Annotated in this window: 111 protein-coding genes, 2 tRNA genes and 1 pseudogene (2 of these 114 running past the window's edge); 62 read left to right on the plus strand and 52 right to left on the minus strand. The window is 57.9% G+C overall.

What is annotated here, in order from left to right; translation table 11 throughout:
- A protein-coding gene (rlmH, locus tag AC2FF8_RS12725; RefSeq protein ID WP_257599796.1) for a 23S rRNA (pseudouridine(1915)-N(3))-methyltransferase RlmH crosses the window boundary here: on the plus strand, positions 1-37 show its end. It extends 434 nt beyond the left edge of the window; 37 of the gene's 471 nt are visible here — the last part of the coding sequence; its start codon lies beyond the left edge, outside the window; its stop codon occupies positions 35-37.
- A 1-nt stretch (position 38) separates the two neighbouring features.
- Positions 39-524, plus strand: coding sequence for a flavodoxin family protein (locus tag AC2FF8_RS12730; RefSeq protein ID WP_425079393.1), 486 nt, complete (start codon positions 39-41; stop codon positions 522-524).
- A gap of 3 nt (positions 525-527) precedes the next feature.
- On the opposite strand, the gene AC2FF8_RS12735 is transcribed toward AC2FF8_RS12730, so the two are convergent.
- Positions 528-875: a hypothetical protein gene (locus tag AC2FF8_RS12735; protein ID WP_496879866.1), complete on the minus strand. Its 348-nt coding sequence runs from the start codon at positions 873-875 to the stop codon at positions 528-530.
- A gap of 35 nt (positions 876-910) precedes the next feature.
- Positions 911-1,621: a DUF599 domain-containing protein gene (locus AC2FF8_RS12740; protein WP_170345722.1), complete on the minus strand. Its 711-nt coding sequence runs from the start codon at positions 1,619-1,621 to the stop codon at positions 911-913.
- A gap of 79 nt (positions 1,622-1,700) precedes the next feature.
- Here AC2FF8_RS12740 and AC2FF8_RS12745 point away from each other — a divergent pair, with 79 nt between their 5' ends.
- The 7 genes from AC2FF8_RS12745 to AC2FF8_RS12775 all read left to right on the plus strand — a co-directional run bounded on the left by AC2FF8_RS12745 (position 1,701) and on the right by AC2FF8_RS12775 (position 10,292).
- A complete protein-coding gene (locus AC2FF8_RS12745; protein ID WP_496879867.1) occupies positions 1,701-3,200 on the plus strand; it encodes an FAD-linked oxidase C-terminal domain-containing protein in 1,500 nt (499 codons plus the stop codon).
- Positions 3,190-4,290: a glycolate oxidase subunit GlcE gene (gene glcE, locus AC2FF8_RS12750; RefSeq protein WP_496879868.1), complete on the plus strand. Its 1,101-nt coding sequence runs from the start codon at positions 3,190-3,192 to the stop codon at positions 4,288-4,290. Before AC2FF8_RS12745 ends, glcE begins: the two co-directional genes overlap by 11 nt.
- A 4-nt stretch (positions 4,291-4,294) precedes the next feature.
- On the plus strand, positions 4,295-5,608 hold the full coding sequence (glcF, locus tag AC2FF8_RS12755) for a glycolate oxidase subunit GlcF (protein ID WP_496879869.1): 1,314 nt from the start codon (positions 4,295-4,297) through the stop codon (positions 5,606-5,608).
- Between the two features lie 119 nt (positions 5,609-5,727).
- Complete coding sequence (locus AC2FF8_RS12760) at positions 5,728-6,519, plus strand: trypsin-like serine peptidase (RefSeq protein ID WP_170345718.1); 792 nt, start codon at positions 5,728-5,730, stop codon at positions 6,517-6,519.
- Complete coding sequence (locus tag AC2FF8_RS12765; protein ID WP_425079389.1) at positions 6,516-7,331, plus strand: trypsin-like serine peptidase; 816 nt, start codon at positions 6,516-6,518, stop codon at positions 7,329-7,331. Before AC2FF8_RS12760 ends, AC2FF8_RS12765 begins: the two co-directional genes overlap by 4 nt.
- A gap of 123 nt (positions 7,332-7,454) precedes the next feature.
- Positions 7,455-7,922, plus strand: coding sequence for an Hsp20 family protein (locus AC2FF8_RS12770; protein WP_170345716.1), 468 nt, complete (start codon positions 7,455-7,457; stop codon positions 7,920-7,922).
- 144 nt (positions 7,923-8,066) lie between these two features.
- The gene (locus tag AC2FF8_RS12775) at positions 8,067-10,292 is read left to right on the plus strand and encodes a tetratricopeptide repeat protein (protein WP_496879870.1); all 2,226 of its coding nucleotides are present in this window, start codon (positions 8,067-8,069) and stop codon (positions 10,290-10,292) included.
- A 111-nt stretch (positions 10,293-10,403) separates the two neighbouring features.
- Here AC2FF8_RS12775 and AC2FF8_RS12780 read toward each other — a convergent pair whose 3' ends face one another.
- Entirely contained in the window at positions 10,404-11,879 is a 1,476-nt protein-coding gene (locus AC2FF8_RS12780) for an NAD-dependent succinate-semialdehyde dehydrogenase (protein WP_257599804.1), read from the minus strand.
- A gap of 284 nt (positions 11,880-12,163) precedes the next feature.
- Here AC2FF8_RS12780 and AC2FF8_RS12785 point away from each other — a divergent pair, with 284 nt between their 5' ends.
- The 7 genes from AC2FF8_RS12785 to AC2FF8_RS12815 all read left to right on the plus strand — a co-directional run bounded on the left by AC2FF8_RS12785 (position 12,164) and on the right by AC2FF8_RS12815 (position 19,572).
- Positions 12,164-13,243 (plus strand): hypothetical protein, encoded by a 1,080-nt coding sequence (locus tag AC2FF8_RS12785; RefSeq protein WP_496879871.1) that lies wholly within the window; start codon positions 12,164-12,166, stop codon positions 13,241-13,243.
- Between the two features lie 317 nt (positions 13,244-13,560).
- Positions 13,561-14,685, plus strand: coding sequence for a hypothetical protein (locus AC2FF8_RS12790; protein WP_496879872.1), 1,125 nt, complete (start codon positions 13,561-13,563; stop codon positions 14,683-14,685).
- 57 nt (positions 14,686-14,742) lie between these two features.
- Complete coding sequence (locus AC2FF8_RS12795) at positions 14,743-16,674, plus strand: AAA family ATPase (protein ID WP_496879873.1); 1,932 nt, start codon at positions 14,743-14,745, stop codon at positions 16,672-16,674.
- 38 nt (positions 16,675-16,712) lie between these two features.
- Entirely contained in the window at positions 16,713-17,315 is a 603-nt protein-coding gene (locus AC2FF8_RS12800; protein ID WP_496879874.1) for a hypothetical protein, read from the plus strand.
- Entirely contained in the window at positions 17,312-18,649 is a 1,338-nt protein-coding gene (locus tag AC2FF8_RS12805) for a DUF6638 family protein (protein ID WP_496879875.1), read from the plus strand. Before AC2FF8_RS12800 ends, AC2FF8_RS12805 begins: the two co-directional genes overlap by 4 nt.
- Position 18,650: 1 nt before the next feature.
- On the plus strand, positions 18,651-18,917 hold the full coding sequence (locus AC2FF8_RS12810; RefSeq protein ID WP_170345707.1) for a hypothetical protein: 267 nt from the start codon (positions 18,651-18,653) through the stop codon (positions 18,915-18,917).
- Between the two features lie 10 nt (positions 18,918-18,927).
- On the plus strand, positions 18,928-19,572 hold the full coding sequence (locus tag AC2FF8_RS12815) for a DUF1523 family protein (RefSeq protein ID WP_170345706.1): 645 nt from the start codon (positions 18,928-18,930) through the stop codon (positions 19,570-19,572).
- Between the two features lie 54 nt (positions 19,573-19,626).
- Here the strand turns inward: AC2FF8_RS12815 and AC2FF8_RS12820 are convergent, their stop codons facing one another.
- From AC2FF8_RS12820 to AC2FF8_RS12845, 6 genes are all read right to left on the minus strand, one after another.
- A complete protein-coding gene (locus AC2FF8_RS12820) occupies positions 19,627-20,721 on the minus strand; it encodes a flagellar basal body P-ring protein FlgI (RefSeq protein WP_170345705.1) in 1,095 nt (364 codons plus the stop codon).
- Positions 20,718-21,725 carry a flagellin gene (locus AC2FF8_RS12825; protein WP_170345704.1) on the minus strand — a complete coding sequence of 336 codons (1,008 nt, stop codon included), beginning with the start codon at positions 21,723-21,725 and terminating at the stop codon, positions 20,718-20,720. Before AC2FF8_RS12825 ends, AC2FF8_RS12820 begins: the two co-directional genes overlap by 4 nt.
- Positions 21,726-21,727: 2 nt before the next feature.
- On the minus strand, positions 21,728-23,179 hold the full coding sequence (flgK, locus tag AC2FF8_RS12830) for a flagellar hook-associated protein FlgK (RefSeq protein WP_170345703.1): 1,452 nt from the start codon (positions 23,177-23,179) through the stop codon (positions 21,728-21,730).
- Between the two features lie 32 nt (positions 23,180-23,211).
- Entirely contained in the window at positions 23,212-24,507 is a 1,296-nt protein-coding gene (locus AC2FF8_RS12835) for a flagellar hook protein FlgE (protein WP_170345702.1), read from the minus strand.
- 91 nt (positions 24,508-24,598) lie between these two features.
- The gene (locus AC2FF8_RS12840; RefSeq protein ID WP_170345701.1) at positions 24,599-25,438 is read right to left on the minus strand and encodes a flagellar motor protein MotB; all 840 of its coding nucleotides are present in this window, start codon (positions 25,436-25,438) and stop codon (positions 24,599-24,601) included.
- A gap of 85 nt (positions 25,439-25,523) precedes the next feature.
- Positions 25,524-26,843, minus strand: a complete 1,320-nt coding sequence (locus AC2FF8_RS12845) for a FliI/YscN family ATPase (protein WP_480685731.1) — start codon at positions 26,841-26,843, stop codon at positions 25,524-25,526.
- Between the two features lie 105 nt (positions 26,844-26,948).
- Here AC2FF8_RS12845 and AC2FF8_RS12850 point away from each other — a divergent pair, with 105 nt between their 5' ends.
- Genes AC2FF8_RS12850 through AC2FF8_RS12890 form a run of 9 tightly spaced genes read left to right on the plus strand, consistent with a single transcriptional unit; the run spans position 26,949 to position 31,493 of the window.
- Complete coding sequence (locus AC2FF8_RS12850; protein WP_152459747.1) at positions 26,949-27,335, plus strand: FlgB family protein; 387 nt, start codon at positions 26,949-26,951, stop codon at positions 27,333-27,335.
- Between the two features lie 11 nt (positions 27,336-27,346).
- Positions 27,347-27,733 (plus strand): flagellar basal body rod protein FlgC, encoded by a 387-nt coding sequence (gene flgC / locus AC2FF8_RS12855; protein WP_170345698.1) that lies wholly within the window; start codon positions 27,347-27,349, stop codon positions 27,731-27,733.
- A 12-nt stretch (positions 27,734-27,745) separates the two neighbouring features.
- On the plus strand, positions 27,746-28,036 hold the full coding sequence (gene fliE, locus AC2FF8_RS12860; RefSeq protein WP_171171810.1) for a flagellar hook-basal body complex protein FliE: 291 nt from the start codon (positions 27,746-27,748) through the stop codon (positions 28,034-28,036).
- A 4-nt stretch (positions 28,037-28,040) separates the two neighbouring features.
- Positions 28,041-28,313: a flagellar biosynthetic protein FliQ gene (locus AC2FF8_RS12865; RefSeq protein WP_170345696.1), complete on the plus strand. Its 273-nt coding sequence runs from the start codon at positions 28,041-28,043 to the stop codon at positions 28,311-28,313.
- Positions 28,313-29,023, plus strand: coding sequence for a flagellar hook-basal body complex protein (locus AC2FF8_RS12870; protein ID WP_171617376.1), 711 nt, complete (start codon positions 28,313-28,315; stop codon positions 29,021-29,023). Before AC2FF8_RS12865 ends, AC2FF8_RS12870 begins: the two co-directional genes overlap by 1 nt.
- A 21-nt stretch (positions 29,024-29,044) precedes the next feature.
- On the plus strand, positions 29,045-29,830 hold the full coding sequence (flgG, locus tag AC2FF8_RS12875) for a flagellar basal-body rod protein FlgG (protein WP_496879876.1): 786 nt from the start codon (positions 29,045-29,047) through the stop codon (positions 29,828-29,830).
- Entirely contained in the window at positions 29,830-30,246 is a 417-nt protein-coding gene (gene flgA, locus AC2FF8_RS12880; RefSeq protein WP_170345693.1) for a flagellar basal body P-ring formation chaperone FlgA, read from the plus strand. The genes flgG and flgA overlap by 1 nt, the downstream gene beginning before the upstream one ends.
- Positions 30,246-30,977 (plus strand): flagellar basal body L-ring protein FlgH, encoded by a 732-nt coding sequence (gene flgH / locus AC2FF8_RS12885; RefSeq protein WP_209834199.1) that lies wholly within the window; start codon positions 30,246-30,248, stop codon positions 30,975-30,977. The genes flgA and flgH overlap by 1 nt, the downstream gene beginning before the upstream one ends.
- A 9-nt stretch (positions 30,978-30,986) precedes the next feature.
- Positions 30,987-31,493, plus strand: a complete 507-nt coding sequence (locus AC2FF8_RS12890; protein ID WP_170345691.1) for a flagellar basal body-associated protein FliL — start codon at positions 30,987-30,989, stop codon at positions 31,491-31,493.
- Positions 31,494-31,526: 33 nt separating this feature from the next.
- Here AC2FF8_RS12890 and AC2FF8_RS12895 read toward each other — a convergent pair whose 3' ends face one another.
- The 8 genes from AC2FF8_RS12895 to AC2FF8_RS12930 form a co-directional block, all read right to left on the minus strand.
- The gene (locus AC2FF8_RS12895) at positions 31,527-31,913 is read right to left on the minus strand and encodes a hypothetical protein (protein WP_425079379.1); all 387 of its coding nucleotides are present in this window, start codon (positions 31,911-31,913) and stop codon (positions 31,527-31,529) included.
- Positions 31,910-32,998: a flagellar type III secretion system protein FlhB gene (gene flhB, locus AC2FF8_RS12900; protein WP_496879877.1), complete on the minus strand. Its 1,089-nt coding sequence runs from the start codon at positions 32,996-32,998 to the stop codon at positions 31,910-31,912. Before flhB ends, AC2FF8_RS12895 begins: the two co-directional genes overlap by 4 nt.
- Positions 32,995-33,768: a flagellar biosynthetic protein FliR gene (locus AC2FF8_RS12905; RefSeq protein ID WP_496879878.1), complete on the minus strand. Its 774-nt coding sequence runs from the start codon at positions 33,766-33,768 to the stop codon at positions 32,995-32,997. The genes flhB and AC2FF8_RS12905 overlap by 4 nt, the downstream gene beginning before the upstream one ends.
- Positions 33,765-35,852 (minus strand): flagellar biosynthesis protein FlhA, encoded by a 2,088-nt coding sequence (flhA, locus tag AC2FF8_RS12910; RefSeq protein ID WP_496879879.1) that lies wholly within the window; start codon positions 35,850-35,852, stop codon positions 33,765-33,767. Before flhA ends, AC2FF8_RS12905 begins: the two co-directional genes overlap by 4 nt.
- Before the next feature lie 9 nt (positions 35,853-35,861).
- Positions 35,862-36,560, minus strand: a complete 699-nt coding sequence (locus tag AC2FF8_RS12915; protein WP_496879880.1) for a transglycosylase SLT domain-containing protein — start codon at positions 36,558-36,560, stop codon at positions 35,862-35,864.
- 73 nt (positions 36,561-36,633) lie between these two features.
- Complete coding sequence (locus AC2FF8_RS12920; protein WP_171641952.1) at positions 36,634-37,062, minus strand: Lrp/AsnC family transcriptional regulator; 429 nt, start codon at positions 37,060-37,062, stop codon at positions 36,634-36,636.
- A 52-nt stretch (positions 37,063-37,114) separates the two neighbouring features.
- Positions 37,115-38,434, minus strand: coding sequence for an MFS transporter (locus tag AC2FF8_RS12925; RefSeq protein ID WP_496879881.1), 1,320 nt, complete (start codon positions 38,432-38,434; stop codon positions 37,115-37,117).
- Positions 38,435-38,437: 3 nt separating this feature from the next.
- Positions 38,438-38,695: a metal-sensing transcriptional repressor gene (locus AC2FF8_RS12930; RefSeq protein WP_257599819.1), complete on the minus strand. Its 258-nt coding sequence runs from the start codon at positions 38,693-38,695 to the stop codon at positions 38,438-38,440.
- Between the two features lie 133 nt (positions 38,696-38,828).
- Between AC2FF8_RS12930 and AC2FF8_RS12935 the strand changes: the two genes are divergently transcribed.
- The 7 genes from AC2FF8_RS12935 to ptsN all read left to right on the plus strand — a co-directional run bounded on the left by AC2FF8_RS12935 (position 38,829) and on the right by ptsN (position 43,612).
- Positions 38,829-39,443, plus strand: coding sequence for a ribonuclease D (locus AC2FF8_RS12935; protein ID WP_170345683.1), 615 nt, complete (start codon positions 38,829-38,831; stop codon positions 39,441-39,443).
- Positions 39,440-40,408: a KpsF/GutQ family sugar-phosphate isomerase gene (locus AC2FF8_RS12940; RefSeq protein WP_170345682.1), complete on the plus strand. Its 969-nt coding sequence runs from the start codon at positions 39,440-39,442 to the stop codon at positions 40,406-40,408. Before AC2FF8_RS12935 ends, AC2FF8_RS12940 begins: the two co-directional genes overlap by 4 nt.
- An 11-nt stretch (positions 40,409-40,419) precedes the next feature.
- The gene (locus AC2FF8_RS12945; RefSeq protein WP_257599821.1) at positions 40,420-41,019 is read left to right on the plus strand and encodes an LPS export ABC transporter periplasmic protein LptC; all 600 of its coding nucleotides are present in this window, start codon (positions 40,420-40,422) and stop codon (positions 41,017-41,019) included.
- A 3-nt stretch (positions 41,020-41,022) separates the two neighbouring features.
- On the plus strand, positions 41,023-41,514 hold the full coding sequence (locus AC2FF8_RS12950; protein ID WP_425079372.1) for an LptA/OstA family protein: 492 nt from the start codon (positions 41,023-41,025) through the stop codon (positions 41,512-41,514).
- The gene (gene lptB / locus AC2FF8_RS12955) at positions 41,514-42,272 is read left to right on the plus strand and encodes an LPS export ABC transporter ATP-binding protein (RefSeq protein WP_152459766.1); all 759 of its coding nucleotides are present in this window, start codon (positions 41,514-41,516) and stop codon (positions 42,270-42,272) included. The genes AC2FF8_RS12950 and lptB overlap by 1 nt, the downstream gene beginning before the upstream one ends.
- Positions 42,273-42,524: 252 nt before the next feature.
- Positions 42,525-43,088, plus strand: a complete 564-nt coding sequence (hpf, locus tag AC2FF8_RS12960) for a ribosome hibernation-promoting factor, HPF/YfiA family (RefSeq protein ID WP_170345680.1) — start codon at positions 42,525-42,527, stop codon at positions 43,086-43,088.
- A 59-nt stretch (positions 43,089-43,147) separates the two neighbouring features.
- Complete coding sequence (ptsN, locus tag AC2FF8_RS12965; protein WP_117872900.1) at positions 43,148-43,612, plus strand: PTS IIA-like nitrogen regulatory protein PtsN; 465 nt, start codon at positions 43,148-43,150, stop codon at positions 43,610-43,612.
- 57 nt (positions 43,613-43,669) lie between these two features.
- Here the strand turns inward: ptsN and dalA are convergent, their stop codons facing one another.
- Positions 43,670-44,185: a divisome-associated lipoprotein DalA gene (gene dalA / locus AC2FF8_RS12970; RefSeq protein WP_425079371.1), complete on the minus strand. Its 516-nt coding sequence runs from the start codon at positions 44,183-44,185 to the stop codon at positions 43,670-43,672.
- 169 nt (positions 44,186-44,354) lie between these two features.
- On the opposite strand from dalA, the gene AC2FF8_RS12975 reads away from it, so the two are divergent.
- Positions 44,355-44,954, plus strand: a complete 600-nt coding sequence (locus AC2FF8_RS12975; RefSeq protein ID WP_496879882.1) for a L,D-transpeptidase — start codon at positions 44,355-44,357, stop codon at positions 44,952-44,954.
- 139 nt (positions 44,955-45,093) lie between these two features.
- Complete coding sequence (locus tag AC2FF8_RS12980; RefSeq protein WP_117870963.1) at positions 45,094-45,276, plus strand: hypothetical protein; 183 nt, start codon at positions 45,094-45,096, stop codon at positions 45,274-45,276.
- A gap of 72 nt (positions 45,277-45,348) precedes the next feature.
- Here the strand turns inward: AC2FF8_RS12980 and hemH are convergent, their stop codons facing one another.
- Together hemH and AC2FF8_RS12990 are read right to left on the minus strand one after the other, a co-directional pair.
- Complete coding sequence (gene hemH / locus AC2FF8_RS12985) at positions 45,349-46,398, minus strand: ferrochelatase (RefSeq protein ID WP_425079370.1); 1,050 nt, start codon at positions 46,396-46,398, stop codon at positions 45,349-45,351.
- Between the two features lie 56 nt (positions 46,399-46,454).
- Positions 46,455-47,285, minus strand: a complete 831-nt coding sequence (locus AC2FF8_RS12990) for a methyltransferase domain-containing protein (RefSeq protein ID WP_496879883.1) — start codon at positions 47,283-47,285, stop codon at positions 46,455-46,457.
- On the opposite strand from AC2FF8_RS12990, the gene AC2FF8_RS12995 reads away from it, so the two are divergent.
- The 4 genes from AC2FF8_RS12995 to AC2FF8_RS13010 are packed head-to-tail and all read left to right on the plus strand — an operon-like array spanning position 47,266 to position 49,609.
- Complete coding sequence (locus AC2FF8_RS12995) at positions 47,266-48,030, plus strand: double zinc ribbon domain-containing protein (protein ID WP_425079369.1); 765 nt, start codon at positions 47,266-47,268, stop codon at positions 48,028-48,030. The genes AC2FF8_RS12990 and AC2FF8_RS12995 overlap by 20 nt on opposite strands.
- Positions 48,031-48,068: 38 nt before the next feature.
- Complete coding sequence (gene grxC / locus AC2FF8_RS13000; protein ID WP_152459773.1) at positions 48,069-48,326, plus strand: glutaredoxin 3; 258 nt, start codon at positions 48,069-48,071, stop codon at positions 48,324-48,326.
- Positions 48,326-49,156 carry a carbon-nitrogen hydrolase family protein gene (locus tag AC2FF8_RS13005; RefSeq protein WP_425079368.1) on the plus strand — a complete coding sequence of 277 codons (831 nt, stop codon included), beginning with the start codon at positions 48,326-48,328 and terminating at the stop codon, positions 49,154-49,156. Before grxC ends, AC2FF8_RS13005 begins: the two co-directional genes overlap by 1 nt.
- Positions 49,157-49,168: 12 nt before the next feature.
- On the plus strand, positions 49,169-49,609 hold the full coding sequence (locus tag AC2FF8_RS13010; RefSeq protein WP_425079367.1) for a MarR family winged helix-turn-helix transcriptional regulator: 441 nt from the start codon (positions 49,169-49,171) through the stop codon (positions 49,607-49,609).
- Positions 49,610-49,709: 100 nt separating this feature from the next.
- Here AC2FF8_RS13010 and AC2FF8_RS13015 read toward each other — a convergent pair whose 3' ends face one another.
- Complete coding sequence (locus tag AC2FF8_RS13015; RefSeq protein WP_496879884.1) at positions 49,710-50,291, minus strand: hypothetical protein; 582 nt, start codon at positions 50,289-50,291, stop codon at positions 49,710-49,712.
- A 10-nt stretch (positions 50,292-50,301) separates the two neighbouring features.
- Complete coding sequence (gene ubiG / locus AC2FF8_RS13020) at positions 50,302-51,048, minus strand: bifunctional 2-polyprenyl-6-hydroxyphenol methylase/3-demethylubiquinol 3-O-methyltransferase UbiG (protein ID WP_496879885.1); 747 nt, start codon at positions 51,046-51,048, stop codon at positions 50,302-50,304.
- A 48-nt stretch (positions 51,049-51,096) separates the two neighbouring features.
- Between ubiG and pip the strand changes: the two genes are divergently transcribed.
- The 6 genes from pip to infB all read left to right on the plus strand — a co-directional run bounded on the left by pip (position 51,097) and on the right by infB (position 58,391).
- Entirely contained in the window at positions 51,097-52,074 is a 978-nt protein-coding gene (pip, locus tag AC2FF8_RS13025; RefSeq protein ID WP_171230291.1) for a prolyl aminopeptidase, read from the plus strand.
- The gene (locus tag AC2FF8_RS13030) at positions 52,071-52,892 is read left to right on the plus strand and encodes an ABC transporter substrate-binding protein (protein ID WP_425079364.1); all 822 of its coding nucleotides are present in this window, start codon (positions 52,071-52,073) and stop codon (positions 52,890-52,892) included. The genes pip and AC2FF8_RS13030 overlap by 4 nt, the downstream gene beginning before the upstream one ends.
- Positions 52,893-53,052: 160 nt before the next feature.
- Positions 53,053-53,643 carry a ribosome maturation factor RimP gene (rimP, locus tag AC2FF8_RS13035; RefSeq protein ID WP_152459779.1) on the plus strand — a complete coding sequence of 197 codons (591 nt, stop codon included), beginning with the start codon at positions 53,053-53,055 and terminating at the stop codon, positions 53,641-53,643.
- Complete coding sequence (nusA, locus tag AC2FF8_RS13040; protein ID WP_480685652.1) at positions 53,643-55,262, plus strand: transcription termination factor NusA; 1,620 nt, start codon at positions 53,643-53,645, stop codon at positions 55,260-55,262. Before rimP ends, nusA begins: the two co-directional genes overlap by 1 nt.
- 22 nt (positions 55,263-55,284) lie before the next feature.
- A complete protein-coding gene (locus AC2FF8_RS13045) occupies positions 55,285-55,908 on the plus strand; it encodes an RNA-binding protein (protein WP_496879886.1) in 624 nt (207 codons plus the stop codon).
- An 8-nt stretch (positions 55,909-55,916) separates the two neighbouring features.
- Entirely contained in the window at positions 55,917-58,391 is a 2,475-nt protein-coding gene (gene infB, locus AC2FF8_RS13050; RefSeq protein WP_425079363.1) for a translation initiation factor IF-2, read from the plus strand.
- 72 nt (positions 58,392-58,463) lie between these two features.
- On the opposite strand, the gene AC2FF8_RS13055 is transcribed toward infB, so the two are convergent.
- The 6 genes from AC2FF8_RS13055 to AC2FF8_RS13080 form a co-directional block, all read right to left on the minus strand.
- Positions 58,464-59,288, minus strand: coding sequence for an alpha/beta hydrolase (locus AC2FF8_RS13055; RefSeq protein ID WP_496879887.1), 825 nt, complete (start codon positions 59,286-59,288; stop codon positions 58,464-58,466).
- A 3-nt stretch (positions 59,289-59,291) separates the two neighbouring features.
- Positions 59,292-60,176, minus strand: coding sequence for a tryptophan 2,3-dioxygenase (locus AC2FF8_RS13060; protein WP_496879888.1), 885 nt, complete (start codon positions 60,174-60,176; stop codon positions 59,292-59,294).
- Between the two features lie 64 nt (positions 60,177-60,240).
- Positions 60,241-61,269 (minus strand): L-threonine 3-dehydrogenase, encoded by a 1,029-nt coding sequence (gene tdh, locus AC2FF8_RS13065; RefSeq protein WP_496879918.1) that lies wholly within the window; start codon positions 61,267-61,269, stop codon positions 60,241-60,243.
- 19 nt (positions 61,270-61,288) lie between these two features.
- Positions 61,289-62,239 carry a PLP-dependent cysteine synthase family protein gene (locus AC2FF8_RS13070; RefSeq protein WP_496879889.1) on the minus strand — a complete coding sequence of 317 codons (951 nt, stop codon included), beginning with the start codon at positions 62,237-62,239 and terminating at the stop codon, positions 61,289-61,291.
- A complete protein-coding gene (locus AC2FF8_RS13075; RefSeq protein WP_425079361.1) occupies positions 62,236-63,423 on the minus strand; it encodes a glycine C-acetyltransferase in 1,188 nt (395 codons plus the stop codon). Before AC2FF8_RS13075 ends, AC2FF8_RS13070 begins: the two co-directional genes overlap by 4 nt.
- 110 nt (positions 63,424-63,533) lie before the next feature.
- On the minus strand, positions 63,534-64,097 hold the full coding sequence (locus tag AC2FF8_RS13080; protein ID WP_170345661.1) for a helix-turn-helix domain-containing protein: 564 nt from the start codon (positions 64,095-64,097) through the stop codon (positions 63,534-63,536).
- A 116-nt stretch (positions 64,098-64,213) separates the two neighbouring features.
- Between AC2FF8_RS13080 and AC2FF8_RS13085 the strand changes: the two genes are divergently transcribed.
- The gene (locus AC2FF8_RS13085; protein ID WP_496879890.1) at positions 64,214-65,389 is read left to right on the plus strand and encodes an acetyl-CoA C-acyltransferase family protein; all 1,176 of its coding nucleotides are present in this window, start codon (positions 64,214-64,216) and stop codon (positions 65,387-65,389) included.
- A gap of 95 nt (positions 65,390-65,484) precedes the next feature.
- On the opposite strand, the gene ubiB is transcribed toward AC2FF8_RS13085, so the two are convergent.
- Together ubiB and ubiE are read right to left on the minus strand one after the other, a co-directional pair.
- Positions 65,485-67,014: a 2-polyprenylphenol 6-hydroxylase gene (gene ubiB / locus AC2FF8_RS13090; protein WP_170345659.1), complete on the minus strand. Its 1,530-nt coding sequence runs from the start codon at positions 67,012-67,014 to the stop codon at positions 65,485-65,487.
- Between the two features lie 3 nt (positions 67,015-67,017).
- Positions 67,018-67,770, minus strand: coding sequence for a bifunctional demethylmenaquinone methyltransferase/2-methoxy-6-polyprenyl-1,4-benzoquinol methylase UbiE (gene ubiE / locus AC2FF8_RS13095; protein WP_170345658.1), 753 nt, complete (start codon positions 67,768-67,770; stop codon positions 67,018-67,020).
- 86 nt (positions 67,771-67,856) lie between these two features.
- Here ubiE and mutM point away from each other — a divergent pair, with 86 nt between their 5' ends.
- The 6 genes from mutM to recF all read left to right on the plus strand — a co-directional run bounded on the left by mutM (position 67,857) and on the right by recF (position 74,483).
- The gene (gene mutM, locus AC2FF8_RS13100; RefSeq protein WP_257599836.1) at positions 67,857-68,708 is read left to right on the plus strand and encodes a bifunctional DNA-formamidopyrimidine glycosylase/DNA-(apurinic or apyrimidinic site) lyase; all 852 of its coding nucleotides are present in this window, start codon (positions 67,857-67,859) and stop codon (positions 68,706-68,708) included.
- 66 nt (positions 68,709-68,774) lie between these two features.
- Positions 68,775-69,551 carry an acryloyl-CoA hydratase gene (acuK, locus tag AC2FF8_RS13105; protein WP_117870917.1) on the plus strand — a complete coding sequence of 259 codons (777 nt, stop codon included), beginning with the start codon at positions 68,775-68,777 and terminating at the stop codon, positions 69,549-69,551.
- A gap of 223 nt (positions 69,552-69,774) precedes the next feature.
- The gene (gene rpsT, locus AC2FF8_RS13110) at positions 69,775-70,038 is read left to right on the plus strand and encodes a 30S ribosomal protein S20 (RefSeq protein WP_170345656.1); all 264 of its coding nucleotides are present in this window, start codon (positions 69,775-69,777) and stop codon (positions 70,036-70,038) included.
- 556 nt (positions 70,039-70,594) lie between these two features.
- Positions 70,595-71,980 (plus strand): chromosomal replication initiator protein DnaA, encoded by a 1,386-nt coding sequence (dnaA, locus tag AC2FF8_RS13115; RefSeq protein WP_170345655.1) that lies wholly within the window; start codon positions 70,595-70,597, stop codon positions 71,978-71,980.
- A gap of 224 nt (positions 71,981-72,204) precedes the next feature.
- Positions 72,205-73,326 (plus strand): DNA polymerase III subunit beta, encoded by a 1,122-nt coding sequence (gene dnaN, locus AC2FF8_RS13120; RefSeq protein WP_170345654.1) that lies wholly within the window; start codon positions 72,205-72,207, stop codon positions 73,324-73,326.
- Between the two features lie 59 nt (positions 73,327-73,385).
- Positions 73,386-74,483: a DNA replication/repair protein RecF gene (gene recF, locus AC2FF8_RS13125; protein WP_496879891.1), complete on the plus strand. Its 1,098-nt coding sequence runs from the start codon at positions 73,386-73,388 to the stop codon at positions 74,481-74,483.
- Here the strand turns inward: recF and AC2FF8_RS13130 are convergent.
- Positions 74,480-75,046, minus strand: a complete 567-nt coding sequence (locus tag AC2FF8_RS13130; protein ID WP_257599838.1) for a carboxymuconolactone decarboxylase family protein — start codon at positions 75,044-75,046, stop codon at positions 74,480-74,482. The two genes, recF and AC2FF8_RS13130, sit on opposite strands and share 4 nt — an antisense overlap.
- Positions 75,047-75,146: 100 nt before the next feature.
- On the opposite strand from AC2FF8_RS13130, the gene AC2FF8_RS13135 reads away from it, so the two are divergent.
- Both AC2FF8_RS13135 and gyrB read left to right on the plus strand, forming a co-directional pair.
- A complete protein-coding gene (locus tag AC2FF8_RS13135; RefSeq protein ID WP_480685663.1) occupies positions 75,147-75,719 on the plus strand; it encodes a TetR/AcrR family transcriptional regulator in 573 nt (190 codons plus the stop codon).
- A 114-nt stretch (positions 75,720-75,833) separates the two neighbouring features.
- Complete coding sequence (gene gyrB, locus AC2FF8_RS13140) at positions 75,834-78,251, plus strand: DNA topoisomerase (ATP-hydrolyzing) subunit B (RefSeq protein ID WP_425079357.1); 2,418 nt, start codon at positions 75,834-75,836, stop codon at positions 78,249-78,251.
- Between the two features lie 323 nt (positions 78,252-78,574).
- On the opposite strand, the gene AC2FF8_RS13145 is transcribed toward gyrB, so the two are convergent.
- The 3 genes from AC2FF8_RS13145 to AC2FF8_RS13155 all read right to left on the minus strand — a co-directional run bounded on the left by AC2FF8_RS13145 (position 78,575) and on the right by AC2FF8_RS13155 (position 82,008).
- Positions 78,575-79,657, minus strand: a complete 1,083-nt coding sequence (locus tag AC2FF8_RS13145; protein WP_496879892.1) for an alkaline phosphatase family protein — start codon at positions 79,655-79,657, stop codon at positions 78,575-78,577.
- Positions 79,587-80,279: an alkaline phosphatase family protein gene (locus AC2FF8_RS13150; protein WP_496879893.1), complete on the minus strand. Its 693-nt coding sequence runs from the start codon at positions 80,277-80,279 to the stop codon at positions 79,587-79,589. The genes AC2FF8_RS13145 and AC2FF8_RS13150 overlap by 71 nt, the downstream gene beginning before the upstream one ends.
- Before the next feature lie 85 nt (positions 80,280-80,364).
- On the minus strand, positions 80,365-82,008 hold the full coding sequence (locus tag AC2FF8_RS13155) for a sulfatase-like hydrolase/transferase (protein WP_496879894.1): 1,644 nt from the start codon (positions 82,006-82,008) through the stop codon (positions 80,365-80,367).
- Positions 82,009-82,360: 352 nt separating this feature from the next.
- Between AC2FF8_RS13155 and AC2FF8_RS13160 the strand changes: the two genes are divergently transcribed.
- On the plus strand, positions 82,361-83,272 hold the full coding sequence (locus AC2FF8_RS13160; RefSeq protein WP_496879895.1) for a helix-turn-helix domain-containing protein: 912 nt from the start codon (positions 82,361-82,363) through the stop codon (positions 83,270-83,272).
- Between the two features lie 481 nt (positions 83,273-83,753).
- On the opposite strand, the gene AC2FF8_RS13165 is transcribed toward AC2FF8_RS13160, so the two are convergent.
- The 4 genes and pseudogenes from AC2FF8_RS13165 to AC2FF8_RS13180 all read right to left on the minus strand — a co-directional run.
- Positions 83,754-83,876, minus strand: a complete 123-nt coding sequence (locus tag AC2FF8_RS13165; protein WP_425079341.1) for a hypothetical protein — start codon at positions 83,874-83,876, stop codon at positions 83,754-83,756.
- A gap of 50 nt (positions 83,877-83,926) precedes the next feature.
- Complete coding sequence (locus AC2FF8_RS13170) at positions 83,927-84,361, minus strand: hypothetical protein (RefSeq protein ID WP_496879896.1); 435 nt, start codon at positions 84,359-84,361, stop codon at positions 83,927-83,929.
- Positions 84,362-84,380: 19 nt separating this feature from the next.
- A tRNA-OTHER gene (locus AC2FF8_RS13175) sits at positions 84,381-84,474 on the minus strand.
- 809 nt (positions 84,475-85,283) lie between these two features.
- Positions 85,284-85,806, minus strand: a pseudogene (locus AC2FF8_RS13180) (IS5 family transposase); the annotation flags it as partial.
- Between the two features lie 148 nt (positions 85,807-85,954).
- Between AC2FF8_RS13180 and AC2FF8_RS13185 the strand changes: the two are divergent.
- Entirely contained in the window at positions 85,955-86,551 is a 597-nt protein-coding gene (locus tag AC2FF8_RS13185; protein ID WP_170347398.1) for a TetR/AcrR family transcriptional regulator, read from the plus strand.
- A gap of 122 nt (positions 86,552-86,673) precedes the next feature.
- Complete coding sequence (locus tag AC2FF8_RS13190) at positions 86,674-87,780, plus strand: alkene reductase (RefSeq protein ID WP_496879897.1); 1,107 nt, start codon at positions 86,674-86,676, stop codon at positions 87,778-87,780.
- Between the two features lie 512 nt (positions 87,781-88,292).
- Here the strand turns inward: AC2FF8_RS13190 and AC2FF8_RS13195 are convergent.
- From AC2FF8_RS13195 to AC2FF8_RS13215, 5 genes are all read right to left on the minus strand, one after another.
- Positions 88,293-89,792 carry an AMP-binding protein gene (locus tag AC2FF8_RS13195; RefSeq protein WP_496879898.1) on the minus strand — a complete coding sequence of 500 codons (1,500 nt, stop codon included), beginning with the start codon at positions 89,790-89,792 and terminating at the stop codon, positions 88,293-88,295.
- A complete protein-coding gene (sauS, locus tag AC2FF8_RS13200) occupies positions 89,789-91,192 on the minus strand; it encodes an acylating sulfoacetaldehyde dehydrogenase (protein WP_496873114.1) in 1,404 nt (467 codons plus the stop codon). Before sauS ends, AC2FF8_RS13195 begins: the two co-directional genes overlap by 4 nt.
- A gap of 64 nt (positions 91,193-91,256) precedes the next feature.
- Positions 91,257-92,219, minus strand: coding sequence for a tripartite tricarboxylate transporter substrate binding protein (locus AC2FF8_RS13205; protein WP_496879899.1), 963 nt, complete (start codon positions 92,217-92,219; stop codon positions 91,257-91,259).
- A gap of 49 nt (positions 92,220-92,268) precedes the next feature.
- Positions 92,269-92,739, minus strand: a complete 471-nt coding sequence (locus AC2FF8_RS13210; RefSeq protein WP_170347393.1) for a tripartite tricarboxylate transporter TctB family protein — start codon at positions 92,737-92,739, stop codon at positions 92,269-92,271.
- Positions 92,736-94,247, minus strand: a complete 1,512-nt coding sequence (locus AC2FF8_RS13215) for a tripartite tricarboxylate transporter permease (RefSeq protein WP_170347392.1) — start codon at positions 94,245-94,247, stop codon at positions 92,736-92,738. Before AC2FF8_RS13215 ends, AC2FF8_RS13210 begins: the two co-directional genes overlap by 4 nt.
- A 99-nt stretch (positions 94,248-94,346) precedes the next feature.
- Here AC2FF8_RS13215 and AC2FF8_RS13220 point away from each other — a divergent pair, with 99 nt between their 5' ends.
- Positions 94,347-95,387, plus strand: coding sequence for a LacI family DNA-binding transcriptional regulator (locus AC2FF8_RS13220; RefSeq protein ID WP_496879900.1), 1,041 nt, complete (start codon positions 94,347-94,349; stop codon positions 95,385-95,387).
- A 281-nt stretch (positions 95,388-95,668) separates the two neighbouring features.
- Here AC2FF8_RS13220 and AC2FF8_RS13225 read toward each other — a convergent pair whose 3' ends face one another.
- The 3 genes from AC2FF8_RS13225 to AC2FF8_RS13235 form a co-directional block, all read right to left on the minus strand.
- On the minus strand, positions 95,669-101,281 hold the full coding sequence (locus AC2FF8_RS13225) for a RecQ family ATP-dependent DNA helicase (RefSeq protein WP_496879901.1): 5,613 nt from the start codon (positions 101,279-101,281) through the stop codon (positions 95,669-95,671).
- Between the two features lie 16 nt (positions 101,282-101,297).
- Positions 101,298-101,795 carry a hypothetical protein gene (locus AC2FF8_RS13230; RefSeq protein WP_496879902.1) on the minus strand — a complete coding sequence of 166 codons (498 nt, stop codon included), beginning with the start codon at positions 101,793-101,795 and terminating at the stop codon, positions 101,298-101,300.
- Between the two features lie 139 nt (positions 101,796-101,934).
- A tRNA-Thr gene (locus tag AC2FF8_RS13235) sits at positions 101,935-102,010 on the minus strand.
- A gap of 175 nt (positions 102,011-102,185) precedes the next feature.
- On the opposite strand from AC2FF8_RS13235, the gene AC2FF8_RS13240 reads away from it, so the two are divergent.
- Positions 102,186-103,061: a hypothetical protein gene (locus AC2FF8_RS13240; RefSeq protein WP_496879903.1), complete on the plus strand. Its 876-nt coding sequence runs from the start codon at positions 102,186-102,188 to the stop codon at positions 103,059-103,061.
- A 267-nt stretch (positions 103,062-103,328) separates the two neighbouring features.
- Here AC2FF8_RS13240 and AC2FF8_RS13245 read toward each other — a convergent pair whose 3' ends face one another.
- The 4 genes from AC2FF8_RS13245 to AC2FF8_RS13260 all read right to left on the minus strand — a co-directional run bounded on the left by AC2FF8_RS13245 (position 103,329) and on the right by AC2FF8_RS13260 (position 107,671).
- Positions 103,329-104,048 carry an alpha/beta fold hydrolase gene (locus AC2FF8_RS13245; protein ID WP_496873108.1) on the minus strand — a complete coding sequence of 240 codons (720 nt, stop codon included), beginning with the start codon at positions 104,046-104,048 and terminating at the stop codon, positions 103,329-103,331.
- Positions 104,045-105,586 carry an ABC transporter permease gene (locus AC2FF8_RS13250; RefSeq protein ID WP_496879904.1) on the minus strand — a complete coding sequence of 514 codons (1,542 nt, stop codon included), beginning with the start codon at positions 105,584-105,586 and terminating at the stop codon, positions 104,045-104,047. Before AC2FF8_RS13250 ends, AC2FF8_RS13245 begins: the two co-directional genes overlap by 4 nt.
- Entirely contained in the window at positions 105,583-106,638 is a 1,056-nt protein-coding gene (locus AC2FF8_RS13255; protein WP_257599862.1) for a quaternary amine ABC transporter ATP-binding protein, read from the minus strand. Before AC2FF8_RS13255 ends, AC2FF8_RS13250 begins: the two co-directional genes overlap by 4 nt.
- 67 nt (positions 106,639-106,705) lie before the next feature.
- The gene (locus AC2FF8_RS13260; protein ID WP_425079331.1) at positions 106,706-107,671 is read right to left on the minus strand and encodes an ABC transporter substrate-binding protein; all 966 of its coding nucleotides are present in this window, start codon (positions 107,669-107,671) and stop codon (positions 106,706-106,708) included.
- Positions 107,672-107,939: 268 nt separating this feature from the next.
- Between AC2FF8_RS13260 and AC2FF8_RS13265 the strand changes: the two genes are divergently transcribed.
- On the plus strand, positions 107,940-108,824 hold the full coding sequence (locus AC2FF8_RS13265; protein ID WP_496879905.1) for a LysR family transcriptional regulator: 885 nt from the start codon (positions 107,940-107,942) through the stop codon (positions 108,822-108,824).
- 50 nt (positions 108,825-108,874) lie between these two features.
- Here AC2FF8_RS13265 and cuyB read toward each other — a convergent pair whose 3' ends face one another.
- Positions 108,875-109,579 carry a cysteate racemase gene (gene cuyB / locus AC2FF8_RS13270; RefSeq protein ID WP_496879906.1) on the minus strand — a complete coding sequence of 235 codons (705 nt, stop codon included), beginning with the start codon at positions 109,577-109,579 and terminating at the stop codon, positions 108,875-108,877.
- A gap of 6 nt (positions 109,580-109,585) precedes the next feature.
- Positions 109,586-110,599, minus strand: a complete 1,014-nt coding sequence (cuyA, locus tag AC2FF8_RS13275; RefSeq protein ID WP_170347382.1) for a D-cysteate sulfo-lyase — start codon at positions 110,597-110,599, stop codon at positions 109,586-109,588.
- Positions 110,600-110,721: 122 nt separating this feature from the next.
- Between cuyA and AC2FF8_RS13280 the strand changes: the two genes are divergently transcribed.
- The 3 genes from AC2FF8_RS13280 to AC2FF8_RS13290 all read left to right on the plus strand — a co-directional run.
- On the plus strand, positions 110,722-111,645 hold the full coding sequence (locus AC2FF8_RS13280; protein WP_496879907.1) for a LysR family transcriptional regulator: 924 nt from the start codon (positions 110,722-110,724) through the stop codon (positions 111,643-111,645).
- 148 nt (positions 111,646-111,793) lie between these two features.
- Positions 111,794-113,116: a serine hydrolase domain-containing protein gene (locus tag AC2FF8_RS13285; protein WP_496879908.1), complete on the plus strand. Its 1,323-nt coding sequence runs from the start codon at positions 111,794-111,796 to the stop codon at positions 113,114-113,116.
- 181 nt (positions 113,117-113,297) lie between these two features.
- A protein-coding gene (locus tag AC2FF8_RS13290) for a bifunctional aconitate hydratase 2/2-methylisocitrate dehydratase (RefSeq protein ID WP_496879909.1) crosses the window boundary here: on the plus strand, positions 113,298-113,596 show its beginning. Its footprint extends 2,494 nt past the window's final position; the window shows 299 of its 2,793 coding nt (coding positions 1-299); its start codon is at positions 113,298-113,300; the stop codon falls past the right edge of the window.

Raw genomic sequence — 113,596 nt, forward strand, 5'->3', positions numbered from 1 at the left:
GACCATTCTGTCGGGCGGTCCCTATCACCGGGTCTGACATGGCGCAGCTTCTGATCGTTTACCACTCGCGCACAGGCGGTGCCCGGCAGATGGCCGAAGCGGCGGCTGAAGCAGCGCGGGGTGAGGCGGACACGAAACTCGTTCCCGCGGATCAGGCCGGGCCTGAAGATGTACTGGCCGCCGACGGCTACATCTTCTGCGCGCCAGAAAATCTGGCGGCGATTTCGGGCCTGATGAAGGAATTTTTCGACCGCTGCTATTACCCGGTGCTGGGAAAGATCGAAGGTCGCCCTTATGCGCAGATGATTTGCGCCGGATCGGACGGACAGAATGCCGCCCGCCAGATTGCCCGGATTGCCACTGGCTGGCGGTTGAAAGAGGTTCAGCCTCCGTTGATCATCTGCACCCAAGCACAAACGCCCGAGGCCATTCTGGCCCGGAAAGCCATTCCGGAAGATCAACTGGATCGGTGTCGCGAGATCGGTTCCGCGCTGGGTGCGGGTCTTGCCATGGGGATATTCTGAAGGTCAGTCCAATTTGACCAATGTGGTGTCTTCATTCCAGCCATCCACATTGCACCGCGCCTGAATCTGCACCTGCGAAACGCTTTCCGGAATGACCACGCCACCAAGCGAGCGTGTAAAAGGCTGCTCGGTCTCATGCGGATGGTGCAGCACACGCATTCCCAGCTCATTCCCGTCCATGTCCAAAACGCGCCATCCGTCGGCGTAATGATCCCAGCCTGTATCGGGATGCCGGATCGTCACGTCGAACCGCCATGTGTCACCTGTGGCACTGGCGCGGACCTGCTCGATTGTCGGCGGGTCGGCAAGGGCAGGGGCAGCCAGAAGGGCACTGAGAATCACATATCGCATGGATCGAACGTACGGTTTAACGCGGCGCATGGGGATCACGTCTCTGTGTTTGAGGTTTGGGCCATGAGGATCGCGCGGGACTGCGATGCAAACTCGCGGCGATACAGGACACCGAATGTGATCATCGTGCCCAACACCAATGCCATCGGCCCAAGAAACCATGCCAGCGAAGCAAGGGCGAAATAGGTGGCGCGGAGACCACGGTTGAAGCTTCGGGCGGCGGTCACGCAGATCTCGGCCGCCTGACCGGCCCGAGGATAGGCGTTCGGGTCTTCGGGGTCGTTGGGGACCGAGGCCATCAACACGGCGCAGTAGCCAAAAAGACGATGTGCCCAGACGTATTTCAGAAAAGCATTGGCCAGCAGCAGGACGACGACAAGAATCTTGATTTCCCAAACCATCGCCGGAGCGCTGCCGATGGCAAGATCCGTAGCCACTCCGGCCAGCCGCTCGGTATTGCCCAACAGGGCCAGACCGCCCCCGATGGCAATCATCGTGGTTGAGGCGAAAAAGGTACTGCCTTGACGCATGGCGGCCACGACCTGAGCGTCGAACATGCGTGGCTGGCGCGTCACCATCTCGTGCATCCAGCCGCGGCGGTAGCCATCCATCACAAGGGCGACGGACGGCTTTTGTGGTGACGGGTGTTCGATCTTCCATCCGATCCACAGCCACGCACCCAGCAATATTGCCATGGCAGCATAATCCAGAGGGGAAAACAGGGCGGCACGTTCGATCCAGGTCATGGCGCGACAGTACGACCGGAGATCGGAACTTGCCAGTGCGGTAAATTGGTAATATTATTTTACCAAAGGGAGGGACGCCATGGAAATGCCAAAGCCAAGCCCGGACGTACTGAACCGGAAAGGCGCGATCGTTTCGCGGCTGTCGCGGGTTCTGCCAGATACGGCAATTATCCATGATCCGGTTGAAACCCGAGCCTATGAATGCGATGCCCTGACGGCTTACAAATGCCCTCCGATGCTGGCCGTGCTGCCGTCGAGCACGCAGGAAGTCTCGGACGTTTTGCGCATTTGCCATGAAGAAGGCGTGCCGGTCGTGCCGCGCGGTGCGGGTACGTCGCTGGCCGGCGGGGCGTTGCCGACGGCCGATTGCGTCATTCTGGGCGTCGCGCGGATGAATGAGGTGCTGGAAGTTGACTATGACAACCGTTTCATCAGGGTGCAGACGGGGCGCACAAATCTGAGCGTCACCGGTGCGGTCGAGGAAGAAGACTTCTTCTATGCGCCGGATCCGTCTTCGCAACTGGCCTGTGCCATCGCCGGCAATATCGCGATGAATTCAGGTGGTGCCCATTGCCTGAAATATGGTGTGACAACGAACAACCTTCTGGGCGTGACCATGGTGATGATGGATGGCAGTGTCGTCGAGATCGGCGGCGCGCATCTGGATGCGCCCGGGCTGGACCTGTTGGGCGTCATTTGCGGCTCGGAAGGTCAGTTGGGCGTGGTGACCGAAGCGACACTGCGCGTTCTGCGCAGACCCGAAGGCGCGCGGCCGGTTCTGATGGGGTTCGACGACAACGAAGTGGCGGGCCGGTGTGTCTCGGACATTATCAAATCGGGTATTCTGCCGGTTGCGATCGAGTTCATGGACACGCTGTGCATAAAAGCATGCGAAAACTTTGCGCATGCCGGATACCCCGACTGCCATGCGCTGTTGATTGTCGAAGTGGAAGGGTCGGAAGCGGAAATCGACCATCAGCTATCGAAAATCATCGAGATCGCCAAACGCCACAACCCGGTCGAACTGCGAGAAAGCCAGTCAGCCGAAGAAAGCGCAAAAATCTGGCTTGGTCGGAAATCGGCCTTCGGCGCCATGGGGCAGTTGAACGATTACATGTGCCTGGACGGTACGATCCCGGTGTCGGCCCTGCCGACGGTGCTGCGCCGCATCGGCGAATTGAGTGAAGAATTCGGTCTGCCTGTCGGGAACGTTTTTCACGCAGGAGACGGGAACATGCATCCGTTGATCCTTTTCGATGCCAACAAACCGGGTGATCTGGAAAAATGCGAGGCATTCGGGGCCGAAATTCTGAAACTATGCGTGGACGAAGGCGGTTGTCTGACCGGTGAGCATGGCGTGGGCATCGAGAAGAGGGATCTCATGTCGCATCAATATGCCCCTGTCGATCTTGAGGCGCAGATGGCGGTCAAAGATGTGTTCGACCCCAAGTGGCTGCTGAATCCTGCGAAAGTTTTCCCTTTGGATGTGTCTCGGGCGCGGCGCATTGCGGCGGAGCAAGGGGGCTCTGCCCCCTTGCCCCCGGAGTATTTTGGAAAAGATGAAGCAAATGAGACCTGAGACGGAAGCTGAATTGGCCGAACTTGTGGCCGGGCTGAGCGGTCCGGTGCGGATTGCCGGAGGTGGTACGCGCGGTGTGACCGGGAGGGAGCCCGAACTGAAGGTATCCGGGCTGAGCGGTATTACCCTCTATGAACCCGGGGCGCTGACACTTGTGGCAAAGGCGGGTACACCGCTGGCTGAGATTGAGGCGGCGTTGGATGGGGAAGGGCAACAACTGGCCTTTGAACCGATGGATCACCGGGGTTTGCTGGAGACCCGGGGTGAGCCGACGATTGGCGGTGTTGTGGCGGCCAACATCTCGGGCCCGCGGCGGATTCAGGCCGGGGCGTGCCGGGATTATCTTTTAGGAGTGCGCTTCGTCGACGGGCGCGGGCAGGTGATCAGGAACGGCGGGCGGGTGATGAAGAACGTCACCGGCTACGATCTGGTCAAGCTAATGGGTGGGTCTTGGGGCACTTTGGGCGTTCTGACCGAGGTGTCGTTGAAGGTGCTGCCCAAGCCGGAGCGAAGTTCAACCCTTTCCGTTGCAGTCTCAGACATCGGCGTTGCTGTGCGGGTTCTTTCGGCAGCACTGAAATCTCCATTTGAGGTGACGGGCGCGGCCTATGACCCAAGTCTTCAAAAAGCCTTGATTAGGGTCGAAGGTTTTGTGGATTCGGTTGCATATCGGACAAGCAGATTGACAGCTGAGTTGGAAGGTTTTGGGGACGTTGCTGAGGAAAGCAAGTCCGACGCGCTTTGGGCTGGAATACGTGACGTTCACCCATTTCAGGGCAAGGAGGGGGACGTCTGGAGGCTTTCGGTAAAACCGGGTGACGCGGCGGAGATTTCGGCGCGCGCCGAAGCGGATCAAGCGCTGTTTGACTGGGGCGGTGGTCTTGTCTGGCTGCGGGTCCCGGCCGGCACGGATGTGCGTGCCCGGCTTGGTGCGTTTTCAGGTCATGCCACTTTGGTACGATCCGACTGCGAAACAATCAGAAAACTGGGGCGATTTCATCCGGAACCCACATCAATATCGGCTCTGACAAAGGGCTTGCGTGCGAAATTTGATCCGCGCGGTTTGTTCAACCCAGGACTGATGGGATAGGGCGATGCAGACAAAATTCACGGAAAAGCAATTGCTGGACCCGGCCATCCAGCGCTCGAACGAGATTCTGCGCAACTGCGTCCATTGCGGATTTTGCACGGCCACGTGCCCGACATATCAGGTGCTGGGAGATGAGCTCGACAGTCCGCGTGGGCGCATCTCCCTGATCAAGGACATGCTGGAAAACGAGCGTGTGCCCGACGAAAAGACGGTAAAGCACATCGACCGCTGCCTGTCCTGTCTGGCCTGCATGACCACCTGCCCGTCAGGCGTGCACTATATGCATCTGGTCGATCATGCGCGCGAATACATCGAGGCAAACTACAAGCGCCCGCTGACGGATCGTGCGTTGCGCTGGGTTCTGGCGCAGATCCTGCCCTATCCCATGCGATTCCGTTGGGCCCTGATCGGGGCCAGGCTGGGCCGCCCTTTCCGGTTCCTGATGCCTGATGCCCGGCTGCGCGCGATGTTGGACATGGCGCCCAAGCATATCCCGCCTGTCAGCCGCAACGATGATCCGCAGAGTTTTGTGCCCGGCGGCGAACGAAAAATGCGGGTGGCGCTGATGACGGGCTGCGCGCAAAGGGCGCTGAACACCGATATCAATGACGCCACGATCCGCCTGCTGACTCGATTGGGGTGCGAGGTCGTGATCGCCGATGGTGCCGGGTGTTGCGGAGCTTTGACCCATCACATGGGCAAGGTGCAAGACAGTCATATGGCGGCAAAAGCCAATATCAGAGCCTGGAAACGGGAAATGGACGGTGGTGGGTTGGACGCCATAGTCATCAATACCTCCGGCTGTGGCACCACCGTGAAAGATTACGGACACATGTTTCGCAATGACCCGCTAGCCGAAGATGCGGCGCGTGTGTCTGCAATCGCCATGGATATCATTGAACTTCTGATCAAGTTGGATCTGCCGACGGGGGAAAACCAAAACCTGACCGTCGCCTACCATGCGGCCTGTTCGTTGCAGCATGGGCAGAAGATCAAATCCTATCCCAAAGATTTGCTGAAACACGCGGGTTTCTCGGTTGTCGAACCCGCCGACAGTCATTTGTGCTGCGGTAGCGCGGGAACGTACAACCTGATGCAGCCGGAAATATCGGGCCAGTTGAAACAGCGAAAAGTCAGAACACTTGAGGCGAAAAAGCCTGATATCATTGCCGCCGGCAATATCGGGTGCATGATGCAGATCGGTTCTGCTACGCAACTGCCGATTGTTCATACGGTAGAGTTGCTGGACTGGGCGACGGGCGGGCCAAAGCCACCGGCCTTGCACAGAACAGGCAACGCCGTTCCTGTCTTGCGGTGAATCGTGCTGATGCCAGCGCGCATCATTTTCCAGGGAAATTCCTTTGGTGCCTGACCGCCCTATTTTCGCCCAACGCGGCACGTAGGACAAAAGCTTCGAAGTGAGTCTCGGAGAACCGCGTGCGCAACTGGATCAAGGCGATCGTGCTCTGTGTCTTGCCATTGGCGGCCACGGCGCAGGACACCGGGCTGGAAAGCCTGGATACGTCGGATTCCGGGCGCGAGTGGATGGCTGTCGGGCGGTTGGATATCGCCGGGGCAGGGTTTTGCACCGGAACGCTGGTGTCGCCGACCCTTGTACTGACTGCGGCGCATTGCCTGTTCGACAAGAGATCCGGTCAACGGATCAACCCTGCGGATATCGAGTTTCTGGCCGGGTGGCGTTTGGGACGTGCGTTGGCCTATCGGACCGCGCGCCAGGCTGTGATCCATCCGGATTACCAATATGGCGTCGATTCAACGGCCGACCGGGTAAGCGCGGACGTGGCCTTGATCGAGCTGTGGCAGCCGATCCGCAATACAGCCGTCATTCCATTTGAGTCGGGCGATCAGCCCAAACGTGGCGCTGAAGTCGGCGTCGTGTCTTATGCGCATGACCGGTCAGAAGCTCCGTCTCTGCAACAGGTCTGCTCGGTCATGAACCGGCAGGCCGGGGTTTTGGTCATGTCCTGCGATGTTGATTTCGGGTCTTCGGGGGCACCGGTTTTTTCTTTCGCGGGTGCGCGCCCTCAGATCGTATCGGTGGTAGCGGCCAAGGCCAGCATGGACGGCCAGAGTGTTGCAATCGGAACCGCGGTTGAGCATTCGCTGCAATTGCTGCGCGACGAACTTTCTGCGGGGCGGGGATTTGGGCTTTCCTCGTCCGGATCGGGAGCGAACAAGAACATAGGCGCAAGGTTCATTCGACCATGATGAGAGTCTTCTGGAGCCTGTTGTTGGGCCTGAGCGTCCTGGCGACAGCACCGCATGCGCAATCCAACAAGCGTATGCTGACCGACCGAGAGGATCTTTTGGGTTGGGAGGCTGTCGGACGGCTGGATGTCCGCGACGCCTCGTATTGCACCGGCACGTTGATCGCGCAGGACATGGTACTGACCGCGGCCCATTGTGCGGTGGATCGTCGTACCGGGAAGACTTACGTGCCCGAAGACATCACGTTTCGTGCAGGTCTCAGCAACGGCAACGCCTTGGCCGAACGTCAGGTCACGCAAATCGCGGTTCATCCCGGCTATGGTTCGCAGAACCCGCTTTCGCACGAAGGTGTCCAGTTGGACGTCGCACTGATGCGGCTGAACGAGCCTATTCCGTATTCGGTCGCCGACCCCTTTGCGCTGCACAGCGGCCGTGTTCCGGGCAACGAGATCAGCATTGCCTCGTATGGGCGGGGCCGGTCCGAGGCGATCACCCGAGAACGGTCGTGCCGTATCATCGACCGCAGGCAGGGGCTGATCACCTTTGATTGCGACATTACGTTCGGGTCTTCCGGGTCTGCAATTCTGGCGAAAAACGGTGCGCGCTGGCAGATCCTGTCCGTGGTTTCGGCGGTAGGGACAAACGGCCGCAGAAAGGTGGGGTTTGGTATGGAGCTTGACGGGATAGTCGCAGAACTCAAGGCCATCATGCGGCGCGACGCACCTCGGCCCAAGGCGTCGATCCGACGGTTGCAGGTCGGGTCCGGCAAGTCAGAATCCGGTGCCAAATTCATCCGTTCCGGCGGGGGTTGAACTCGGCGAAATCGCTACCCATGTGATCAGTATCGGACCGCCTGAACGGGGTCCGGTGTTTGGCATTGCCCGTCCGATGCGAGGGCACTGATCACAAATCGCTCAAGAATGAGGATATGACACATGCGTACGTTTGATTTTGCACCGCTGCACCGCGCCACCATTGGCTTTGACCAGATCGCCGACATGATGGATCGCGTTCTGACCAACGATGGCGCCCAGCCCAGCTATCCACCTTACAACATCGAAAAAACCGATGTCGACACCTACCGAATTTCGGTGGCCGTTGCCGGTTTTTCGGAAAACGACCTGACCGTAGAAGTGAAAGAGAATTCACTTGTCGTGTCAGGCAAGAAAGCCGCTGAAGACAAAGAGCGCACCTATCTGCACCGTGGCATCGCCACCCGCGCGTTCGAGCGTCGGTTTGCCCTGGCGGATCATGTCCGCGTCACCGGTGCGAGCCACGAAAACGGTATGCTGAACATCGAACTGAAGCGCGAGGTTCCAGAGGCCCTGAAACCGCGCCGGATCGAGATCACCTCGGCCAAAGCCATCGAAAAGGATGTGGTGGACGCCAAAGCCGTGAACTGAGGCTTCTGACTATCCCGCGGCAGTCCACTCCTCCCGGGCTGCCGCATCACACGCCCCGCGTTGCTCCAGACGCGGGGCGTTGTGTTTTGGGCGTGCGCGAAAATTGGTTCCCAGCAAATTATCCGCCTGATAGTCTTGGGTATTATGGAAAGCCGACCAAAACGTCGACTAGCAGCTATCCTGGCAGCCGACATCGCCGGCTACTCAAGATTGGTTGGTCTGGACGAAGAAGGTACCATCGCAAGACTTCGCCTGATCCGCAGCGAAGTCATAGAGCCGGCGATCGCCCGGCATTCAGGACGTATCGCGAACACTGCTGGAGACAGCTTTGTGATCGAATTTCGCAGCGCCGTCGATGCGGTTCATGCCGCCGTGGAAATTCAGGCCGAGCTTGCAAAGAGAAATGCGGGAACCGATCAGGATAGCGTCATCACGTTTCGGATCGGCCTGAATGTCGGCGATGTGGTTTCGAACGCGGGTGACATCCTTGGCGACGGGGTGAACGTTGCCGCGCGGCTCGAGGCACTGGCAGATCCAGGTGGTATCATTGTTTCACAATCCATCGTCGATTATGCGCGCAACAAAGTGCCCTATGGTTTTGCCCCGATCGGGCCACAGAACGTCAAGAACATCGCAGACCCGGTTCAGGCCTTTCGCGTGGAAGCGGAAACTTTGCCTTCCCCGCGAAAAAGCCGCACGAAGAGGAAATCCCGCTGGCTGCCACTGGCGGCTCTGCTGGTGATGTTGGCGGCCGTTGGGCTTTTTCTGACGAAACCGTGGAAGGCTGGCCAATTGCGTGCCTCAGAGGCGCAGATGGTTTACCCCTTGCCGGATCTACCTTCTATCGCAGTGTTGCCGATTGCGAATTACACCGATGACGCGTCCAAGGACATGCTGATCAACGGTATCTCTGAGGATTTGATCACGGACTTGTCCAGCATATCCGGATTGTTCGTCATCGCGGGCAACTCATCCTTCGCATACCGCGACAGAAGCATCGACGTCGCACGTTTCGCCGAAGAACTCGGGGTTCGTTACGTCGTTGACGGCAGCGTGCGACGTGCGGATGAAGATTTCCGGATCAATATTCGCCTGACCGACACATTGAACGGGCGATTGATCTGGGCCGAAAGACTCGATGGTGCGATTGATGACATCTTTGAGGTACAGAAAACCATTGTTCTCGCAATTGCTCAGGAGCTGGATCTTCCACTCGACCCTCAAAGCCGGCAGGCCATCGAAAGCGTGGAAACCCAGACCATTGCAGCACGCGAAGCCTTCCAACGCGGGTGGGAGTTGTATTCGCAGTTCAACGAACAGGACAACCTTGCGGCAATTCCCCATTTTGAAAAGGCCGTAGAACTGGACCCGGATTATGGGCGTGCTTGGGCGACGCTTGCCCTGGCGCATTTGCGACCGCACATATTCCATCATTGGAATGGGTTCGCAGGGTCAGGCGCGCAAATGCACATTGGCCTGTTTTTCAAGTATTACCGGGATGTGATAGAGCAGGACACCGCCCTGGTGCACGTCATCCGGGCTATTGTCAGTCTCAGTCTTCCGGATTGGAACAGTACCGAAGGGGTAGGCCGGGGGACGGAAGACGCCAGACGAGAAGCAGCGAAAGCCATTGCGCTGCAACCCAGCGACCCCGAGGCGCATCTGACGATGGGATGGGCGCTGATTGCAGCGGGTGAGCCCGAGGAAGGATTGGCCTTTGTGCAGGCCGCGACCCGGCTGGATCCCAATTATCCCAGCCACTACGCGCTGTTTGAAGCGGCGGCTCTGTACGCATTGAATGACCTGACGGGCGCAGCAGATGTGATCGAGAAAGAGTTGAACAGAAACCCTCAGGCAACCGAGCTGATGCCATTTGCAGCCTCGGTTCTGGCCCTGAATGGTGATCGCCGTGCGGGCAGGGCCATCATCGACCGATGGCAAAAGGGCAAGCATGCCGGTGTCATACAGGACGCTGTTCAGAATTTCCTTTTTATCATCCACTGGGTCGGTGAGAACCAGCATCTGAATGCCCGGCTGAACGACGGGCTGCGTCTGGCGGCGTTGCCTCCGGAAAAAACCATAGCAAGTCTAAGGGCGGACCTGTCACGGGGGGATGCCAAAGATCAGAGGACGGCAGCCCAATCACTGGCCCTGTTTGGTCCCGAGGCAGAGCCAGCGGTGCCGGAATTGATCGCGCTTCTTGAAAGCCCGTCGGTGTTTGTCCGGAAAGAGGCAGCAATTGCATTGGGGAAAATAGGTGGCGCGGCGTCGTCTGCATTGCCCGCGCTGGAAGCGATGGTGGACGGTTCGTTGCAGGGAAAGTTCGCGGCCCGCGCAATCGAACAAATCCGCGACAAATCCGCAGACTAGCCGTGTCACCGTCGACTGGGCCGCCGCTATACACTTGTTTTTACAACGACGCGATCGCGTTTCCGGATGCGGGGTCTCTGCCCGCCGCAATGGGACAGAGACCGTATTGGATCAGACCGACATGCAGACGTATTTCATCTCCAGATAGTCTTCCATGCCGTGATGGCTGCCTTCGCGGCCCAGACCGGATTGCTTGACGCCGCCGAACGGGCCCAGCTCGGTCGAGATGATGCCGGTGTTCACGCCGACGATGCCGTATTCCAGCGCCTCGGCCACCTTGTAGACGCGGCTCAGGTCCTTGGCATAGAAATACGAGGCCAGACCAAAAATCGTGTCATTGGCCATGGCGATCACGTCGTCTTCGTCTTCGAACTTGAACAGCGGGGCCAGCGGGCCGAAGGTTTCGTCCTGCGCCACCAGCATGTCCTGAGTCACGCCGGTCACGATGGTTGGCTGGAAGAACGTGCCGCCCAGATCATGGGGCAGGCCGCCTGTCAGAACCGCGCCGCCCTTGTCGGTCACGTCCTTGATATGTTCTTCGACTTTGGCGACCGCGTCGGCATTGATCAGCGGGCCGGTGGTGGTGCCTTCGGTTAAACCGTCGCCGATTTTCAGCGCTTCCACTGCCGCTTTCAGTTTGGCCGCGAACGCGTCATAGACACCGGCCTGCACATAAATTCTGTTCGCGCAGACGCAGGTCTGACCGTTGTTGCGGAATTTGCACAGCATCGCGCCTTCGACGGCGGCATCCAGATCGGCATCGTCGAACACGATGAACGGCGCGTTGCCGCCCAGCTCCATCGAACACTTCATGACCTGATCGGCCGCCTGCCGCAGCAGGATGCGCCCCACTTCGGTCGAGCCGGTAAAGGTCAGCTTTCGCACGCCGGGGTTTTCGCAGAACTCCTTGCCGATCTCACTGGCCCGGGATGAGGGCACCACGTTGAACACACCCGCAGGCACGCCGGCCTGTTCCGCCAGCAGCGCAAGTACCAGCGCCGACAGGGGCGTTTCGGTGGCCGGACGCGCCACAAAGGCGCAGCCGGCGGCCAAAGCCGGGCCTGCCTTGCGGGTGATCATGGCATTGGGAAAATTCCAGGGCGTGATCGAGGCCGCAACGCCGATTGGCTGTTTCATCACCATGATCCGCTTGTCGCGCTGATGGCCGGGAATGGTCTCGCCATAGACACGCTTGGCCTCTTCACCGAAGAACTCGATGAAAGACGCGCCATAGCCGATCTCACCGATGGCCTCTGCCAGGGGCTTGCCCTGTTCAGCGGTCAGGATCTTGCCCAGGTCCTCGGCGTTTTCCATCATCAGATCGAACCAGCGCCGCAGGATGGCTGCACGTTCCTTGCCGGTCAGCTTTGCCCATTCTTTCTGCGCGGCTTCAGCCTGTGCGATTGCTCCGGCGACCTGAGCACGGCTGACGTCTGCCACCTCGGCGACCACATCGCCCCGAGCGGGGTTTGTGACTTTGAACGTGCCATTGTCACCGTCTACCCACTGACCGCCGATATAGGCTTTGGTTACAAGCAATTCGGGGTTCTTCAGGATTGACTTCAGATCGGTCGTTGCGTCCAGCATGATAAGCCTCCGGCGTGAATTGGGTTGCGCGCACCCAATCAGGTGATGTCTCAATTGTCTATGGCCACTCTGGATGTGGAATCAATCCAGATTTGATCAAAAATTTACTTAACAAGTTAATCTAATGAAGTCACTCGATATCTGTTTCTTTCATTCGGCGGTCTCGCCTTTCCTTTTGCAAAGGAGTTTGTCAAAGTCTGGGTGAATTTTGAGGCCCAGGGGATGTAAATCGGTGTAACATTCCCTATCTTATTGGGTAATTAAAGAAAAAGAGGACAGCAGAGATGTCGAACCAGCAATTCGAAGCGTTGATAGAAGAGACTCAAGCCAAAGTGCGTGAAAGCCAGTCTCAGATCGAAGGGCTGACTTCGCGCATTGAAGCGGCCCGCGCCAAGATCGGCACCGCCGAGGCGGATATCGACATCGAAAACGCCACGCTCGAAGATGTGCACGCCCATACCGAGGTGATGAATGCCAATATCGCCGAGCTGATCATGGGGCTGGACGACGTCACCAGCGCCTTTTCCAAAGATTTTGACGAGATGCGTTCGAAAACCGGGTGGGAGTCGTTTGTCGGCATCTTCTCGAAAGGTAAATCCGAGTCGATGCGGCAGGAGCGGATGCGCTCCGCCAATATCGATGACAAGCTTCAGGACCTGATCGCCAAATCCGACGTGATCGTGAAGCTGCTGCAAGGGCAGTTGGCCGTGCTGGAAGAACAGCGCGTGAAGGTCGAGGACAACCTGACCGTCACGCTGGACGACCGTGAGGCGACCGTGGCCGAGTTGGAGGCGTTGCGCGCCGAAATTCAAGGCATGGATCCGACGATCATCACGCTGGAAAACAAGATCAGCGTCGAACAGGACGCCGCCGCGCGCACCCAGCTGGAAACCGAACTGGCCGAGCTGAACAAGCAATACAACGCCAAGGTTCAGGAAGAACAGGTCAAATTGGCCAAGTCCCAAACGCTGGAACGCTATATCGAAAAGGGCAAGACCTGGGTCGATTCCCTACAAAACCAGGCGGCGACGCAGATGGTTCTGATCAACAAGCTGCAAACAGACACGCAACAGCGCGTGGTGCTGTATGACGCCCTGACCAAATCGCTGAAAACCGCGCAGCAGCAGGACGTGGCCCACCGCATCAACGAGATCGGTGTACAGACGGACCAAGAGGCACAGACGGCGATGGCCGCCATCGGCACCGCGACCAACCAGAAGATGGCCGACATGCTTGAGGCGCACGAGGACCACATGGTCTTTGCCCGCGACGTGCTTGAGAAAAAGGCCAAGGCGGACGAACGCTTTGCCCGCCGGTTTGCCTCGATTGTCGAGAAACATGATAAGAATTTGTACGGGGGTTAAGTGCGTTTCGCTCACCAGCAACTCGTAATTTTTGTCGTCGGCTACGGGCCGCTTAAGGTGCCACAAGTCCTAGCGCAATTGGATGTCATTGATGAGGTTCCCGCATATCCACAAGTAGTTCAGATGTTTCTGTTAGTAGTACTTTGGGCGTGGTTTGCCAGAATGGCGTGCTGGCTTAGTTGGGATAGTGCAAGAGGTCATCGTTTTCTTCGATTTTCCGGACTTAACCCGAATGCGGTTCTGAGTGGACGCTCAGCACCCTTCTTCAGATGGTGGTTTCACGTCGATAAAAACGGGAAGGACTTGGACATAGTTCGATGATTAACTCTGACCCCACCCAAGACCATGTCGGCCTGACCGACACCTTCGCCTCGCGCCGCTATTTCCGTAAATTCGAGGTGATCACCGTCCACCTCCTGCGCGTGGCCGCGACAATGGAGGCGGAGGGCGCGATTTCGAAACAAGAGGTGCGGATCGTGTCGCGCTACCTCTCGGGGCTGCTCTACACCTTCCGCGCGCTCTCCATGAAGTATCTGCTGGTCGGGCGCGATACGGGGCGGTTCTTTGGCAGCCTCGCCATGGACAAACGTGACAGCGGGTTTCCGGTGGCGGCCGAGCTGCTGACCATGGCCAATGACGCACAGCAGGCGCAGGTGCATCTGGCAAACATGCCCTCGGAAGACGACCTGAAAACCGACATGGTGCGAACGATCATCGGCGATCAGGAAATTCCCACCAAGCTGCAATTTGCGCTGTCCCAAAGGCTCTATTATGAGGAATTGCTGAAAGGTCAGCTGTTCTGGGCCCGTAATGATCCCGAGTGCCACTGGATCGGAAATGAGGGGGACCGACGCAAATTCCTGATCCACTGGGCGGTCTATGACAGCCAGATCAACCTGCCCGTCATCTATCTGATGCAGCTTGAGGACAGCGGCAAAACGGCCCTGCCCAAGGATCAGCGCCGCTGGCCCGAGGTTCAGGCGCATCTGATGGCGCAAGCGCTGGGTGGGTTGAAACTGGTGACGATTGCCAAAGGCTTCGATCAGGATTTCGACGACCTGCATCCCAAACACCTGCGCCGCATCCATGTGGGTCCGATGTATTCCTCGGCCTATACCGAGCAATCCGGCCCCCTGCGGCAGGTGCTGGAGGACGCGCAATCTCCGCAAGGTCAGGATTGGGCACTGGCCTGGACCACCGAAGAACTGGAAAGCGAAGAGGTGATCGAAGAGCGCTCCGGGTGGTTCTCGACCGTCGAGCGCGAGATTTTTGCGCTGGACCCGTTCGGCGGGCAGGGGGCCGAGACCGGGGCCACGCGCACTCAGCGCTCGATCATCCTGCCCCAGCGTCCGTTTCAGGTACTGGCCGAGCGCAACCCGCCGGGTTTTGCCGATGTGCGCAAGTTCGTCGTCAGCAAGACCGGGCAGGTGTTGAGATATTGAATTTTTCGCCTCCGGCGGGAGTATTTTTGAAAAGATGAAGCAAGGGCGGTTTTTGAGATGAGTTTGACGTCAGATCAGATGGAATTGCGCGAAGACGACATTCGCAAGCATTATCCCGCAGCAACCGCCTTGCTGAACGGGTTCGAGCATGCACCGCGGATTGCCAAACCCCTTGAGGCCGCCGTCGAACGCTCTCCGGGTGTGTCAACGGCACGGCGGTTTCGGTCGACGACCCCGGGGTTGGTGACGCGGCGTACGGTGCGCGCGGATGGGGTACATCTGGTCGAACGGATCGAGGCGTCGGATGATGGCGATGCATTGGTCTCGCCACCTCAGGCCACAACGCAGCAGGCCATTCGTCGGGCCATTGCCATCGCGCTGGCCGTGGCTGAAGCTTTTGCCGAACAAACCCCGTTGGCCGATCTGAAGCGGGCGAATCTGGCCGGGGATCTGCCCGCCGCCCGCAAGACCGAATTCTCGGAATTGCTGACCGCTGAGGCTTTGATCACGCTACATACGTTCGGCAACGCGCTTGCCTATCTGATGTCCTCGCATCTTGGCGAAATCACGGTTGATCTCGGTGAGATCGAAGAGGTTCTGACCGACAATGGCCAGCTTGCCCTGCATGGCGCGCTGTGGGAGCTGGATCAGGTGCTGGCCAAACACGCCCCCGACGACGCCCGTCTGATCGCGGCCACCAGCGCCTATGCCGAACAACTGATGGAGAAAGCCGCCCTGCGTGCAGGGTCGGCAGGCCATCTGGCCCCGTTCCAGAACGCCGCCTGGCATATCGAGGCAGACGATCTGACGATCCGGGGGTTTGAGCCGGCCTCAAAAGCCAAATCCACCACCCTGACCATGACGTTCAAGAAGCCGAACGAGGTGGTCGGCAACCATATCGCCAAATATCAGGCGATGAAGCTGGCCAAGATGGTGATGGCCTATGATTTCGACCGCCGCCTGAACCCGTTTGCCGAGCTTGGTGGGTTCATCTTTACCTTCATGGGCGACGGCAAACCGGGTACCGGCAAGACCACCCTGATCCAGATGATGGCGGGGCTGATCAACGACTATTGCCAGAACGCGGGCTATCCGTTCCGCTATCAGAACCTGAGCACCGACAATATCGACAGCTATCAGGGCAAATCGGGCCAGAATGCCAAGGCGTTTATCAACACGATCATCGACCCTTCGGTTATCGGGTTCGGCACCATCGACGATATCGACCAGCTGGCGGGTAAACGCGGCGACCGGCAATCGTCAGCCGGGCAGTTGGAAATCACCGCCGTGCTGATGGAGAGCTTTGCGGGCGCCAACACCGTCGTGCGCGGCAACTGCACCTTTGGCATGTTCTCGAACTACCCCGAGAATGTGGACGACGCCCTGCGTCAACGGGCGGGTGCGCGGTTTCTGGTGGACGGGCCACAGACGCGCGAGGATTACATCGACATCCTACACCTGCTGATGGGCCGCAACCATGACATCCCGCTGGGTGAGCACGAGGCCTATGCCGCGCAGGAAATCAAAAAGGCTGTCGCCGCCAGTTTCGAAAGCCACTCCCGCCCGCATGAGGACGCGCTGTTGCAGGTCTATGACCGGGTTTCCGGCGATATCGGCCAGATGGATACGATTGCCAAGATGGGCACCTACCTCAAGGCGATCCAGCAGGCGGATGAGCGCTTTACCGGCCGCGCGATCAAGAACATCACCGACGCGGTCAAGGTCCGCGCGATGGATTTCGAACTGCCCGACGAATGGATGGAAAACCCCGACCTGTTCCTGTTCCGCGACTACGACACCAAGAAGGCGATGATAGAGGACCTGCGCCAGCCGATCACGGTGGAAATGGTGATCCAGGAAATCAACCGCTACGCCGACAGCGAATTCCGCTATGCCGACAAGAGCGACGAGGTGGCGATTGAGAACGCGGTGCGTGAGATGGGCCGGATGGAAGAGGCCAAGCGGCGGTATCTGGAGGGGAAGGGGTGACGCCTTTAGAATGGAGTGATCTAATAAGAAACGCCGCGTTGACCATTGCCAGCTTGCTTGGTGCGGGCATTGGTTTCGCAGGTTTGAGGTCTTGGAAAGCACAAAAACGCTGGGAACGTGACAACGAATTAGCACGGCGCTTCTTGGTGTCTTTAATTGGATACCAATCCGCAATTAACGAGTTGAGATTTAGAACGCTCAGCCCGACTCTAGTTCCTCAAATCGAGATACCGGACGTTCTGCGAGAGAAAAGTGGCGTGTCGTTGGATGAAGATGGCCATTTCCAAGAGCTCGCCGAACACATCGTTCAAAAAACCGATGTCGCCAGAAAAATTAAAGTCGAGTTCGAAGCTATTTCTTTAGAGGCAAGAGCGATCTGGGGTTGGCCGTCAGAAGAGGAATCCAGCAAGCTATTCGAATTGCATACAAAGCTACTTATGGGGTTGGAATGGTATTTGCGCCTAGATGATCCTTCCAACAATGCTGAGGATCATGAGATAGCGGCGGCTGCTTTTGAAGAATATGATGGCATAGTTATTGAACCCACTAGGACTGCAGATCTCTTTCAGAGTGATCTTCGCTCAGTAGTATCAAATATGGAAATGTTCCTGAAAACTAAACTTGACGTGTCGCAGTTATGATCCGGCTCATCGAAAAAGGCCTGATGTTCGGCAACCTCGTCCACATCTCCAGCCCGGCTCTGGTCGAGCGGTATAACCGTGCGTTGCAGCATCTGGCGGGCAAGACCACGGCGTTGTCGGATTTCCATGTCGATATCTCGGGCTATTCGCCAGAGGTGGGGATTGAGCTGGAGGATGAGCTCTACCTCAACCCCAACGGGGTCAACCGGCAGTTCATCCTGCTGACGACCGAGCAGAAACGCGCGCCTTTGCTGAACGTCAAATTCTCGACCTCACGCGATATTCTGCGAGACTTCATCGAGATGAACGAGGCGCAGCTGTTCGCCCTGACCGCCACCGATGCGGTGGCCGGAGAGCTGGTGAACTCGGTCTTCAGACTTACCACGCCGCGTGACCTGCTGAACCTGCGCAAGATCGAGATCGAGGCCGACACGGTTGGCGGCACCCTGCGCAAGGCGCAGCAACTGGCGGGCATGGTCGAACGGTTCAAAACCAAAGAGGACGCCTGGTTCGATGATGTGCTGATCGCCAAGATGATCGAAACCGCCAGGGAAACCGGTGACGTCACCCGAAACCCGGTGCGCCTGCGTCATACGGATTTTGAGCAGCGAAACTTCTGGACGGCACATTTCGGTGGGCTTTATCTTTTTCCCGATGTTGATCACCCGGCAGCGATTTGCATGGGTGAAAAGCCTGACGACCTGCCGATCAAGTACACGTTTGACCCGTCACAGCGGAACCAGATTGCCAAGTTTCTGGATTACAACGATCTGGGTGAACCGATTGTCAAGGCGCGCGGCGTGGATGCGGCCGCGATCCTGCAACAAAAGATGGATTTCCTGACCGTCGACGCGGCGGCGGATGCCGATGTCAACCTCACCGGGTTGGATCGCAGCGACATGCGGCGGTTGGCCCGGAACCACGCGGATCGCCTGCCGCAGGCCTATCACGGGCTTGCGCAACTGCTGCGCTGGGCAAGTGACGGCGGGCCGTGGCCGCGCATCACCTCGGACCACCCGGCCTATTTCTACACGCTTCGCGCCGCCGATACGCCGAACCGCGATCTGGTCAACATGCTGCTGTCCGAATTGGCCCCGCTGGATCCGCGCCAGATGTTCATCTGCCACAAAGAATTGTTCTACCGAACATATTCGGGCTGGCCCGAGAGCAAGAAGGCCTATGTGGCCGACTTCCTTGCGCGCGAATATCAGGTGGACAAGCAAGGCGCCCGCGCCGCCCTGTTCGGACATGAGCCGGATATGAGCGGCGACGATCGCGTCAGCGATGACATAATTGCTCGGGTTGGTCCGTGGGGTTCGGTGAGGAAAGGTTGAAATGTTTGGATTATTGCGCCTTTTGCTGATCTTGCTGGTGATCCAGACGATTGCCTATGTCGGGCTGTCTTTCTACTCGCGCGGCATTCGCCGGCGTAAACTGGAAAACTGGTGGGACGAAAAGGGCAAGACGGGCAACAAAGAAGCCTTTGTCGAACGCGGATTGCATGTGTATGACAACTCGTTTCGGCGTAAACTGATCCTGGGTGTCTATATCGTGCCGTGGGTGGCGATTGGCGCGCTGATCTACATCGTGAATTACATGTGAGGGTTTAGGCATGGCCTATGTGAAATGGGCGTTCATTATCATTTTCTGGGGCACGATTGCCGTGATCCTGCAATATTCTCTGCCCCAGCATGACATTGTGCGCATCGTCAACACCTATGAAGAACGGCAGGATCTGAACGACTGGACCCGGATCTTCTGGTCAGAGCCGGAAGATCAATCCACCAGCCTGTCCAACCGGGATGTGCAGTTCATTCAGGCGGTGCGGGCCAATGGAAAACCCATCGTGTACCGAAATGAGGATACCGGCTGGGGATGGCCGCCGTATTTCAAGTTCGACACGGCGAACCTGTATACCGAGGCCAATGATGCGAAATCGACCAAGGAGAACCCGAAATGGGTGGTCGTGACCCATTACGGGTGGCGCAATGAATTCATGTCGATCTTTCCCAACGCCATTTTCATCAAGCATGTGGATGGTCCGGATGTGCGGATCATTCCATGGTTCAATATCATCTTCCTGACGATCTTTGCGGCGTTCGTTTGGGCGGTATGGGTGCGTTGGCGCAGGTTCCGGCAATCCCGGATCGATCCGATGATCGAAAACGTTGAAGACGGCCTGTATGCGGCCGGTGATGCCATTGAAGAGCGGCGCAACAGGTTTCGCCGCTGGCTGGACAGCTGGAAATCGAAATAGACCGCAGCTGAGGCGGGCGTGGCAGCAGCACGCCCATCCGGCTGGCTGTGCCCTTCACCTGACGATGAATTCCGCATGCAGCGCGCCTGCTGCCTTGATCGTTTTCAGAATGTCGATCATGTCCTGAGGCGAGACCCCAAGCGCGTTCAGGCCTGCGACAACCTCGGACAACGTGGTGGCCTCGGGGATTTCGGCGAGGCCGGTTCCCTCTTCTTCTTCGATCCCTGCGATTGTCCGTGGCACGACCACTGTTTCACCTCTGGCGAACGGGTTGGGCTGCACTGCAATCGGTGCTTCCTGAACCGTCAGAGTCAGGTTGCCTTGAGACACCGCAACACGCGAAATTCGGACCTCTTGCCCCATGACAATGGTGCCAGAGCGCTGATCGACAACAACGCGCGCTTTCGATTCCGGTTCAACCAGAATGTTTTCAATGCGCCCAATGGCATGGGCTGTCGAAACCGCCTGAGTCGCCGCGACGTTGAGCTCAACCGTGCCGGAATCCCGCATAATCGCCACGGCTCTGTTGAACTCGGTGTTTATCGCGGTTTCGATGCGCGCGGCTGTGGTGAAGTCTGGCTCTCTGAGTGCGAGGCGCATCTGAGTGAGAGTTGACAAGTCGAAGTCAATTTCACGCTCGACCCTCGCGCCGGATGGGATCACGCCCGAAGTTGGCACCCCGCGCACGACTGAAGCTGCCTCTCCTTCAGCCGAAACGCCGCCCGCAAGGATTGTGCCCTGAGCGACCGCATAGATTTGGCCGTCGGCCGCGTTCAGCGGGGTCATGATCAGAGTGCCCCCCAAGAGGCTGCTGGAATCGCCTATGGCTGAAACCGTTACATCGATTTGACCACCCACCCGTGCAAAAGGCGGAAGGCTGGCCGTGACCAATACCGCTGCCACGTTTTTGGGCCGGAAATCCTCACCGGTGACGTTGACGCCAAGACGTTCGAGGATGTTGGACATGATTTCTTCGGTGAAGGGCGCGTTGCGTAACCCATCACCGGTTCCGTTCAAGCCGACCACCAGGCCATAACCCACCAGATCGTTGCCCCGTACACCGTCAAAATCCACGAGGTCCTTGAGACGGATTGTCCCTGCCCAAGCCATGCCGGGAAGAAGAAGCAGGAGAAGTATCAGCGCCCTCATCTCAGAAAGTTCACCAGTGAAAGGTTCGCATTGCGAACGGTAACGGAATACAGGCTTTCCAATTGAAATTGCACCGTTTGCAGTTTTGCTGCCGTCTCATAAGGATCGGCCGCGATCAGTTCATTCCGGCTGAATTCCAGGCTGGTCCGGGCCGAGGAATTGCGTGTTGCAGCCTCTTCGATGCGGGCTTCGGCCGCCCCGACTTTTGCCCGGAGTTTTACGGTGGCATCCTGTGCGTTTGCCAGATCGACCCCTAACTGCGTGAACAAAGCGGTGCGCTGATCGGGCGAAAGTGCCAATGCGCTGTCGGTGGCCAGCGCCGCAACGGCGACATCTCTGAGTGCGGCCTTGAACGCCGGATCCGTTGCCGTGATCGGCAGCGTGACGCTTTCGTTTTCCGAAATCTGCATCGGAGACAGTGTGCTGCTTGACCCCTGATAAATCACGGCGTCGAAACCGGCCGGGTCATTGAACCAGTTTTCTGCCGCCAGCCTGATATCAGCGACCGTCGCAAGCCCCGTCAATTGCGACTTCAGCGCCGTCAAAAGATCGTTCGAAGATTGCAGAGGCGACACATCGGTGGCGGTGCCGGAAAACAGGCTGCGCCCTCCCACGCGTGTGTTCAGTGCCGAGATCATCGTGTCCAGCTCGTTTTTCGCCTGTTGGGACGCTTGTTCATGATTGACGGGCTGATTGGCGGTTCCGTAGGCCAGCAAAGACGCGGTCATGTCTCCGACCGAATCTCCGAAGGTTTTCAGGCTCAGTTGCATGGTGTCGGTGAACAGGGCGGCTTCGGACGTTGCGATGCCAAAGGCGTCGAGTCTGGCGAGGCTGCGGTCGAGATCCAGAATTTGCGAATAATCCCCGCCAAGCCGACCCGAGACGTCCTGTACCCGCCCGGTGGACATCTCGTAAGAGAGGGTTTCGATCTGGGTTTTGATATCTGTTGCGCGGGTTCGCAAGGTCATTCCTCGCGCCAAATCGCCGATAGAAGTGATGTTCATGGTCACAACCTCAGAAGAGTTTCCATAAGCTCGTCAACAACCGAGATGACACGGGCGTTCGCGGCATAGGTCTGTTCGACCTGCATGAGCCGTTGCAGTTCCTGATCGGTATCCACGCCCTGCGCGGCCTCGATCTGCGCCATTTGCTGCTGGAAGCTGTTTGCAAAAGTCTTGCGTTGATCCGCGGCATGGGCGTGTGCGCCCGCTTTCGACAACAGGGCCTCGGTCAACTCGGCAGCGCGCATGTTTCCCGTGCCGAACAGCCCGCCGGGTACCGGGCGTGCGTCGTTCAATATGTTCCCGAACGCGCGCAGTTGAGCCGCCTGCCCGGGGTCACCCGGTGTTGCGGCACCCAGACCCGCGCGCAGTTTCCAACTGTCCCCGCCATTGTCAGGGTCGACCGTCGAATTGAGTGAGATCCGTGATGCAAGTCCGACAACAGATGCAGGATTGAATCGGTTGCCGTCGTCGGTGAACAGACCGGGATCTGTCGCAAGAGCCGTCGAATCCAAACCGGGCGTTTCAAATCGTTCGATCAGGTCCCTTGCAACCGTGTCGAGTTGAACCTGTGCCTCGACTGCCAAATCGTCGCGAATGGTGAACTGCGCCATCAGTGCCCCGCCGCGGATTTGAGCGTTACCTCCGCTTGTCCGCACCGGGTTGCCGTTCATCTCCAGACCGGACAACAGACCATTTGCCACGGTCATGTGAGGCTTTGTTTCACCGGTCGTGGAAAAAGTGAACTCCGAGGCCGTGCCTTCCAACAGGATCAGCCCGCCCTCCGAGTACAGGGATACCTGATCATTGGCGCGGGGCACGACATTGACCGGGATCAGGGTATTGACTTGGTCGATCAGGACATGCCGCTGGTCCAGCAGGGCACCGATGTCACCGCCAGAGTTTTGAATGGCAGGAATCTTGGCGTTCAGGTCTTCGATATCTTTCAGAGTCTGATTCAGGGTTTCGATCTGAGCGCCAATTTTTCGATCAGCATCCGAGCGTGCCTGGCGTACGCCTTCTGATGCTGCGTTCAGCTCGTTGGTCAGATCGCGGGCCGAGCGCGCAACCTGATCCAGCCGTTCGATCGAGTCAGGCAGACTGGCCGCCGTGATGAAGGCGTTTTCCAACGAGGACAGACGAGTCGACAGCGAAGGGCCGTCATCAAGAGACCCCACCAGCTGTTCGAACCGAGCGTGAAAATCTGAAACGTCCGACCGCAAGGCGAGTTCAGCATCAGACGAACGTCTGTTGGCGGTCAAAACCGGATCCTGATGCCGGATCACGCCTACGGTGCGTACGCCATTTCCGGATATAGGGCTTGTTGCAAGCTCGAGGGACCGGCGCGCATAGCCGGGGGTCAGCGCATTCGCGATGTTTCCGGACACCACAGCGGCCCCGCGACTGGCCGTAGTCAGCCCGCCCAGTGCGTTATTGAGTGCTGTCGACATGTTCATGAGGCCGCTCCTTTCTTTGGGTCAGAGCTGGATTAACGTTTCAGGTTTGTCGTTTCCTGCAACATCTCGTCCACCGTCTGGATCACCGTGGCGCTGGAGGAGTAAGCACGTTGCGTCTGAATCAATGAGGTCAGCTCGGTCGCTACATCCGTGGTGGATTCCTCACGCGCGAAAGAAACAAGATCCCCAGTCGGGCCTTCGCCCGCATTCCAAAGAAAGAACGTACCGCTTTCACGGGAAGGCGCGTAAGTTTGGCTGTCCAGCGCGGTCAAACCGTTGGGATTGGGGACATCTGCCAGCGGAATCTGATACATTCGGCGGCTGACGCCGGTGTCGTACAACGCATAGACATATCCGTTCTCATCAACCTGGACGCTGGTCATTGTGCCAACGGCAGAACCATCTCGTGTGATCGAAACGGGCGCGAACGTATCGGACAATTGGGTTATACCGTCTGCATCCCCGATCAGGCCAATATTTACCTCCATCGGTCCGCCGGCGACGTTGACCATGACACTGCCCGTTGCTGGATCATAAGCACCGCCTGAAACAGCTGTGACGCTGGCCAGAGTGCCACCTGCCGTTCGGTTGTCGGTGAATGTCAGCGTGTATTCACCGATGATCGCGCCACCCGAGGCCGAGTCACGCAAGACCATGGTCCATTCGTTGCTGCTGCCGGTTGCGGGAACAGTTGGAACCAACTGGATATCGACGCTTTCAGACTTGCCGAGATTGTCGAAATACTCAACTGACAAAGGTTGAATGTCGCCCGGCGCGCCCGCATCTGTCGCCGTGGCCGGAAGGTTCATACGCAGTTTCATTTCCGTGGTTGGGGAACCCGACAGCTGATTCACGCTGAGCTGAATGGGTTCAAGCGCGGCGGGTGTGTCGCGCGAAACCGGTGGAATAGTGCCATCAGGTGCCGCCCGCCACCCCAGAAGAACAAGACCGGATTCGGTAACCAAATACCCCTCGTCGTTGGTGCGGAATGACCCGGTTGTTGTCAGCAGCATCTCGTTCGAGCTATTCCCGATCTGCGAACTGGGGCGCACAGGCAACATGCCGCGCCCGCGAACTGCCAGATCGGTTGAGTTGCTGGTCGTGACCAGGGGCCCGCGTTGATCAATCATGCGCTGGCTTGTCGTCCGCACGCCGCCTGCCGAATAGCTGCCACCCTGGCCCGACGTGACCATTGAATGAAAATCCGTCTCGACCCGTTTATACCCATAGGTCGAAGAGTTCGCGATGTTGTCGGAAATCGTCGCCAACCTGTTGGCATTGGCTTTCAGCGCCGCCACACCGGCATTGAGCGAAGAGGAAATGGTCATGGGTGGGCCCTTCTGTTGCGTCCGTCTTTGATGCAACAGGTAACGCGCTGCCCCTTAACAGCGCGCTAACATGTAAAATACGCTCTATCATTTAGGGCTGGCGCAGGAAGATCACTTCGATCCTGTTGTTCCGCGCAGCCATGGGATTTTCGGCGAACAGTTCTCTGTCGGCATGGCCCGTAACACGATCCATCCTTTGTGCCGCAACGCCCTTGTCTTGCAGCAACTGGCGCAATTTTTGAGCCCTTGCCGTGGACAACTCCCAGGCTGTGTTGCGCGCCTGTACGACCGGAGATGCGCTGACATGCCCTTCGACAGCGATCGAATTGACGACAAGATCCGAGGCTCGGGCGAGGATCAGGGCCAGGGACCGCAGAAAGCTGGTTGGTTTGTCAGAGCCCGATTCGAACAATGCCTGATCGTCGGTGTCGAACAGTTCCACCACCAATCCTTCATCTGTGACCCGTGTGACGATATGCTTGAGCAGCTTGTCCGAGACCTCGCTTTCACCCGTGCGCCCCAGCAGTTGCGCCTCCAACGTAGTGAAGTCTTCCTTGTTCCCTTTGCCGCCGCCCTCGGCATTCACTCCGATCGAGCCGCGGGCCTGATGCGATTCGGTCGGGTGTGTGGTCGTGGCACCCTGACCGTCCCGCAGCAGCACTTCTTCAGACAGCATGCTGTCGCCGCCAAACGCCCCGTCTCCGCCGCCGGATTCCGGGCTCAGCGGGATTGTTGGCGCGAAATAATCCGCCAACCCTTTTCGTTGCTGTTCCGTTGTTGCGTTCAGCAGCCACATCAACATGAAGAAGGCCATCATGGCCGTCACAAAGTCGGCATACGCGACTTTCCACGCGCCACCGTGATGGCCATCGCCACCCGATACACGCTTCTTCTTGATGATGATTGGCGCCGCATTGGTTTGCGCACCCATCTCCACCACCTTTTTATCACCCGACTATCGGGATAGCAGCGCAGGTCTTAAGGTGGCCTTAACACTTAAAACTGTTCAGAGTTCGCTATCGCGGCAGGCCGGCCGAAGCACGGCGCAGAATCAGGGACAGCCGGTTAAAGCTGTTTTCAATCCCTTCGGAATCGGGTTTGCCGAAAAATGCGTCCAACTCCTCATGAACGCGCACGGCCTGATCCAAGAGCGGGTCTGATCCTTCTGAATACAGCCCGGCCTTTATCATGACTTCGGATTGTTCGTAGCTGCCGACAAGTTTGCGGGTTTCGTTGATCATCTGGTTCTCGGCCTCGGACGCGGCCTCTGGAAGGCTGCGGGATACGGATTTGCTGAGGTCAATGGCCGGGAAGCGCCCGCGTTCGGCAATCTCGCGGCTGAGTACGATATGCCCGTCCAACACACCGCGCAGTATGTCGGCGATTGGTTCATCCATGTCGGAGCCCGCAACCAGGACACTGAATACGGCGGTGATATCACCCTGCTCCTGCGTGCCGGGGCCTGCGCGTTCACACAGATTGGCAATCAGGGGGGTGACAGAGGGTGGATACCCTCGGAGCGACGGGGCTTCGCCCATGGCAACGGCGATTTCACGGTGCGCTTCCGCGAAACGGGTTACCGAATCGGCCAGAAACAGGACGTTCAGCCCCAGATCCCGCAGAAACTCTGCCGCCGACATGGCCGACCACGCGCACCGTCTGCGCGCCAATGCAGACTGGTCGGACGTCGCGGCGACTACGATAGTGCGCTTCATGGCTTCCGGGCCTATGGCGCGGGCAACAAATTCGTTCACTTCACGCCCGCGTTCGCCGACAAGAGCCACCACAACCACGTCAGCCTGCATGAAGCGCGCCAGCGTCGACAGCAGCGTTGATTTCCCCACACCCGATCCCGCAAACAACCCAACGCGTTGACCGCGCACAATCGGCAGCATGGTGTTGAGAACGGATAGTCCAGTGGCCATCCGCTTTCCCAATGGCTTGCGCGCCACCGCAGGCGGGGGGGCTTGCATGATATCGCGATCCTGTGGCCCGTTCAGCAGGGGTTTTCCGTCCAGCGGTTTGCCAAACGGATCAATGACGCGCCCAAGCCAGTGCGTTGCGGGCGCGAATCCAGGCGAGGGATCAAGGTACACACGGTCCCCGAGGCTGACACCGTCAGGGGCGGACCCCGGAATCATGTGGATATGGTCTGCACCGACATGCAGCACTTCACCGGCCAGATCGGGCCCTGCGCGCCGCCGCAATGTAAGCAGGTCTCCGATTCGCGCATGTTCATTGAGGCCACTGATCTCGATCAATCCTTGTGCGACACCACTGACCAGGCCGACGTGGCGGATCGAAGTCATCCGATCGAATTCATGTTTCAGAAGCATCGGGTCGAGATCAGACATCTTGGGTTCTCCAATTGGGTTCTGAAAACGGTTTCTAAAGGAATCGGGGTTAAGCCTTGATTGAAATTGATCGAGGGAGAAGCCCCGATGTTCTATGACTTGAACGTCCTTAAGACTGCGTACGCAATGGCAACCCATGCCGGGCAACGGCAGGCGGTGATTGCGCGCAACATGGCCAATGCGGATACGCCGGGCTACCAGCCGCGCGATATCGAACCCTTCCATACAGCACTTGAAACCTCGGGACGCGAAGTGACCATGGTGGCTACGCGGCGGGGTCATCTGCACGGCGGTACAGGTGCGCAGCCCTGGGCAGAGCACCAGGCCGTTCCGTCGGGTGATCCAAATGGCAACGGTGTATCGCTTGAAGAAGAGATGCTGAAATCGGTCGAGGTCAAACGACAGCACGACCGCGCGTTGGCGATCTACAAATCCTCGATGAACATCCTTCGCACCAGTCTGGGACGTGGATAAGGGGGCCGAGGATGAGCGACTTTTCCCACTCACTTGCGGCATCCGCCAGCGCCCTGCGTGCGCAGGCAGCCCGTCTGCGCCACGTGTCCGAAAACATATCGAATGCGGATACGCCCGGGTATCGGCGCAAGACGGTGCCGTTTGAGACCATAGAAAAAGATGGTCAGAACGTGGTGCAAGCCGGCCGCGTAAAGCTTGATCGACGCGACCTGACACGAATTTTCGACCCCGGCCACCCGATGGCAGATGCCAGTGGTCACTATCTGGGATCGAATGTCGATCTGATGATCGAAATAGCCGACGCGCGCGAGGCGCAACGGAGTTACGAAGCCAACCTCAAGATGTTCGATCAAACACGGCAAATGTCGTCGTCATTGATGGAACTGCTTAGAAAATAAAGGACAGCCAGAATGGACATTCGATCATTGAACGCCGCGCAGAATTATGCCGGCGCCCGTCCTGCAACCCAGGCCGACCCAGATCACTCGGGCATGGTGCAGGGGCTGAAGGCAAGTTTTCAGGACTTTGCATCCACGTTGAAACACAGCGAGCAGATGTCGCAGACCGCGATGGTCGGGCAAGCCGACCCGCACGCGCTGGTGCAGGCGCTGGCACAGACCGAACTGGCCGTTGAGACAGCTGTGATCGTTCGCAACAAGGTGGTCGAGGCCTATCAGGAAATCCTTCGGATGCCGGTCTGATACGATGCTGAGCGAAGGTCTTTTCTATGACATCGTGCGTCAGGCTCTTTGGATCGCCGTCATCACATCGGTCCCGATTCTGGCAGTTGCTCTGGTGTCAGGCCTGGTCGTTGGTCTGTTTCAGGCTCTGACGTCGATACAGGAAATGACGCTGACCTTTGTTCCCAAACTGATCGCCATCGTCGTCGTGTTCTGGATCTCGATGGGGTTCATGACTCAGACCCTTGTTACGTTTTTCACCGGTACGCTTGTTCCATTGATCGCAGGAGGTCGCTGATGGACACCGCCTATGTCACCCTGTCCCGCCAGTCCGGGCTGATGAATGAAATGCGCCTGGTGGCGAATAACATCGCAAATGCCAACACGACCGGCTATCGCCAGCAGGGGCTGGTGTTCTCGGAATACATTCGAGATATGCCGAACAGCCCCTCCCTCTCCATGAGCCGGGCCGAGGCGCGAAATACGTCAATGCAACAAGGTGTGCTGACGCAAACCGGCGGGCAATTTGATTTTGCCATCGAAGGCGACGGTTTCTTCATGGTCGAAACCCAGGATGGCAACCGGCTGACGCGGGCTGGCAGCTTTTCTCCCAATGCCGATGGCGATCTGGTTTCAATGGATGGCGCGCGCGTGCTCGATGCCAATGGCGCGCCTGTGTTCATCCCGCCTGATGCGGCGTCAATCGATGTCGGCAGCGACGGAACGCTGAGTGTCGATGGTCAGCTTCTGGGTCAGCTGGGCGTTTTCAACGTCGCCGATACGAACGAACTTGTACGCGAAGGAAACACTCGTTTCCGCACCGACGGTGCAATTGAGCCGGTCGACGAGCCGGTGGTTTTGCATCGCTTTCTCGAAGGGTCAAACGTGAATGCGATTCAGCAAGTGACCCGTTTGGTGGAAATCCAGCGCGCCTATGAGCTGGGGCAAAGCTTTCTTGAGAGTGAAGATGAGCGCGTGCGTGGAGCACTCAAGGCGTTGATGCGCTGATTTGGATGAGGAGAGTTGGACATGCGGGCCCTTAAAATTGCCGCCACCGGGATGACAGCACAACAGATGCGGGTCGAGACGATCTCGAACAACCTCGCGAATATGAATACCACCGGCTACAACGCCCGACGGGCCGAGTTCGCCGACCTGCATTATCAACAGATGGCGCGGGCCGGCACGGTGAATGCGTCGGACGGAACGGTTCTGCCCACGGGTATTCAACTGGGTCTGGGTGTGCGACCGGCGGCGGTGACAGTGCAATTGGAACAAGGCGCCTTGTCGGCCACCGGGAGCGATCTGGATGTTGCAATCGAAGGTCGCGGATATCTGGAGGTGACCTTGCCCAGCGGTCAGGCTGCTTATACGCGCGACGGCAGCTTGAAGCGGTCGGCGGAAGGACTGATCGTTACCTCTGACGGGTTTGCGGTTTCGCCTGAAATCACCATCCCCGACGATGCGCGTTCTGTTTCGATCAACGCGTCGGGCGAGGTCTATGCATATTTTGACGATTCCCCCGAAGGTCAGTTGCTTGGCGAGTTTACGCTGGCCAGTTTTTCGAACGCCAAAGGGCTGGAAGCCGTCGGAAGCAATCTGTTCAAGGAAACCGAAGCGTCCGGTTCTCCGGTTCTGGGTGCGCCGGGCGAAGACGGTCTGGGAACTTTGCGGCAGGGATATCTGGAAGACAGCTCGGTTGACGCCGTTCGCGAAGTTACCGAGCTGATCGAAGCGCAACGCGGCTATGAGATGAATGCCAAAGTCATTACCGCGGTGGACCAGATGATGAGCGCGACAACGCAGGTACGGTGATGCGATATCTGGTTCTTTCTCTGGTGCTGCTGGCGCCAATTGCCGCCCAGGCTGACATCGTGGTGCCGACACGCACGATCCGGGCCAAGGAAGTCATTTCTGCGGCCGATCTCGAGTTGAAGCCAACAGATGTTGCGGATGCAATTTCAGACCCTGACCTTCTGATCGGACAAGAGGCCCGGGTGGCGCTCTACCCCGGTCGGCCAATTCGCGGCTCTGATGTCGGGCCACCTGCCATCGTGGATCGAAACGATCTGGTCGTGCTGGTGTTCAGCAGCCAACCCTTGTCGATCACCACAGAGGGCCGGGCCTTGGGGCGCGGTGCGGCGGGGGATCGCATTCGGGTCATGAACCTTTCATCCCGAACAACCGTAACAGGCCGAATCCGTCCGGACGGTCAAATCGAGGTACAGTGATGCACGGATTGCCAAAAACCCTTGTCCTGACGGCTTTTGTCTTGTCCGCATGTGGTCGAATGGATCATTTGGGCAAACCGCCAAGTTTCACACCCAACGAGGATTCCCCGGAACAGGTTGCAATGTTGTGGCCGGGTTTGCCATTGCACACCCAACCCCAGCGAAACGTCGACCGGTCCTCTTTGTGGAGCGGCGGGCAGCATTCGCTTTTGGGCGACCAGCGCGCGATCAAGAAAGGCGACATCCTGACCGTTGTCATCGAGTTGGACGAGAAGGCCGAAATTTCGAACAACACCAGACGATCCAGATCCGGGTCCGAGAATCTTGAAATCCCCAGCCTCTTTGGCCTGCCTCAGCGTGTGCAAAAGAACCTGCCCCAGGGCGCGTCCTTGGATGAAGCCGTTTCGATTGAGGCAGATTCCTCAAGCTCTGGCCGCGGATCCGTCAGGAGAAACGAAAAACTGACTCTGCGTGTTGCCGCAACAGTGCTGGATGTGTTGCCGAACGGAATTCTTTCAATATCGGGATCCCAGGAGTTGCGGGTCAACTTCGAGCTGCGAGAGCTTCTTGTCACGGGATATGTCCGCCCGCAGGACATCTCGCGGCAAAACGAAATAACCTATGACAAAATCGCGTCAGCGCGCGTGTCATATGGCGGCAGAGGGCAGATAACGGATGTCCAGCAACCCCGCTATGGTCAGCAAGTTCTTGATTCCCTTTTGCCGTTCTGAGGTGAGACCGTGGTTGCGAAATTGATTCCCGTGATTTTTCTGATTGTTGGACTCGGCGCGGGTATTGGCGCGGGGCTGGCTTTTGCACCTGCGAAAAAACCTGAAACCGCGGTTGCCGAAGAAAAAGCAGTCAAAGAGGACAAGGCGGCCGGCAAGAAAACAGGAAAATCAAAGGAAAAGGGCGAGGCGAAAAGCTTTGAATATCTGAAAATGACCAAGCAATTCGTCGTCCCCGTTGTGAAAGACGACCAGATCGAAGCCATGGTAACGCTGTCGCTGAGCCTTGAGGCGAACCCGGCAATTACAGAAACCTATTATGCAATCGAGCCTAAACTCAGGGATGGCTTTCTTCAGGTTCTTTTTGACCATGCAAACACGGGTGGTTTTGACGGGGCTTTTACAGAATCCGGGAACCTGGATGTATTGCGGAAATCCTTGCTGGAAGTGGCGCGCAAAGAATTTGGCGACGACGTGTCCAAAGTGCTGATCCTGAGTGTAAACCGACAAGACAGCTGACACTGGTCAGCCCGAAACTTCGGGCCGGTCAAGCTATGGCCCGAAGTGCTTTCTGGTTTTTGCTTTTCGGTTTGCCTGCTGAACTTTCTTCCGCAATGTTTCCACGGCTTGTTTTCGCCCAAAAGCAGCACGTAAAGCTTCCATTCCGGCCAGTTTCTGCGCGCGGGTTCGTGCCAGTTGCAGGTTCAATTGTCTCCGCGTCGCGGACTCCCAACTATTCCAGAGAACGTCGGTTCCTGAAACCTGATAGCCTTCGACCTTGGTGCTGTCTTTGCGCGCCTGATGGAGTTGACTGTCCAATCTGGCAAGTTGCTGCCTGATCCGTGCCTCGGCCTCCAGGATCGGTCGCAGCGCTTGAAACTGCTTCTGAAACGCTGCGTCGGTCACTTTTTCCAGATCGGGTAATTGCGTGCGAGTCATCGAACTTGCTCCTTCGCGCGTTTCCGCATCGCTTCGGCAAACCGGATCGCGGCGGCAACAGGACGATAGTGCTCTTCGGCGATCTCCTGACCTATGTCCACGGTCGCGTGAAGTGCGCGAGCTGTGGGAGGGTCCGAATGGATCGGAACGCCTGCTTCTCCTGCGGCGGATCGGATGGTGGCGGCGATTTCGTCCACCCCCTTGGCAACACAAACCGGGGCGCTGCCCGCAACCCGTGTCCATTTCAGCGCCACGGCATAATGGGTGGGGTTTACGATCACGACATCCGCGCCGGGAACATCTGCCAACATTTGGTTGGTTGCGATTTCCTGTGCACGCTGGCGCCGGTGTTGTTTGACATGGGGGTCGCCCTCGGCATCCTTGGTTTCATCCATGATCTCCTTGCGCGACATACGGTTCTTGCACATGTGCTCGGCATATTGCCAAAGGAAATCGACAACCCCGATGGCCAGCGCGATTGCGATCACGATGAACAGAAAGCGAAACAGCAGGTTCATCATCAGCAGAATGGATGATTTTGCCGGCGCCGCGCTGGCAGACAGAATCTCGGTTAGATTGGCCTTCAGAAACAGCGCAAGGCAGGTGCCATAGATCAACAGTTTGGTGGTGCTTTTGGCAAACTCGAACAACCCGCCCCGCCCGAACTTGTTCTTTGCGTTCGAAATCGGCGAGATACGCGAAAGTTTTGGTTTCAGTTTGCTTGGGGCAAAGATCAGCGCGCGCTGTGCGATCAAGTTCAGCAGAACAGCCGCGGCAGGAAGGCAGAACAGCAAAGCAACAGGCAGTAGGGCACTTTTCAAAACCCCAGCAACCGGAGCATGCGATGGCCCATCCGTCAGAAGCCGTGCAAATGCGTCGGACTGATCGATCAGGACCATGAACACGGTGCCCATATGCTCGACGGTGTATTGACCGACTGTAAGCAGGGCGATCAGAAGCCCGGTATATGCCGCCACAACCGACAAGTCGTTGGATTTTGGAACCTCACCTTTCTCGCGCGCTTTCAGCAGTTTTTGCGGCGTCGGTTCGTATGACTTGTCGCTTTCGTCATCACCTGCGCTCATCTTTGCGCTCCCATCGGGTTGGTGAAGAAAGCGACCAGCGCGTCAGCCCACACGGAAAGGATCAGCGGTGTGCCTGCGAACAGCAGAAACAGCCCAGCAAAGGTAATCGCCGGAGCACCGACGAAGGCTACCATCAACTGCGGCATTGCCCGGTTGATGACCCCAAGTGCCAGATTGTAGATCAATGAGGCGATGACGAACGGCGTTGCCAGTGCAAAAGCCAGCCCAAAGCTGTTGGCGACCTGATGCAATCCCCAGCGCGACACATCCGAGGCTTCGGGTGCCAAACCTATTGGAAACAGGGCATAACTCTGGATTAGGAACTGTGCGGCCCGGACGTGCAGGTCCATGATTACCGCGAGTGTCAGCCCTGCCAGGGTTAGCAGGTATCCCATGGCGGGGACCGGATCGGCCGCCGCGCCACCCAGCAGTTGCGACAATGACGTTGACTGAGCCGCAATAGACCCTGCGGTTTGCAGTGCGAGAACGAAAAGGCGCAAGCCTATCCCAATGACAAGCCCGATCAGAACTTCGGTGCCGACCAGCCGCACGGTCGCCCAAAGGCTGGGGTCAATTCTGACGGGAGGCGCAGCGGGCAGCATGATCAGCGTGAAAGCAACGGAAGCACCAAGCTTTACCCGTGTCGGAATACTACGTTCACCGAAAGCTGGAAGCAGCGAGACAAGAGCGGAGACGCGCAGAAACACGACAAAGGCCTGCCACATTGCTTCGGCCAGCTGCGACAGCATTTCTGGCGGCAGGGCAATCACGCTGCAACAGTTCCGACCAAGGCAGGTTTGGCTTCCAGCCCGATTTCTTCGAAGGACAAAACCGGGTTGGACACGCCGCGTGCCTGCATGACGGTGCGCAGCAACCGACGGCGCCGGGTCGAGGTCACGACAGCCGGAAACAGGCCGTTGTCAGCGGATCTGGCGATGCTGCTTACAACTCCGTCGGCCAGTTTGTTGAACACGTTCGGGGGCAGCGCGACGTCCATGCCGGTATTTGGGGCGTCGATCTGGTAAGAGGCGAATGTGTCCTCCCATTCCGGGGCCAACTGGATCAGAGGGATCGAACCATCCTCGCGCTTCATGTCCGCGACCAGCTGAAAGCCAAGACGCTGACGCACCAGTTCACAGATGCCTTCGGGCTGGGTTGTGGTCAGCCGCGCCTCGGCGACACTTTCAAGGATCAGCGCCATGTTCCGGATCGACACACGTTCGTCAAGCAGCAGGCGCAGAACCGCGTGCAAAGTGTCGATCGGCACTTTGTCGGGGATCAGTTCATCCAGCAGTTTGCGGTTGGCTTCGGCGCGTACCGGGTCGCTCAGACGGGTCATTTCCGACAGCAGGCGACGGAGGGATTTCAGGGTCAGCAGGCGCGAGAAGTTCTGTTTGATGATCTCCAGCAGATGGGTGGCAAGAATTTCGGGCGGTGAGACTATAGTGGCTCCATTCAGCGCGGCGTCCTCCTGATCCTTGGGCAGGATCCAGCGTGCCGGAGCACCATAGACCGGCTCGGTCACGTCATTGCCCTCCGGCAAAAGGTCAAAACCGTCCTGCACGAGCGCCAGGATCAGATCGGGGTGCAAGACACCGCGTGCCTGTTCGACGCCCTGAACCTTGATCACATACGTTCCGGTCGGCAGGTCGGCGCGGTCGGTCAAGCGGATTTCGGGCAGGATCAGGCCAAAGGTCGACGCCACATAGGTCCGCATATTGGCAATTCGGGCGTCCAGCCCGGTGCCCGGATTCAGAACTATGCTGACCAGATCCGGCGCGAACTCCAGATGGACATCATCCAGGTCCAGGATGTCGCCGATAGCTTGGGATGTCGGCGCTTCGGTTTCGGTCGAGGGCAGGTTTGCCGATGCGGTTGCGTCTTTCTGTTTTCGGTGAACATTGTAAGCCGCGTATCCCAGAATGGCCGCGCCAAGGATGAATGGCAGAAAAGGGAGACCGGGCACCAGCGCGAACAGGACCATGAGCACCGCGACAGTGGACAATGCTGCCGGGTGGCGGCCGAGTTGAGAAAAGATGGCGGTGTCTGTTGCCCCCTGCGTGCCGCCCCGTGCCAGCAGCAGGGCAGACGCTATGGAAATGATGACGGCGGGAATTTGCGACACCAACCCGTCGCCGACGGTCAGAATCGCATAGGTTTCGAACGCCGAGGCCACGGGCATTCCATGCACGACGACGCCCATGACCAGGCCCATGACGAGGTTCAGCAACGTGATCAGAAGCCCGGCGACGGCGTCTCCCTTCACGAATTTCGACGCACCATCGAGAGAGCCAAAGAATGTCGTCTCCTGCTGTTCCAGCTCTCGCCGTTCCTTGGCTTGCTGATGATCGATTGCCCCGGCGGACATATCGCTGTCGATCGCAAGTTGTTTGCCGGGCATCCCGTCCAACGCAAAGCGTGCGCCTACTTCGGCCATGCGGGCAGCGCCCTTGGTGATGACCATGAAATTCACGATCAGCAGAACGCCGAACACCACCAGCCCAAGAAAAATGCTGCCGCCCATGACGAAACTGGCAAAACCTTCGATCACGTCTCCTGCCGCATTCGGGCCGGTGTGCCCCTGCCCGATGATCAGTTTCGTCGACGATACATTCAGCGACAGGCGCAACATCAAAGACGCCAGCAGAATCGTCGGGAAGGACGAAAAGTCCAGCGGGCGTTCAATGAACAGGGTCAGGGTGAAGATCAGGATCGCCAGCGCAAAAGAGGCCGCCAAACCCACGTCCAGAACCCAGGCTGGCATGGGCAGGATCATCATGACGATGACCGTCATCAGCGCAATCGCCAGCAGGACAGTAGGCGAAAACAGGGACTGGATGTCGATCTTGGGCACGCGAAACTCCTAATTGAAGGCGATAAACGCTGTTGCGGCGCCTGCGGCTGGCACCAGAGACCCAAGCGCGCCGGTCCGGGGCGATGCCGCGGGAATGGGGATCAAGGGGAGTCCGGCCCCGGTGAACGGATCCCGAGTTGTGGCCGCAACCCGGGTTCGGGGCCCCCCTTCGAGCTGTGCCAGCACCGTTTGAAACCGCTCTTTGTAAGCTTTGGCAAGGGGTGATGTGCGGGAATGGTAAGCCCCCGCTGCCGCGGGCCACGATCCAAGCTCGGCATGGAGTTCGTTCAGGAACCGGGCGGCGTAGGTTGCATTCTCATCTGGATCGAACATCGCGTCTATCGAACGGAAGGCTTTGCCGTGCCAGCGATAATTGATCTGAAAGCAGCCCACATCAAAGCTGCGTGCGCCGGTTTTGAAGATTTTGAACGCATAGGCCTTGGCTTCGACCTCGGACTTGAACCAGTACCCCTGACCGCCGACATTGATCGTCCAGGGCCAGGGCTGCAACCGGCCGTCCAGCCTGCGCCCGGTTTCAACGCGCGAGATGGCGCGCAGCACGTCCAGGGGCACGCCTTCGGACAAAGCGGCGCGGCGCGCGGCCTGATCGCACAGGTCACCGGTTTTGGCATCTGGCATGGCAAACCCTGCCTGCGCCAAAAGCACATGCACCAACATGAGTAACAGCGGGAACTTCTGATTTGGCATTCTGCCGGTCCGGGATTCTGATCTGTCCCGGCCAAGCTAGCCAACGATCGGTTTACAGAGAGTTATCGCCGCTTCAGTTTCGATCTATCCTGCGCCCGAACACAACGCTGGTATTGGTGCGCAGGACACCGGGGATCTTCGCCAGGTCGTCGACCAGAATGTCCAGATCCTCCAGCCTGGGCGCCTCTGCCGACAGCATAAGATCGAACTCTCCGTTTATCGACAGGCATAGCTTGACCTCGGGGTAGGCTTCGAGCCGCCTGATGATCCGGCTGGTTTCCTTTTGCTGCACTTCAAGCATGACGATGACCTGCACTTTCGGCGTGTCTTCGGTGGACCCGAGGCGCACGGAATATCCTTCGATCAGGCCGCGCTGTTCCATCCGGTTTATTCGCTCGTGCACGGTTGTCCGGGCAACACCCAGCGTGGTCGCAATCTGCGTGGTCGAGGCGCGTGCGTTGGTTTGCAGGGCGGCGATGATGCGGCGGTCAAGCTGGTCCATTGGGGCTCTGGTTCGTGGTCATTCCGGGTTGAGATCAGATCGAAGCGCCCGCTCAGGGTTCGCGCGGGATGCGCGGGTGCAGATCGTCGATGATGATCGGATGCGCGTGCGGGCCTGGCCCGGCCAGATGTGGGTGATCGGGCGGCAGGTCGGGGTGATCATGGGTGATCGGTTCCTGGTCGAGGCGCGGCCAAAGGCCGATTGCACCGACGACGCCGGCCACGGACAGCGTCGCCATGCTGCTGAGTGTGACGGCCGGACCAAACACGGTCATCAGCCACCCTGCCAGCGGGTAAAGAACCAGCCAGCAGCCATGCGAAAGGGTAAACTGTGCGGCGAAGACGGCAGGGCGATCCTCGGGGTGGGCCGACCGGGTCAAAAGGCGGCCCGAGGGTGTCAGGGTGGTGGAATATCCGAAGCCGGTGAATGCCCACAACGCGGTCAGCAACCCGAGCGACAGAGGAGCAATTGCGGCCAGCATCGCGGCGACGGCCATGGAACCAGTGGCAAAAACGGCGCCCGCGACCATGACCCGACGGTCCTCGATCCGATCCAGAAGGCGGGGCAAGGTAAAGGCCGCCAGCATCGATCCGCCCCCGAACCCGGCCAGGGCAATGGCCACGGCGCTTTCCGACAGGCCCAGATTGGCACGCACGATGACCACGGTGTTCACGATCACCATCGAGCTCAGTGCCGCCGCGCTCCAGCTGAGTGCAAGCAGCCCGCGCAACCGGGGTGTTTTCAGATAGATACGTATGCCGCGTGTTGTGCGGTCATAGATGCCGCGGGGCCGGCTTGGCTTGGGTGACGGAAGCACGACCGAGACAACCAGCATTGCCGATGCGACAAAACCCAGCGCAGTACCCCAGAACAGGCTGTTGAAGCTGACCAGCAGCAGCAATGCGGCGGCGAACATCGGGCTCAGCAGGCTTTCCATATCGTAGGCCAGGCGCGACAGCGACAAGGCACGCGTGTATTCAGCTTCGTCCGGCAGCACGTCCGGAATCGTGGCCTGAAAGGCGGGCGTAAAACCCGCCGACGCAGATTGCAGCACGAAGATCAGCACGTAGATCTGCCAGACTTCGGTCACGAACGGCAGGCACACTGCCACCGCAGCGCGGATCAGGTCCAGCACGACCAGCATCTTGCGACGATCCAGACGCTCGGCAAATGCAGCGGCGAGTGGGGCAACGGTGACGTAAGCCACCATCTTGATCGTCAGCGCGGTGCCAAGGACAAGGCCCGCGGCATTCCCGGCCAGATCAAAGGCGAGCAGCCCCAGTGCAACCGTGGCCAGCCCGGTTCCGGTCAGGGCGACGATCTGGGCCACGAACAGGTGGCGGTAGGTGCGGTTTCTCAGAATGCTCAGCATGGCTCAGAGGTACTTTGTGATCGCTTTGAACTCTTCGATCCCGCTGCCATCGTCGTCAGAGGACAGGCAGTGTTCGATATGATCATGAATCAAAGCGCGTTTGGCATTGGTGACAGCCTTTTCAACAGCAAACAACTGTTGTGCGACGTCCGAACAGGGGGCTTGCCCCTCGAGCATGGCAATGACCTTGGCCAGATGCCCATGGGCCCGCTTCAGCCGGGCCATGATCTGTGGATGTGACTCGTGGGCGTGATTTGACATGGCTTATCCATATCCCCCCGATGGGGATATGGTCAAGGATTTGGCATCGAATGGCCCGCGACTTTTGGACGGCGTTGAGTTTGGGGACCAAACCGCCTATCTCGGGGGCGATATCGCACAAAGGAATAGTCGCGTGGCGAACCATTTGTACAAAAACGATCTGCCGGATGGGCTGGATCTGGGCCCGGTTGTGGCCATTGACTGTGAAACCATGGGGCTGAACCCGCATCGCGATCGCCTGTGCGTGATTCAGATGTCAGGTGGTGACGGAAACAGCCATATCGTTCAGGTGGAAAAAGGCCAGACCGAGGCGCCGAACCTGAGTGCCATGCTGGAAAACCCTGACGTGCTGAAGCTGTTTCATTTCGGGCGTTTTGACATTGCCGCGATGTATCACACCTTTGGCGCCCTGGCCGCACCGGTTTACTGCACCAAGATCGCCAGCCGGCTGGTGCGCACATACACCGACCGTCACGGGTTGAAGAACCTGTGTCAGGAACTGATTGGCGTGGATATCTCGAAACAACAGCAGATGAGCGATTGGGGTGCTGAAACCCTGACGGATGCGCAGCTGGACTATGCGGCCTCGGACGTTCTTTATCTGCACCGCCTGCGGGACGAGTTGAACAAGCGGCTGGCGCGCGAGGGTCGGGCCGAGATGGCGCAGGCCTGTTTTGACTTCCTGCCGATGCGTGCGAAGCTGGACCTCGCCGGTTGGCCCGAAACGGATATTTTTGCGCACTCATGACCGATACCGAAGCATTCCTGAAAACCGCCCGCCAGGTCGTCACCGATGAAGCCCGTGCGCTGGACGTTCTGGCCGACAGCCTTGACGAGCATTTTGCCGAGGCCGTGCATCTGATCCTGAAAGCCACCGGGCGTATCATCATCAGCGGCATCGGCAAATCGGGCCATATCGGCCACAAGATTGCCGCCACTCTGGCAAGTACCGGAACGCCTGCCTATTTCGTGCACCCGGCCGAGGCCAGCCATGGCGATCTGGGCATGGTTTCCAAAGGCGATGTGGTGCTGGCGATTTCGAATTCCGGCGAAGCGCCCGAGCTGGCCAACCTGCTGGCCTTTACGCGCCGCTTTGGCATTCCGCTGATCGGGCTATCCAGCAAGCCAGAAAGCACGTTGATGAAACAGGCCGATGTGCATCTGCTGATCCCGTCGATGGGCGAGGCCTGCGGTTATGGCATGGTGCCTTCGATCTCGACGACGCTGACCCTTGCCATGGGCGATGCGCTGGCCATTGCGCTGATGAAGTATCGCGATTTTCGCCCCGAGGATTTCCGTGCCTTCCACCCCGGCGGCAAGTTGGGAGCGCGGCTGAGTACGGTGGGTGACCTGATGCATACCGGCGACGCCCTGCCTCTGGTCGCCGCGAACACCCCGATGAGCGACGCGTTGATCGAAATCAGCCAAAAGGGTTTCGGCGTGGCCGGTGTAACGGATGCGCAGGGGCAGTTGTCGGGCATCATTACGGACGGTGACTTGCGGCGGCACATGGATGGCCTGCTGGATAAAACGACCGAGCAGGTCATGACCGCCAATCCGACCACCATAACACCGGGCGCATTGGCGGAAGAGGCGGTGGCGATCATGAATGATCGCAAGATCACTTCGCTGTTCGTGGTTGACGAGGCTTCATCAGGTCAGCCCCTGGGCCTTCTGCATATCCACGACTGCCTGCGCGTCGGCCTGGGCTGAGGGAGGCTGAAGTGGACAGGTATTCCCGCATGGTACAGTTCCTGAAGGTTCTGTTGCCGCTTGCGGCCATTCTGATGCTGTCCACCGTGTTCCTGCTGTCCCGCAGCATCGAAACCAACGTATCGGTGCCATTTGCAGAGAAAGACATTGACGAGCGGCTGGCGCAGCAGGTGGTCACACAGCCGAAATATCGCGGGACAACCCGCAAAGGCGAAGATGTCCAGATCGAAGCCATCCAAGCCAAGCAGGGCGGCGAAGACGAAACTCCGACCGCATCCGAATTTCGGGGCCGTCTGGGGCTTCTCAGCGGTGGAGCGATATTTCTGGATTCCAATTCAGGTTTGATCCGCCCTGATGAGGGCACGGCAACTTTTGTCGGCGACGTGGTGATTACAACCGCCGACGGTCTAAAGGTCACAACGGATCTGCTCAACACGTCGCTGGACGAAATCCGGGGCGACACGCCGGGGCAGGTAAATGGAACCGGGCCGATCGGCAACTTTTCCGCCGGACGCATGACCTTCGGGGCTGAAAAAAAGGACGGACCGGTCCATATTGTTTTTACAGACGGCGTGAAGCTGGTATACGAGCCTGAAAAAGCAGAAAGATAACCTGTGTTTGATTTTCGTTTTGTTCCTTTGTGCCTGGCTCTGGTTGCAGGTGCCGTAACCGCGACTGCGCAGGAGGCGCAGGTGGCTTTTGGTTCTGCAAATGCCGACCCAAGCCTTCCGGTCGAGGTCACGTCCGAAACGTTGAACGTCAACCAGGAGGACGGTTCTGCCGAATTCCTCGGAAATGTCGTCGTCATTCAGGGCGAAATGCGGCTGACCGCTGAACGGGTTCTTGTGATCTACAACGAGGAACGATCGGCGATTGAACGGATGGAAGCCACCGAGAATGTAGTTCTGGTCAGCCCGCCGGATGCGGCAGAGGGCGATTGGGCAGAATACACGATCGATTCCGGTGTGATCGTCATGAAAGGCAATGTCCTGCTGACGCAAGGCCCCAGCATCATCAGCGGCGATCAGATGAACGCCAATCTGACAACGGGCACAGCGACCATGACCGGGCGCGTCAAAACGATCCTTCAACAGGGAAACAACTGATGGCGCGACCCGACCTGTCAGTGGCCGAAGGCAATTCCGGGCTGCGCATCGAGAAGCTGCGGAAATCCTACCGTAAGAAAACGGTGATCCGCGATGTCTCGATGACGCTGGACCGGTCCGAAGTCGTTGCCCTGTTGGGACCCAACGGGTCGGGTAAGACCACGACTTTTTATTCCGTGGCAGGGCTTGTTTTCCCGGAGGCCGGCAAAGTCACGATAGATGGCCAGAATGTTACGACTTTGCCGATGTACCGGCGTGCGCGAATGGGAATCGGTTATCTGCCGCAGGAGATGTCGATCTTTCGCGGCATGAGCGTCGAGGACAATATCGCTGCGGTACTGGATATCACGGTTCCTCATGCTCACAGGCGGAAAGAACGGCTGGAAGAGCTGTTGTCGGACTTCTCGATCGAACATCTGCGCCGCGCGCCGGCTCTTGCCCTTTCCGGCGGTGAGCGCCGCCGCGTTGAGATAGCGCGATGTTTGGCCGCAGACCCGAAATATCTTTTGCTGGACGAACCATTTGCGGGTGTTGATCCGATCAGCGTCGGCGATATCCGGCATCTGGTGGCCGACCTGAAAAAACGGGGGATCGGTGTTCTGATCACCGACCATAACGTGCGGGAAACGCTGGAAATTGTCGACCGCGCCTATATCCTGCATGACGGGCAGGTTCTCATGTCCGGCACTCCTGACGAGGTCGTCGAGAACGAGAATGTCCGCCGTGTCTATCTTGGTGAAAACTTCCGTATTTCATAGGCTTGCTCTGGTCTGCGTCGGGTGCATGGCGGAAATCGCGTATATACACATCTGTTTTGATTGACTCTTCCGTCGTCTCTTGCCTCAATTGTCCCATGGCATTTACCCGGTTTCAGTCTGGAGATCGTTGTCCCTTCGTTGAAGGGCTGGAGTTAAGACAACCGCGGAAAGTGCCTCGACCCCCCACCCGATAAAAACAAGTTCGTCACGCAACGTGACGTCAGAATGGGTGTGAATTGTGAAGGAGATCACATGCGTTACCAAATCAGCGGAAAACAGATCGACATCGGTGCGGCGCTTCAGACTCACGTGCAGACCGAATTGGGCGAGGTTGTGAGTAAATATGCTCAGCGGCCTACCGATGCCAACGTCGTCTTTTCCCGTTCAGCGCATGAATATGTATGCGAAACAACAGTGCACCTGTCCACCGGGCTGACCGCTCAGGCCAAGGCGCATGCAACCGAAATCTATGCAGCGTTCGAGGCATGCTGCGACAAAATGGAAACACAACTGCGGCGCTACAAACGTCGTTTGAAGGACCACCACAAGGATCGATCCGAGCCGGTTGAACTCTTTGGGGCGTCCTCTTATATCCTCGCCTCTGACGAATCGGACACGGCCGATGAACCCGAATCGCTACAGCCCATGATTGTGGCTGAGATGGAAACAAAAATCCCGTCTTTGAGCGTTGGTGAAGCCGTGATGCAAATGGAACTTGCCGGTGCCCCGGTGCTGGTGTTCAGAAATGAGAACAAGGATGGATTGAACGTCGTGTATCGTCGCGAAGACGGTAACATCGGCTGGATTGATCCTTAACAGGCAAGGATACGGGGCCGCACCCGCCGAGGCGGGTGCCGTTCCCATGGAGCGTGATCATGGAGCTTTCGAGCATACTGAAGCCCGAAGCAGTGCGTGTACTATCCGCCGCTTCCAGCAAGAAGCGGTTGTTTCAGGAAATCGGCGATGTAGCAGCCGCCAATCTGGGGCTCGACTCTCAGGCGGTCGTTGACTGTCTGCTTGAACGGGAAAGCCTGGGCCCGACCGGTGTGGGGCATGGCGTTGCGCTTCCGCACGCGCGTTTGCCCGAGCTGGATTCGGTTTCGGGCGTATTCGTCATGCTGGAAAAGCCCATCGACTTTGGGTCGGTTGATCGTCAACCCGTCGACATCGCCTTTGCACTGTTTGCACCGGAAGAGGCCGGCGTCGATCATCTCAAGGCGCTGGCGCTTGTGTCGCGCACGCTGCGGGATACTTCGGTGTGCACCAAGCTTCGGGCGAACCCTGATCCGGTCAAACTCTATGCGATCTTGACCGAAGCGCAGTCCATGCAAGCAGCGTAAACTGAAAAAAAAGCCCCCGAAATCCGGGGGCTTTTTCTGTGTAAGCGGTGATCGGGATCAACCGCCGGTTCCCATTTCCAGCGTCCACCAGATTTTCCCGCCTTTTTCCTGATGCCAGGCGAACCCCATCTGCGTGGCCTTGGGGTCCATGATGACGGCGCGCGGTCCGGGTTCCTGCATCCAAGCAGCAAGGGTTTCGGTTTCGGTTTCGTAGGTCTCGGAAATGGCTTCACCGAGGAATGTGCCGAAATATCCGACCCGTGCAGCCCGATCGATCGGAGAAGAACCGTCGGACCCAAAGTGCCAGGGCCGGTTCTGCCTTGCCATGTCCTTGGAATGGGTCGCCGCCGCCGCGTTCAACTGCGCGTTCAGCTGGACAGGCTGCAATCCCTGGGCCTGACGCAGGGCGTTGACCGAATCAACCATGCGGAACTGTAGTTTTTCCGGGTTGCCGCGAATTTTGTAGACCGTGGGCAGCGGGCGGCCGTCCGCACCAATGGTCGTGGTGCCGGTGTCTGTACATGCCGCCAGCGCGACAAAGCAAATCAAAAGTAAAGAAAGGATACGCGTCATGATCGACCTGGTTATTGTGTCTTTACAGGGCATAGCGCGCCTGACAGCTCTGAGCAAACGCGCAATGGCCCTAACTTGCGTGATTCTGCCGGTTTGATTTGCGACTGAAGCATTCTGGCAATAGAATGTCACGGATTTCAGACCTCACTTGAACACAGGACCCGTTGTCATGGTCAAAAAGCGCATTCAAACGTCTACACGCAGGGGTTTTCTGGCTGGGGCCACCGCGACGCTGGCAATCCCCGCACTGGCACAGTACACCCCCGGTGATCCGCTGCGTCCCGCACCCGAACCCGAGCCATCGGTGCGCCGGAACGTATCGGGTTTTCGGGCACTGGATTGGCAGCCGTATTTTTCGAACACCAGAAACGGCGCCATTCTGGTCGATACCGTATCGCGCGCGCTGCACTATTGGTCGGATGATCAAACCATATACAAACTCTACCCTTCATCGGTTCCACTGACCGAGGAACTGACCCGCCGGGGGCGTACCAGCGTGATCAGAAAGGTTGAAGGGCCCAGCTGGTCTCCGACTCCGTCCATGAAAAAGCGAAACCCGGAATGGCCTGACTATATCCCTCCGGGGCCGGATAACCCGCTGGGAACACATGCTTTATACCTGAGCTGGAAATACTATCGCATTCACGGAACGCACGATACGCGCAAAATCGGTCGCCGGTCGTCGAATGGCTGTATCGGTCTGTTCAACGAAGACATTGCCGAGCTGTTCTCGATGGCGAAGGTCGGCACGCAAGTGTTGCTAATTTGACGACATTTTCGTGTGGGAACCCGCTTAGCGGTCAAGTTGCAATTGCATTCCAGCGTCAATGCTGATTAGAAAAAACCACGAGGTAAGTCTTAGATGTGCGGTTCCGGGCATTGGAACTGCGCAAATTCTGGAGGTTAATATGAAGAAACTCGTTCTCGCTGCTGCTCTGACTGCTGCTGCTTCGACCGCTTATGCTGGTAACCTGGAAGAGCCGGTTGTTGAAGCACCTGTTGTTGTAGAAGAAACTCAGGGTTCGTCGCAGGGCATCCTGCTGCCGCTGATCCTGTTGGTCGTTGTTGCTGCTGCTGTTGCTGCAAGCTAATCCGACACGGAATTCATGAAAAAGGCGGTGGAGCAATCCACCGCCTTTTTTGTTTTCCCAAGGCTGTGCCGGTCAGTCCAGCCAGCCGCGCAAGTTTTCTTCGATCACCGTGCCCAATGCAGCAATGTGCGCCGCATCGTCATTGAGGCATGGAATATAGGTGAAGGTTTCACCGCCCGCGTCTTCAAAGCTTTCCTTGATCTCTTCGTTGATCTCTTCCAGCGTTTCGATGCAGTCGGCCGAGAATGCCGGCGCGATGACCGCTATGTTCTTTTTGCCCTGCTTGGCCAAATCCGCCACATGATCCACTGTATAAGGTTTCAGCCATTCCTCGGGGCCGAATCGCGACTGGAACGTCGAAACCAGTTGATCATCCGACCATCCCAGCCGTTCCTTCAGCAGCCGTGTCGTCTTGGCGCACTGGCAATGATAGGGATCACCCTGTTGCAGATACCGTTCCGGCATCCCGTGATACGAGCAGACCAGAATATCGGGTTTTGTCTCTGCCGCTGCATAAGCACGTTCAACCGATTGCGCCAGGGCGTCGATATAGGCGGGTTGGTCGAAATAGGCCGGTACGGTTCGCGAGGCGGGCTGCCAGGTTTCGTCCATGAGTGCGCGGAAGAACTGGTCATTGGCGGTGGCCGTGGTTGCGCCCGCGTATTGTGGATAAAGCGGGAAGAACAGAATACGGTCACAGCCTTCGGCAACCATCTCGCGCACTTTGGATTTGGTTGACGGATTGCCGTAGCGCATACAGAAATCGACCATCACCTGATCCCCGTACCGATCCTGCATCGCGTCGCGCAGTTTGGCAGTCTGGTCCTTGGTGATCGTCATAAGCGGGCTTTCGCCCTTCTCGTGATTCCAGATCGATTTGTAGGCTTCACCCGAACTGAATGGCCGCTTGCTGAGGATGATCCCCTGAAGAATCGGTTGCCATTTCCATTTCGGATAGTCGATGACCCGCTGATCCGACAGGAACTCGTTCAGATAGCGGCGCATCGGCCAATAGGTGTAATCGTCCGGGGTGCCCAGATTGGCCAACAAAATGCCAACGCGACCCATCTTGACCTTCGGATGGTCGGCAGGGGCATGAGCGGGGCGAGTGGCATCAAACATGTGGGCATTCCTGAGTTATCGTGTTCAGACCTGAGATAAAGGGATTTGGTTGCGCGTCAATCCGGCAGTTTGCCCTCTTCCGTGCGCAAGGCATCTGCAAGACGCATTTGGGCTGACCCCGGGCGCAGCGGCTTTGGTTGGCAGCCATCGGGGGACCAACCGGTCAGGCAAATCAGTTCGAAGGTTGCGGCAAGGCGGCCTGTTTCCGTCGAAAAGTGATCGGAATAGACGCGCTGCGCGGTTTCGAACACTCTGCGTCGCGTCGGGCATTTCAACCGGGCAGCCAAAGCGTTGGTTTCACCCATGTCCCTCAGATCGTGCATCAGGTGCCAGATGTCGCGGTATTCTGCCGTCAACGGTACGGCATCGGCCACTGGCAATGCCAGACCGGCCCGTTGCAGCAATCCACCCAGATCGCGCAGCTCGGCCATGGGGGCGATTCGGGGGCTGAGCCCGCCCGTGACCTCGATTTCGGCCTGACCCAGCGCGGCGCGCAATTCGTGAAGGGTCTCACCCCCGAGGCACAGGACAAGCACCAGCCCGTCTGGCTTCAAAGCCCTTTTGCATTGGATCAGCTGGCCGACCGGGTCATTGGCGCAGTGCAGCGCCATCGCATGAATCGCCAGATCATGCGCACCGGGTTGCAGTGACAGCACATCGTCATCCGCGACAATGGCGGCATCCGGAAAAACGTCTGCCCAAAGCTGTGGGAAAGGGGTCACAACCGCAGGTGCCGTAAAGCTTCTGTTAACCATGGAGAGCCGATCCTGAACCTCATCAATGGCGGCGCGGTGCAAGAACAGGGCGTCGTCCTTCGCGCGGGCGCGATGATGCAGAATGGCGTTACGGTCGAAAAGAGAGGATGCGGTGGGCTCGGGCAGTTTCATAGGTCGCAAGTATCGCATTGCGCGGCGGATTCAAACTGCCCTTGCATTGATCTATCCGCCGCGATGCATGGGTTGCGGAGAGCTGACGGAATCCGATTTCGGCCTGTGTGGGGCGTGTTGGCGGGATACGCCGTTCATCGGTGGTACGGTTTGTGAAAGCTGCGGTGTGCCAGTGATCGGAAGCGCAGACAGGTTCCGGACCGAGTGCGACGATTGTCTGAAAACCCCTCCGCCGTGGAAAGCGGGTCGCGCTGCGCTGATGTATGATGGGAAGGCGCGGTCACTTGTTCTGGCTTTGAAACATGGTGACCGGACCGAACTGGCCCGCCCCGCTGCGCGTTGGATGGCGCAGGCCGGACGCGAGCTGTTGCGTCCCGGGATGGTGATTGCTCCGGTGCCGTTGCATTGGTCGCGCCTGCTGAAACGGCGATACAATCAGTCTGCACTGTTGGCACGCAACCTGGGGCGAGAAACCGGATTGGACTGCGTGCCGGATCTGCTGGTGCGCAAACAGCGGACCCCGGTGCTGGACGGAAAGACCGCGCGGGAAAGGGGCGAGACCTTGGAGGGCGCAATTGACATCCACCCAAGGCGGGCACTGCATTTGAAGGGGCGCGATATCCTGCTGGTGGATGACGTGATGACATCCGGCGCGACGTTTGCGGCGTGCACGCGTGCGTGTCAGGCCGCAGGGGCAAATCATATTTTCGTGTTGGCACTGGCGCGCGTTGCCAAGGATGCCTAATTCGCCCAAGATTGCACGAAATCCAAAGGGACCGGAACATGAAGCCCGTAGAAATCTATACCTCGCCGCTCTGTGGTTTTTGCCACGCGGCCAAGCGTCTGCTGAAGCAGAAAGGCGTTGAGTTCAAGGAAGTTGACATTCTGATGCACCCCAAACGCAAACCCGAGATGATCCAGCGCGCAGGCGGCAAACGCACCGTGCCTCAGATTTTCATCGGGACGCAGCATGTGGGCGGCTGCGACGACCTTTACGAGCTGGAGCGGCAAGGCAAGCTTGACCGTCTGCTTGCGGCCTGATGAAGACCGCGCTGCTGCAAATCACCTCGTCGGATGATCCGGTCGAAAACCTGGACATGGTGCGCGCCATGGCGGCCGACGCGGCAGGGCAGGGGGCGCGGTTTATCCTGACGCCAGAGGTCACGAATTGCGTGTCAAACAGTACGACGCGGCAACACGAGGTTCTTCAGCACGAAGAAGACGACATCACCTTGGCCGGCCTGCGGGATCAGGCCGCCCGACTGGGCGTTTGGGTGTTGATCGGATCACTGGGGATCAAGACTCATGACGCTGACGGGCGGTTTGCCAACCGCTCTTTCATGATCGATCCGCAAGGTCAGATTGTGGCGCGCTACGACAAGATCCATATGTTCGACGTGCAGGTCACGGAAACCGAGACGTTCCGCGAATCGAAAAACTACCGCCCCGGCGAACAGGCGGTCATAGCCGAGACCGACTTTGGCAAGGTGGGTCTGACCATCTGTTACGACATCCGGTTTCCATACCTGCACGCGGCTTTGGCACAGGCAGGCGCACGGGTTTTGACTGTGCCGGCGGCGTTTTCACCGGTAACGGGCGCCGCACATTGGGAATCACTGTTGCGGGCCCGGGCGATCGAGACGGGCTGTTGGGTCTTGGCTCCGGCACAAACGGGGGAACACCCGACGACGCGTGGAAAGACACGTTTTACCCATGGGCACAGCATGGTTGTGGACCCTTGGGGAAAGGTGCTGATCGACGCAGGGACAGATCCGGGCATTCACATTTTCGATTTGGATGATAGTTCTGTGACAGAGGCGCGCCGTCGCGTGCCGTCGTTGACACACACCCGGTCTTTCACGGGACCCTGACAGAACTGAACAATGACAGAAGACACCAATGCCCTTGCGGTTACGCTGTTCAGCGAGATCCTGACCGCAGACCAGTTGTTGCGTAACCGGCTCAGCCGGGTGCTGCCCAAGGGCATGGAAATTTCGCATTTCTCGGTGCTGAATCATCTGGTTTTTGTCGGCGACGAGCGTAGCCCCGCGCAACTGGCCAGCACATTCCACGTGACCCGAGGCGCGATGACCAACACCTTGGCCAAGCTGGAATGGTCCGGGTACATCCACATCCGCCCCGACTGGGACGACGCCCGCCGCAAGATGGTGGCGATCAGCCCCGCAGGCCGACGGGCGCGGGATCAGGCGATTTCCTCGATTGCACCGCTGATCAACCGCGTGGTCGGAGAGCTGGGGCTGGAGCGGGTCCGAAGCACACTGCCGGTGCTGCGGGATTTGCGGTTGCAGTTGGAGGGGGAGTAGGGATCAGCGAACCGTTGTCCCAAGGTGGATCCAGGACTGGTGTGGTCGGGCGCTGGCAGGCTTGATGCTCATGCAATGTGCCGCGGACTAAACGGCCACTTCATTCTAAGAGCATTCTATCCAGAAGCTGCCGTAAATCACGGGGATCCAAAGCTGGAAAATCACCCAACCAAATTCCGGCCGAAGCCGCCGCCGCGAAAAGAAGACAAGATTCAATTCCTTCTTTGCCCTCATATTGCCCACCATGAACAAGCCATACCAAATACTCTCCTTTTTCTTCTTCATTCGTGGAGAATATTCTCCCTACATTGCATCCTTCGTCAGAGAGTTCGTGTTTGGAAAATGGTTCTGTCGCCTCCTCCGTCAGTTCTAATTCGACTGGTTTCACAAACTTGCCATCCGAAACTATCTCGGGGTCAATAAAGACGAAAAAATACAACGCCCTTACCAGATCATAGTTGTTCGAGTTCGAACCCAAGTAACGATCTGCTATTTCCTGAGTCGCCTCAGAGACTTTAGGATCGCTTACATAGCCATACAGCGGAACGCCTTCATGTTCGTACACGAACACGCCCGCATTCTCTTCTGCTGTGGCTAGTGTGTTATCGAACAAGGTAGCAGCGGAAATTGCCGCACCAAAAAATACCGCGCGCCACGGCGCGTAACTTAAAGATCGAATCAAAAAACCTACCTCACCCCGGCTTCACACTCGCCGTCACGTAATTCACGCTCAAGTCCCGGTCCGAGATCGACCAGCTCCACAGGATCGGGTTGAAGACAAACCCCTTGCGGTCCACCGGGTCCAGCCCGGCCTGACGCAGCAGGTCGAACAGTTCATCCGGGGTGATGAACTTGTTCCATTCATGCGTGCCGCGCGGCAGCCAGCGCATGACGACCTCGGCCCCGAAAATCGCCATCGCATAGGATTTCGGGTTGCGGTTGATGGTTGAACAAATCTCCAACCCGCCGGGCTTAAGCAACTGACGCGTGGCGGTCAGATAGGACAGAGAATCAGCCACATGTTCGACCACTTCCATGTTCAGCACCACATCGAACTGCTCGCCCGCAGCGGCCATGTCCTCGGCCGTGGTGTGGCGATAGTCGATTTGCAGCCCCGATTGCTCGGCATGGATGCGGGCCACGGGCAGGTTGCCCTCGGCGGCGTCGGCACCCACAACGTCAGCACCGAGCCGCGCCATGGGTTCGCTCAGCAGCCCGCCGCCGCAGCCGATATCCAGCAGGCGCAGGCCTTCGAACGGCGTCGGCGACTTTAGGTCGCGATCGAATTCACCGGCGATCTGCTGCGTTATGTAGTCCAGCCGGCACGGGTTAAGCATGTGCAATGGTTTGAATTTTCCGTGCGGGTCCCACCATTCAGCCGCCATCGCCTCGAATTTTGCGATCTCGGACGGGTCCACCGTGTTCGGATGCGCTTGCATTCCTGTCTCCGTGTGCTCTTTTACGCTTAAGGACTATATAGGGCCATAATGGACAAGTACCCGGACCAAAAGCGCGCAGTTCAATATCTGTATCCGCCGATCGACCCTTTCGATCAGCGGATGGTCGATATGGGCGATGGGCACCGTATCTATGTGGAACAATGCGGCAATCCTGACGGCATACCCGTCGTGATCCTGCACGGGGGGCCGGGTGGTGGGTGCAGCCCGGCCATGAGGCGATACTTCGATCCACAGGCCTACAGGGTGATTCTGTTTGACCAGCGCGGATGTGGCCGGTCGCGCCCTACCGCCTCGGTCGAAGACAACACGACGTGGCATCTGGTGGCCGACATAGAGCGGCTGCGCAAACTGTTCGAGATCGAAGAATGGATCGCATTTGGTGGCAGTTGGGGTGCGACTCTGGCGTTGATCTATGCCCAGACTCATCCCGACCGCGTCAGCCGGTTGGTGTTGCGCGGTGTGTTTCTTGCGACTCAGGCCGAGCTTGACTGGTTTTACGGCGGCGGCGCCGGGCGGTTCTGGCCCGAGCAATGGCAGAAGTTCACCTCACTGCTGCCAGAAGTTGAACTGAACGACACCATTGCCGCCTATAACAAACGTCTGTTCTCGGGCGACCGAGCGACAGAGATCCTGTACGCGCGGGCCTGGTCGCATTGGGAAAACGCGCTGGCCTCGATCCACACCAACGGATCGGTTGGCGAAAGCCCCGGCGAATACGCGCGCACCTTTGCGCGGCTCGAGAATCACTATTTCACCAACAAGGCGTTTCTGGAAACGGACGGGCAGATTCTGGATCAGATGGACCGGATCGCGCATATCCCCGGCCATATCGTGCAAGGGCGCTATGACATGATCTGCCCGCCCCAGGCCGCATGGTCGCTGGCCGAACGCTGGCCGAATGCCGAGTTGAAGATGGTTCGTCAGGCGGGGCACGCATTGTCAGAGCCGGGCATCAGCGCAGAGCTGGTACGGATCATGGATCGTGTGGCGGAGGGTGTCGCATGACCCGGATTGACCGCCGTGCTCTCTTTGCCTCTGGTGCCGCGGCTGCATTGCTGGCAGCGACAGGTGCATCCCTTGCCGGGACGCCCAAGAAAGGCGGGACATTGCGTCTGGCCGTTCCGCGCGATGACAGCCTCGAGCAAGTGGCGCGTGGAGCCGTTTTCGACACAATGACCGAAATCGCCCCGGATGGTACTTTGCGCGGTGAGCTTGCGACCGGCTGGCAAACCGACGCCGATGCACGGGTCTGGAGCTTTGATTTGCGTGATGACGCGGTCTTTCACGATGGCGAACCCTTGCAGATTGCCGATGTCATGGCCGTTTTGGCCGAAATCGGAAAGCCCGAGGCCCTTGCCCCCAACCGCCTGCGGCTTGAACTTGCCGAGGCAAATCCCGGATTGCCTTTCCTGCTGGCCGACAGCCGCTTTGTTGTTGCGCGCGCCGGTGAAACCGTAACACCGTTGCGCAACGCCAACGGTACCGGCTGCTATCGTGTCGAACGGGCTGAGGATGGGCGCCATTTCCTGGGCCGTCGTGTCGAGGGGCATTACAAGGATGGTCAGGCCGGATGGGCTGACGCGGTCGAAATCATTGTAATCCCGGACCCTGCTGTGCGGGCCGAGGCGCTGCGGGACGGGTATGTCGATATCGCGGCGCTTCCGGATCGGGCCGGAATGCGAGGCACGCGCGGTGTCCGGTTCCACCCCTCCGAGGCCGACATGGCCCTCGCCGTATCGGATGCTGTCGGGATGCCGCGGCAGATTGCCGGGAACGCTGCACTGGACGATGGCCGCATCGCCGAACGATGGTGGATGGTGTAAATCCGATCGCAACTCCCGCTGGGGGTTGCAGACTCGGACCATCCTGCGTATATGCAGTTTCAACAGCGGCGCGTTGGACTTCTGGCCCAAGGCTCCACCGGAAAATTCGACGGGCCGCGCGCCCGTTTTTTTGTGCCCGACTGACAGGGTAGAGTACCAGATGACAAACGACCTGATAGCAAAAGCTGCCATTGACCGGCGACTGGCCGAGATCATCACCCCGGTGATCGAGGATCTGGGGTATGAGCTGGTCCGCATCCGCCTGATGAGCGGCAAGCAGACCACGCTTCAGATCATGGCCGACAAGCCCGATGGCGGTATTGAAGTGGATGACTGCGCCGAAATTTCCAACGCGGTCAGCGCCACGCTGGATGTCGAGGATCCGATCCTTGACGCCTATACGCTCGAGGTGTCGAGCCCCGGTATCGACCGCCCTCTGACCCGTCTGAAGGATTTCGAGACCTTCGAAGGGTATGAGGCCAAGATCGAGACCGCCGAACTGATTGACGGCCGCCGGCGCTTCAAGGGCGAATTGGCCGGGATCGAAGGGGACGAGGTTTTGATCAACATCCCCGAGGGGGATGAAACCATCACCATCGGTCTGCAATTCGACTGGCTGAGCGATGCCAAGCTGGTCCTGACCGATGACCTGATCAAGGAAATGCTGCGCCAGCGCAAGGATGCCGGCGCCCTGAACGAAAACGCTTTCGACGAGATTGAGACCGAAGGGTCCGAAGAGGAGACGAACTGATGGCAATCACCTCAGCAAACCAGCTGGAGCTGTTGCAGACCGCCGAGGCCGTGGCCCGCGAAAAGATGATCGACCCCGGCCTGGTCGTCGAAGCGATGGAGGAATCGCTCGCCCGTGCCGCCAAGAGCCGCTACGGCGCCGAGATGGACATCCGCGTGTCCATCGACCGCAAGACCGGCAAGGCGACTTTCACCCGTGTTCGCACCGTGGTCGAAGATGACGAGCTTGAAAACTATCAGGCCGAAATGACCGTCGAGCAGGCCAAGCAATACATGGAATCACCCGAAGTTGGCGATGTCTATGTCGAAGAAGTGCCTCCGGTTGAAATGGGTCGGATCGCTGCTCAGTCCGCCAAGCAGGTCATCCTGCAAAAAGTGCGCGAAGCCGAGCGCGACCGTCAGTACGAAGAATTCAAGGATCGCGCGGGCACCATCATCAACGGTGCGGTCAAGCGCGAAGAGTTTGGCAATGTCATCGTCGATCTGGGCGGTGCCGAGGCGGTTCTGCGCCGCAATGACAAGATCGGCCGCGAAAGCTATCGCCCGAATGACCGGGTGCGCGCGTACATCAAGGAAGTGCGCCGCGAAGTACGTGGCCACCAGATCTTCCTGTCGCGCACCGCGCCGGAATTCATGGCCGAGCTGTTCAAGATGGAAGTGCCGGAAATCTATGACGGCATCATCGAGGTCAAGGCCGTGGCCCGTGACCCCGGTTCGCGCGCCAAGATCGCCGTGATTTCCTATGACAACTCGATCGACCCCGTCGGTGCCTGCGTGGGTATGCGCGGCAGCCGCGTGCAGGCCGTCGTGAACGAGTTGCAGGGCGAAAAGATCGACATCATTCCGTGGAACGAAGATCAGCCGACTTTCCTGGTGAACGCGCTGCAACCGGCCGAGGTTTCCAAGGTGGTTCTGGACGAAGAAGCCGGCAAGATCGAGGTTGTCGTGCCCGAAGAACAACTGTCGCTGGCCATTGGCCGCCGCGGTCAGAACGTGCGTCTGGCCAGCCAGCTGACCGGTCTGGACATCGACATCATGACCGAGGCCGAAGAATCAGCGCGCCGCCAGAAGGAATTCGAAGCCCGTACCAAACTGTTCATGGACAGCCTGGATCTGGACGAATTCTTTGCCCAACTGCTGGTCTCGGAGGGCTTCACCAACCTCGAAGAGGTTGCCTATGTCGAGATTGAAGAACTGCTGGTCATCGACGGCGTTGACGAAGGTACCGCGCAGGAACTGCAAACCCGCGCCCGCGAGTATCTGGAGGCACAGGCCAAAGCGGCACTGGACGCGGCGCGCGCACTGGGTGCCGAGGACAGCCTCATTGAATTCGAAGGTCTGACACCCCAGATGGTGGAGGCACTGGCCAAGGACGACGTGAAGACTCTGGAAGACTTCGCAACTTGTGCCGACTGGGAACTGGCCGGTGGCTGGACGACAGTCGATGGTGAACGCGTCAAGGACGACGGTGTACTTGAGCCTTTCGGTGTAACGCTGGAAGAAGCGCAAGACATGGTCATGACCGCGCGTATCCTGCTGGGCTGGGTCGATCCGGCCGAGCTGGAGCAGGCGGAAGAAAACGTCGACGGTGACGCAACAGACGAGGAGGTCGAGGCCTGATCTCAGGCTTCGGGTGGCGTGTATGAGTCGCGGTGGCGCCCATAAGGATCGGTCCGACGGACCCGAGCGCAAGTGCATCGCCACAGGCGAGGTTCAGCCCAAATACGGGCTGATCCGCTTCGTGGCGGGGCCGGACGGTCAGGTTTTTCCGGATGTCGCGGCGAAACTGCCGGGACGAGGGGTCTATGTGGCGGCGGATCGCGCCGCTCTGGACAAGGCCATCGGAAAGAAACTGTTTGCGCGGGGGTTCAAGGCACAAGTGACCGTGCCCAAGGACTTGGCGGAAGAGGTTGAAAAGCAGATCGCACGCCGCGTTGTCGAGCTGCTCAGCCTGGCGCGCAAGTCCGGCGACGCGGTTGCCGGGTACGAAAAGGTCAAGACGTGGCTGGACCGGGAAGAAGCACAGGTGCTGATTCAGGCCGCGGATGGATCGGGGCGCGGTAAGACCAAGCTGAGTACGCCGCACTTCGGAAAATACATAGGTTGGCTGACCGCAGACGAATTAGGACAGGCATTTGGGCGCCAAACGGTGATTCATGCTGCCTTGGCCTCTGGCGGACTCGCCAAACGTGTTGTAGAGGAAGCGCAGCGCCTGCGTGGCTTGCGCGAAACGGATGACGGCGGCAGGGGCCGCACGGAAGGGTAAATAGCTTTATGAGCGATAATGACGGCAAAAAGACATTGGGTCTTCGTGGCGGGGCACGCCCCGGAAATGTGAAACAGAGTTTCAGCCACGGACGCACCAAGAATGTCGTGGTGGAAACCAAACGCAAACGCGTGGTGGTCCCCAAGCCGGGCGCAGCAAAGCCGGGTGGCGGTGCTGCACCATCGGGTGATCCGTCGCGTCGTCCTGCGGGAATTTCCGATGCGGAAATGGCGCGCCGCATGAAGGCGTTGCAAGCGGCCAAGGCACGCGAGGCCGAAGAGGCCGCAGCGCGCGAGGCTGCTGAAAAGGCGCGCGAAGAAGAGCGCGCACGCCGCCGTGCGGAACAGGAAGCCAAGGAACGCGAACAGCGCGAAGCCGAAGAGCGTGCGCGTCAGAAGGCCGAGGATGAAGAGCGCAAGCGCAAAGAGGCGGACGAAGCCGCCAAACGCGCCGCTGCCGCGCCCGCACCGGAAGAGCCCAAGGCGGCTCGCGCTCCGGCCAGCAAACCTGCGCCGGCAGCCACGCCGCGCAAACAGGACCGCGAACGTGAACAGCGTGGTCGTGGCAAGGGTCGTGACGACAATCGCCGTTCGGGCAAGTTGACTCTGGGTCAGGCGACAGGTGGCGAAGGCAACCGTCAGCGCTCGATGGCCGCGATGAAGCGCAAGCAGGAGCGTGCGCGTCAAAAAGCCATGGGCGGTGCCGTTGAACGGGAAAAGGTGATCCGCGACGTACAGCTGCCCGAGGCGATCATGGTCTCGGAACTGGCCAACCGTATGGCCGAACGTGTGGCTGACGTGGTCAAATCGCTGATGAACATGGGCATGATGGTCACGCAGAACCAGACCATCGACGCCGATACTGCCGAGCTGATCATCGAAGAATTCGGCCACAAGGTCACTCGCGTATCCGATTCGGATGTTGAAGACGTCATCAAAGAGGTCGAAGACAGCGAAGCAGATCTGCAGCCGCGTCCGCCGGTCATCACCATCATGGGTCACGTTGACCACGGCAAGACCTCGCTGTTGGACGCAATCCGCGACGCGCGCGTTGTGGCGGGCGAGGCTGGTGGCATCACCCAGCACATCGGCGCGTATCAGGTGAAAACCGATGGCGGCGCCACGCTGACCTTCCTGGATACTCCGGGCCACGCGGCGTTTACGTCGATGCGCTCGCGCGGTGCTCAGGTTACGGATATCGTGGTTCTGGTTGTCGCCGCCGATGATGCGGTGATGCCGCAGACGATCGAAGCGATCAATCACGCAAAAGCGGCCGGAGTGCCGATGATCGTGGCGATCAACAAGGTCGACAAGCCGGATGCAAATCCGGACAAGGTGCGCACCGATCTGTTGCAACACGAAGTCATCGTCGAGAAAATGTCGGGTGAGGTTCAGGACGTCGAAGTGTCCGCCATCACGGGTCAGGGTCTGGACGAATTGCTGGAAGCCATCGCGCTTCAGGCCGAGATTCTGGAACTGAAAGCCAACCCCAACCGCGCCGCTCAGGGGGCCGTGATCGAGGCCCAGTTGGACGTGGGTCGCGGCCCGGTCGCCACGGTTCTGGTTCAGAACGGCACATTGCGTCAGGGTGATATCTTCGTCGTGGGTGAGCAGTACGGTAAGGTCCGTGCGCTGATCAACGACAAGGGTGAGCGCGTCAAGGAAGCTGGCCCCTCGGTTCCGGTCGAGGTTCTGGGCCTGAACGGTACGCCCGAAGCCGGTGACGTTCTGAACGTGACCGAGACCGAAGCTCAGGCCCGTGAAATCGCCGCCTATCGTGAACAGGCCGCCAAGGACAAACGCGCCGCTGCCGGTGCCGCGACCACCCTCGAGCAGCTGATGCAGAAGGCCAAGGAAGACGAGAACGTGGCCGAGTTGCCGATCCTCGTCAAAGCCGATGTGCAGGGTTCTGCCGAGGCCATTGTTCAGGCGATGGAAAAGATCGGGAACGACGAGGTGCGCGTGCGCGTTCTGCACTCGGGTGTGGGTGCGATCACCGAAACGGATGTCGGTCTGGCGGAAGCCTCCGGCGCGCCGGTCTTTGGCTTCAACGTCCGTGCCAACGCATCGGCGCGGAACACGGCGAACCAAAAGGGTGTCGAGATTCGCTATTACTCGGTGATCTATGATCTGGTCGACGACGTGAAAGCGGCCGCATCCGGTCTGCTGAGCGCCGAGATCCGCGAAAAGTTCATCGGCTATGCCGAGATCCGCGAAGTCTTCAAGGTTACAGGTGTCGGCAAGGTTGCTGGCTGTCTGGTCACCGAAGGCGTTGCCCGCCGTTCCGCAGGCGTCCGCCTGCTGCGCGACAACGTGGTGATCCACGAAGGCACGCTGAAGACGCTGAAGCGCTTCAAAGACGAAGTGGCCGAGGTTCAGTCGGGTCAGGAATGCGGTATGGCGTTCGAAAACTACGACGATATCCGCCAGGGCGACGTAATCGAGATCTTCGAGCGCGAAGAGGTTACCCGCACCCTGGATTGATCCGAAGCGGGATGAACTCAAAAAAAACAGCGGCACCGATTGGGCCGCTGTTTTTGTTTGAAAAATGCCTCGTTACGTGTCGGACAGGAATGTCCCGGAATGCAGGATGATGTCGAAATGGTGCATTCCGTGTTTCAAGGCAAAGCTGACCGAGTGCCCGGCCTTGCGCAGCCGTTCCGCATAGTCGCGGCTTTGACGAATGAATTCGCCGGTGTCCCGTTCCCCCACTGAAACATGATAGCGGGGGCCCGGTGGGGGCAGGTTGCGGATCGGGGACAGATCGTTCACTTCGACCGGCGTCAGGTGCAGCGAATCATTCACGGACGTCAAACTGACGGGTTCCAGATCATAAACACCGCTGATCAGAAGCACATCACGCACGCGCAGCCCGGCGCGGGCCAATGCGCCGGCCGAGCTTGCCATGACCATGCTTGCCAGATGGGCGCCGGCACTGTGCCCTGACAAAGTGATCCGTGTCGGGTCGAATCCCAGTGCCCCGGCCTGGGACGCAAGCCACAGAAGGGCGTCGCGGCATTCGTCGACCATTTGATCCAGCCGCGCATCCGGGGCGAGCGTGTAGTTCAAGGTGGCAAAGGATTGCTCGGCCTGGATCAGCGCCGGGGCCATCATGGCCGATTCGCGCTGGCTGAGATCCTGCCAATACCCACCGTGAATAAAGACATGCAACGGGGCTCCGGCCCCCTTCGCGGGAAAGAAATCCAGCACCTGGGCCGGGGTGTCGCCATAGGCCAGGTTGGCCTGAACGGGCAACTCGGCGCGGGCCTGCGCACTGAGCGCTTGATAGCTGGCAAGATAGGGGGCCAGGTCACCACCGATCATCGAACTGGGAGAGTACTCCCGCTCCAGTTCGGCTTGTGAAAATCCGCGATACAGCATGGCTCAGTCCTGCCCGCTGTACATCAGTTCCGTCCGCACATCGTAGAGGTCATGGAAGAACCGCAACTCAAGTGCCTTTCGCAGGAAAGCCACGCCGCTGGAACCTCCGGTGCCGGGTTGCATTCCGATCACACGTTCAACCGCGGTGGCGTGGTCAAAGCGCCAGCGTTGAAACAGGCTTTCCACATCCATGAGTTTTTCGGCCAGCGCGTACAGATCCCAGTACTTTTCCGTGTTGCGGAACACTTCGACCCAGATCTGAACCACGCGCGGATCACCGGAATACGGCTCGGAGTAGTCCCGCTCGATCAAGTCCCGTGGAACGTCGAACCCCTGTCGGGCCAGCATGTGCAACACTTCGTCATACAGGGACGGTTTGGTCAGGGCGGCGGTCAGCATCTCCATCACCTCAGGGTCATGCTCGTGCACTTTCAGGGTCGAGGCATCCTTGTTGCCAAGAATGAACTCGATCTGCCTGTACCCATAGCTTTGAAACCCGGAAGAGTTGCCCAGGGCCTGCCGAAACGTCATATAGTCGGCCGGCGTCATGGTCAGCAGGGTTTCCCAGGCCGCAATCAATTGCCGTTGAATGGCCTTGATGCGGTCGAGGTTCTTCATGGCGGGTCCGAATTCATCTTGTTGCAGGAACCGGCGGACCTCGACCAGTTGGTGATGCATCAGTTTCAGCCACAGCTCACTGACCTGATGAATGATGATGAACAGCATCTCGTCAGGTTGTGCGGGGTCCTGAAAGGTTTTTTGCAGGTTCAGCAGCGTCTTCAGTTGCAGGAAGTCGCCATAGCTTTTGCGGTGCGTTTCGGCGAAATCAGTGACCAGGGTGTCTTCGACCCCCCGCTGCAACAGACGATCGTCTTTGTCCTCGCCCATCTCATGCCTCCCTTGTGCAAGTTCTGCACCTGTCTAGGGGCTGAGGTTGCAACTTTCCAGCGCGTTAGGTCCAGTCCAGAACAACCTTGCCGGACAGGCCTGATTTCATCGCGGAAAACCCTTGGGCGAAATCATCAACCGCAAAGCGGTGCGTGATCACGCGGGACACATCCAGACCGTTTTGCAGCATGGCGATCATCTTGTACCACGTCTCGAACATCTCACGCCCATAGACCCCCTTGATCGTGATCGCCTTGAACACGATGCGCGACCAGTCAACCGGAGACTTGCCCGGTGGAATCCCCAGCAACGCGATCTTTCCACCCATCACCAACGCTTCGACCATCTGGTCCAGGGCGGACTGCGAGCCGGACATCTCAAGCCCGACATCGAACCCTTCTTTCATCCCAAGCTCGGCTATGACGTCCTGCAAATCCTCGGTGGATACATCGACGGTCCGCACCGAAGGAACCACATGTTCCGCCAGTTTCAATCGGTCTGCATTGATGTCGGTGATGACCACGTTGCGCGCACCCGCGTGACGAGCGACGGCAGCGGCCATGATGCCGATGGGGCCTGCACCCGTGATCAGAACATCCTCGCCCAGCAAATCAAAGCTGAGGGCAGTATGCACTGCGTTGCCCAGCGGATCGAGGATGGCTCCGATCTCATCCGGTATGTCGTCGGGCAAGGGAACCACGTTGAAAGCAGGCAGTTTCAGATACTCGGCAAATGCGCCCTGTTCGTTTACTCCTATGCCCCGAGTGCCCGGATCCAGGTGGAACTTTCCGGCGCGGCTCTGGCGGCTGTCGGTGGTGATCAGATGACCTTCGCCCGAGCACCGCTGGCCGATTTCAAGCCCTGTCACGTTGCGTCCGATCTCGACGATCTCTCCGGCAAACTCATGGCCGGTGATCATCGGAACCGGCACGGTATGAGAGGCCCATTCATCCCAGTTCCAGATATGGATGTCGGTGCCGCAGATGCCCGTCTTGTGGATGCGGATCAGCACGTCATCCGGGCCGATTTCGGGGATCGGGGCCTGCACCACCCACAGCCCCTCTTCGGGTTTGGATTTTTCCAGTGCTTTCATCGTGTTGGGTCGCATGGACTTACTCCCACAAATCGGTCGACAGGTATTTCAGGCCGCTGTCACACATGATGATTGCGACGCATCCGCCTTCCTCGGGACCGCGAAGCAGTTCAATTGCCGCGGCAAGGTTCGCGCCTGCCGAATAACCTGCGAATATCCCCTCGGTGCGGGCCAGAAGCCGGGCACAATCCCGCGCGGCCTTTCCCGAAACAGCAAGGTGTCCTGCCAATTGGATGCCCTTCAGATGCACCAGATCACCCATGGCGTAACCACCGCCCTGAATGGGGTGATCCGGGATCGAAACCGGTTCACCGGCCAATGCGCGAGCGCCTTCGGGTTCTATGGCATAACACCGTACGCCGTGTCGGTTCAGATACTCTGCCGCGCCAGCCAGTGTTCCACCGGATCCTGCAAAATCGCAGAATGCCGTAACGGTGCCTTCGGATTGCGCCCAGATCTCGGGCCCGGTCCCGGTTTCGTGGGCCTTGGGATTTCCCGAATGACCAAATTGATCGGCACGATATGCGTTACGTTCGGCTGTGATGCGTTTCGCCTCGACATCGACCAGTTCAAGATCGGCGCCCGAGACTTCGCCGGGTTTGCTGCCCGGGGCCTGGGGCACGATGACAACTTCGGCCCCCAGGGCCCGCATCATACGTGCACGTTCGACCGAGTTCCCGGCGCTCATGACTGCCACGAAAGGATGGCCCAGAATACCGCAAACGATAGCCAGCCCGGTTCCCATATTGCCCGAGGTCAGCTCGACCACCGTTTGCCCAGGTGACAGAGAACCGTCTGCGCGCGCCGTTTCGATGATGGACTTTGCCGCGCGGTCCTTTTTCGAAAACCCCGGCAGCAAGTAATCAAGCTTGGCGATGATACGCCCGTTCAGCTTCTGCTGGGCACACATGCGCGACAGTTCAACCATGGGGGTGTCGCCGATCACATCAATGACCGATGGAAGGATCATTCGATGACCCCCAGTTCTTTGCCGACCTTGCCAAATGCGGACAGGGCGCGGTCCAGTTCATCCCTGGTCAGAGCCGCGTTCATCTGCGTTCTGATCCGCGCTTGCCCGCGTGGGACGACCGGGAAGAAGAAGCCCGAAACATAGACGCCTTCGTCGAACAGCCGTGACGCCATGTCTTGAGCCAGCGTCGCCTCACCCAGCATCACCGGGATGATCGGGTGTTCCCCGGGCAGCAGGTCAAAACCAAGCTTTTCCAAGCCAGCGCGCCAGTACTTGGCGTTGCCGAACAGTTGCGCGCGCAGCATGTCGCCTTCTTCGACCAGACGGATCGCCTCCAATCCGGCAGCGACGATGGAGGGCGGCAGCGAGTTTGAGAACAGATAGGGCCGCGCCCGCTGCCGCAGCAGGTCGATCACTGGCTGCGGCCCGGCGATATAGCCGCCGATTGCCCCCCCAAGTGCCTTGCCCAAGGTTCCCGTCAGAATATCCACATCGACGCCGAAATGATCCGGTGTGCCGGCCCCGTTCGGCCCCATGAAGCCGGTCGCGTGGCAATCGTCCACCATGACAATCGCATCGTATTTATCGGCCAGTTCCCGGATTTTCGGCAGGTTGGCCAGATAACCGTCCATCGAGAACACGCCATCGGTGGCGATCATGATGTGCCGCGCCCCGTCCTCGCGCGCCTGTTTCAGCCAGGCTTCGAGGTCATTCATGTCGTTGTTCAGATAGCGATAGCGTTTGGCCTTGCACAGCCGCACGCCGTCGATGATCGAGGCGTGGTTCAGGCTGTCCGAAATGATGGCGTCTTCCGGTCCCAGCAGAGGTTCAAACAGCCCGCCATTGGCGTCGAAACAGGCGGCAAAAAGGATGGAGTCGTCTTTGTTCAGGAAACTGGCAAGACGTTGTTCCAGTTCGCGGTGAATGTCTTGCGTGCCACAGATGAACCGAACCGACGCCATGCCGAATCCCTTGGGGCCCATAGCTTGTGTTGCGGCCTCGATCAGCGCGGGATGATCCGCCAGACCCAGATAGTTGTTGGCACAGAGGTTGATCACCTGCTTGCCGCCGACAGTAATCTCACCGCCCTGAGGCGAGGTGATCATTCGTTCGCGTTTGTAAAGACCCTCAGATTCGATCTGCGCAAGTGTGTCCGTGATATGGGACAGGAATGCATCTGCCATGGCGACCTCCGTTCAACTGAGTCGCACATCTAACATAGCGGATGAAATTCCCAAATAGGGGAAATTCAATATGAAGGAAAAATATCCGTGAAGGTGGAATTTCGCGGGTGTCAGGCGTTTTTTACGATCAGGAATACCCGGGCCGGTCCTTTGGCACAGATGGAATGCGCAATGTCGGCGGCATATCGGGCCGTGTCCCCCTGGTTCAACTCGGTCACCGCATTGCCTGAAGTGACCTTGACCGCGCCTTCCAGCACGGTGAGCTGTTCACGGGCACCGCGGGCATGGGGTTGGCTGTTCAGGGCCCCGTCCTCGTCGAATTCGATATCATAGACTTCATGACCCCCGGCCTCTTCAGGCGGTGACAGGATGCGAATTCGGCAGTTCTGCCCCATATTGTCGATGCTGGGGACCTCGGAGCTTCGCAGAACCTCGATCTGGTCCGTGGCCTTTGCGCCCTCCAAGAGACCGGCGAAATCCACCTGCAACGCGCGTGTCAGGTTCCACAGGGTCGAGATCGTCGGGCTGCTTTCTCCGCGTTCGATCTGACTGACCATGGACCGGGACACGCCGCTGAGATTGGCGACCGCTTCCAGGGACAGCCCTTTGGCCCGTCGCGCCTCTTTCAAGCGGGCGGGCAGGAGGTTCAGGATATCGTCTGTGTCTTCCGTCATGACGGAATCCATGGGGGCTGCGCAACGCAATGTCAATTCCCGCCGTGACGGGACGTCTGGGGCGACAGTGCCATTCTGCGCATGCATAATGCAGCGAAATTCAGGAGGAGTAGCTCATGAGCGATATCGTTATTCTCGACGGTGCCCGCACCGCAATTGGCACCTTTGGTGGTGCGCTGGCTTCAACCGCGCCGATTGATCTGGCCACTGTCGCGACGGAAGCGGCGCTTGAGCGCTCGGGGGTTGAGGGGGCGCAGATCGGGCATGTGGTGTTCGGTCATGTGATCAACACTGAACCGCGTGACATGTATCTGTCGCGTGTTGCCGCGATGCAGGCGGGTATTCCCAACGGCACACCGGCCATGAACGTGAACCGTCTGTGCGGATCCGGCGCGCAGGCGATCGTGTCAGCCGTGCAGTCCCTGATGCTGGGCGATGCTGACTTTGCCGTTGCGGGCGGAGCAGAGAGCATGTCACGAAGCCCCTACATCGTTCCGCAGGCGCGCTGGGGCGCGAAGATGGGCGACGTCACCTCTCTGGACATGATGCTGGGTGCGTTGAACTGCCCGTTCGGCACAGGACATATGGGGGTGACGGCCGAAAACGTGGCGGATGAGCATCAGATCAGCCGTGAACAGATGGATGCGTTCGCATTGGACAGCCAGACACGTGCGGCTGCGGCGATCGAGGCCGGATATTTCGAAAGTCAGATCACACCGGTACAGGTCAAGATCAAGCGGGACATGGTCGATTTCAAAGTCGACGAGCATCCAAAGGCGACGACCGCCGAAGCGTTGGCGAGTCTGCGCCCGGTGTTCAAAAAGGACGGGCGAGTGACGGCCGGCAATGCCTCGGGCATCAATGACGGGGCGGCGGCGATGGTGTTGGCGACAGCGGATGCGGCCGAAAAGGCTGGGTTGAAACCGAAGGCGCGTGTCATTGGGTATGCGCATGCAGGCGTGCGGCCGGAAGTCATGGGCATTGGCCCTGTTCCGGCAGTGCAAAACCTGTTGAAGAAGACGGGCTTGTCAGCAGAAGATTTCGACGTGATCGAAAGCAATGAAGCCTTCGCCGCGCAGGCTCTGGCCGTGAATCAGGAGCTTGGATTGGACGCAAGCAAGGTGAACCCCAACGGCGGTGCGATTGCGTTGGGGCATCCGGTGGGGGCCACGGGTGCGATCATCACGCTGAAAGCGCTGTACGAGCTGGAACGCACCGGAGGGTCCAAAGGGCTGATCACCATGTGCATCGGGGGCGGTCAGGGGATTGCCATCGCCATCGAACGGCTCTGATCCGCAAGTGGTGCGGGGGGCTGTCTGCCCCCCATCGCGCAAGGCGCGATTCCCCCCGAGGATATTTTTGGCCAGATGAAGCAGGTAGGTTGGTTTTAGTTGAGCGCGCTGATCAGCAAGACCAGCGCTGCACCTGCTGCGGCTCCGAACGTGGCAGGCAGAACAATGGACCACAGGGTGGACGTCTGCGGTTCGTCTTTCTGGGTTTGCGCGATCAGTGCGTTTTCGACGAGGGCCGGCAGACGCGGGCCGAAGCGGGCCAGAACCATCGCGGTTTTTCCCAAATCCCGCAGGGCCGCCCGGGGGCCGATGGATTGTTTGATGTAGTCTTCGACCACGGGGCGGGCGACCTCCCAGATGTTCATATGTGGGTCGAGTGAGCGCGCGACGCCTTCGACGACAACCATGGTGCGTTGCAGCAGGATCAACTCGGTTCGTGTTTCCATCCCGAACCGTTCGGTCACTTCGAACAGATAGCTCAGCAACCGCCCCATGGAAATATGCGTGGCATCCATGCCGAAGATCGGCTCGCCCACGGCCCGCAGAGCGCGGGCGAACTCGTCCACGTCCTGGTTGGCGGGAACATAGCCGGCTTCGAAATGCACCTCGGCCACGCGTTTGTAGTCGCGGCGGATGAAGCCGAACAGGATTTCGGCATAGACCCGGCGTGTGTATTCATCGATATGCCCCATGATGCCGTAATCATAGGCTATGATGTCTCCGTTCGCGGCGACCTTCAGGTTGCCCTGGTGCATGTCGGCGTGGAAAAAGCCGTCGCGCAGGGCATGGAGAAGGAACAGGCGCAGGACACGTTCGGCCAGATCATTGCGGTTGTGACCTGCGGCATCCAGAGCATCATTGTCACCCAGTGCGATCCCGTCCGCCCAACTGAGCGTCATGACGCGGCGCGCGGACAGTGACCATACAACGGGGGGCAGCCAGAAGCCGGCGTCGTCCTTGGTGTTGGCGGCATATTCTGAGGCCGCCGCGCTTTCCAGACGCAGATCCAGTTCGCCGCGTACGACACCGTCGAAATGCTCGATCACTTCCATCGGGCGCAGACGGCGCGCGCCAGGCGCGCAGAGTTGCACCATGCGGGCGGCGAAATAGAACGCATCGACATCTTTGCGGAACGCGCGTTCGATCCCCGGGCGCAGGACTTTGACCGCGACATCCTCACCCGTGCTGGTCAACTTGGCCTTGTGAACCTGCGCAATAGATGCAGCGGCAATCGGCTCGCTGAATTCGCTGAACATGTCCGAGATCGGCTGACCCAGTTCTTTCTCGACTTCGGCCATCGCGTCGGCTTTGGAGAAAGGCGGTAGCTTGTCTTGCAGAACGCGCAGTTGCTCGGCCAGTTCATTTCCAACGACGTCCGGGCGGGTCGAAAGCACTTGACCGAATTTTATATAGGCGGGGCCAAGCGCCGTCAGGGCGCGCGTGGCGGGTGGCATCCCGGGGTCGCCCTTGTAGCCAAGCCATTGAAAGGGTTTGCCCAATGCGTGGGCCAGGATGCGAACGGCGCGCGGGGCTTCGAACGCATCCAGTACCACGTTCATTGCGCCTGTGCGCTCGAGCGTGGCGCCTGTGCGGATCAGGCGGATGATGTTATGGGGACCACGCATGTGTCAGATCTTCCAGCCGGAATGCAGCGCGGCGATACCCATGCTCAGGTTCCGGTATTTGGCGTTTTCGAAACCTGCGGTGCGAACCATGTTCAGGAACGTTTCCTGATCGGGGAATTTTCGGATCGATTCGACCAGGTATTGATAGCTGTCATAGTCATTGGCGATCAGTTTCCCCATGCGCGGGATGACGTTGAAACTGTAGAGGTCATAGAGTTTCTGAAGCCCGTCATTGGGCAGTTGGCTGAATTCCAGAACCATCAGGCGGCCGCCGGGTTTCAGCACACGGTAAGCCTCGTTCAAAGCTTCTTGCGGGCGGGTGACGTTCCGAATGCCGAACGAGATCGTATAGACATCGAATGTATTGTCTTCGAAAGGCAGGGCCATGGCGTCGCCCACGACCCAGTTCAGGCTGTCCGACATCTGATCTGCTTCGGCGCGTTGCCGCCCTTCGATCAGCATCGGCTCGGTCAGGTCCAGCACCGTGGCGTGGCCGTGGCCCGCGCGTTTGAGGAACCTGAACGAGATGTCGCCCGTTCCGCCGGCCACGTCCAGCAGCCGCTGGCCGGGGCGCGGCGCCAGCCAGTCCATCATCGCGTCCTTCCAGACCCGGTGGATGCCCATCGACATGACATCGTTCATCACGTCATATTTCGAGGCAACCGAGTTGAATACGCCCTGCACACGCCCGGCCTTTTCGGCCTCGGGGACGGTTTCGAAACCGAAATGAGTGGTCTTGTCGCTGTTGTCGGACATTTGCCTTGCCGTTTGTCGAATTTCGCCTCTGTTATAGGGCCAAGAGAGGCGGGCACAATGCGGCCCTTTGAATTAGGAGCCCTGTAATGCCCGAATTACCTGAGGTCGAGACAGTAAGACGCGGCCTGAGTCCTGCCATGGAGGGGGTCGTGATCGAACGGGCTGATGTGAATCGCCCCGATCTGCGCTGGCCGTTCCCCGAACGTATGGCCGAACGGCTGACCGGGCAGCGGGTAGAGCGGCTGCGGCGGCGGTCGAAATACATCCTGGCGGATCTCAGCAGCGGCGAGACCTTGTTGATCCACCTGGGTATGTCGGGGCGGATGACGGTGTCGGGCGACCCGTTGGGACAGTTCGTCCATGACCATCCCGCCGTGCAGAAACATGACCATGTGGTCTTTCATATGGCCAATGGCGCACGCATCACCTTCAACGACCCTCGCCGGTTTGGCGCGATGGACCTGTTGCAAACGGACAACGCCGAAAATCACAAGCTGCTGTCGGTTCTGGGGCCCGAACCCTTGGGCAACGATTTTCACGACCAACACCTGATCGATGCGTTCAAAGGCAAGAACACGCCTGTCAAATCCGCCTTGCTGGATCAGGGAATCGTTGCCGGTCTGGGCAATATCTATGTTTGCGAAGCTCTTTATCGCGGCCGAGTGTCGCCACGTCGCAAAGCCGGACAGATTTCCGCACCCCGCGTGGCGGCGCTTGTTCCGATCATCCGGCAGGTGTTGCAAGACGCCATAGAAGCCGGCGGGTCCTCGCTGCGGGATTTCCGCCAAGCCGATGGAGAACTTGGATATTTTCAGCACAGCTTTGATGTCTACGGTCGCGAGGGCGAGGCCTGCCGAACCGAAGGGTGCGGAGCGCCGATCAAGAGAATCACCCAGTCCGGTCGCTCATCCTTCTATTGTGCGCAATGCCAAAGATAGCTTGATCCAAGTTTTTCGCGTGGTAAGGAATCGTACCTGAACGGAACAACCGGAAGCTTTCCTCTCATGGCTTTTGAGACGATCATCGTCGAAATCGAAGACCACGTCGCACTTATCAAACTCAACCGACCGGATGCGTTGAACGCGTTGAACACCCAGTTGCTGGGTGAGCTCTGCACCGCGCTGGAAGATGCGGACAGCAATGACAAAGTGCGCTGCATCGTGATCACCGGATCGGACAAGGCCTTTGCCGCTGGCGCGGACATCAAGGAAATGTCCGAGATGAGTTTTGTCGACGTCTACAACATCAACCTTTTTGCCGACGCGAATGATCGTGTGACCGCGATTCGCAAGCCGATCATTGCGGCCGTGGCAGGCTATGCGCTGGGCGGTGGATGTGAACTTGCCATGCTGTGCGATTTCATCATCGCGGCGGACACCGCGAAATTCGGCCAGCCCGAGATCAATCTGGGCGTCATTGCCGGATTGGGTGGAAGTCAGCGTCTGACACGGTTTGTGGGTAAATCCAAATCGATGGACATGAACCTGACGGGGCGTTTCATGGATGCGGACGAAGCTGAACGCGCAGGTCTCGTGAGCCGGGTGGTGCCGGCCAAGAAGCTGATCGAAGAAGCCGTGAGCGCAGCACAGAAGATTGCCGAGAAATCGCAGCTGACCGCAATGGCCGCGAAAGAAGCGGTGAATCGCAGCTACGAGCTTCCGCTGAGCGAAGGTATGTTGTTCGAGCGTCGTGTCTTCCATTCGATGTTCGCAACCGAAGATCAGAAGGAAGGCATGGCTGCGTTCCTGGAAAAGCGCACTGCGCAATTCCGCGACAAGTAACGCGCGGGATCTCTATGGCGGGTGGGCTTGAGCCCGCCCTTTTTTCCTGGCCATGGTTTGAAGAATCAACTTGGCAACTCCCCAAAACTTGGGTAAAGAGCGCCGCTATACATGCGCGTGCGGCCCGCTTGGCCCGACTCACACTCGTGATTTCTGATCCGGTGCGGATATGTCCGTGGCGCGCAACCCAAGATTAACGTACCGTACAAAAGGTCAGAGACACATGGCTAATTCGCCTCAGGCAAAGAAACGCGCCCGTCAGAACGAAAAGCGTTTCGCAATCAACAAAGCACGTCGTTCGCGCATCCGCACCTATCTGCGCAAAGTCGAAGAAGCGATCGCATCCGGCGACAAGGACGCGGCGACCGCGGCCCTGCGTGCGGCTCAGCCCGAGCTGATGCGTGGCGTCACCAAAGGTGTCTTCCACAAGAACACTGCGGCCCGCAAAATGTCGCGCCTGTCCGCGCGTGTCAAAGCGCTGGGTTGAGCTTTCGGGTGACCCCGCGTCACGTCAGAAAAGCTGAACTATTCTGAAAGGCGTCGTACATTGCGACGCCTTTTTTCGTGTTGCCAGAAAACCGCGCCTTCACGAAACCGAGAGATTCTTTCGGCCAAAGACCCGAGTCAATATCGAAGTTTCGTTGCCGCGCCCCGCTTCGAATTGCTACCACTGATGTCAGCGATTCACTCGCTTGGGGGGACAGGCTGTTTACCCGATTGAACTGACGGGCATCAGAACGATCTGGGGACAATTGTCGACGACTGGCGCAAGCCAGGCTGCCGATCTGTCGTGGTTTCCGGGTTATACCCGGTGATCTCGGCCCTGTCTAAAAAATTGAGATTGCGACGTGCAACCCGGTTTTCGGGGCGCTCTGTTATTGTTGAGCGTCAGATTTGGGGTTTGCCGAGCTTTCCGGGACAGTCCCGCCAAGCCATTTGGTTTGGCGACAGGATACCTATTGCGTGTGAATACAACACCGGGAAACCGGCTTCGTCTGAATAAGGCTGACAGGCCAATAAGAATGGGATGCGTGAGGCGCTTAATGACACAAGAGAAATGGGGACTACTGCGTAACAAATTGCTGAAGGCCATCGGTCGGAACAACTATACGACCTGGATCGAGCCTTTGGAATTCAAGGAGCTTCAGGATGGCGTGGCGGTTTTCTCGGTGCCGACCAATTTCATGGGCAATTATGTCAGCCAGAATTTTGCGGACCTCATTTTGTACGAGCTGAACACCGCAGGTGAAACTGTGCAACGTCTGGATTTCCGCGTCGCTGCAAACTCGCCAGCCCGGCCCAAGCCAGCTGTCGATACGCCGCCGGTGGCAAAGCCGGAACCTGTCGCCGCGCCGAGCGAGGACCCGGCGCAGGATACATTGGAATCGCTTCAGGCCGCCCCGTTGGATTCCCGCTTTACCTTTGACAGTTTTGTCGTCGGCAAACCCAATGAACTGGCCCATGCTGCTGCGCGTCGGGTATCCGAGGGCGGGCCGGTGACCTTCAATCCGCTGGTACTGTACGGCGGCGTGGGGCTGGGTAAGACCCACCTGATGCATGCCATTGCATGGGAGCTGAAAACCAAGCATCCCGAACTCAATGTTCTGTACCTGTCGGCGGAACAGTTCATGTACCGGTTCGTGCAGGCCCTGCGCGAGCGTCGGATGATGGATTTCAAACACCTGTTCCGTTCGGTTGACGTTTTGATGGTTGACGACGTGCAGTTCATCGCTGGCAAGGATTCCACTCAGGAAGAGTTTTTCCACACGTTCAACGCGCTGGTGGATCAGAACAAGCAGATCATCATCTCGGCCGATCGCGCCCCGGGTGAGATCAAGGATCTGGAAGATCGGGTGAAATCCCGCCTGCAATGTGGTCTGGTGGTCGACCTGCACCCGACCGATTATGAACTGCGTCTGGGCATTTTGCAGAACAAGGTGCAGCAATACAGTTCATCCTATCCGGACCTGGCGATTGCCGATGGCGTTCTGGAATTCCTGGCGCATCGCATCTCGACCAATGTTCGGGTGCTGGAAGGTGCCCTGACCCGTCTGTTCGCGTTCGCGTCGCTGGTTGGCCGCGAGATCGACATGGAACTGACCCAGGATTGTCTGGCGGATGTGTTGCGCGCCTCGGAACGCAAGATCACCGTTGAAGAGATCCAGCGGAAGGTGTCTGAATACTACAACATCCGCCTCTCCGACATCATCGGCCCAAAGCGCCTGCGTTCTTACGCGCGTCCGCGTCAGGTGGCGATGTATCTGTGCAAGCAGTTGACCAGCCGGTCGCTGCCCGAGATCGGCCGCCGTTTTGGCGGGCGAGATCACACGACGGTCATGCATGGCGTCAAACGCATTGAAGAGCTGAAGCTGACCGATGGTCAGATCGCTGAAGATGTGGAAATGCTGCGCCGGTCACTTGAAGCCTGATCTGCGCCTGTAATGCAGGAAACCGCCCCGGTTCCTCGGGCCGGGGCGTTTCTTGTGCGCATTAGTCCACGGTTGGATCAGAACTGGTGCCTGTCAGGCACGCTGCCCTTGACGCTGGACGCAATCCAACCCAGAAAACCGTAAAAAATCCTTGTGCCTCAGGGTGGAACCGCTAACGTGCCAGTCCCGCCCATGTCGGTACGCAAGTCAGAGGAATTGAGGGTATGAAGATCAGCATCGAACGCGGCACCCTTCTCAAGGCCGTTTCGCAGGCCCAATCCGTAGTGGAACGCCGCAATACCATTCCCATACTTGCCAATGTTCTGATCGAGGCGGAAGGCGATCAGGCGCTGTTTCGCGCGACCGATCTGGATATCGAGGTGGTCGACAAGGCCCCGGCGCAGGTCGAGAAAGCCGGCGCTACCACCGTGGCCGCGACCACCTTGCACGAGATCGTGCGCAAATTGCCCGACGGTGCCCTTGTCACCCTGACCGCCGACAACGCGGCAGGGCGTTTGACGGTTGAGGCGGGTCGGTCGAATTTCTCGCTGGCGACGCTGCCGAAAGAGGATTTTCCGGTCATGGCGTCGTCGGAGTATCAATCAAACTTCACGGCTTCGGCTGCCCTGCTGCGACGGTTGTTTGACAAGTCGAAATTCGCGATTTCAACAGAAGAGACCCGGTATTATCTGAACGGTGTCTACATGCATGTGGCCGACGGATCCGATGGCGGCAAGGTGTTGCGCTGCGTGGCCACCGACGGTCATCGGCTTGCTCGGATCGATGCCGATTTGCCGGATGGTGCAGAGGGCATGCCGGGCGTTATCGTCCCGCGCAAAACCGTGGGCGAGCTGCGCAAGCTGCTGGACGATGATGAAATGGATATTGCGGTTTCGGTCAGCGAAACCAAGGTGCGTTTCGCCACGCCGGATATCACACTGACCTCGAAGGTCATCGATGGCACCTTTCCTGACTACACACGCGTCATCCCGCAAGGAAATACGCGCAAGCTGGAAGTTGATGCTGCCGAGTTCGCACAGGCCGTGGACCGGGTGGCAACGGTGTCTTCCGAGCGTTCGCGTGCGGTGAAGCTGCAACTGGATGGCGACAAGCTGGTTCTGTCGGTGAATGCTCCAGATAGTGGCGCGGCCGAGGAAGAACTGGCCGTTGCCTATGGTGATGAGCGTCTGGAGATCGGGTTCAATGCCAAATATCTGCTGGAGATCGCGTCTCAGGTGGATCGAGAGAATGCGGTGTTCATGTTCAATTCAGCTGGCGACCCGACCCTGATGCGCGAAGGCAATGACCAGAGCGCGGTTTACGTCGTCATGCCAATGCGCGTCTGATCGCGCGGACGCGCGATGCCTCCGGCGGGAGTATTTTTGAAAAGATGAAGGGAGGGGTCATGGGATTGGCCCTGACCGAGCTTACGGTCTCGCATTTTCGGTCTCACAAGCTGGCGCGGTTGTCTCTGGACGGGCGGCCGGTGGCGATTCACGGGCCGAACGGGGCGGGCAAGACCAATATTCTGGAAGCGGTATCCTTGTTTTCACCCGGTCGCGGAATGCGGCGGGCAAGCGCGGCCGAGATGACGCGGCGGCCCGAGGCGTTGGGCTGGAAACTGTCGGGACTGTTGCATTCGCAGGGTCAGAATTTCGAAATCGAAACCTGGTCTGAGGGCGGTGCAGCACGGCAGGTAAGGATTGATGGAAAGACCGCCACCCAGATTGATCTGGGCAAACTTGCGCGGGTGGTCTGGCTGGTTCCGTCCATGGACCGCCTGTGGATTGAAGCGGCCGAAGGCCGGCGCCGGTTTCTTGATCGCATTGCGCTCAGTTTTGATCCGTCTCATGCGGAGGCCGCGCTGACCTACGAAAAAGCGATGCGCGAACGGAACCGTTTGCTGAAAGAGCAGGTGCGTGACGCGCATTGGTATGCCGCGCTTGAGGGTCAGATGGCGGAGATGGGGCATCGTATCCACGCAGCGCGATTGGCGGCGTTGCACCATCTGAGGGTGGCGCAGGATCAGGCGGAAACGGCATTTCCGTCTGCCGAGTTGGAATTGGTGCAAACCGAAGGTGCGATGCCCGAAACGGCTGAGGATTTGCGCGAGGCTTTGAATGAAAGTCGGTTCAGGGATCTGGCTGCGGGCCGGACTTTGGTTGGGCCGCATCGGTCAGATCTCTATGGCGTGTTTGCTGCCAAGGGTGTTCCGGCCAAGGATTGTTCCACCGGTGAGCAGAAGGCGCTGCTGGTTTCATTGATCCTGTCCAATGCACGAGCTTTGGCCGCAATGGTGGGGGCGCCACCGATCGTATTGCTGGATGAGGTGGCCGCACATCTGGACGCGGGTCGGCGCGCCGCACTTTATGACGAGATTTGTGCGTTGGGTGCTCAGGCCTGGATGACGGGCACCGGGCCTGAACTGTTTGAAGAGTTGGGTGACCGGGCCCAGTCGCTGGTCGTTTCCGAAAGCGATGAGGGATCAGTCGTGGCGGTTTAGGCCGGTTCGTTGACTTTACGTTCCCACAGGAAGCCGCGCATGGCTTCATCGACTGGCGTTTTGGCCATGTGGTTGACGTAGTTCGACATGGTTTTCTGTGCCAGACCCAGCACCACGTCCAGAACCGCGCGATGCGAATAGCCCGCGTCGAAGAACGCCTGAAGCTGTTCCTCGGTCGGGTTGCCACGGGTTTCCATCACTTGCAGGGTGAAGGTGCGCAGCGCTTCGAGCTTGGCGGAAGGCAGTGGAGTTTCATTGCGCAGAGCCTGGGAGATTTCGTCTGATACCTTCATCATCTTTGCGATGCCGGTGTGCGCGGGCACGCAATAATGGCATTCGTTTTCCACATTGATGGTCTGCCAGACGACGGTTTTCTCATCGTTGTCGAAATCGGTCTGCAAGAACAGGCCGTGCAGAACCTGATAGCCTTCAAGGTGCTGTGGGCTTTCTGCCATCACCTTATGCAGGCCCGGCAAACGTCCAAAAGCGGCCTGGGACTTTTCCAGCAGAGGTTTGGATGCTTCGGGTGCGGATTCGAGGTCATGAGACGGGAAGGTGGCCATGTCGGATCTCCTGTTTCTGGCGCGATGGGTGGTATTTAGGGTTTCTTGAGTGATCACTCAAGTATATATTTGAGCGAACGTTCAAGAATTGGTGATGCCGATGCCCCGTAAACCTGCATATGATCGCGACGCGTTGATCGCGAAGGCCCGTGACATCTTTTGGCGTCAGGGCTGGGCTGGTACGTCGCTGAAAGACCTGGAGCGGGAATTGAAGCTGAAACCCGGCAGTTTCTACGCGGCTTTCGGGTCGAAAGATGCGCTCTATGCGTTGACGCTGGAACGCTACACGCAAGAAGGTGTGGCGCGCCTGAAAGCCCTTGCTGAAAGACTGGGGCCGAAGGAAGCGCTCAAGGCGCAACCTCGTCTGGTCATCGAAGCGGTCGAGAACCCGGCAAAGGCCTGCATGTTGGCAAAGACATATGCCGAGTTGCAGGCGAAGGATCATGCGCTTGCGGATCAGGCCGCGCGTCACATGGCGGAAATGAAAGCGTGTTTCGCCGACCTGTTCCGCAGCGCCCAAGCTGCCGGTGAAATCCGGCCCGAACATGACCCGGATCGGCTGGCGGCGCGGTATCAGTCGGATCTTCTGGGGCTTCGGTTGTCGGCTGAACGCAAGGATGTCGATGCGCTGGAAATCGCGGCGGATATCGCTTCTGACATCGACCAGTTGTGAGGTGGATTCGGGTGCGCAGAAAACGACCCGAGCATACACAAAATATTGGGGGAGCGCGTGACAATCCCCACCAGAAAACGTATAAGGTACCAAAATAATATAGGTACTGACTGAATGTCCGAAGACGCACAGGCTCCCCAGGAATACGGCGCAGATTCCATCAAAGTTCTCAAAGGTTTGGAGGCCGTTCGCAAACGCCCCGGCATGTATATCGGGGACACGGATGATGGCTCGGGCCTGCACCACATGGTGTATGAGGTTGTCGATAACGGGATTGACGAAGCGCTGGCGGGTCACGCCGACCACGTGACCGTGAAAATTCACGCGGATTCCAGCGTTTCTGTCAGCGACAACGGTCGCGGAATTCCGGTTGATATCCACCCGGAAGAAGGCGTGTCGGCAGCCGAGGTTATCATGACCCAGCTGCATGCGGGCGGCAAGTTCGACAGCAATTCCTATAAAGTATCGGGCGGTTTGCACGGTGTGGGTGTTTCGGTGGTAAACGCGCTGTCGGATTGGCTGGAGCTGCGCATCTGGCGCGCGGGCAAAGAGCACGTGGCACGCTTTGAGGGGGGCGAAACAGTAGAGCACCTGAAGGTCGTCGGTGAGTGTGGCGATCGTACGGGAACCGAAGTGCGCTTTCTGGCGTCAACCAACACGTTCTCGAACCTCGAATACTCGTTCGAGACGCTGGAAAAACGGCTGCGTGAATTGGCGTTTCTGAACTCGGGCGTGCGGATCATCCTGATCGACGAGCGCCCGGCAGAACGGCTGGAAACCGAGCTGTTCTACGAGGGTGGCGTGAAGGAATTCGTCAAGTATCTCGACCGGTCCAAAACTCCGGCCATGCCCGAGCCGATCTATATCAAGGGCGAGCGCGACGATATCGGCGTCGAGATCGCAATGTGGTGGAATGACAGCTACCACGAGACGGTGCTGCCCTTTACCAACAACATCCCGCAGCGTGACGGCGGGACCCACGTGGCTGGGTTCCGCGGCGCGCTGACCCGGACGATCAACAACTATGCGCAGACCAGCGGGATCGCGAAAAAGGAAAAGGTCAGCTTCACCGGTGACGATGCGCGCGAAGGTTTGACCTGCGTATTGTCGGTGAAAGTGCCTGACCCGAAATTCTCGTCCCAGACCAAGGACAAGCTGGTTTCCTCCGAGGTCCGTCCGGCGGTCGAAGGTCTGATGAACGAAAAACTGGCCGAGTGGTTCGAAGAGAACCCCACAGAAGCCAAGAGCATCGTCGGCAAGATCATCGAGGCCGCGTTGGCCCGTGAGGCTGCGCGCAAGGCGCGCGAACTGACCCGGCGCAAGACCGCGATGGATGTGAACTATCTGGCTGGCAAGCTGAAGGATTGTTCCGAGAAAGACCCATCCAAGACCGAAGTCTTCCTGGTCGAAGGGGACTCGGCCGGCGGGTCTGCTCAAACCGGCCGGGACAGGCTGACACAGGCCGTTCTGCCCCTGCGCGGTAAAATCCTGAACGTCGAGCGCGCCCGGTTCGACCGGATGCTGTCGTCTCAGGAAATCGGCAACCTCGTCATGGCCCTGGGCACGGGCATTGGCCGCGATGAATTCAACATCGAAAAGCTGCGCTACCACAAGATCGTCATCATGACCGACGCGGATGTGGACGGCGCGCATATCCGGACCCTGTTGCTGACCTTCTTCTATCGGCAGATGCCGGAATTGATCGAGGGTGGGTACCTCTATATCGCGCAACCGCCGCTGTATAAGGTTTCCCGCGGAAAGTCAGAGGTTTACCTGAAGGATCAGGCCGCTCTGGATGACTATCTGATCAATCAGGGCGTCGAAGGCGCTGTTCTGAAACTCGGCTCGGGTGAGGAAATCATCGGCCAGGACCTGACCCGCGTGGTCGACGAGGCGCGTCAGCTGAAACGTGTTCTGGATGCGTTTCCAACACATTACCCGCGCCATATTCTGGAACAGGCCGCCGTGGCTGGGGCTTTCGTGCCGGGTGCGGTGGACGCCGATCTGCAAGGTGTGGCTGACAAAGTCGCCGCGCGGCTGGACCTGATCGCTTTGGAATACGAACGCGGTTGGCAGGGTCGGATAACACAGGATCACGGCATCCGACTGGCCCGTATTCTACGCGGTGTCGAGGAGGTTCGCACGCTGGACGGCCCGATGCTGCGCTCGGGCGAGGCGCGCAAGACCGGCAGCTTTACGCAGAGCCTGCAAGAAATCTACAACTCTCCGGCCACCTTGATCCGTCGCGATCGCAGCCAGATGATCCACGGTCCGCTGGACTTGTTGCGGGCCATTCTGGAAGAGGGTGAAAAGGGCTTGTCCCTGCAGCGCTATAAAGGTCTGGGTGAGATGAACCCTGACCAGCTGTGGGAAACGACACTGGACCCGGATGCGCGGACGCTGCTGCAAGTGCGCGTGGATGACATGGTTGAGGCGGATGATCTGTTCACCAAGTTGATGGGTGACGTCGTGGAACCTCGTCGAGAGTTCATCCAGAAAAACGCCTTGAGTGTTGAGAATCTGGATTTCTGATTATTTGTAGGTTTGCGCATAACACTTCGCACACCCCATAGTTTTGCGCTGCGCGATTGTCTGCCCTAGCGGTGAATTCAATCAGTTTTTGGCTTAGTCGTTGCGGTTATGGCCCTTTGCGTTGCTCAATCCCGCAAAGGGCCTCCCTATAGAACCTTGGGTTCCATGCGGTCTTTTTGCTTGGATTCTCGCGAACGGCCGCGATGCGCAGGAAGCGGACTTTGCAAAGTTCAGAATGTGCAGCACATCAATAAGTGATACAACCCAATCCCAAGTTTGCTGCATACACACTCACATGCGGGCCAAGCCAAGTTAACCTTCCATTATTTTTGCTCGTGAAAGTGCGGGCTAGACTCGCCTACTTCTTTCAAAGTCTCGCCAACAGCGCTGCTTGGTTGGCTGATACCCAAAACACTGCTTAGTGTAACAGCGACATCCACTGTTGAAACTGGGCGACTTACTCTAGCCGGTTTGATGTCGGGCCCAGAGAAGATGATCGGAACGTGAGTGTCATAGCGCCAAGGTGATCCGTGCATTACGGCAACCGGACCATCTTCAAACAGAAATGAATACGGCGTCTGCACAACGTAAATGTCCCCAGAGCGTGTTGGGTGGTAATTACGCTGAATCTGGTTCTGTAGGGTGTGACCCTGTTGTTCAGCGAGCGGTACAGTCGGCATGGCAAGCTCAATGCCCGGTTCAGCCATTAACCTTTCGGCGACGCGACGTTCGATCAACCGGCGGTCGGCGCCTGCCAACGATATCGCGTTGTGGTCGAGATAAACATAAGGACGAAAAAAGAACTGAACCGCGCCCTCCACGCCAAATTCATCGGCAAGAACTGTATTTACCTCTGCCATCAGTGCTTCGGTGGAGTATCGGAAAGTCGTGAGTCCGGTTTGAGCCATCTCTTCCGGCGCTTCGGGCATGCCGTGATCAGCGGAAAGGACGAAAAGTACATTCTCGGGTCCGACTTCTCGATCCAGGAAGGCGAAGAAATCTGCCAGCGTCTCGTCCAAGCAGCGCACCATTTCTTCATTTTCCAGGCTGGATGGTCCAAAGAAATGGTTGGTTGCGTCCACGCCTGAAAAGCTAATGCTGAGGTAATCGGGCCATTCGTCATTGCCTAACCCTTCTTCTTTGATCACAGTTTTCGCAAAGTCCGCCGTGATCCGATCTCCATGCGGTGAAACCAAGACCTGTGTGTAATAGAGCCCATCTTCCGGCGTCCCATAGAAATGTGGGAAAGTACGACCGAGCGTACCGAGATTTGTCACGAATGGACGTTCCTCTTTGTCCATCAGGTAGGGTGCATCCGAACACTCCGGCCACCATTCACTCTCGATTTTTTGTATCTGCCGGGCGCTTTGAATTCCAATCGTTTGCCCAGTCAGGATATGCGTCATAGTAGTACGTGCTTGTTTCAAACGCGCCAGTAGCCGTCGACATCCAAAAGGCCTTGCCGACATGTCCTGCCATTGCAACCGCCGAACGGTCTTTGCCAGACACCGAGAACACTTTAGATCGGCCTGCATTGGACTTCGACAATTCATCTCCAAAAGTTGTGGCCAGCAGGTTAACAGGCGAACGTCCTGAGGTCGTAGCGGCTGCCTGTGTCGGGTCAACTTGATCGACCTCACCCCCAAAGCCGGTAACAGCTAGCATTGGATAGTCCGGGTCCTCAATATTGTATCCCAGGCGCTCCTCAGCCCTGTTAAACCATGCATTGCCTATCATACCGTGTTCAGACGGGTATGCCCCAGTCGCAAGAGTCGCGTGGCCGACAATAGTCTCGGTGTTGGCGTGTCTATGGTGAGCATCGGTGTACCAGACACCGTTTTTCAAAAGCCTGTTAAACCCCCCGTCGCCAAACGAAGCGTTGTACCGGGAGATCAAATCTCCACGTAGCCCATCTACTGTGATTTGCACGATCAGGCGAATACCATCAGGCCGATCTCCGGCGACAGCACCTGAAGGTAAGCTGATGCAACAGGCTGCAACCGAAAGATAAACAGCGAAACGAGACATGGAAAAGCTCCTGTTATTCAATTGGAGGGCGGAGATGTTAGGGTCGCCGCCCTTACCGCTCAGGCATTGCCCAAGTGCATTACCCCTACTGCCAACTCATGAAGACATCGCGCGCCAGTTCGCTTTCCGGCCGCAAGTTCTCGATCCCTCCATAAGGCGTGTCTTTTCCGATTTCTGAGTGCGGGTATTTCGCGATCATTTTCTGATGGCGCTTGACCATGTCCTGGAACGACGCGCCTGACCACAAGGCATTTCCTATCATCGCGTTTTCCTCACGCGGGTCCCGATAAACGTTATACACGGGCGCTCCGGCTCCGGGTTGGCCAGGCGCAGGCAGGTGCATTTTGAACTCTTGCTTCACGACCGAGCGCAGCACCGGGCCCTCGTATACATAGACGTAATCTCGGCGGCCGTTGCCCTCTCCCTCAAGCAAAAGGGCTGTCTGGTCGATCCCGTCGATCACTCGGTCGCGCGGAATCAGATCCGTAGCACCTGCAATACGCGCAAACGTGGTGTAGATGTCAGATACGTGGAAAATATCACCCGCCGCACTGTCCGCCTCAATCACGCCCGGCCAACGGATAAAGGCATCGGTACGCACGCCACCTTCCAAATGCTGTGTCTTGCCACCCCGGTAAATCAATTGGCTCAGGCCAGACATTCCCTCGTAGTGGTACATCAAGCCGTTGTCAGCCATCAGCATCACGATTGTGTTGTCAGCCTCACCGGTGTCTTCGAGTTTTGCCAGCAACTCACCGATCCAACCATCCAGCAGTTGCAGCTTGTCTGCATGAAAGCCACCATTGCGCGACAATGCTTCATCTGCATAAACAAAGTTAAGCGGATAAAGCGGCCAATACTGAAGGAAAAACGGTTCGTCTTCCGCCGCCAAGCGATCCAGTTGCTCGATTATCTGGCGCTGGTATCGCTCGTTCATCTCTTCATATTTGGCTTGGTTCCAAATCTCGCCCGGCTCCATGTCAACCTCGCGTGCGGCGCCGCCCGCCTCGGCCTCAACCCCGGTAACAAGGCCGTAAGGTTTGAACCGCTCGTCAATCAGGAACTGATTGTTTTGCCCCTCCGGCGCGTAGCCTAACATATTGTTTGCGCGCATGGCTTCTTCGGTCATCAGACTCAGCTGCACTTGTTGGTGCAGCGGGAATGCGGCCCAGTCGAAACCTTGGTTGTGCGGATAGGCTTCCTCGATATCTCCCTGATGCCACTTGCCAACATGGGCCGTATTGTATCCGGCTTCTTTCAGGATTTCCGGCAAGGTAACTTCCGAGGCTGGAAGCCCTTCACCCACCAACGCAACCTTGACCTCTTCCACACCTGCTCGGATCGGGTGGCGACCAGTCAACATCGCGGTACGAGTCGGTGTGCAGGACGGTTCAGTGTACATTCGCATCAAGGACATGCCCTCGGTGGCAAGTTGGTTGATGCTGGGTGTTTCAATCCCCATCACATAGTTCATCTTGCGATCACCCATCTGACCGAAACTGACGTCGTCAATCAGGATGTAGAGGATGTTAGGCGGTGCACCGCCACTTGCCTCTCGAATCTCGGCCAAGCGCGCTTCGATTTCTTGATCCTGCGCGTCCCAGACATCCCCGAATTGCGCACGCAGATAGTTGTATTCGCCATCATGAATAATAGGGCTTTCCTGCGCCATTGCAGGAGAAGATACCAGCAGAGAAAATACACTCGCGGCACCAATTTTATTGATCAACTTAGCCATCCTTGGATCCCCCTCGAAATTCAATTTCGTCCATTGCTTGGACTATCAGTGCGTGGCATTTGGCGGAGATGGATTGGTTGGACTTTTGTGCCATCTCCGTCAGGCGACGATGTTCCGGGGGTGTCAGAAAGGTTACGACGCGTTCTGATCGCGCCTCCCCGTCAGGAAGCCGAGGACGTCCCATGTTCAGCGTGTGTGGAGTTTCCCCAGGCACTTGACACCCCAGTGGTCAGTTTAGTTTTCTTTACCGGTAAAGTGTCAAACTACTCGGGTGGGCCGCATCAAAAATTCGCCAGATAAGCAAAATTTTAAGTCTTCAGATCACCACTCTGTTGTTTCGTCGATGCAGCTGAACCTGCATCATCCGAACGACCTTGCCGAGGTTACCTCTTGGCAACTCGATTTTCGGCAACTGGATGCGGGTCGGTTATCCACCAAGGTCACTGCGCGTGCCAGCGACACGATGATCATCCTCAACATCGCAATGACTGGCAATGTTCACCAACAAGGGGCATCACCCGAGGGTTGGACGACGTTGGGTATTCCCAAGCGAGATACGATCAAAACTTGGCAAGGGCAGGACGTCGGAAAAAGTGCATTTCTGTCTTTTGGGAACAACGACGGCTTCGATGGAGTGTCGACTTCCGAATTTGAAGGCAACGTGCTTTCGTTTGACAGCCAACGGTTTCTTTCGTTGGCACAAGCCTGTGGCTTTGACCTTTTGGATGATCGCGCGAGTGCACGGGAAGCATTATCGAAGCAAGTCCTGGCAAAAATGAATTGGCTGGAACGCGTCATTTCCGACTTAATAAAAGACTTTGGTACGCCTTGGAACACCGCTACAGAAGAAGCTCTGATGTTAGAAGCGCTGACCATTCTCACCGACAGCGAAGTTTTTCGGGATAAAAGCCGAGCCAAAATTCGAAGCAAAGCCCTGAATCTTGCCATCGAAATGATGAAAGAACATCTGGAAGATCCAATCCCCATTAGGGACATATGCCTCCAATGCGGCGCGTCGTGGAGAACACTTGATCGCGCTTTCAACGAACGTTTCGGTTGCGGACCCAAAACGTACTACATACGACTAAGGCTGAACCGTGTTCGCGAATTTCTGCGCAAAGACGCATCTGTTTACAGGATTGTGGATGTGGCCAACCGCAATGGCTTTTGGCACATGGGGCAATTCGCGCGTGACTACAGGCGTTTTTTTGGCGAGCTTCCATCTCAGACTCAGCTTGGCTTGAAAGGCAGATAGGTAAACATGGGATCTTAGGTAAGGGGTCTTTGTTTCGGACATATGACAAAGTTCCATGCATTGCCTTTAAACGAACGGTAGTTTTGTTCGCATATCCACAGTTTCAAAGTTCGGTTTTGAAGGTCTGCTTTGGGCTGGTTGCGGTCAACCATGCTCATCGCAGAGACTGATAGTACATGGTTCCGCAAAGCAGTGTTGAGGATATGGTTATCCGGGGCGCTTTGGTTCCTAGCAGAAGAGGCGCTTAGAAGAAGCGTGCACTACTACAACGACAGTCGCCATATAAGACATCTTATATTAAGTGTTGGGTAATGGCGGCAGGTAAGCTGTACTAGCGGTCTGGGTCTGTATCGAGTTTGCCCCAGAGATCATAACCAGATCTGAGAAGCCATCATTCGAGGCCTCTTTGGGTAGTACACCAGCTCTTCGCCGGCGTTCGACCTCGGCCGTTAGTTCTTCCTCTGTAGCTGTCTCAACCACATCACATCGAAGAGCTGTCCGTATTCATGAGCTTCCGGGCGTAGTCCTCGTCATCGTAGGCTTCCATGATCTTTTCGAAGGTCACTTGTTGTTCGGCGGTCATCACCATTCCTTCTTCACGCACGCGGGGCACCGATTACGGTCATCCGTTCGGTCGATCTGAGCGAAAAAGCCTCAGACCGAGCACGTCATTTGATCTCGAATGGGTTCCTTTTGAACGCCAAACAGCCGGTGCCGTTCCGGATGGCGCTTGCTAACGACATCATGCCCGCACCAACAACAAAGTGTCTTGTACCAGCCGTCCAGAAGTTGGGTCTCGGCACTATTCCCGCATCGTTCACAGCTGTGATTTGCACGCGCAATCGTCTCAGCGATCATCGACTGGATGTGTCGATCATCACACCTGTGGTAGATGCGGAGCTCTCCCAGCTTCTCCTTGATCTGGAGGACAAAGGGGTAGGTGGCACCCTTCAGATCGCAGTATTCCTTAACCTCCGTGAAGAGCTTTGTGACCAAGCCGGACCAGCCTTCGGGTGTGCGTCCGAGGCTCTCTTCGACCGATTGCTTGATGTCGTTGAAATCAATTGCGTTCGAAACGTCGTCCGCCATGTCGGACACCTCCTAAGGATGGTAGGAGGCGTCGGAATCGAACCGACTCGTGCACTCTAATCTGGAGCAATTACAAGGATATAAGCCTCGCCCGCATACCAATGCTGCCTCCCACGGATTTCGCGTGGGTTATCGACCTCAGGCCGATATTCGATGGCAGTGGATGCGTGTATACGTCATGACCGGAAGCTGAACCAGTTAGGGCCACCGTGTCAAGTCGGAGTGCGCGCCAGCCCGAGATTCACCGCGTAGTTCTGGGAACCTTCTAGCTTAACGTGTGCCCAAATGACTGAAGCAACTCGTTTGGAGGGTTGGTCAACTTGGCGTAGGTCTCACATAGTGAGACGATTCGACACTCGATGTTCAAGGTTAGAACTCAGCATCTACGCTGAAGAACAAAATACGACGGATCAAATCTCGCGAAAGTGACCGAGCTTCTAGGGTTAGTTCAAATACTGCGGCTTGTCTGCATCCACCTGCGTGACGCGGGATTAGTATAGGACTCTATCCAGTTGCGACCAGTCGATGGTTCGCAACAGCCCTTCAACGGGCTCCGGGTTTAGCGTTCTGTTTCGACCGATATGCTCTTTGACGTGACGTAACAGCCGAATGCATATCAAGCCCCCATCGCCGGAGTTTTTTTTGGGATCTATCGCAAGCGTGCAAGTGAACTGCATTCTGCAAACGAGAGTTGAAATTTGCTAATCAAAGCGTAGCTGTGATTGAAGGAAAATACCAAAAAGTTGTAGGGCTTGTTCAGAAACCACTGTCAATTGAGCGCGCACTTTGAACCACGCAAACTTATGGGCAAATCGTGCAATGTTATGCGCAAACGTCGCGCAAATTTAAGGGCGAAGACACCCGAGTTTTCTAAACAAAATCAATGATGGCGATGCAGCGTTATGAGCGCACCTACATTGTTGTAGGTGCGCTTGTCGTATTTCACCGGTTTCGTCCGCTGTTTCCGGAAAGGGATGCAGGCGCGTATCCCGTTGTCTTTCAACGCTTCTCGGAACCAGTCGGCGTCATAGCCGCGAACTCCGAGCAGCCAGTCGACATCCGGCAGGCTGCTCAGCAATGCCCGTGCACCGATGCAATCGCTGACCTGCCCGGCGGTGACGAAGAAGTTGATCGGGCGCCCCAGGCTGTCCCAGATGGCGTGCAGTTTGGTGTTCATGCCGCCCTTTGTGCGGCCAATCAGGCGTCCACGCCCCCCTTTTTGAGGCCCAGACTGGACGCTGTGCGATGGGCCTTCTGATAGGTGGCGTCGATCATGACGGTCCTTTCTTCACCGTGCCCGGTAGCCAAACCGACCATCATCCGGGCGAAGATGCCCTGTTCGTGGCTTCTCTCGGACCGGTGGCGTTCAGCCACGCACCTCCACCGCTTCCAGCGGTTGAACAGGGTCTTGTGCGGCCGTATTCTCTGGGCGCGTCCCGCCACCGCTCTCGCCGCCACTTTCATCTTCTGGCTATGAAGCAAGAACGAGACCGGACCCAAAATCCCATTCTCTGGCCATAATATGGACTGACTATTCCAAAAATTGCCTACCGCCACCTTGAATTTCTGGACCAATCATTCCAAATCATACGCATGAGCACAGAAACTCTCCCAGTTACCGACATCAAGCCGACCGCAGGCCCGGGTCGGCCTCGTGCCTTCGACGAAGCCGAGGCTTTGGAGAAAGCCTTGTGCGTATTCTGGCACAAGGGCTACGAGACCGCGTCCGTGGACGATCTGACCAAGGCCATGGGTTTGAGTCGGTCCAGCTTTTATGGAGCATTTGGCAACAAGCAGGCTTTGTTTCACAAAGCCCTCAGGCACTATTCAAGGCGTGGTTTGAAAGCTCTGCGTGACGTCGCGGACGCGGGCGGAGATGACCCCGTTGGTGCGATAATGGAAGCTTTGGCGAACCCGCAAGGAGGTCGTGACGGCTGCATGCTGATCAATTGCCTTACGGAGCTTGCTCCTCATGATGATGAAGTGGCGGCTCTCGGGCGGCAGCATTTGGAGAGTATTGACGAGATTATTGCGAGAGCGCTTGAGCCTTCAAATCCGGGACAGGCACTCGACAAGGCACGCGCCTTTGCATCCCTTGCAATCGGCACACTAGCCTTCCGCAAGGCGGGCGTTCCCGCTGAGCAGATATCGCAAACCCTGAAACAAGCCCGGTTGGTGATTTCGCCATAAGGCCTCCTGCCACCATAAGGAAATGAAACCTAACACAAACTCAAACAAGAGACACTGACCCTAATATTGGACTGATCGGTCCAATAATATCTGAACGAAGTTTACCAAAGAAGGAAACAGCAATGGCTGATGAAAAACTGTTCTCCGGCATCAAAGCTGGTGCAATCGAGCTGAAAAACCGCATTGTCATGGCGCCACTGACCCGCAACCGGGCAAGAGCCGAGGATGACAGTGTCCATGAATTGCAGGCCAAGTACTACGCGCAGCGGGCAGGTGCTGGTCTGATCATCACGGAAGCATCGCAAATCTCGCCCCAGGGCAAAGGCTATGCCTGGACGCCCGGCATTTATTCCGAAGCGCAGATCGACGGCTGGAAAAAAGTGACTGACGCCGTCCATGCCAAGGATGGGAAGATCGTAATCCAACTTTGGCATGTGGGCCGGATTTCGCATACCAGCTTGCAGCAGGACGGCGGCGCCCCTGTAGCGCCATCCGCAATCGGCGCAAAGGCCAAGACCTTTGATGGCGAGCAGTTTGTTGAAACATCGGAACCGCGGGCTCTGGCCATCGAAGAAATTGCAGGCATTGTCGCCGACTACCGGAAGGCCGCAGAAAACGCCATGAAAGCCGGATTTGACGGTGTCGAGGTCCATGCCGCCAATGGATATCTGATCGATCAGTTCCTGCGCGACGAGTCCAACAAGCGTGAAGACGAATACGGAGGTCCTGTCGAGAACAGAGCGCGGTTCCTGAAAGAAGTCATGGACGCCGTTGTCGACGTGTGGGGTGCCGACCGCGTCGGTGTCCGCCTCAGCCCGTTCTCGAACGCCAACAACATTTCCGACAGCGACCCGCAGGCGACATTCACCCATGCGGTCAAATTGCTGAATGGCTATGGGTTGGCCTATCTCCATCTCGTAGAAGGGCAGACCGGCGGCCCGCGCGATATTCCGGAAGGTGGTGACCTGAAGGCGCTCTATGAATTGTTTGACGGTGCGAAAATCGGCAACAACGCTTATGACCGAGACATGGCGATTGAAGCGGTTGAGACCGGCGCCGTCGATCTGGTGGCCTTTGGTCGGCCGTTTATTTCAAACCCGGATCTTGTCAACCGGCTGGAGAAAGACGCCGCGCTGAATGAGCTCGATCCAACCACTCTCTACGGCGGCAATGAAAAAGGGTACACCGATTATCCGGCACTGGAAGAGGAAGCGGTCGCCGCAGAGTGATACATCGCTCTTAGCCCCGTAGTGACGGGCAATACCAAGCATAGTGAGCGCGCCGGCTTGGACGCGCTCACCTGGCTGTTACGGAAACATCCGTTCTTGAAGCGAGGATCTATCACAAGCCTGCGAATAACCTGCTTCCCTATGATCAGGGTTGAATGTTTCCAATCTGAATGCACTCTTGATTGAGAGGCACCCGATTTTAGTTGAAGAAGGTGTGCGGTGATTACCATCAATTGAACGCGCTTCTCGAACGGCGCAATGTTATATGAAAATCGTGCAAATTCATGCCCAAATGCCGCGCAAAACTTTGCGCGAGAATACGCAAAATTTCCAAACAAAATCAATGTTGGCAATGCAGCGTTACGAGCACACCTACACAAGTCGGGTTGAGCTTTGGTTCCGGTCGAAGCCTCGGGAATGTCGTCATTGGCCAACGTTGTGCATGCGCCCGCCCTGGCTTGCATATCGGATATTGCACGCCTGTTTGCGGGGCCTCCATGGGCTGCAATCGGTCACTGTGTCAAAACAGGCAGCTTGATCCTTTGGATCTTTCCAGATGGCCCCTTTGGCAAGTCCTGCAACAAGTGCACCCTATCAGGCGATTTGAAAGCACCCAGCCGTTGAACGCAAATCGCGATGAGTTGGTCGGATGAAACGCTTGACCCGGTTCGCAATTTGACGGCGGCCTCGACGCGTTCACCGTAGGTTTTGCAAGGGCGTGCAAATGCGGCAGCCTCGATCACGTCAGGGTGCGAATAGAGAGCTTCGTCGATTTCACGTGGGGCGATGTTTTCTCCGCCCTTTATGATCAGCTCTTTCAACCGGCCCGTCACGAAGAAGTAGCCGTCTTCGTCCATGTGCCCCAGGTCTCCGGTGCGCAGCCAGCCATCGGGCGTGAATGTCGCGCGCGTGGCATCCGGATTCTTCAGGTATTCTCTCATCACATTGGGGCCACGTACGGCGATTTCGCCCTTGGTGTTTGGCGGCAGGGGGGTCAGATTTGCCGACAGGATACATGCCTCGTTGCCGTAAGCTTTGCCCGGCGATCCAATTTTGCGGACGCCCGGCGGTAGCGGGTTGGACAAGATCTGTGCGGCTGTTTCCGTCAGGCCCATTGTTTCTACGATGGGGACTTCAAAACGGGTTTCGAACGCGGTTTGTACATCCGGTGCAAGCGGCGAGGATGCCGAGCGGCCGAAACGAAGACGTGCTCTGGTTTCATGCGCGGGTATCAAATCGGAATGCAGCAAGTGCGAGATAATGGTCGGCACCACCGAAAACCACGTGGCCTTGGCGCTCTGGCACTGGTCCCAGAATTTGCGCGTTGAAAACTTTTCGGCCACGGCCAGGGAACCGCCGGAAACAAGCGCGCTCAGCACGGTCACGCAGAGCCCGTTGATATGATAGATCGGCAGCACGCAAAGACCACGATCCGCCGGTGTCAGCTTGTGCGCAACGGTGGGGGTCCATCCACCTGCCAGCAGGCTGACGTGACTATGCACGACCCCCTTTGGGCGACCGGTGGTCCCCGAGGTATACATGAGCAGCGCGTCGTCATCGGGACCAAGCGCATGGAGATCAGGGGCCTTGTCGAAACGAGCGGCAGAATACCGCGTCATCTCTTTGGGGCGAACTCTGTCGAACAGATCGGTCTGCGCGTTGCCGACGAACGCAATTCGTGCGTCGCAATGTCCCAACGCATATCCAATGGCCTCGTCCCCGGCGACAAGGTTGATGACCGTTGCGCGGAACCCGCCATAAAGCACGCCGTACAGGCATTCTATCGCCTCGCGCCCATTCGGTTGAAGGATGGCAACGCTGGCCCCCTTGTCCAATCCCTGCGCTGTCAGATTTTCGGCCAGTTTTCGCGCCCGATCCCTCAGGGTTGACCAGGTTAGCGCAGCTTCGCCGTCGAAAAACAGATAGGCATCACGATCACCGATGGTGCTTGCGCGTTCGTCCAGCCAGCTGCGGATTGTCCCGCCTGGGGGCATCTGATCGTCCATGCTCATGCCCCCGCATCAGCCCAGTATTCCGCGAAGATATCTTCGACGGAGGGTTCAATTGCCGGGATTTCACGGACAATTTTGGTGCTTTGGACAAAGTGCTTCCAATGCAGGTTCTCATCAATCGCATTGCCACCCCAACTGCCACATCCCATCGAAAGCGAGAAAGGCATGCCGTTGTTGAATGACCCTCCGGTCGCAAAGGTGTGAGCCTGATTGACGATTACGCGGCAGGTGGGCATCGAGGCACCCAACGCCACCGCACGGGCATCTTCGGCGGTGTGTATCCCGATGGAGTGCCCCGCGCCCTGATACTGCAAGATTCGAGCGGCAATGGCTTGGGCGTCCTCAAAATCGTTTGCACGATAGAGCGCGGCCACGCGGCTTAGTTTCTCACCCGAAAGCGGATGATCCGGACCGACCCCCTTGGTTTCAACTGCAAGGAACCTGGTGTTTTCAGGCACCTGACCAACCATGCCCAGTGCCTTGATCATCCTGTCGGCGTCCTGTGCGATCACTTCGCGGCTCAGATGCCCATCCGGCCAGAGCTTTGAGACGATCTGGTTTTCGTCCTTCACCAATGCGCCTCCTTCATCGGCAAGGGCTGCGACGAAATCATCATAGATTGCGTCGACGGCGATGATCGCGTTTTCGGACGAACAGGAGGTCGCATTGTCGAAGGTCTTGGAGGCCGTGATCTTCCGGGCAGCGGCCTTCAGGTCAGCTGTCTCATCGACGATCACGGTGACATTGCCCGCGCCGACGGCCACCGCAGGGGTGCCGCAGGTCTGCGCGCGATGCACATTGTTTTGACTGCCGGTGCAGATCACCCGGTCGCTGAGCTCCATCATCGCCTGAGTCTTGGCCTTGGAACCCGGCGGAGGAATCATCTGGACCAGATCGTGATCCAGCCCCAGTTTGTCGAACTCGGCATGAATGTAACGCAAAAGCAGCTCGCAGCTTGCGACGCCTTTGGGTGACGGGGCGACAACAACCGAGTTGCCGCATTTCAACGCGTTGATGATGTTGTTGGCGGGTGTGGCTGCCGGGTTCGTCGACGGCACCACGGCGCCAATCACTCCGATTGGGCGCGCAATCTCGGTGATGCCGGTACTTGCATCCTCATGGATGATCCCATGGGTTCTGACGCCTTTTATGTCGCGCATCAGGCCAAGGGTTTTGCGATGGTTCTTGATCACCTTGTCCGGCACGTTGCCCAGTCCTGTCGTCTCGACCGCAAGTTCGGCCAAAGCCCTGTTGCGTGAAGGCTCCATGATCGCCCAGGCAGCAGCAGCGGCTGCGCGGTCATAGCGCGTCTGGCTGGCGCCGGCTTCGTATTCCTTCTGAGCGGCGCGCGCACGGGTCATGATCAAACTGACTTGGGCGATATCATCATGTGCATTCATCATTGAATTCCTGTTGGTGGGGACAGGGCGGAAACCGCCCCATCCTGTGCCACTGCTCAAATCGTCAAAGACCCGCCAGAAGCTCTTGCAGGGTTTCCTGACGTGCGGCCCACATCTGTTGAACCTCTTCGCGGGTCATGATGTGCATGGGTGACCCACCGGCTTTCATTTTTCCTGCCACCCGCGCGTTCTTGAACATCTCCGGGACTGTTGCGGCCAGTTTGTCGATGACCTCTTGCGGGGTGCCCTTGGGGACCATGATGCCGCGGAAATTCACGCTGGCATTGTCGATGTCATAGCCTTGCTCTTTCAGTGTGGGGACGTCCGGCAGGAACGCGTTGCGTTCCAGATCGAACACGCCAAGGATTTTGACATTTCCGGCTTCCTGCGCGCGGAACGCATCGGACAGGTTGTTCACGCCGCCCATGACGTCGCCTGCAATCACGGCCTTCATGGCCGCCGCACCACCGCCCTTGGTCGGGATGTACGCCATTTTGACCCCGGCTTCCTTCTCAAGCTGCAAGGCGGCGATGTGGTGCCCGACGAACAGGCCCGCACCGGAAAAGGTCAGCTTCCCCGGGTTCTCCTTGGCATAGTTCACCACTTCTTGCATGGAATTGAAGGGGCTGTCCTTGGCCACGACGAATACCGCAGGATCTGCGCCCCAGTTGGCGATGGGCTCGAAACTGTCTGCCGAATATTCAACGCCGCCCTTGATCGACTGGGCGATGAAATGCGGGATGTTGTAAGCCGCCAGCGTGTAGCCATCAGCCTCGGCCTGTGTCGCAAACCAGTTCCAGCCGACACGGCCACCTGCCCCCGGCTTGTTGATGATCGCGATGGGCATTCCAAGCGCGTCTTCGTTGCCCGCAGTCATTGTGACGATACGCGCCTGAAAGTCGGTGGCGCCACCCGCACCATAACTGACCATCATCATGATGGGGCGTTCGGGGTAGTCCTGCGCCACGGCCGCGCCACCGGTCAGGGACATCAGCGCCAGTGCAGCGCCTGCCAGTAGATATTTCATTTCAGATCCTCCCTTGGATTTGCGTAAGCCGCTTTTCGCGCGGTCTTTTTCAGAAAAGTATTTCTCGTGGCGTGTAAACTTTGAGAAGCATGGCGAAGAGCCCATACATTACGGCCAAGTACCCGATCGTGATGATCACACGCCTGGTCCAGGTTTTGATTTCGCCATGCGGTGCAGGGTCGTAGAAGCTGAGCAGCAAGAAGAATGTGATCGTTCCGGCGGTGTAGAACCCCAGCGCCTTGGCGGCCCAAAAGATGTAGATGAGCGCGATAGCCAAGCCAGGCAGAAGCCAAATGAAATCCTTGCGCGAGACGCCGTTGCCCACCTTGGTCCAGCCCAGAAGCGCCTTGGCAAACGTCCACAGGGCCAGAACGACAAACACGGTCGAAATCAGGCGTGGGAACAGGAAGGCTTCGGCCGGTTGCTGGGTATAGCTGACCCATGCCACCCAGATCCCGACGGCGGCAATGACGCCGGACGCCACGACATGTTGTGCGCGTGGAAGACTGACGGAACTCATGCCATGATCTCCTCTTTTGATATGTAGCGACGACTGCGAAGCTCCATCCAGACTGAATAGGCGATTGAAGCGATGACGATTGCGATCAGAACGATATTCAGCGTTCCCGTCAGGAAATAGCTGGCCATTCCTTCGCTGGCCCCTGCAATCATCGATCCTTGAATGAAGTTCGCCTCGGCAATCGGGCCAAGGATCAGGCCAAGCACCAGTGGCGCAGCTGAAAAGCCAAAACGCTCGAGGAAGTACATCATGACTCCAAGAGCCGCCATGACATAGACGTCGCCCATGCTGGACTGAACTGAATAGCTTCCGAAGACTGCCAGGCCCAGAACAACTGCGGCCATGACGCTTTGCGGTACCTGCGCCACCCGGGCGGCAAGACCAGCGACATAAAGCCCGAAGATGCACATCAACACCTGTCCGATCAGCATCGAGTTGATGAAGGTCCAGGCAACATCCGGGTGGTTGTCGAAAAGGTCCGTGCCCGGAAAAATCCCGTGGATCAACAGGCCGCCCAGCAACACCGCTGCGGTCGGCGACCCCGGGATCGAGAGCGTCAAAAGCGGAACAAGGCTGGGGCCGACCATGGCGTTGTTCGCACTTTCCGCCGCGATCACGCCTTCGCTGTGGCCCTTTCCGAATTTCTCGCGCTCTGGGCTGAATTTCTTGGTCTGGTCATAAGCGACCAAACCCGCGATCTGTCCACCGACACCCGGAATCAGCCCGATGATCGAGCCGGTAACGGTGCCGATGCTCAGCGCTCTCGGGCGGCGCAGAAGCTCACGCACCGCATCCATGATCGAATGCTTTTCGACCTCGATCACTTCGGCATTTGCCGCATTGCGACCCTTGGCGAACATGGTCAGGACCTGAGGAATGGCAAAGAGCCCGATGAGCGCGGCGATGATGTTGATGCCGCCGCCAAGCGCCGGGTGGAAGATGAACCGTTGCGCCCCCATGATGTCATCGAAGCCAATGGTCGCAAGCCAGAGACCGATGCATCCCGACAGCAATCCTTTGACAACGGATGCACTATCCAGCGACCCAATGACGGTTACGCCCAGAATGGCGAGCCAGAACAGGTGGCTTGGTCCAAAGGCCAAAGCCCATTGCGCAAGAACCGGTGTCAGGAAGATGAGCAGAAGCACTCCGATCACCCCCCCAACGGCAGATGCCAGAAAGCTCAGCTGCAACGCCTGTGCGCCCTTGCCCTGCCTGGCCATCGTATGCCCATCCAGCGTCGTGGCGATGTTTGCGGGCGCTCCGGGGATTTTCAGAAGGATGGCGCTGACCGCGCCGCCCGCGACCGTCGAGGTATAGGCCGCGCCAAGAAGGATCAGCCCCTGAACGGGTGCCAGATGAAACGTGAATGGGATCAGCAGGGCCACGGCCATGGTGGGTGACAGTCCGGGGGTTGCCCCCAAAATCAGCCCGCCAATCGTGCCCAGGAGCAACAGCCCGAACGAGACCGGTGTGAAGACATCTCCGAAGTAATACAGAAATTCCACGTTGCATCCCTGTGTTTGTTTGCGCGTTGACATTTTAGGCTAAGAGATGAAAATAGTTTTGCAAATGTTTTCATAAAAAGCCTCGAATGAGCAAAATTTATGGTTAAAAAACATAAAGATAAGCCGGATATTGTCGCTGTTGCCAAGGTTGCCGGTGTTTCCATCTCGACAGTTTCGAGAAGCTTCAATCATCCGGAATTGCTCAAGCCGGCGACTCGAAAAAAGATCGACCGGGCGGTGCAGAAGCTTGGTTACATTCGCAACCGCGCCGCGCAAGTCATGCACGGCCGACGCAGCGGAACTGTCGGGCTGGTGGTGCCGACAATCGACAACGCCATCTTCGCTGAACTGATCCAATCCTTCTCGGACGGGCTGGACCGGCATGGCTTCACGATGTTGATTGCTTCGCACGGGTTCGATCTGGAGCGCGAATACAAGATGCTGCGCAAACTGATGGAGCATCGCGTTGACGGGCTTGCGCTCATCGGGCTTGAACACTCGGAGGCGACCTATCAATTGATCGAACAACAGGGTGTTTCGTCGATTGCAATCTGGAACTATGACGATCAAGCGCGATTGTCTTGCGTGGGTGTTCAGAACTCAGAGGCTGGCCGTTTGTCCGCACGCCACTTGCTGGATTTGGGGCACCGCGACATAGGTTTGATCTTTCCCGACCCCGCTGGGAATGATCGCGCATATGACCGGTTGCACGGCGCCTTGGAAGAATTGCGATTGGAACGGATCGAGGTTCCCGAACAATGGCGCCTGGAAGCTCCCTACAGCATTTTGGAGGCCAAACGCGCCTGCATAAGCTTGTTGGATCATTCACCACGTCCCACCGCTATATTATGCGGCAATGACATTATCGCTCAGGGCGTGCTGTACGCGGCAAAACACTGCGGTGTGCGTGTTCCCGAAGACCTGTCCGTCATGGGAATAGGAGATTTCAAAGGCTCAAGCGAAATCGAACCGTCACTCTCGACCATTCGCATCCCGGCCAAGCGCATTGGCGCCCTGTCCGCGGAATTGATCACAAACATTGTCGCAGAGCATTCCGAAAGGATCACGACAACCAAGTGCGACCTGAAAGTGCTGAACAGGGCATCGACATCCACCCCATCAAGAGCGCCGTCCAGGTGAAGCTCGGGACGTCCTTCACCGATACAAGTTCCGAGACCGGTATCTTGACCGGGCGGTGTCGAAACATCAGCGCCGAAAGTCTGCTCTTTTGGTTTGTTGCCAATCAAATGCTCTTTTTGAGAAGGTCGATACTCCGCGTCGACCATGTTTTGCGCTTGTCGAAAAACGCACAAGGAAGTCCCTTGAACGAACATCTTTGATCGCAGCATCACCCATGACCCTTGAACGTCCGGCACGGGGCCGTTCAGAGGCCACTTGATCTTTCCGAAGCTGCCAATCCATCAATCTTCGATCAGCGAAAAATCGTCGTCGTCGTTCGATTTTCTTTCGCGGCTTCCCGCTTTTCTGGATCGCCGTGGACCTTTGGGAACATAGTCGTCGTTCAGCGCTTTTTCGACCAGCCAGGTCGCGTGGTGATCCGGGAAACCTTCGCCATAATGGCGGATCAGATCGATGTATTTGAAGCCAAGCGCAGAAATCTTGGTGATTTCTTCGCCGGTCGAAGCGTATTTGACGACAAGGCCGCCGCCCTTGGGCGCCAGTACTATGTTTTTCTCTGCCAACGCCGCCGAAAGACCATCCCAGGAACCTGTCTCGGCAACAACTGTTTCGATGAACGTTTTGAGGTCGCGTTTCGGCGGCTTTTCAATCTCCTGTGGTTCTGGAACCAAGACCTCCAAAGCCTGTGCAGAAGGGTGCGTCGTTTGTCGATATGGATTTTCCCGGACACGGTCCGTCTGGTCAGCCTCTGGGGCCGTCGGCATCAGCGGAGCATTCGAGGCTTCGGCATTCTCATGTCGGAAGATCAGCTCAGGCAGTACCGTCTCCCAACTGTCGCGCCTGTGATAGTGTGCATAGTCTTCACTGCTGTCGATTTTGCGCCAATTGATAATCGCACCGATCTGACCAGAGGCGAACACATGTCCACGGGGGGGCTTCCACGATTTGGCCATACGTCCGACAACACGGTTTTGGGCGTCCAGCAAGACCCAATGAGGTTGTTGAAACACCAGGGAAAGAGAGTCCCCGACCTTGGCCGAGCGCACGGCCTTGTGCACGTCATGTGCATCCCCTTGGCGACCGGCGAACGACAAGTCCACGATATCCAGCGCAGGCATCTGGTATTTCGTTGCGGGCAACGAGGTTTCGTTCAGGTCGGGCGTCACGCGCCTGTGCAGAACTGAATCTGAACCCGATTTCAGAAACGGGTGCTCTCCGGATGTCAGCACGGTCAGGCTTTGCTGTGCACGGGTCATTGCCACGTAGAACAGGCGACGAGGAGCTTCGGGATCTTCTTCCTTCGAAACCCGCGTCCAGCCGCCGTTCAGAATGGCGACATGGTCGAATTCAAGGCCTTTCGCCCTGTGCGCCGTCAGCAACAGCAATCCGCGCTGTTCGCCCCGCGTATCCCGGGACCAGTCAGCAATCCATTCAATGATGTCAGGTACCGGCATGGTTTTGGTGCCCAACTCCCGGGCCAGCTCCGCCACACCTTCTGCCAGCAAATCCACCCATTTGTTGCGAGGTTGATCATTCAGGACCGTGAGGATGTCCTGAATACCCAGAAGTGCGCCTTGTTTCCCGCGCAGCCCGGATACCAGACGTTGGGTTTCCCTCAATCGCCAAACATTTGGAAGCTCTTCGTTGGCCATATCCACGCGCAATCCCTGCACCTCGGCATAGGTCCGAACGGCATCCAGTGATTTCCAGTCTCGGGAAATCACGGCAACGCGGGACCAGTTCCAATTGGGGTCCAGTCGAGACAGGCGTATCAGTTCATCGATGGCTGCCGCCGCTTGCGGCATGGCGCCGGGTGGGACGTCAAGCAGCTGCACTCGACCTTGGGCAACGGAATCCTTCTCCTCCAGACGCCCGCCACTGGGTTGGGAAACTCGCGCCTGATTTATCCTGATATCGTGGTCCGCCTTCATTCGATCAGCCGCTTTGGATATGACCTGATTGGCGGCCTCGACAATATGAGCCGTCGAGCGGTAATTCTCGATCAGAAATGATGGTCTGGCCTTGTAGTCCTCTTCGAACCTGCGGATGAAATCGACCGAGGCACCGTTGAAGGCATAGATACTCTGGTCATCATCGCCCACGGCAAACAGGCTGAGTTTAAGTTCGGCATCTTCCAGCGACCGACCTGCCACGGCGGAAATGAGCGCATATTCCTCTGGGCCAATGTCCTGGTATTCGTCCACCAATATCCAGCGAAACCCTTGTATCAGGCTTTCGCGCTGTGCCTCGGCTTCGGCTTTGGTCAGCCCTTCGGGGCTGAGCTGGCGTACCGCCTCCAGAATGACATTGTCGAAATCTTCCGTTGCGGCCTCAACCCCGGCAAAACTGGCTCCAACCAGCTTCATTGCAAGCGAATGGCACGTCGAGATCGTGACCCCCGCCGCATCATCGCCCACCAGCGCCCGCAGCCGAACACGGATTTCGGCAGCAGCATGGCGGTTGTAGGCCAGTACCAGAATACCGCGCGGGTCTTCACGCTTCATCCGCAACAGATAAGCGATCCGATGCACCAGAACGCGGGTCTTCCCCGATCCGGGGCCCGCAAGAACCAGAACATTGGTCTGGTCGCGATCGTCCGCGACGATGTCCTGTTGGACCTTGTTGCCCAGATCATCGACAATGGCGGTCCAGGACTTGTTGGTTGTCTGTCGTCGGACCTCACGTGCCATGCCGGGCATCCAACGTTTCATGAACTGCTCTTTGTTGAGCAGAAAGTAATCTTCCGACAGGCGTTCGGCGTCCGTCATCCTGTCCAGACCGGTTTCTGCATAAGTTGCCATGACATGGGTCTGAAGCGTCTGTTCGGCGTAATGCTCTTCCAGAGGAAGGAAGTCGGATTGCGTGAACTGGCCGCCTTTCGGGTTGAGGAATATGGTCATGGCGGGGCGGAACACCGTCAGCCCTTTCCCCAATGTCAGCACGCCCTGTTCATGCATCCACAGCAGCGAGCGTTCCAAAAGCTTGGTCATGTCGCGCAGACCGCTGGATTTCAAAACGGCATCCTGCGTGAGCTGCGCCAGAAGGTCACCCACAGTGGTTTCAACCGGCAGGTCTTTGCCGCGCGCGCCTTTGTCAAGCCGCCCGGTCAGGAACTTCAGTAGAATTCCAGCCGCTTGCCACCGGAGCTCGGCCGTCTGGGCAATGACTTCCCACGATCTTACCCGCGTCACGTTCAGGGTGTTCCGGCTGATTTTGCGCAACCTGATATTGCCGGTGCCACCATCCTGCCCCTTGCCGTCCCGTGCTATGCCCCGGATCAGTTTGTCGATGATATAAGGGCGGGCATCGGTGTGGTCCTGATCGCGCAGACGCTGGCAGGTTTCCTGCAGGTTCAGGGGCATTGGCGTTTCCTTGTCGGCATCCGGTGCCAGCTCTCGCATCGATGCGATCAAATCCCGCTCCAGATTTGCAGCCTGCGTGAGGCGTCCGGAAGACGATTGCGCCACACCGACATGGATGAAGAGCGTGATCGCGACGTCGTTGCGCGCGATGCCAAAGCTTTCGAGATTGGCCATTGCCTTGGTCAGTGCACCGGGTGTCAAACCGCTGACGCCGCAGAGCTGATCGGTTGAGATCCCTTCATCCGCCGGGGCCAAAATCAGATGCTGCACGATGGCCAGCAATTGTTTGCGATACGCTTGGGTGATCTCCGCATCCGCAAGCCGTTGTTTCGCCTCGTCCAAGGTGCCGACCGTCAGCGAAGACGGGAAAATACGAACATGGTTCTCTTCGCGCGTGACAAGGGTCGCTTCCTCAAGCCATGACACCGCCGTCTTGACACGGGTGTCATCCGTCGCGCTGTCCCGTTCGAATTCTTGATCCTTTTCGTCTCGGACAATCTCACCCGCGGTGGCGACGATCTTGCCAGTCTTGCGTGTGCGCTCGTCGATCCGGCGCAGGGCTTTCAGAATGGCTCCGATTTCATGCCGTGCCAAACGCGAACCCGCAGACAGCCTGAACTGGCGCTCCACATCATCCCCGGCGTACAAAAGCACGCAATCGGCGTCTTCGCGGTCGCGTCCGGCGCGCCCAGCCTCCTGTAGGTAGTTTTCCAACGACCCGGGTATGTCTGCATGAACCACCAGCCGGATATCGGGTTTGTCGATGCCCATGCCAAAAGCGTTGGTGGCTGCGATCACCCGCAGGTCTCCGACCCGGAACCGTTCCTGGACATCGTGTTTGTCATCAGACCCGAGCCCGGCGTGGAAATGTGCAGCGTCCATGCCTTGTGATTTCAGAAACTCGGCAACGCGCTCGGTCTCTTTACGCGTCGCGCAATAGATCACGGCGCCGGATCGGCCCTCAGCGGGCAGCAACTCTTCGATCACTTTCAGGACATCGGTCAGTTTGCTGTTCTTAGTTGTAGGCCTGACATCAAATGTCAGGTTCTTCCGCGATGCCCCACCATCAAGCGACAGCAGTTCGACCCCGGCGCGAGACTGGAAATGCTCGACGATATCCGCGATCACCTCGGGTTTGGCGGTCGCCGTGAGGCAGAGGATCGGGGCAGGGGGCTGGTCGCCCGAGAACTCTTTGATGAACCGCCCCAGATACCTGTAGTCCGGCCTGAAATCATGACCCCATTTCGACACGCAGTGCGCCTCGTCAATAGCCCAAAGGCCAACTTCGCGCTGTGCCAGCACCGACCGGATGGACGTACTGCGCAATTGCTCGGGCGAGATGATCAGAATGCCCGCATCGCCCATGCGAACCTTGTCCAGCGCGTCTTGTCGCTCGGGCATGGACATCTGACCATTCACAGTCACGGAACAGGAAATACCTACGCGCTCCATACCCTGAACCTGATCGGCCATCAGCGCGACCAACGGGGAAATGACCACGGTCAACGCCCCGATTTTGTCGAACCGCGACAAAGCGGGCACCTGGTAACACACGGACTTGCCGGTGCCTGTTGGCAGAATGCCCAACAGGCTGTTTCCGGACATTGCCTCATCGACAATGCGCTCCTGCAAGGGGCGGCCATCTGGGTCCACAGGCTGTGGGCGGAAACTGTCGAACCCGAACCACCTGTTCAGCGCACGGACCGGGTCATTCTGTTCCGCGCACCACAGGCAGGCGGGGTCTTTGCAGGACGTATCCCTGAGATGCCGGACAATCAGAGATGCCTCGCGAAACTGCGCCCGGACCCATGGCGGCATGACCGAGTCCCCTCCCGCTACGGTGATCCAGGACAGGGCATAGGCCATGGGCCATCCGTTTCGGGGATTGCCAAGCCGCCTCAGAGTCTGTTCGACCCTTTTGCCACAAGCCCGACCATCCAGCATCCGGCGGATGGCAGTGACGGCTTCATCCTGCGGCGGGCAATTGGCTTTTCGTAGGTACTGGAAAACCGCTTCGAACCCTTCCGACTGTTCCATTCGGGTGGTCAGGTAGTGATAGGCTGCAAGGGCATCCGGCTCGCTTTGGGCAAGGTTTTGAAAAGCGTCGAGCTGATTGGCCAGTACCTCAAAGACAAGCCGGGCGTCCAGTTCCGGATCATTGATATGCCCTGCGGCCAACCGCCCGTCGTGATAGTGTTTGACCAGATGGTGATAGGGGTTGCGCGGGAAGGCCAGCGGGTTCAGCCACAGCGTATCAATCGGGGCCTGCATGATCCGGCCCAGCCGTGGTCTGGCGGCGACCAGGTGTTCCATATCGTGGTGCAGAAAATTGTGACCAATCGGGTGTGAAACACTTGCGATGGCCTCTTCAAGGCGGTCGAGATTTTTCTCCAGCGCGCTGGCGCCCGACTTCAAAGCTGGTTGCTCATCGTTTCGAACGGCGGCAAAGGCAAATACCTTGGCGGTTTTGGGATCCACCTCAAGATCGATGGACAGACATTTGGAAAGAAATTCGGTATGTCGACCGTTCATTTGTGATGCGCAACTGTTAATGGGTGAAGTCAGAGAATACCTTTTTGAGACATTGTACAACGGCGTTGTTGCGGGCCTTCGTCAGAGGCCCGACTTTCCCTTTTCCCAGCCGAAGCCAGGCAGGCGGGCGATCTGGACGGTTGCTTGACGCCCGTGCCGTTGTCCGTTGGGTATTGTATTGCTCCGGTGTGTCCGCAAATGTCGGGATGCCGAGCTCAGCCCGTTTCGGTTCGCGCTCGCCCTTGGTCAGGGCATTGCCTTCCTGAATTGCGAGCAGCGCCTTGCCGACCTGTTTCTTGTCCCAGGCGCAATGCGTGCCTTGGTTCGCCCATTGGCCGAGTTTGACTGCGCGGGTCTTCTGGGCCTCAGAATCCCACTTGTTGACCCACCATGTTTTGACCCCGCCTTTGGTGACGCACAGGCGCAGACCCTTCACGTCGGGGTCGGTGAACCATGTCGTTTTATCCGCCGACAGCGTTTTGAGGTTCGAATCTGAGAACTTAATGTGTGGCATATCGTGTCCTTGTAGAACCGCGTTCGTTACAAGGTTCACGTTACGTTCTAACCCATATCAAACCCAACCGAAGATTAATTATGCACCTCAAGTAACTGAGGAAATATCTTATTTTGCCGGTGTTTGACTGGTGTTTAAGTGGTGCCCCCACACGGACTCGAACCGCGGACCTACTGATTACAAATCAGTTGCTCTACCAGCTGAGCTATAGGGGCACTGGCTGTCGATTACTTCCTCTGGCAGTTGACTGCAAGCCTGAATTTTAGCCCAAACTTAGACATTGCCCGATTTCCTGAGAACGTGCAAAAAAACGCTGAATTCATCCGTTGCAAGTATCTCGCGAATGGTAACGGACGTGGCTATGCAGAAAAGCCAAGGGGTAAAGGAAAAATGCAGGTTGCCATCCACGCCGGTGTTGCTTTTTCGGATGAAGGGCTGGTGATGTCCTCGCTTGGCGCGAACAGGAGGGTCCTGGCCGAGTACCGAACTGCGGTTCTGGGGCCGCGTCGGTCCCGGCTATTCGTGAAAGTGATGTCTGAATCGATTATGCAGGGTGTATCTGATGCAGACGCACGGAACAGATTGTCCGAGCTTGTTGCCGGAAACCAGAACCTGGACCGCGTGGTTGTGTCGAGTGACAAGTTCTTTGGCCCCAGGCGCACCGCACTGCAAGACGGCCAGATCTATCCGTTTGCGGGGAATAGAACGGCCCATACGGACTCTCTGCTGGATGGCGCCCAGGTTCAGGTGTTTGCAGGGCTGGTGAACCCCGGGGTTTTCATCCCAAAGATTCTGGCCTCGATCCATGAAGACCATCGGCGGGACATTCTGGCCAGTACCGATTTAAGCTGCCTCAGCTGGCTTGGCATGATCGAGGACCTGCGGGATCTCGCGCCTCAGGTTCAACTCACCTTGTGGGAACACGAGAATTCCCCGCTTATCTGGGGCGATATCATCCGCGCCATAGCGGGATTGCCTGATGAGGCTGTGCTTCACGAAGAGTTTGCATTCCTGTCTTCTCTTTTGACAGAGGCGGGACAACGTCATGTATTGGACATCGTGAGAAAAGGGGACGCCCTTGACCGGACCGGCCGACGTGAAGAGATGGCAAATATTCTGGACAAATACGCCCGACCGGAGCAGATCGAAGAAGAGCTCGACTTGCCGGGTTGGAACTCTGACATAGTTGAAGCGTTCACAGAGCTTTACGAGCAGGATCTGGCCACGATCCGGTCCATGCCCGACGTTCGTGTTTTGCAAATCTGATCGCCTGCGCAATGCTGTCGGCTGTGTTGTACAAATGGCGCGAAAGAAACTTTTCCACGAATCCGGCGTGAGGGCAGGAGCGCATGCCTATTCGGGGCCCTGCTGATAATCAGGTCACGAACCGGGCGTCTTGCGGCGACGTGCTGATACGAAAAAGCCTGCCGATCAACTGATGGATCTGACGGACCATGGCGTTCGACCAAATTGATCATCCGGTTCTTCGCAGATTGGCATCATCTGACCGGTTCATTTGTTTGGCGCAATGCATCAGGCAGCAAGGTAATCTCGTAATATCCCATTGAACAGATCGGCTTTTTCCAGATGCGTCGCATGTGCAGAGTTTGGAATCACCGCGAGGTTTGCATTCGGGATGGATTGCCACAGCTGTTCCGTCTGACTCCATGGATAGGTGCGATCACGATCCCCCCAGATAACCAGCGTTTTCGTCTTGATTGCCGGCAGGTTATCAGCACCGCTCCAGGAATGCATCGCGTCCAAACCAGCGAGCATGGCTTTCAGATTGCTTTTCTGCGCTATCGTGGCGCAAAGCTCGTATTCCAGGGCTTTTTCGCGTTCGAGAAACCAGGTTGCCGCAATCCGCCGCGCCGTCACTTTCGGCCCGTCTGAACAGGCACGGGTTTTCGAGGTATCAATGGTCTCGAACCGCCCGGGCAGCACTCCTACGGACCCGGTGCCATAAAGAACCAAACGGTCAACACGCTCGGGCGCACGGGCAACCATTTCCTGCGCGACCATTCCACCCATCGAGTGACCAACCAGGTGGAATGTCTCGATATCGCGCAACTTCAGCTCATTCAGAGCCCAGTCCGCGAATCCCGAGATGCTGCAAAATGCGTCGCGTTGCGCATTTTCGCCAAAACCCGGCAGATCCAGCGTTATGACATCGTAACCTTGCAAGGCCTCGACCTGGCGTTGCCATTGCCGACTGCCGCCCAGAAACCCATGGACAAATACGATGGGTGTCATTTCCGGCCGCCCTGCACAATCCGATCCAGAATCATCGCACAGAACAGGATTGAGAACCCTGCAAGGATACCCTGGCCAACATTCGCGTACTGCAACGCTTCCAGAACGTCTTCGCCCAGCCCTTTGGCACCGATCAGCGACGCCACGACAACCATTGCCAATGACAGCATGATTGTCTGGTTGATCCCCGCCCGGATCGACGGGCTTGCCAGCGGCAAGTCGACCTTGGTGAGCAGGTACCATTTGTTGGCGCCGAAACTGATCGCCGCCTCGCGTACACTTTCGGGTACGCCGCGCAAGCCCAGGACGGTCAGGCGCACCACTGGTGTGCCGCCGAAAATCATCGTGACCACGACCGCCGCCGGCTTGCCGACACCAAAAAACGCGATCACGGGGACCATGAAAACAAAGGCGGGCATGGTTTGCATGAAGTCCATGATCGGCTGGATGAAAGCATAAAACCGAGGCCGACGCGCCGCGAACATGCCCAGTGGAATTCCGATGACAATCGACAGGCACGCCGCTGTCCCCAACAAGGCCAGCGTGGTCATCGCGCCCTCCCAGAAGCCCAACAGCCCCATATAGGCCAGAAACGCGCCCGAGTAGATTGCCGTGCTGACGCCCGCAGTCAGCCATGTCAGCAGAATGATGAGACTGGCGATCACGATCCAGGGCGTCTGCACCAAGATGACCTCAAGCGCGTCCAGCAGTGTACGGATACCGAATGTCAGCCCGTCAAAGAACGCTTCGCTGTTGCGCACGCACCAGGCGATGAAGTCTTCCACCCAAGTGATGCTGGTCAGGCGGATGTTGGGGTCTGTCGGGAAATGGCTGAGCAACGAGAAGCGCCCCGGAAAACTGTAATGCATCATCGCCGCAGCAACGATCAGCGCCATGAATACCGCGCTGAACATGATCTGCGATACCGGCATTGCTGATCGGATTGAACGATCTGACAACCATTCCGAGAAACGCGCCTCGAGCGCCCAGTTTGCCACCTGTGACTGAACAAGCTTGACGATGATCAGAATGATCAGTCCGGTCAGAACGATGTAAGGCCCTTCCGCGGCCATCGCTTCGGCTTCGGCGCGGATGCCGCCTATGTTTTCCTCGAGCGAGTCCACCGTTCGCTGATAGACATCGATCTTGTCCGAATTGTTTTCAATGGCAGCGGCCAACTGCTGACGGCGCAGTTCAAGCGTCCCTTCAATCGAAGCGATGCGTTCCATAGCCTCGGCCGCCAGATCGCCGAACATCCCGCGCGCGATCTGCACATAGGCTATTGTTTCGAGGATCAGAAATGGCAGCGCCCATGACCACAAGCCCCGGGCACCGAACCAGACCGGACCAAACAATCCGGCCATCAGATTGAAGGTTGGTGTAAAGCGGGACGACGCGCCGATCTTGTCGAAGTTGCGGATGTAGTAGTCGGGGCTGGTGCGTACAAATTCCCGTATGTTTTCGCGCCGCTCTTCGGCATACGCCAATGCGGCTTCGCTTTCGGTATCTTCCAGCGGGTTCACATCAGATGTGCTCATGACACTTCGGTCCCTTCGATCACGGTGCGCAACAGATCGGCACGGGTTATGACGCCAACATCCACGCCGCCGTCCTCCACCAGGATTGCGCTGTCGTTGTCGATTGCCAGATTGATCAGCGTGCTCAGGTTCTCACCCTCATTTACACGTGGGGCATCTGCCGATAGCGGCCCATGGGTCGCAACATGCTCTGGTATGGGCCGCATGACCGCATGGGCGCGCACCACTTTGAGCCGCGATATGCCCGCAACGAAATCGGCCACATAGTCATCTGCGGGGTTCATGACGATGTCTTCGGCCGTCCCGATCTGTACCACCTTGCCGTCGCGCATGATCGCGATCCGGTTCCCGATGCGAACTGCTTCATCCAGGTCGTGGGTGATGAAGATCGTCGTCTTTTTCAGGATTTTGCTCAGTCGGATGAACTCATCCTGCAACTGCCGCCGGATCAACGGGTCCAGCGCCGAGAACGGTTCGTCCATCAACAACACATCCGGGTTCGCCGCCAGTGCCCGGGCAAGGCCCACACGTTGCTGCATACCACCGGACAGTTCGTGTGCGAATTTCGATCCCCAGGCTCCGAGTTCGACGATATCCAGAATAGCGGCGGCCTGACGCATGCGTTCATTCTTGCTGACCTGCCGGATTTCCAGCGGCATTGCGACATTGTCCAGCACAGACCGATGCGGCATCAGTGCAAAGTTCTGAAAGACCATGCCAATCTTGTTGTTGCGAAACTGCTGGAGCTCTTTCGGACCCAGAGCCATCACGTCAGTGCCCTCGATTTCGATCTTGCCGGCGGTAGGTTCCAACAACCGGTTGAAGTGGCGGACCAGAGTGGATTTTCCGCTGCCTGACAGGCCCATGATGCAGAATATCTCGCCCCGGTTGACCGACAGGCTGACATCCGCCACGCCGACAACGCAGTTGTATTCAGCCAGCACCTGGGCCTTGTCCAACCCGCGGTCGCGGATCGCTTGCAGCGCCACCTCGGGCCTGCCCCCGAATATCTTCCAGACATTCGAGATTTCAATAACGGTATCGTCGCTCATGGGTCCCCCAGAGGTGCGCATTTGGGTGGCGCCGCCAATCGCCGCCACCCTGTTTTGGGACGCGAGATCAGAGACCCAGCCAGGCGTCGACACGATCCGGGTTCGCTTCGACCCATTCGCGGGCAACCTCTGCCGGATCCCGGCCCTTGCCGCTGATCTCATAGGCGAACCCGCTCACATCATCCGCCGTCAATGCGAAATTCGCGAAGAAATCAGCAATCGCCGGAGAGCGCTCTGGCAGCGTGTTGGACCATGCAATCTGTACGTTCTTGAGGGCGTCCTTGGTCGCAACGCTGGATTTGTTGTACCAGTCCGGATCATCAGATGGCTGGACCATCACGTATTTTGCCGGGTCAAATGGCGGCTCGGTCAACATCTGAACGTCGAACATGTACCAGACCGCATGCGGCTTATAGCAATAGAAGGCGTACCCTTCACCCTTGGCTATGCTGTCCTTGATCCGCGCGGTCTTCACACTTTCCTCGGCACGGATCGGCTCGATGAAATCAAGCAGGCCGTAATCGCGGGTTTTGACTTCGTTCACATTGGCCGAAGCCCAACCCGGCGCGCCAATCCACATTTCACCTTTGCCATTGCCGTCACTGTCCATCAATGCGGCTACATCCGGGCGACCCAGATCAGCGATGTCGGTGATGTTGTTGGCTTCACCAAAGTCTTTGCTGACGCAAAAGCCCTGATTGCCCTCGTAGGGGTTCGACGACAAGGTAACGGTGCCGGCTTCGTCCACATATTTCTTGGTGAAACTTTCCTGGTTGGGCAGCCAAACATCGGGATGCACATCGATGTCGCCCTTGCCCTGATCCATCGCCTGAAAGATCGTGGCGTTGTTGCCGGGCACATATTCCACTTTGCCACCGATGCGCATTTCCACGACCGCGCCCAGCAGATGGGCAATGGCCTGTGCGCCGGTCCAGGATGGCACGCCGATTTTCACCTCTTCGGCTGCGAATGCAGGCATGGCGCAGACGCTGACCGCAGCAGCCATCCCCAGCGTTTTTAGATTGGTTCTCATGGTCTTCTCCTCTGTTGAAATGCGCCGTGGTTCGGCGTCGTTTTTTCCGTCGTTCGACTTTCCTATTGCGCAATAGGGTCGTGCCAACTTGCTTTTGGCCGCAACTTCGGACGGAAGGCTGAAAAGAGGACCAACCGCCAGACCCTACCCAGAAGTCTAGAACAGGAACTTTTCCGAGAGCCAATTCGAACATTTCATCAAACTATTCTGTTTCTGCATAGTTCCTGTATGCTTGTTGAAAACGGTCGTTAACAAGCGGGGATACGCATTGGATCTGAATTGGCTACGCGACTTTGAATGCCTCGCCCGGACCTTGAACTTCACCCGTGCATCTGATGAGCGTAACATCACGCAATCCGCATTCAGTCGCAGAATCAAGGCGTTGGAAAGCTGGGTCGGGCTGCCCTTGGTCAATCGGGCAACCTATCCCGTGCAATTGACCGAGGCCGGCAAACAATTCCTGCCTGTTGCTCAGGCGGCGATTTCACAGCTGTCAGAATCCCGCCAATCCCTGCGGGACGCCGACCGGGGCGACAGTCGGTTCATCCGATTTTCGGTTCTGCATACCATTGCGGTTAATTTTTTGGCAGCCCGCATAGAGGAATTGCAGAAACAGATCCCGGATCTGCGCACGCGCGTCCTGTCCGATTCTCTGAGCACATGCTGTGATCTTTTGGTCGAAGGCGCGGTGGATATCCTGCTGTGCTACTATCACCATTCTGTCTCGCCCATGATCGACGAAACCGCGTTCGAGCGTAAGGATCTGCTGAAGGATCGTCTGATCCCGGTAGCTGCTGTTGAGCTGGTACGGACAATGGGGTGGGATTTATCCAGACAGGATGGCCCGCCGATCCCCTATCTGGCCTATGACCGATCGTCGTTTTTGGGCATGGTCGTCGAAAACACCGTTGACCGGAAACCCCAGAATACCGAGACGATTTATGTCGATAGTCTGGTCGAAACGATCAAGCGACGATTGATGACAGGCAGCGGATTTGCCTGGATGCCCGAAACGGCGATTGCCGAGGAACTTGATCAGGGGGTATTGGTACCGGTCGGTGATGATGCATGGTGCGCGACATTGACGATTTCAGCCTTTTCCAATCCGGCCAGCTTGGATCAGATCGCGTACCAGCTTTGGCAGCGGTTGTGATCGGGCAAAACGATTATGGGCCCAGCGACTGCCGTTGAAAAAGCCCTACGCTAACTCGCATTGCAGCCCGTCTGAGAAAAACTGACGATCGCGCGGACCAGCAGATCGACCGTGTCCACTGCATTGGCGTCGTCCGCGACGCTGTCGGCAATGAGGGAAAACTCGGAGCAAGCGACAAACTGCAAGTCTGCCCCCGCCTCGACCAGTGCCTTTGAAGACGCGCGCAGCGTTTCGCGCGCCTTGTCGCTTTGGCCGTCGACCTTGATCGCGCGGATCGCGGCCAGCATCGCGTCGTCATCCGTGGACCAAACGGTCGACAGCCCGCGCGCTTGCAGGGCTGTTTCGAAAAGACAAGTATGGCGCACCGCCGGAGACGCGAGCACACCAACGCACCCACCCTTCCCGAGTGTCCCGGCGGCGTGATCCGCAGCCAGATCAACCATATTCAACAGCGGAACGGTCACGGCTTGGGTGATCGCCTTGGCATAGTGATGCGCCGTGTTGCAGGGCATTGCCAGCGCCACGGCGCCGGCATCCTGAAGACGTCGCGCCATCGTCGCCAGTGTCGGCCCCGGATCTTCGCCCGACCCTTCGATCAGATGCGCGATCCGCGATGGCACCTGTGTGTTCATGTCGATCAGAAGCGGAATGTGGTCCCGATCATCGCGCACCGGTACAGCCTCCACCAGCTTGCGCTGGAGGAGGATCGTTGCCTCGGGGCCCATGCCGCCAAGAATGCCGATGGGGCGCAGCATCATTGCTCAGATATTCACCCAGCGGTTTTTGTGATCGAACGCAAAGTCATACCCCGCCAAAGCCGCGGCGCCGCCCGTGTGAAGGAAAACGACCCGCTGGTCTTTGAACTCGCCTTTGCGCGCCAGATCGATCAGGCCCGCAGCGCCCTTGGCCGAGTAGCAGGGATCCAGAAGGATACCTTCCAATTCAGCAAACATCTGGATCGCTTCGATGCCGCTTTCAGTGGGCAGTCCATAGCCTTCACCGACATAGTCGGTATTGGCCATGACATCTTCGCGCTTTACCACGCCTGCGCACCCCAGTTTTTCGGCTGTCTTGCAGGCGAGGTCGTAAACCATCTGTTCCTGCTTTGGCTGAGGTGCCCTTGTCCCGATGCCAAGCACCGGCACCTGCGCATTCATGGCGCACATTCCTGTCACCAAACCTGCCTGCGTACCGGAGGATCCGGTTGCATGTACCAGCCGGTCAATCCGCAATCCGCTGTCATTGGCCTGCCCCAGCAGTTCAAAGGCCGCGTTTACATAGCCCAGCGCCCCGGTCGGGTTCGAGCCACCGCCGGGAATGACATAGACGTTGCGGCCTTCTGCCCGTTTCTTCTCGGCCGCCTTTTCCATTTCGCCCGGCATATCGTGACCCCCGGGAAACTTCTGGGTGGTCGCGCCGTGCAAGTGGTCCAGCAGGACATTGCCGTTTGTATTGTAGTTGCCATCTTGATAGCCGGTGCGATCTTCCAGAAGAATATGGCAATCAAGGCCCAGCTTGGCGGCAAACGCTGCGGTTTGTCGACCGTGGTTGGTTTGTGTGGCACCTTGCGTCATCACCATGTCCGCGCCCTGCGCTTCCGCTTCGGCCATCAGGAATTCCAGCTTGCGTGTCTTGTTGCCGCCGGTTGACATGCCGGTGCAATCGTCGCGTTTGATCCAGATTTCCACACCCAGCTCTTTGGAAAGCCGCTTCATCGGTTCAAGCGGTGTCGGCAGATGGGCTAGGTGAAGGCGGGGGAAGCGGGCGAGATGCATATCACAATTCCTAATATTGATTTTCGTCAATTTACACTTTGAATTACCGCGCCGCTAATTCGAAATTCAGCAAATATGTTGCAACAATTGCATGTTAATCAAGGCTGCGGTATCTGGTAAACATGCGCCTGGAATGGATCGATGACATATTGGCCGTGTTGGACAACGGATCGCTGACACGCGCCGCGGAAAAACGGCTGCTGACCCAATCTGCCTTTACCCGTCGGGTGCGGCTAATCGAAGGCAGTATTGGTGCGACCCTGTTTGACCGTCGCCGCAAACCCGTATCCCTGATGCCGGGCGTTCAGGCGTTGGAACCTGAACTGCGCGAGCTGAGTGCGCGCCTGCACAAACTGCGTCACAGTTTGAAAACAGAAAGCGATCAGGCCAGCCAGTCGTTGTCGCTTGTGTGTCAACATGCTCTGACGACAACCGTCTCGCCGAAAGTGGTCCGGATGTTGACCGAAAACAGCGATATCTCGGTTCAGGTGCGATCGGGGAATCAGGACGAGTGTCTGTTGCAGCTGATCTCGAAGGAAGTCGATTTCGCGATCATGTACGCGATCTCGGACGGCAGGGTGCACAACCTCGAAAATGCGTTTGAGGCAAAGTCGCTTGGTGCTGATACTTTGATCCCGGTATGTGCCCCGGCAACGCGCAGGGAATTGGATGGCAAGACCATTCCCGCGATTGTCTACCCGCCTGATGTCTTTCTTGGGCAGGTGTTTTCCCGATTGATTGCACCACGTTTGCCCGACAAAACCAGAATCATGGCCAAAGCCGAGACGGCCCTGACTTTGGCAATGCTGCAATATGCCGTGAATGAAATCGGTGTTGCCTGGCTACCCCACTCTTTGGTCGCCACGCCGCTTGCTCAGGGGCAGCTTGTAAGCGTTGAAGAAGCTCTGCCTGCACAGGCGCTGACAATAAGAATGGTCCGTTTGGCTGGACCGCAGTCAGAGTACAGTGAACAGATTTGGCAACGTCTCGCAGGGCAGTTGCAAAGCTTTTGGTTGTCGCAGGATCAAAGCAACGAGGCGATCTGAGCAATTCACAGAGAAAGAGAGAAACGCCGGGTCTGCCGGTCAGCGTCGGAAGAATACGCAACGGAATAGTGGCAAAACCGAGCTGGATGTATCTAACCTGTGCTGAAAAGACAGCAACAGGGCAGGTCTGCGGGTGTTCAGGAAGATATTGAAAACGGGTCTAGGTGTCGTGGTTCTGGGCATCGTGGGAGTGCTTGGCTATCTGCTGACCGCCCCGCCGGACTTGCTGAAAGTGGGTACGAATTACTCGGCCAAGATCGTCTGTTCGAACGTTTTCATTGCAGGACGTGGTCCGGACGAGGTCCTTACGGTGGATGTGCAGGCCCCGGGGCATCCGCTGCTCAAACATGTTTCGATTGAGGTCGATCGACAGGCGCAGACTGTTCACGCGCGGCTCTTTCGGTTCTTCGCGCCCGCCACGTCGCAGTTCCGGCCGGGGTTTGGCTGCACCAACGTCCATGGTACATCCCTGAGTGCGCAGCGGTTTGAAGCCGCCAAGTCCCCGATGCCCGGCCTTTGGCCAACGGGAAACGACGTTGCGCTGTCTGATGATCCCATAATTCAGGCCGTCTTGTCGGATGACAAGCTGCTTGGCGAAGGATACCGCGCCGTAGTGGTGGTTCAAGGCGGGCGCATCGTGGCCGAACGCTATGCGGAAGGGTTTGACGCCGACACGCCGTTGCTGGGCTGGTCAATGACCAAGACGGTCACAGCGGGGTTGATCGGAACGTTGATCAACGCGGGCCGGATGAATGTATCGGACACCCTCGTCGACAGCTTTCCCGAATGGGCAGAAGACGCAAGGCGAGACATTACTGTTGCGGACATGCTGGCAATGACAAGCGGTCTGCAATGGAATGAAGAGTACGGAGACGTGTCAGACGTGACCAGGATGCTGTATCTCAGCGATGACATGGCCAGTTTCGCTGCTGACCGTGCACTGGAAGCCGGCATTGGAACCGATTTCAACTATTCCTCCGGCACGTCCACCGTGTTGTCCCGGGTGTGGCAGGACAAGCTGCCCGATGGCGGTTTGAGCCATCCTCGGGATGCGCTTTTTGAGCCGCTCGGCATGACTTCGGCGATCATCGAGACAGATGTCGCCGATACATTCATCGGGTCCAGCTATATGTACGCCACGGCCCGTGACTGGGCGAGGTATGGCCAGTTTCTGCTGCAAAAAGGGGTGTGGGATGGCGCACAGATCTTGCCCACAGGTTTTGTGGACTGGATGTTCGAGCCCGTTGCGGCGTCTGACGGGGAATATGCCAAGGGTCATCTTTGGTTGAAGTCGCCGGGCGACCTGCCACCGTTCGAAGATGCGGTTTGGTTGCAAGGGCATGACGGTCAGTCCATCGGAGTTTTCCCGTCGCGTGACATGGTGGTCGTGCGGATGGGGCTTACACCTTCACGGTTGGGCTATTCTTCTTTGCCCTTGGCGAAAGCGCTTATTGCGGCTTTCGGGGGTTAGGGGATCGACATTCCCATCGACGCACCGCCCGACATAGCGGCGGTCATCGCCCGTGGGGCAGGACACCGGGTCGCAGATCGGTGGCTTGATTGCTGGCATGATTTGGTATACCGCCGCATACAAATTCAAGGTGCCGGGCTTTTTCGTGACCCGGTGCATCAGCTAAATGGTCGGAACCGTCATGAGCCTTTACACAGAATACCTGAACGAAATCGAGACGCGCAAAGAACAGGGCCTGCACCCCAAACCCATCGAAGACGGTGCCCTTTTGCAGGAAATCATCGGGCAGATCAAAGATGCGGGTCATGCGCATCGCGCCGATTCACTGAACTATTTCATCTACAACACGCTTCCGGGTACAACCAGCGCCGCAGGTGAAAAGGCGCGCTTTCTGAAAGAGATCATCCTGGGTGAGGCAACGGTCGAAGAAATCTCGCAGGATTTCGCGTTTGAATTGCTGTCGCATATGAAGGGCGGCCC

It is taken from the genome of Ruegeria sp. YTSA144, assembly GCF_059610125.1.

Excerpts from the sequence above, each read along its gene's own strand:
- AC2FF8_RS12730 (WP_425079393.1), top strand. The coding sequence starts at position 39 with ATGGCGCAGCTTCTGATCGTTTACCACTCGCGCACAGGCGGTGCCCGG.
- AC2FF8_RS12735 (WP_496879866.1), bottom strand. The coding sequence starts at position 875 with ATGCGATATGTGATTCTCAGTGCCCTTCTGGCTGCCCCTGCCCTTGCC.
- AC2FF8_RS12740 (WP_170345722.1), bottom strand. The coding sequence starts at position 1,621 with ATGACCTGGATCGAACGTGCCGCCCTGTTTTCCCCTCTGGATTATGCT.
- AC2FF8_RS12745 (WP_496879867.1), top strand. The coding sequence starts at position 1,701 with ATGGAAATGCCAAAGCCAAGCCCGGACGTACTGAACCGGAAAGGCGCG.
- glcE (WP_496879868.1), top strand. The coding sequence starts at position 3,190 with ATGAGACCTGAGACGGAAGCTGAATTGGCCGAACTTGTGGCCGGGCTG.
- glcF (WP_496879869.1), top strand. The coding sequence starts at position 4,295 with ATGCAGACAAAATTCACGGAAAAGCAATTGCTGGACCCGGCCATCCAG.
- AC2FF8_RS12765 (WP_425079389.1), top strand. The coding sequence starts at position 6,516 with ATGATGAGAGTCTTCTGGAGCCTGTTGTTGGGCCTGAGCGTCCTGGCG.
- AC2FF8_RS12770 (WP_170345716.1), top strand. The coding sequence starts at position 7,455 with ATGCGTACGTTTGATTTTGCACCGCTGCACCGCGCCACCATTGGCTTT.
- AC2FF8_RS12775 (WP_496879870.1), top strand. The coding sequence starts at position 8,067 with ATGGAAAGCCGACCAAAACGTCGACTAGCAGCTATCCTGGCAGCCGAC.
- AC2FF8_RS12780 (WP_257599804.1), bottom strand. The coding sequence starts at position 11,879 with ATGCTGGACGCAACGACCGATCTGAAGTCAATCCTGAAGAACCCCGAA.
- AC2FF8_RS12785 (WP_496879871.1), top strand. The coding sequence starts at position 12,164 with ATGTCGAACCAGCAATTCGAAGCGTTGATAGAAGAGACTCAAGCCAAA.
- AC2FF8_RS12790 (WP_496879872.1), top strand. The coding sequence starts at position 13,561 with ATGATTAACTCTGACCCCACCCAAGACCATGTCGGCCTGACCGACACC.
- AC2FF8_RS12795 (WP_496879873.1), top strand. The coding sequence starts at position 14,743 with ATGAGTTTGACGTCAGATCAGATGGAATTGCGCGAAGACGACATTCGC.
- AC2FF8_RS12805 (WP_496879875.1), top strand. The coding sequence starts at position 17,312 with ATGATCCGGCTCATCGAAAAAGGCCTGATGTTCGGCAACCTCGTCCAC.
- AC2FF8_RS12810 (WP_170345707.1), top strand. The coding sequence starts at position 18,651 with ATGTTTGGATTATTGCGCCTTTTGCTGATCTTGCTGGTGATCCAGACG.
- AC2FF8_RS12815 (WP_170345706.1), top strand. The coding sequence starts at position 18,928 with ATGGCCTATGTGAAATGGGCGTTCATTATCATTTTCTGGGGCACGATT.
- AC2FF8_RS12820 (WP_170345705.1), bottom strand. The coding sequence starts at position 20,721 with ATGAGGGCGCTGATACTTCTCCTGCTTCTTCTTCCCGGCATGGCTTGG.
- AC2FF8_RS12825 (WP_170345704.1), bottom strand. The coding sequence starts at position 21,725 with ATGAACATCACTTCTATCGGCGATTTGGCGCGAGGAATGACCTTGCGA.
- flgK (WP_170345703.1), bottom strand. The coding sequence starts at position 23,179 with ATGAACATGTCGACAGCACTCAATAACGCACTGGGCGGGCTGACTACG.
- AC2FF8_RS12835 (WP_170345702.1), bottom strand. The coding sequence starts at position 24,507 with ATGACCATTTCCTCTTCGCTCAATGCCGGTGTGGCGGCGCTGAAAGCC.
- AC2FF8_RS12840 (WP_170345701.1), bottom strand. The coding sequence starts at position 25,438 with ATGGGTGCGCAAACCAATGCGGCGCCAATCATCATCAAGAAGAAGCGT.
- AC2FF8_RS12845 (WP_480685731.1), bottom strand. The coding sequence starts at position 26,843 with ATGCTTCTGAAACATGAATTCGATCGGATGACTTCGATCCGCCACGTC.
- AC2FF8_RS12850 (WP_152459747.1), top strand. The coding sequence starts at position 26,949 with ATGTTCTATGACTTGAACGTCCTTAAGACTGCGTACGCAATGGCAACC.
- flgC (WP_170345698.1), top strand. The coding sequence starts at position 27,347 with ATGAGCGACTTTTCCCACTCACTTGCGGCATCCGCCAGCGCCCTGCGT.
- fliE (WP_171171810.1), top strand. The coding sequence starts at position 27,746 with ATGGACATTCGATCATTGAACGCCGCGCAGAATTATGCCGGCGCCCGT.
- AC2FF8_RS12865 (WP_170345696.1), top strand. The coding sequence starts at position 28,041 with ATGCTGAGCGAAGGTCTTTTCTATGACATCGTGCGTCAGGCTCTTTGG.
- AC2FF8_RS12870 (WP_171617376.1), top strand. The coding sequence starts at position 28,313 with ATGGACACCGCCTATGTCACCCTGTCCCGCCAGTCCGGGCTGATGAAT.
- flgG (WP_496879876.1), top strand. The coding sequence starts at position 29,045 with ATGCGGGCCCTTAAAATTGCCGCCACCGGGATGACAGCACAACAGATG.
- flgA (WP_170345693.1), top strand. The coding sequence starts at position 29,830 with ATGCGATATCTGGTTCTTTCTCTGGTGCTGCTGGCGCCAATTGCCGCC.
- flgH (WP_209834199.1), top strand. The coding sequence starts at position 30,246 with ATGCACGGATTGCCAAAAACCCTTGTCCTGACGGCTTTTGTCTTGTCC.
- AC2FF8_RS12895 (WP_425079379.1), bottom strand. The coding sequence starts at position 31,913 with ATGACTCGCACGCAATTACCCGATCTGGAAAAAGTGACCGACGCAGCG.
- flhB (WP_496879877.1), bottom strand. The coding sequence starts at position 32,998 with ATGAGCGCAGGTGATGACGAAAGCGACAAGTCATACGAACCGACGCCG.
- AC2FF8_RS12915 (WP_496879880.1), bottom strand. The coding sequence starts at position 36,560 with ATGCCAAATCAGAAGTTCCCGCTGTTACTCATGTTGGTGCATGTGCTT.
- AC2FF8_RS12920 (WP_171641952.1), bottom strand. The coding sequence starts at position 37,062 with ATGGACCAGCTTGACCGCCGCATCATCGCCGCCCTGCAAACCAACGCA.
- AC2FF8_RS12925 (WP_496879881.1), bottom strand. The coding sequence starts at position 38,434 with ATGCTGAGCATTCTGAGAAACCGCACCTACCGCCACCTGTTCGTGGCC.
- AC2FF8_RS12930 (WP_257599819.1), bottom strand. The coding sequence starts at position 38,695 with ATGTCAAATCACGCCCACGAGTCACATCCACAGATCATGGCCCGGCTG.
- AC2FF8_RS12940 (WP_170345682.1), top strand. The coding sequence starts at position 39,440 with ATGACCGATACCGAAGCATTCCTGAAAACCGCCCGCCAGGTCGTCACC.
- lptB (WP_152459766.1), top strand. The coding sequence starts at position 41,514 with ATGGCGCGACCCGACCTGTCAGTGGCCGAAGGCAATTCCGGGCTGCGC.
- hpf (WP_170345680.1), top strand. The coding sequence starts at position 42,525 with ATGCGTTACCAAATCAGCGGAAAACAGATCGACATCGGTGCGGCGCTT.
- ptsN (WP_117872900.1), top strand. The coding sequence starts at position 43,148 with ATGGAGCTTTCGAGCATACTGAAGCCCGAAGCAGTGCGTGTACTATCC.
- dalA (WP_425079371.1), bottom strand. The coding sequence starts at position 44,185 with ATGACGCGTATCCTTTCTTTACTTTTGATTTGCTTTGTCGCGCTGGCG.
- AC2FF8_RS12975 (WP_496879882.1), top strand. The coding sequence starts at position 44,355 with ATGGTCAAAAAGCGCATTCAAACGTCTACACGCAGGGGTTTTCTGGCT.
- AC2FF8_RS12980 (WP_117870963.1), top strand. The coding sequence starts at position 45,094 with ATGAAGAAACTCGTTCTCGCTGCTGCTCTGACTGCTGCTGCTTCGACC.
- hemH (WP_425079370.1), bottom strand. The coding sequence starts at position 46,398 with ATGTTTGATGCCACTCGCCCCGCTCATGCCCCTGCCGACCATCCGAAG.
- AC2FF8_RS12990 (WP_496879883.1), bottom strand. The coding sequence starts at position 47,285 with ATGAAACTGCCCGAGCCCACCGCATCCTCTCTTTTCGACCGTAACGCC.
- grxC (WP_152459773.1), top strand. The coding sequence starts at position 48,069 with ATGAAGCCCGTAGAAATCTATACCTCGCCGCTCTGTGGTTTTTGCCAC.
- AC2FF8_RS13005 (WP_425079368.1), top strand. The coding sequence starts at position 48,326 with ATGAAGACCGCGCTGCTGCAAATCACCTCGTCGGATGATCCGGTCGAA.
- AC2FF8_RS13010 (WP_425079367.1), top strand. The coding sequence starts at position 49,169 with ATGACAGAAGACACCAATGCCCTTGCGGTTACGCTGTTCAGCGAGATC.
- ubiG (WP_496879885.1), bottom strand. The coding sequence starts at position 51,048 with ATGCAAGCGCATCCGAACACGGTGGACCCGTCCGAGATCGCAAAATTC.
- pip (WP_171230291.1), top strand. The coding sequence starts at position 51,097 with ATGGACAAGTACCCGGACCAAAAGCGCGCAGTTCAATATCTGTATCCG.
- AC2FF8_RS13030 (WP_425079364.1), top strand. The coding sequence starts at position 52,071 with ATGACCCGGATTGACCGCCGTGCTCTCTTTGCCTCTGGTGCCGCGGCT.
- rimP (WP_152459779.1), top strand. The coding sequence starts at position 53,053 with ATGACAAACGACCTGATAGCAAAAGCTGCCATTGACCGGCGACTGGCC.
- nusA (WP_480685652.1), top strand. The coding sequence starts at position 53,643 with ATGGCAATCACCTCAGCAAACCAGCTGGAGCTGTTGCAGACCGCCGAG.
- AC2FF8_RS13045 (WP_496879886.1), top strand. The coding sequence starts at position 55,285 with ATGAGTCGCGGTGGCGCCCATAAGGATCGGTCCGACGGACCCGAGCGC.
- infB (WP_425079363.1), top strand. The coding sequence starts at position 55,917 with ATGAGCGATAATGACGGCAAAAAGACATTGGGTCTTCGTGGCGGGGCA.
- AC2FF8_RS13055 (WP_496879887.1), bottom strand. The coding sequence starts at position 59,288 with ATGCTGTATCGCGGATTTTCACAAGCCGAACTGGAGCGGGAGTACTCT.
- AC2FF8_RS13060 (WP_496879888.1), bottom strand. The coding sequence starts at position 60,176 with ATGGGCGAGGACAAAGACGATCGTCTGTTGCAGCGGGGGGTCGAAGAC.
- tdh (WP_496879918.1), bottom strand. The coding sequence starts at position 61,269 with ATGAAAGCACTGGAAAAATCCAAACCCGAAGAGGGGCTGTGGGTGGTG.
- AC2FF8_RS13070 (WP_496879889.1), bottom strand. The coding sequence starts at position 62,239 with ATGATCCTTCCATCGGTCATTGATGTGATCGGCGACACCCCCATGGTT.
- AC2FF8_RS13075 (WP_425079361.1), bottom strand. The coding sequence starts at position 63,423 with ATGGCAGATGCATTCCTGTCCCATATCACGGACACACTTGCGCAGATC.
- AC2FF8_RS13080 (WP_170345661.1), bottom strand. The coding sequence starts at position 64,097 with ATGACGGAAGACACAGACGATATCCTGAACCTCCTGCCCGCCCGCTTG.
- AC2FF8_RS13085 (WP_496879890.1), top strand. The coding sequence starts at position 64,214 with ATGAGCGATATCGTTATTCTCGACGGTGCCCGCACCGCAATTGGCACC.
- ubiB (WP_170345659.1), bottom strand. The coding sequence starts at position 67,014 with ATGCGTGGTCCCCATAACATCATCCGCCTGATCCGCACAGGCGCCACG.
- ubiE (WP_170345658.1), bottom strand. The coding sequence starts at position 67,770 with ATGTCCGACAACAGCGACAAGACCACTCATTTCGGTTTCGAAACCGTC.
- mutM (WP_257599836.1), top strand. The coding sequence starts at position 67,857 with ATGCCCGAATTACCTGAGGTCGAGACAGTAAGACGCGGCCTGAGTCCT.
- acuK (WP_117870917.1), top strand. The coding sequence starts at position 68,775 with ATGGCTTTTGAGACGATCATCGTCGAAATCGAAGACCACGTCGCACTT.
- rpsT (WP_170345656.1), top strand. The coding sequence starts at position 69,775 with ATGGCTAATTCGCCTCAGGCAAAGAAACGCGCCCGTCAGAACGAAAAG.
- dnaA (WP_170345655.1), top strand. The coding sequence starts at position 70,595 with ATGACACAAGAGAAATGGGGACTACTGCGTAACAAATTGCTGAAGGCC.
- dnaN (WP_170345654.1), top strand. The coding sequence starts at position 72,205 with ATGAAGATCAGCATCGAACGCGGCACCCTTCTCAAGGCCGTTTCGCAG.
- recF (WP_496879891.1), top strand. The coding sequence starts at position 73,386 with ATGGGATTGGCCCTGACCGAGCTTACGGTCTCGCATTTTCGGTCTCAC.
- AC2FF8_RS13130 (WP_257599838.1), bottom strand. The coding sequence starts at position 75,046 with ATGGCCACCTTCCCGTCTCATGACCTCGAATCCGCACCCGAAGCATCC.
- AC2FF8_RS13135 (WP_480685663.1), top strand. The coding sequence starts at position 75,147 with ATGCCCCGTAAACCTGCATATGATCGCGACGCGTTGATCGCGAAGGCC.
- gyrB (WP_425079357.1), top strand. The coding sequence starts at position 75,834 with ATGTCCGAAGACGCACAGGCTCCCCAGGAATACGGCGCAGATTCCATC.
- AC2FF8_RS13145 (WP_496879892.1), bottom strand. The coding sequence starts at position 79,657 with ATGACGCATATCCTGACTGGGCAAACGATTGGAATTCAAAGCGCCCGG.
- AC2FF8_RS13150 (WP_496879893.1), bottom strand. The coding sequence starts at position 80,279 with ATGTCTCGTTTCGCTGTTTATCTTTCGGTTGCAGCCTGTTGCATCAGC.
- AC2FF8_RS13160 (WP_496879895.1), top strand. The coding sequence starts at position 82,361 with ATGCAGCTGAACCTGCATCATCCGAACGACCTTGCCGAGGTTACCTCT.
- AC2FF8_RS13170 (WP_496879896.1), bottom strand. The coding sequence starts at position 84,361 with ATGGCGGACGACGTTTCGAACGCAATTGATTTCAACGACATCAAGCAA.
- AC2FF8_RS13185 (WP_170347398.1), top strand. The coding sequence starts at position 85,955 with ATGAGCACAGAAACTCTCCCAGTTACCGACATCAAGCCGACCGCAGGC.
- AC2FF8_RS13190 (WP_496879897.1), top strand. The coding sequence starts at position 86,674 with ATGGCTGATGAAAAACTGTTCTCCGGCATCAAAGCTGGTGCAATCGAG.
- AC2FF8_RS13195 (WP_496879898.1), bottom strand. The coding sequence starts at position 89,792 with ATGAGCATGGACGATCAGATGCCCCCAGGCGGGACAATCCGCAGCTGG.
- sauS (WP_496873114.1), bottom strand. The coding sequence starts at position 91,192 with ATGAATGCACATGATGATATCGCCCAAGTCAGTTTGATCATGACCCGT.
- AC2FF8_RS13205 (WP_496879899.1), bottom strand. The coding sequence starts at position 92,219 with ATGAAATATCTACTGGCAGGCGCTGCACTGGCGCTGATGTCCCTGACC.
- AC2FF8_RS13210 (WP_170347393.1), bottom strand. The coding sequence starts at position 92,739 with ATGAGTTCCGTCAGTCTTCCACGCGCACAACATGTCGTGGCGTCCGGC.
- AC2FF8_RS13220 (WP_496879900.1), top strand. The coding sequence starts at position 94,347 with ATGGTTAAAAAACATAAAGATAAGCCGGATATTGTCGCTGTTGCCAAG.
- AC2FF8_RS13225 (WP_496879901.1), bottom strand. The coding sequence starts at position 101,281 with ATGAACGGTCGACATACCGAATTTCTTTCCAAATGTCTGTCCATCGAT.
- AC2FF8_RS13230 (WP_496879902.1), bottom strand. The coding sequence starts at position 101,795 with ATGCCACACATTAAGTTCTCAGATTCGAACCTCAAAACGCTGTCGGCG.
- AC2FF8_RS13240 (WP_496879903.1), top strand. The coding sequence starts at position 102,186 with ATGCAGGTTGCCATCCACGCCGGTGTTGCTTTTTCGGATGAAGGGCTG.
- AC2FF8_RS13245 (WP_496873108.1), bottom strand. The coding sequence starts at position 104,048 with ATGACACCCATCGTATTTGTCCATGGGTTTCTGGGCGGCAGTCGGCAA.
- AC2FF8_RS13250 (WP_496879904.1), bottom strand. The coding sequence starts at position 105,586 with ATGAGCACATCTGATGTGAACCCGCTGGAAGATACCGAAAGCGAAGCC.
- AC2FF8_RS13255 (WP_257599862.1), bottom strand. The coding sequence starts at position 106,638 with ATGAGCGACGATACCGTTATTGAAATCTCGAATGTCTGGAAGATATTC.
- AC2FF8_RS13260 (WP_425079331.1), bottom strand. The coding sequence starts at position 107,671 with ATGAGAACCAATCTAAAAACGCTGGGGATGGCTGCTGCGGTCAGCGTC.
- cuyB (WP_496879906.1), bottom strand. The coding sequence starts at position 109,579 with ATGCTGCGCCCCATCGGCATTCTTGGCGGCATGGGCCCCGAGGCAACG.
- cuyA (WP_170347382.1), bottom strand. The coding sequence starts at position 110,599 with ATGCATCTCGCCCGCTTCCCCCGCCTTCACCTAGCCCATCTGCCGACA.
- AC2FF8_RS13280 (WP_496879907.1), top strand. The coding sequence starts at position 110,722 with ATGCGCCTGGAATGGATCGATGACATATTGGCCGTGTTGGACAACGGA.